Origin of the sequence: Pseudomonas sp. MF5691, from assembly GCF_016405645.1 — a bacterium.
GTDB lineage: Bacteria > Pseudomonadota > Gammaproteobacteria > Pseudomonadales > Pseudomonadaceae > Aquipseudomonas > Aquipseudomonas shahriarae.
In genome coordinates, this window is the sequence record NZ_JAEKDC010000004.1 from 173,015 (window position 1) to 286,791 (window position 113,777).

Below are 113,777 nucleotides of genomic sequence, written 5' to 3' on the forward strand. Positions count from 1 at the left end.
GTTGGGGTCGACGCCTTCGACGCCCAGGGTCACGATCTCTTTTTTCAGCTTGACCTTGGTGCGGTAGAACGGCTGCTCGTCGCAGTACGACTCTTTGTGGTCGATGTCGACCATGCGCGGGTCGTTCTTCAGCCAGGTCATCAGGCCATCAATGCCTTCGCGGCTCCCGGAAACGGTGCCGTTGATGCCTTCTTCGGCGATCAGCAAGGTGCCCTTGATGCCGTTGTCGACCATGGCTTGCAGCAGCGGCTCGCGCAGGGCGACGTAATCTTCGAGGGTGACGAACTTATACAGTGCCGCCACGACGATGGGTTGTGTCATGGGTGTTCTCTCCAGGTGGCTACCCTCGCAAAGGGTGAACCGGATGCAAAAAAAACGCGCCGACTGAGCGGCGCGTTGCGGATTCTATCAGGGATAAACCCTGAACTGTAGGAGCGAGCTTGCTCGCGAAAAACCTGAGAACGCCGCGTGCTTTCAGAATGCGCGCGTCATCGTTAACGATCTTCGCGAGCGCGCTCGCGCCTACAGAGGCTGACCGTGACCGATCAATGTCCGCCAGCGCAGGTCGGCGAGGCCGGGGCTGCGTCGATTTTCGCCCATTCTTCAGGCGTGTAGGTATGCAGTGCCAGCGCATGGAACTCGCCCATCAGGTCGCCCAACGTGGCGTAGACCTTCTGGTGGCGCTTGACGCGGTTGAGTCCGTCGAACTGCTGGCTGACCAGCACGGCCTTGAAGTGCGTCTGCAATCCACGGCTGTGCATATGGCTTTCGTCCAGCACACTCACGTGTTCCGGGCTCAGGGCGGCAAGTGCCGTCTCGATGCGCTGTTGCATGGTCATTCCTGGCTCCACTTACTTCTTGGCAGGCGCGGCGGCTTTTTTCGCCGGAGCCAATTCGTTGGTCATGTCTTCCAACAGCTTGTTCACGACCGGTACCGCGCTTTCCAGTTTGGCCTGGGTCAGTTGGGCCGATTGCTGGGTCAGTTGCGGCATTTTCTCCAGGACTTTCTTACCCAGTGGCGATTTGTAGAAGGCAACCAGGTCCTTGAGTTCTGACTCACTGAAGTTGCTGGTGTACAGCTTGACCATGTCCGGCTTGAGCTTGTTCCAGCCAATGGCCTGGTCCAGGGCGGCGTTGGCCTTGGCCTGGTAGGTGTCCAGAACGGTTTGCTTGGCGGCAGGCGCCTTGGTCTGCTCGAAACGCTGGGCAAACATTTGCTGCACTTGCATGTACACCGGGGTGCCGAGCTTGTCTGCGTGAGCCAGGGTCAGGAAGGCTTCGGCACTGGCGTTGTGGCTGGCGGTATCGGCAAGAACCTGGCCGCTGGCACATACCAGGGCAACCGCGGTACAGATGGCACGAAGACGAGTCATCGAGTTTCCTTTCTAGCTGGCGAGGTAAGACCCCAAGGGCGACCATTCTGCGCCTAAAAAACGCCGGTACTCAACCCCACGCCTTGTAGGGCCTGGTTTTGCGGGGGATTGCCCGATGAAATGGCTTTTATGGAACCCAAGCGTGCCTCCAGGGCCTAAACTGCGCAAACCGACTACAAGGAGAGTCACCGCGATGAGCCGTATCGAAACCGACAGCCTGGGCGAAGTACAAGTCCCGGATGACGCTTACTGGGGCGCACAGACCCAGCGTTCACTGGTCAATTTCGCCATCGGCGAGCAACGCATGCCACTGGCCGTCCTGCACGCCCTGGCGCTGATCAAGAAGGCCGCGGCGCGGGTCAACGATCGCAATGGCGACCTGCCCGCCGACATCGCCCGCCTGATCGAACAGGCCGCTGACGAAGTGCTCGATGGCAAGCACGATGACCAGTTCCCGCTGGTGGTCTGGCAGACCGGCAGTGGCACCCAGAGCAACATGAACGCCAATGAGGTGATCGCCGGCCGCGCCAATGAGCTGTCGGGCAAGCCCCGTGGCGGCAAGAGCCCGGTGCACCCCAACGATCACGTCAACCGTTCCCAGAGTTCCAACGACTGCTTCCCCACTGCCATGAGCATTGCCACCGTACAAGCGGTGCATGAGCAGTTGCTGCCGGCGCTGCGTGAGCTGTCCGGTGGGCTGGCCGAGTTGTCGGCGCGCCATATGAAGCTGGTCAAGACCGGCCGCACCCACATGATGGACGCCACGCCCATCACCTTTGGCCAGGAAGTCTCGGCGTTTATCGCGCAACTCGATTATGCCGAGCGCGCCATTCGCAGTGCCCTGCCCGCCGTCTACGAACTGGCACAAGGCGGCACGGCGGTCGGCACCGGCCTGAACTCGCCCCATGGCTTTGGCGAGGCCATTGCCGCAGAAATCGCCGCGTTGTCCGGGCTGCCGTTTGTCACCGCACCCAACAAGTTCGCCGCGCTGTCGGGCCATGAGCCGCTGACGACTTTGTCCGGCGCCTTGAAAACCCTGGCCGTGGCCTTGATGAAAATCGCCAACGACCTGCGCCTGCTAGGCTCGGGCCCGCGCGCCGGGCTGGCTGAAGTGCGCCTGCCGGCCAATGAGCCGGGCAGTTCGATCATGCCCGGCAAGGTCAACCCGACCCAGTGCGAAGCGCTGTCGATGCTGGCCTGCCAGGTGCTGGGCAATGACGTGACCATCGGCATTGCCGCAAGCCAGGGGCATTTGCAGTTGAACGTGTACAAGCCGGTGATTATCCACAACCTGCTGGAGTCGATCCGCTTGCTCGCCGACGGCTGCCGCAACTTCCAGGAACATTGCATCGCCGGCCTTGAGCCCGACGCCGAGCAAATGGCCGAGCACCTGGAGCGCGGGCTGATGCTGGTGACGGCGCTGAACCCGCATATCGGCTATGACAAGTCGGCAGAGATTGCCAAGAAAGCCTATGCCCAAGGGCTGACCCTGCGCGAAGCTGCGCTGGAATTGGGCTACCTCACCGATGCCGAATTCGACCAGTGGGTACGCCCGGAAAACATGCTCGAAGCCGGGCACTGATCCCCTCTCCTACAGAGGTTGTATCAACCTTGCACGCCGGGACTTGAGCCCGGCGATCAAGGACGGGGCCAACGCCACCGATGCCGATCCCAGCACCACCAGCACCGCGCCACCGTAGCCCAGGCCATTGATCTGCTCGGCGTGCACATAGTCGGGCCATAGCCATGCCGCAATCGCCACCGCCACGAACGTCACCAACGGCGTGATCGCCAGGGTCGCGCTGACCCGCGAAGCCTCCCAGTGGGCCAAGGCCTCGGCAAAGGCGCCGTAGGCAATCAGGGTATTGAAACAGCACGCCAGCAGCAGCCAGCCTTGCAACGGGCTCAGTTGCAGCGCCTCCATGGGATGCACCCAGGGCAGCAGCAGCAATGCGCAGCTCAGGTAGATCACCATCATGACCTGCAGGGAATTCCACACCGTCAACAATTGCTTCTGGCCCAGGGCGTAGAACACCCAGATGGTGGTTGCCAGCAGAATCGTCAGCACCCCGGCGGTGTAGGTGCCCAGGGACGTCAACAGCTCTGCCAGGCGCTGGTTGAAGAACAGCGCAAAACCGATGATCAATACCAGCAGACCTACGCCCTGCCCCAGGCTGAAACGCTCCTTGAACAGGAACACGCTGGCAATCATCAGGAAGATCGGCCCCATCTGCACCACCAGTTGCGCGGTGCCGGGGCTCAACATCTTCAGCCCGACCAGATAGAGCACGTAGTTGCCCACCAGTCCGCATACCGCCATCGCCACCAGCCAGCCACCGCGCTTGCCCAGGACTTTGGGGCTGGGCAGACGCTTGACGGCGGCCAGGTAAATGAACAGGCAAGTGCCGGACACCATCAGGCGAAACCAGGTCACGGTGATCGGGTCCATCACCTGCAGGACCTGCTTGAGCTTGATCGGCAAAATGCCCCAGAGCAGCGCGGTCAGCAGGGTCAGGGATAAACCGTAGACCCAGCGGCCGGAAGATATGTGCATGAGTGCCCCAAGAGCCAGAGGTAGAGGAACCTGCATTCTAGGGGGATGTGGGTAGACCTTGGCGAAGTTTTTTATCAGACACACCACAAATCAACGGTGGGCTTGCTCGCGAATGCGGTGTGTCAGTCGATATATCCATCACTGACCCACCGCATTCGCGGGCAAGCCCGCTCCCACAGTTGATCTTCGGTGTTTTATAGATCAGCGCACAGCTTCGAACAGCCCGGTCGCCCCCATCCCACCACCGACGCACATGGTGACGATGCCGTAGCGCAAATCACGCCGCTGCAGTTCACGCACCAGATGCCCCACCTGTCGCGAGCCGGTCATGCCGAACGGATGGCCAATGGAGATCGAACCACCGTTGACGTTGTACCTGGCATTGTCGATTTCCAGGCGATTACGCGCATACAGGCACTGCGAAGCAAACGCCTCGTTGAGTTCCCACAAGTCAATGTCCGCCACCTGCAGGCCACGGGCCTTGAGCAATTTGGGCACCGAGAACACCGGGCCGATGCCCATCTCGTCCGGCTCGCAACCGGCAACGGTAAACCCGCGGAAAAACGCCATGGGCTTGAGCCCCAGTTCCAGGGCTTTTTCCAGGCTCATCACCAGGGTCATCGATGCGCCGTCGGACAGTTGCGAAGAGTTGCCTGCCGTCACCGAGCCATCCTCGGCAAACACCGGCTTGAGCCCGCTGAGGCTGGCCAGGGTGGTGTCTGGGCGGTTGCAATCGTCGCGATCGACCACGCCATCAAGAATCTGTACCTCGCCGGTGTTTTTATCCTCGACCTTGTACTTGACCGCCATGGCTACGATTTCATCATCGAACAGCCCGTCAGCCTGGGCCTGGGCGGTGCGCTGCTGGCTTTGCAGGGCGTACAGGTCCTGCTCCTCGCGGCTGACGTTATAGCGCCGGGCGACAATTTCGGCGGTCTGGCCCATGGGGAAATAGATGCCCGGCACCTGCTCCTTGAGCAAGGGGTTGATCAGGTTGTCGGTATTCACGCTTTTCATGGTCAGGCTGATGGATTCGACGCCACCGGCAACAATGATGTCGCTGCAACCCGAGGCAATCTGGTTCGCCGCGATGGCAATCGCCTGCAGCCCCGAAGAACAGAAACGGTTGAGGGTCATGCCCGCGGTGCCAGTGCCAAGGCGCGACAGCACTGCCACGTTGCGGCCGATGTTGTAGCCCTGGGCTCCTTCGTTGGAACCGGCGCCGACGATGCAATCCTCGACACTGGCCGGGTCGATGCCGTTGCGGGTGAGCAAGGCGTTGACGCAATGCGCGGCCATGTCATCGGGGCGGGTCTGGTTGAACTTGCCGCGAAAGGACTTGGCCAGGCCGGTTCGCACGCTGTCGACGATCACTACTTCACGCATGGGCTACCTCAATCTTGTCGTTGTTGGGAGACAGATCGAGGATAGATCCAGCGCCAGGCGATCGCGACGATCATTCACCTGGCGTATGCAAAAGCATGGCGCTAACCCTGTAGGAGCCAAGCTCGCGCCTACTTATGCTTCTTCTTTTTGTCGTGTTTATCGGACTTGGCGAACGCCTCTTCCAGCGCCAGGTTGATGGTGCGCAATACCTTGACCCGCGCCCAGCGCTTGTCGTTGGCCTCCACCAGGGTCCAGGGGGCGATCTCGGTGCTGGTACGGTCCACCATGTCGCCCACCGCTGCCCGGTAGGCATCCCACTTGTCGCGGTTGCGCCAATCGTCTTCGGTGATTTTGAAGCGCTTGAAGGGGATTTCTTCGCGCGCCTGGAAGCGCTCCAGTTGGGTGTCCTTGTCAATGGCCAGCCAGAACTTGACCACGATCACCCCGGCGTCGCGCAGTTGCTCCTCGAAATCGTTGATCTCGGCGTAGGCGCGCATCCAGTCCGCAGTGCTGCAAAAGCCTTCGATCCGCTCCACCAGCACGCGGCCATACCAGGAGCGGTCAAACACGGTGAACATGCCCCGCGCCGGGATCTGCCGCCAAAAACGCCACAGGTACGGCTGGGCCCGTTCGTCTTCGGTGGGCGCGGCAATCGGTACGATGCGGTATTGGCGCGGGTCCAGCGCCGCCGCCACCCGGCGGATCGCCCCGCCCTTGCCCGCCGCGTCGTTACCTTCGAAAACCGTGACCAGCGCGTGCTTGCGCATGCGTTTGTCGCGCATCAGGCCCGAAAGCCGCGCCTGTTCGGTAATCAGTTGTTCCTCGTAGTCGTCCTTCTCCAGGCGCTGGGTCATGTCCAGGCTGTCGAGCAGGTTCATCTGGTCCACGGATGATGGCAATGGCGCCGGCTGGATACCGCTGGCCTTGGTTTTGGGCACCTTCAGGGCATTTTGCAAGCTTTCCAGCAGGATCTTGCCCACTGTCAGCCCACGGTAATTGGCGTCGACGCCTTCGATCACATGCCAGGGCGCGTAGTCCCGGCTGGTGCGGCGCAGCACGCGCTCACCAAAATGCACAAACTTGTCGTAGGTCTCGGACTGCTGCCAGTCCAGCGGGCTGATGCGCCAGCTGTGCAGCGGATCGTCCTGCAAGGCCTTGAGCCGTGCCTTCATTTGCTTCTTGGACAAATGGAACCAGAACTTGAAGATCAGCGCCCCTTCATCGCAGAGCATCTGCTCCAGGCGTTCGGCCCCAGCGATGGCCTGGTCCAGCCGCGCATCCTTGATCTGGCCATGGACCCGCGCCTGCAACATCTGGCTGTACCAGTTGCCGAAGAACACCCCCATGCGCCCCTTGCCCGGCAATTGCCGCCAATAGCGCCAGGCCGGCGGGCGCGCCAGTTCTTCGTCAGTCTGCTGGTCGAAGGTGCGCACTTCGATCAGGCGCGGGTCCATCCATTCGTTGAGCAGCTTGACCGTCTCGCCCTTGCCGGCGCCTTCGACGCCATTGATCAGGACGATTACCGGGAAGCGTCCCTGCTGGTGCAACTCGAACTGCGCCTCCAGCAAGGCTTCACGCAATGCCGGAACTTGCGCGTCGTAAGTGTCTTTATCGACGGCGTGACCAATTTCTGCGGATTCGAACATGGGCGACTCCCTTCCAAGATGGATCAAGACTAGCGGATTGGGCTGCAAGGCGGGCAAGCAATTCCATAGGGCTTGCCGTGGATCAATCCGCAACCCTGGCGGCTAGTCTTCCGGCAGATGGCAGATGTTCAGGTCCTGATACTTCATCATCTGCTGGGTCAGGCGTTCCATCACCTCGTTGATCGCCTGCCTGCGCGGCGCGCGCAGGCCTTCCATTTGCGCCAGGTATTCGCCATCGGTGAGGTTCTGACTGTTCTCGAAAAGCGCCTGCTGCTGCCCATCAAATGGCTCGGTCGCACGCCTGAACGTCTCGGGAAACTGCTGCTTGAGATGGGCCTTCCAGAACGACAGTTGGGCAATAAACCGCAAAAACACCGGCGACAGTTCGGCGATCAGGACTTGCTCATGCGCACGCTCCAGGTTCTCGCTGGTCAAGTCAGCCAATGACCCGAAGCGCATGTGCTTGGGTTGCCCCGGCAACTGCAGGATCTTCGCCAAGCCGACCCGATACGCCAGGCTCACCTCCAGCGGGTCTTCGCTGGCATGTTCGGTGGCGTAAGTCGCCGCGATCTTTTCCAGTTCACTGAGGCGAAACAGGCCGCGCCCCAGGCTCAGCAGCACCCCAGAGTTGCCTTGCCCACGGCTGGCCTGGCGCGTGGCGTTCGCCACGGCCTTGAGCACTTCGACCTGGCTGAAAATCTCTGTCGCGCCATCGACACAGTTCGCCGGATGGGCCACCAGTTGGAACACCCGCTCGCGCAACTCGACGCTGTCATGGGTCGCCTGCAAGACCTCCCAGACTCGCCGGGTCATGTCCTCGCGCACGTAACGGCTGTCGGCGGCGCCAGAGAGCTGCGCCAACAATGCCATCAGCGGCATCGATTCCGGGTCATCGCGCAGGTTGGCCCAAATCGCCCGCTTGCTGGAGTCGGCCGCCGCCACCTCGTCTGGCAGCCAGGTGCGCCTGGCCTTCAGCTCAGTGAATCGTGACGAATCGTCCTCCACATAGCCCATACCGATTCCCACTGCATCGCGGTAACTGATCAGGGCGCTCATCGTCGTCGAGGACAAGGGGTTGCCCCCCAGATTGATCGCCTGGCTGAACCTGCGTGTGGAGGTGAACAACCAGTCGGGCAACACCGTGATCCAGTTACTGCGCAGGTCGACCTGTTCCAGATGGGCCAGACGTGCGATCCCGCTGGGCAGGTCCACCAGCTTGGCATCCTCCAGTAACAGGGTCTGCAAGTCGCGCATGTTGCTTACGTCCAGATGCGACTCGATGGGGTTGTGGCTCAAATCCAACAGACACAACGTGCTCATGTCGGCCAGCTTGCGCCGGGTGTACTCAGTCAGCGCCAACTGATTATGGGGCAACGCCAGGCTGTTGAGTTCGGGCATGCGCGACAGGTACTCGGGCAGGCGCGTCAGGCGGTTGCGGTCCAGGTTCAGGCGCCGCACGCCCTTGAAGCACTTCAGAAAATAAGCCACGTCATCGCCCAGGCGCATGTTTTTCAGGGACAGTTGCCGCACATGGTCGAAGCGGATCTCGGGGGGCAGGTTCGGCAATGCCCCCACGCGCATGCCATCCAGTGTCAGCCCCGGCACGGGCACTTGGTGATCATCGAGCACAAAGCTCTGGCGGCGCCAACAGGCTTCGATCCGCTCGGCCACTTGCTGGCGGCTGTGACGAATATCAGCCATGCCCGGCTGCGCCGCCAGGTCGCCGAGGTTGTTCTTCCAGTGCTTGAGGATCGAGCGCAGAAGCGTCAGGTCAACCTGCAGGCGCGCGACGGCCTTGGCTTGGGCCAGGGCGTCGGTCCCCAGGCTTTGCAATAACTCGGCTGCCTGGACATCACTGAACAAGGGATAAATTTTCTGTACCTTGCCCACCAGTGGCCGCGGGCTGGCCGGTGAGTCAGACATGCGACAGGGAACCTCCAGCGCCAGGGGCTCGCTCGCCTGATCGGTGAAAGCTTCGCCCGCCACCACACGTTCGCTCTGCGCCCGGGCAGCCAGGCGGCGGCGCAGCCTCCAAGCGTTTTCGCCAGGATGCAACGGCAACTCCAGGGCGCTGCGCTGGGCAGCCGAGAGCGTTTGCAGGATTGCCTCGAACAACCCATCGGAACCGGCCTGGGCCGCCCCCATGCTCACCCCGTGGGCATCGAATGGCGTGAATCCCGCGCCCGAGCTGACCAGCACCCGACGCACGCTCGCGCCCTCCCTCGCCCCCAGGGCCAACAACGGCCCGGCGGGTGAACCCTGGCGCAACTCCACTTGCAGTGTGCTGTCCCAGCCGTCGAGGTGCGGCAGCATGCGTACCGCCACGCACTGGGTGTCCAGACCGGCCAACTCCGGCTGGTCGAAACCGGCCAGGGCACGGTCCAGGCGCTGTGCCTCCAGGCTCACGCGCACCGACTCTGCCAGGGCCATGGGCACCCGCTGGTTGTCCCGCAGGGCTTGAAGCTCCACGGAGGACGCCTGAGCCATCAACTCGCGCATCACGCGGGTGGGCAATGGCGGGTAGGCCTCGCGCAACGGCGCGCCGCCCTCGGGCACCGGCCCGTCGTAGGCCTGGTACAGCTGCTCAAACAACGGTTTGCGATCAGCCTTGAGGTGCGCGAGCAATTGACGCGCCAATGCCGCGTGCTCGTCATTGGCGGGCACCCCTTCGCCCAACAGACCGGCCTTGCGTGGCGCATCCAGGCCAGACAGCAACACATCAAACACCTGCCCCTGCGCCACGGCCTGCTCGCAGAGGCTCAAGCGCCCGGCGGCATCAAACGGGCCAGCGGCGGGATAACGCGCCGTAACGCTACCCTGGGCATCCAGCACCTCGAAATAATGGCCCTCGGGCCAGCCCGGCAGCAGCGGCAACGCGTGCATCTGGGTGGTCGCACTTGGCCCATTGAGGTAAGCGCCACGCTCCAATAGCCAGACCAGGTCGCGAATCGACTGCTCCAGCCTGAAGCGCTCGTACAGATCACGAAAGCGTGCCGGAAAAGGCAAGCACTCCTGCGCCAGGTGATACCCCCAGCGGTGGGGCTTGTCCATGATGTCCTTGACCAGCCGCAGCTTGCGCGATTCCAGCGCAGGGTGGCGACTGCTCGGCTCCAGGCGGGAAAACAGATAGTCCTGGTCTTCCCACTCCTCGGGGTCCTCGAACGAAAAACGCCAGGCCCCCTCGCCGTTGTGCACCATCGGCGGCCGATAGGCCGCCTGCCGCGTACGGTGGCTGGCCCGCCACACACCCTGCTGCGGCTCGTAGGTCACCTGATGCAGGTTGTCGCCGACTTTGACGTATGAGCGAGCGCCCACCTTGTACACGCCCTGGGCGTCGGCAGGCACATCGTCGATCAGGTGTTGATCGTGGGAATATTGCCCGATGTCAGGGTGCCACAGCCGTGGCTGTCCATCCGTCGAACGCACCGCCTCCAGCGACTTGAAGTAACCGGCATAGCTTTGCCGGGTGCGCTTGAGTACGTTGCCCACGACCTTGGTCCCCGCAGCGAACAACACCATTGAGGTAATGTCCTGCGCCACGGCTACCAACTGCTTGAGCGCCTCCTCCTTGTCGCCACGGCGCCAATCCTCAATGCCCTCATACACCTCACCGAGCATCTGCCCCACCGCCACGCTCGTCATCAACAGGCCCAATGCCGGGACCACAAAGCCGGCGAGATTGAGCAGCGTCAGCCCCGCGTCCAGGTAGTCCAGCAGACGCTGTTTGCGCACCTGCTCATCCACATCCGCCACCGGGACCGCCAGGGTCCGGGCGTCAATCTGCAATTTGCCCGCATAGGTGGCGAAAAAGTGCTGCGCCAGGCTGGTGGTGATGGGCTTGGCCTCCAACACGCCCAGGGTACGGTGCTGGTCAAAGCGACGGAAAAAGTCGACCCGGTCTATTTCCCCCAGGTACCCCGTGAAAAAGGTGCGGTAGGTGCTGACTTCCAGCTTCAGATCCAGATAAAGCTTGAAGTCGTTGAGCGATGGGTACTCAAAAAAAGGTCGCCCCGGCTCATTGGGCATGTACACCACACAGGGCTCCTGCGGGTAATCGGCAATCGGCCGGCCAGAAAACACCAGCACACTCCACAGGCAGCAATCCAGCGCATTCAAGCCCTGCCAGATGACCTGGCGCCCTTGGAACATCAGGCCCCTGGCCTGCACGGGGTCCATCTTGCGATCCAGCAGGGTGCATAACAGGCCATAGGTAGCGGCGGTGATATCGCCGCGCATGCAGGCAATGTGCGCGTCGATTTTCAGATCCAGGGTTTTCATCCAACCGATATCGAGCGCCACCCCATTGAAATAGGCGTCATCGCCGGGTTCGCCAACGTCGAGGTTGAACACGTCACTGATGTGCTGCTGATACAGGCTGCCGACATCAAGATCCCGGCAGCCCTTGGCAAATGCCTGCACGGAGATGGGGATCATCCCACCCAGGCCTGAACCCGATTGCAGCCGCGACGGCGGCGCAAAATGCGCCTCTTGCGCTTCCGCCTCGGTAAAGTTCTGCAGGGCCATGTGCAACAGGGTCTGCTGCTCCAGCTTGACACTGCGGACATATTCCAGCGGCAGCACGTCTTTCTGGTATTCGTAGAAAGCCCGCACGAACAGGTCCTTGTGCGGCTCGACCGTGGCCTGCCATTGCCTCTGGCAGTAGGCCTTCAACTGCGCACTGCAAAACTCATCCAGTGAGCGCAATGGGCGCAAGCGTCCTGCGACGGCGGCCCTGGCCTCGTCAAGCTGCGCGGCCTCCCGTTCCAGCGCCTCCAGCACCCCTTTTGGGGCGTTCAACATCCAGCCCGGCAGGCGCTTTTGCAGGACCTCGGCCTTGGACAGGTCGCGGGTGATTTCCAGCAACGCCGCTTGTAGCTGGCGCTGCGTCAATTGAGTACATGTCTTGGTCAAATCATCCTGGTCCGGCATGCGCAATTTCCTTTATTGCCCGTTAATCAGCCATTCACCATAACCCGACGCAAGCCTTTGAATTTACGCAGATAGTTGATCGTTAGCGGGTGCTTTACAGAGGTTTTTTGCGTGCAACCATCAGCGGGCTACCACCACAGGCCGGCACGGATCGGCCGGCGCTCCCGCGATCGGCTAGAATGGCCGCCTTGTCTTTGCCGAGTTGCCCATGAACCCCGTATCGCCAAATGCCCAGCTTGACTGGGACGACCAGGGACGCCCGCGCTCGCGGGTCTTCGACGACGTGTACTTCTCCGACCAGTCGGGCCTGGACGAAACCCGTTATGTGTTCCTTGAACAGAACCACCTGCAGCAGCGCTTTGCCGCGCTGCCCGAGGGTGGGCGGCTGGTGATCGGCGAGACCGGCTTTGGTACCGGGTTGAATTTCCTGTGCGCCTGGCAGCTGTTTGACCAGCACGCAGTGCCCGGCGCCCGCCTGCATTTTGTCAGTGTCGAAAAGTACCCCCTGAGCCGTGCCGACCTGCAACGTGCCCTGGCCCTGTGGCCGGTACTCAAGCCGTGGGCCGACCAACTGCTGGCGCAATACGTGGCCATTCACCAGGGCTTCCAGCGCCTGGTGCTGGACGCAGGACGCGTGACCCTGACGCTGTTGATTGGCGATGCCCTGGAACAACTGCCGCAACTGGACGCGCAGGTCGATGCGTGGTTTCTCGACGGCTTTGCCCCGGCGAAAAACCCCGACATGTGGACCGCCGAACTGTTTGCCGAACTGGCCCGACTCGCGGCACCGGGCTCGACGATCAGTACCTTCACCAGCACCGGCTGGGTACGGCGCCTGCTCAATGGCGCCGGGTTCAAGATGAAGCGCACGCCGGGCATCGGTCACAAGTGGGAAATCCTGCGTGGCGAATTCCTCGGCTGGCCGTCGCAAACACCCGCACCGCCAGCGATCAAGCCCTGGTTCGCCCGCCCGCCGGCGCACCGCGGTGAACGCCGGGCCCTGGTCATCGGCGGCGGCATGGCCGGTTGCACCACCGCGGCCAGCCTTGCGGCGCGCGGTTGGCAGGTCAGCCTGCTGGAGCGCCATGACGGCCTGGCGCAAGAAGCCTCAGGCAATCCTCAGGGTGTGCTGTACCTCAAGTTGTCCGCCCATGGCACCGCGCTGTCGCAGATGATTGTCAGTGGTTTTAGTCATACCCGCCGCCTGCTCCAGCATTTGCAGCGCGGGCTCGACTGGGACAATTGCGGGGTCTTGCAACTGGCCTTCAACCCCAAGGAGGCCGCACGCCAGGCGCAATTGGCAGCAGCCTTCGATCCGCAGTTGGTCCATCAACTGGATCAGCAGCAGGCGCAGGCGCAGGCCGGTATCGGCCTTGAGTCAGGCGGCTTGTTCTACCCCGAGGGCGGCTGGGTCCACCCGCCCGCATTGTGCGAATGGCAGGCGCATCAGCCGGGCATCGAGATCCTGACCCTTCATGATGCCCTGGACCTGCGCAAGGTCGATGACCAATGGCAAGCCTTTGACGGCGAGCGGTTGCTGGCCAGCGCACCGGTGGTGGTGCTGGCCGGGGCGGCCGAGGTCAAGCGCTTTGCGGCGAGTGCCCAATTGCCCCTCAAACGGATCCGCGGGCAAATCACCCGCGTGCCACAGACCGGCAGCAGTCAAAGCCTGGCCACCGTAGTTTGCGCCGAAGGCTACGTGGCCCCGCCTCGCCTGGGTGAACACACGCTGGGGGCCAGCTTCGATTTCAAGAGCGACGACTTGACTGCCACCGCCGCCGACCACGCGGGCAACCTGGCACTGCTTGCGGCCATCTCGCCCGACCTGGCCGCACGCCTGCAAGCCTCCAGCCTCGCCCCGGACACCCTGCAAGGCCGTGCCGCGCTCCGCTGTACCAGCCCGGACTACCTGCCGATTGTCGGACCGTTGGCCGACAGCCCGGCCTTCGCCGAGGCCTACGCGGCCCTGCGCAAGGATGCGCGCCAGACGCCCGACATAGCCTGCCCCTGGCTGGACGGCCTGTACGTCAACAGCGGCCATGGCTCCCGTGGGCTGATCACCGCACCGTTGAGCGCCGAGCTACTCGCCGCCTGGCTCGACAACGAGCCACTGCCCTTGCCCAGAAGCGTGGCCGAAGCCTGCCACCCGAATCGTTTTGCCCTGCGCACGTTGGTGCGCAGCAATGTGACCGGGCATTCAAGCTAACGGCAAACCGCAGCCGACCAACTCTTGGTATTTCAACGCCTCCTCGGTGAGGCGTTCCAGCTCTGCTTGTTCGGCCAGCCTCTGCTCCCTGAGTACCTCATTCATCTGGTCGCGATAGGACACGTCATCCAGGGTCAGGCCCTGGTCGAACACCGCTTGCAGACGTTGGTCGTAGGGCTCGTTCACCTGCTCGAACCCACGACTGAAGGTGCGCTTGAGATAGCCGACCCAGAATGGCAGCTCCACCAGAAACTTCTGCAGCGCCGGCGACAACTCGGCTGCCCGCAACCGAGACTCGGCAGCGCGCAACGCCTGCGGCGTGACCCCGCCCAATCGGGAAAAGCGCATGTGCCGGGGTTGGCCCGGCAAGTAAAACTGATCGACCAGCCCGGTACGGTACGCAAGGCTGACCTCCAGCGGGTCCGACAGCGGATGCTCGTTGCTATGGGCGCGGGCCATGCCCTCCAGTTGCTCAAGGCGGAACAGGCCCTTGCCCAGGCGCAACAACGATTTGGCATTCATCTGCCCGCCTTCCAACAGCCTGGTTGCTTCGTTGACCTCAACCAATACTTCCAGATTGCTGAAACTCACTGCGGCGGCGTCGTCACAATTCAACGGTGTGCCGGCACGCTCAAAAATCTCTTCGCGCAATTTCACATCGGCGGCAGCGGCATCCAGTACCCGCCATACCCGACGCGCCATATCTTCACGCACCTGCATCGAATCGGCCGTGCCCCCCAGCTCGGCCAGCAGCTTGAACAGGCCGTCGGAACCGGGTTCATCATTGAGTCCCTTCCAGGCCAGCTCCTTCTCGGCCACCCCCCTGGCCCCATCCTGCGTCAACCATAGCTCCCGGGCGCGCTGCTCGTTGAGCCGGGCGATATCGTCCTCGATAAACCCCATGCCCACCCCCACGCTGTTGCGAAAGTTGCTCAACAACAGTTGACTGCGCGAATCCAGCGGGTTGTGTCGCAAGTTAATCATCTCGGCCCTTTGCCGCGTCTGGGTGAAGAGCCAGCCGGGCAACTGGGCGATGTCATTGTCACGCAGGTCAACACTTTCCAGATTAGGAATGCGCAGCAGACCACTGGGCAAATCCTTGAGCCGGCAATTGCTCAGGACCAGATGGCGCAACTCAAACATCCGACTGACCAGCGGCGGATCGATCAACGGGTTGTCGCTGAGGTTCAAGACCCTGAGCTCGCGCATATCCGCGAGCTTGGCCCGTGTGTATTCGGTGAGTTGCAAGCGGTTGCCGTTCAAGTACAAGCGTTGCAGTTCAGGCATCTGGGACAGCGCTTCGGGCAAAAGCGTCAGCTCGTTACCGGTCAGCTCCAGCGAACGTAGACCTTTGAAGTGCTTGAGAAAGTAGGCAACGTCATCGTTGAGTCCCATGCGCTTGAGCGACAGTTGCTCGATGGCGTCAAATCGGATGCTCGCCGGCAATGTCGGCAAGGGGCCAACGGCCATACCATCGAGGCTCAGGCTGGGAACCTTTTCACCGTATGCATCGGCCAGCAGCATCGCCGATTGCCAGCAGCGCTTGATCGTCTGCGCCGATTGCAGGCGGCTCCAGCGATAGTCCGCCACGGGGTTGGGTAGTTTCTCCAGCGAAGCCGTCTCGCTGCACCACAGCTTGAGCGCACGGCGCAGGGCCTCGTACTGCTGTTCAAGCGCGCCAACCGCCTTGGCCCGGGCCAGGTGATCCGGCCCCAGCCCCTGGAGGAAGGTCGCGATGCGCGCCTCATCAAACAACGGGTAGAGCTTGCGCACCTTGCGCACCAGTTCCAGCGGATGCTTGACCTGCTCCTTCCTCATCGCCTGCACGCAGGCCACCGGTTGCTCGGGCAGCGCCGCCCGTTCAGGCCAGAGGTAACGGGAAAGCTGGCCGCGTTCATCCCGCGCCTTGAATATGACTTTATTACGCAACTGAACGTCGGCGCTGCTCCCCTCCAGTTGCAACCTTGCGCGCTGTGCGGGCGCCAGGCTCTCGAGAACGGCCTGATAGAAACCCTGTGGGCCGCCGAATGCCTTGCCCGCCACGACGCCCTGTGAGTCGAGGGTTTCAAAACCCTTGGCCGAATGAATCAACGTCCGTCTAAATACAGCGGCCTGGTTGCCCGCCTGCCCCAGCACCCGCCCCGTCGCTGACGCTTGGCGCAATTGCAGAAAAACATCTTCGGGCCAGCCCGGCAGCCCGTCGAACAACCCCAGCGCCAGGCGCCACGTTGCCTCATCCGCCAGCTCCGGCAGATGCAAGCCGAGCACGGCCTGATCTTCATACAGCGTTTCCAGGGTTTCCCGCGCCCGCTGCGCCACCAGCAGCGGGATCCGCCCGGTGCGCCGCAATGCCCAGCGTTGTTCTGTCGGGATGCCAGTCATGACCTCCCACGCCAGGCGGGTCGGTAACTGCGGGTAGTGCTGCTTGAGCAGGCCATGATCACCCAGGTCGAGCCTGTCGTAATCCTCGTACAGCTTTTCGTACACCCGCCGATGATTGGGCCTGAGGGCGGCAGCCAAACGCCGCCTCAATACCGCGGGCGCCGCCTGCGCCGAATACACCCCGCCCAGCAATTGCTGGCTCTCATCGGCGTCCAGTGCCGCCAGCGTCGTGGAGATGACCTTGCCTTCGTGCAACTGCTGTTCGGTAATGTGAATACTCAGGTCTTCATAGTCGAACGGTGCCGTGTCAGGGTAGCGCTCAAGCAATACACCCTCTTGGTCCAGCACCTCGAAAAACCTTCCCTGGGGCCAGCCTTCGACCATGGGCAGCGCCAACAACTGGGTATGCGCCGTGCTCGGGTCCGGGGATGGCTGGTGCTCCAGTTGCCAGAGCAGATCCCGGACCTTTTGATTGAGGTTGAACCGCATTGCACACTCACGAAAGCGCTCCGGCAGCGGCAGGCTTTCCAGGGCCAGTTGTTGCAGGCGGGGCGTGGTCATGTCGGTGATGCTGGCAATATCTTTCAGATGGCCGTCGGGCAGGTCTGCGAGGCTGGGGTCCAGGCGTTTGAGCAGGTACTCGGGGTCACGCCATTCGTGCAAATGCTCAAAGGTGAACTGCCAGCCGCCCTGACGATTGTGGGTCAGGAACGGGCGATACGCCGACTCGCGCAGCGGGTGCAAGGCCCGCCAGTAACCGGTGCGCTCATCAAAGGCAATGGCGTACAGCGAGCCCTCGACCTTGACATAGGACTGCCCAAGGATCTGATAGATACCCCTGGGGCTGGCCACCGTTCCTGTAATGTCCAGCGCCTGGCGATAAGGCATCGTGCGACCGCGCCACAAGCGCGAACTGCGGTCCCCTAGGGATGGTCTGAAGTAGTTGTGTATTTCTGGCTGACTTCAGCCCCTGCCGATTTTAAAAGCGGCAAATCGATCAAAAACGCTCAGATCACCCGCTTATTTCTGTGTTTTTAGCCGCCGCGAGCACCTCGCGGCAGCCATTTCCCACATTACAGGCGCACCTCTCCTGCATTCGCCAGTAAATGTCGGCGCGCCATCCACAGGTTCGACAGCGCGAACAGCGTCACCAGTTGCGCCGTGTTCTTCGCCAGACCACGGAAGCGCACCTTCACATAACCGAACTGGCGCTTGATCACCCGGAACGGATGCTCGACCTTGGCTCGTACCTGAGCCTTGGCCTTCTCAATCTTGCGCGCGGCTTTGTACAAAGCACTGCGCTTATCAAGCTTCTTGTAAGTACTACGGCGGGCGGCGATCTGCCAGATGACCTCCCGGCCTTCATGTTCAGGGCGTTTCTCGACGCCGGTGTAACCCGCGTCGGCACCGACCATGTTCTCATCGCCGTGCAGCAGCTTATCGACCTGGGTGACATCGGCCACGTTGGCCGCCGTGCCCACCACGCTGTGCACCAAGCCCGACTCATCATCGACACCGATGTGCGCCTTCATGCCGAAGTAGTACTGGTTACCCTTCTTGGTCTGATGCATTTCCGGGTCGCGCTTACCGTCCTTGTTCTTGGTCGAACTCGGCGCATTGATCAGCGTGGCATCGACGATAGTGCCTTGGCGCAGCGACAGCCCTCGGTCGCCCAGATAGCCATTGATGACAGCCAAGATGCCGGCGGCTAGTTCGTGCTTCTCCAGCAAACGACGGAAGTTGAGGATGGTGGTTTCATCGGGGATACGCTCCAAGCTCAGCCCCGCGAACTGGCGCAGGATGGTGGTCTCGTACAGCGCCTCTTCCATCGCTGGATCGCTGTAACCGAACCAGTTTTGCATCAGGTGCACGCGCAGCATCGCCATCAGCGGATAGGCCGGACGACCGCCTTCACCCTTGGGATAATGCGGCTCGATCAAGGCAATCAAACCCTTCCACGGCACCACCCGATCCATCTCGATCAGGAACAACTCTTTGCGGGTTTGTTTGCGCTTACCGGCGTACTCGGCGTCAGCGAAGGTCATCTGCTTCATGGGGAAACTCAGCGGGTGGAATCCGGGTATTTTGCCAAAATCTGGAAGTCTTCTTCAGATGGTATGGACGCCTCCCCCCGGCAGCGGGCCGACCGCCGCACTGTGCACGACAAGCGGATCTCGCGGCCCCGATATACAAGTGTCAAAGTAACGCGTGTGAACAGCAAGAACACCTCTAACAGGAGGATCCACCATGAAACAGAGTGTGATTGGTATGGACATCGCCAAGAAGGTTTTCCAACTGCATACCGTCGATCAGCGCTCCGGAAAAATCGAACGTTTCAAGCTGCGGCGTGAAGAGGTTTTGGCGTTTTTCGCCGAGCGTCAGCCCTACTTGGTAGCGATGGAGGCTTGTGGCAGTGCGCACTGGTGGGCGCGCCAGCTTCAGCAGTTGGGGCATGAGGTGCGCTTACTGGCTCCTCGCTCGGTACGCCCATTCGTACTCAGGAACAAGACCGATGCGGCTGATGCCCAAGCGATATGGACAGCAGTGCAGCAGCCCGACGCCCACCAAGTCGCAATCAAACAAGCTGATCAGCAGGCCATCCTCTCGCTGCACCGCATCCGCGCTCAACTGCTGAAATTTCGCATTATGCAAAGCAATGCATTGCGCGGCTTGTTCTATGAGTTCGGGATTGTGTTGCCGGAAGGCTACACCCCGCTGACCAAGGCGGTGCCTAACGCCTTCGTCGATGCGGAAAATCAAGTACCCCATGTGCTGTTGGAAAGTCTGCGCGAGCAGTGGGCACGGGTAATCCGGCTGGACGAAGAAATCCAAGCGATTGAACTCCGTTTGAAACACTGCATGCGTGAGCGTCTCGATTGTCAAAAAATTGCAGAAATCCCCGGAGTAGGCTTGTTGACGGCCACAGCCGCAGTTGCCTCGCTGGGCGATGCCAAAACCTTTCGCTCCGGTCGGCAGTTTGCCGCTTGGGTGGGACTGGTTCCTCGACAGACAGGCACAGGTGGTCGAGTTCGGCAACTGGGGCTGAGCAAGCGCGGTGACACCTATCTGCGAACACTGTTTATGCATGGTGCCCGCTCAATCATTGCCAGGGGGCAGAAGTCTGAGTGGGTTGAGCGCTTGCTTGCCAGGCGACCGTATAACGTGGTGGTGGCCGCAGTTGCCAATAAACTCGCGAGAACCGTTTGGGCTGTGCTGGTCAAAGGCTCCCGATATCGCGCAGAACTCTTTACGGCATGCCCTGTAGGGCATTGAAAAAGCTTATAGACAAAAGGCTTCACAAGGAGCGCACGCGGTAGATACGTGATGGCGAAATAGGTCAGACCGTGACGAGGTAAACCTGGTAGGGAATATGAGCTATGGGCACACCATCAGCTCGATTTTCAGATGAGGGCCTCGTCAGCGGATTCCATCAGGGCCAGTAAGCTTGTCGGCCTGCACAAACAGGCCGGATATAAGACTGCTCCTACCTATACGTCAGCATGACTACCCCATTGAGCTTCGGGAGGCGTCCATATAAGAGTTTCCCTAGCTTGACGGCTTCCATCCCGTCGAAGAACCGCTGCGCATTGGCCTGCGTCTGTCGCAGTCGCCCCACTACGCTGGCACCGGCGGCGAACAACGCCATGGTGGCGAGGTTTTCTGCGACATTGACCAAATGCTTCAGCGCTTCCTGACGGTCATTGTGGCGCCAGTCCTCAACCCCCTCGAACACCTCGCCCAGCAGTTGGCCGACCGCCACGCCCATCATCAACTGGCCCAACAGCGGCACCACCAGGCCGGCCACGTTCAATACGGTCAGGCCGACATCCATGTAGTCCTGCAAGCGCTGCTGGCGGGCCTCTTCGTCGACTTGCGCCTTGGGCACCGCCAGGACCTGCGCGTCCAGTTGCAACTTAGTCACATAGGCACTGAAAAAAAACGCCGACAAGTTACCGATGACCGGCAACGGTTCTACGGCGTAAAGGGTGCGGGTGCGGTCGAACCGCTGGAAAAAATCGAAGCGCTGCGCCTCGTCGAGGTAGCCGTTAAAAAAAAGGCGGTAGCTTTTCACCTGAAGCTTGAGGGTCAGGTAGAGCTTGAAATCCTCCAGCGACGCATACCGGTACCACGGCCTGACCGGCTCGTTGGGCATGTACACCAGAAACGGCCCGCTGGCAAAAGCGTCGTAGGTGTGATGGGAAAATATCAACACGCTCCAGATGCAAACCTCATTGATACTCACCCCATGCCAGGCCAATGGTTTGCCATCGAGCAACATTGATGTGACCTCGCTCGCGGGAAAATCCGCGCAGATCAGTTGCTGCAACAGCCGGTAAGTGGCCTCGTCGAGATCGCGCCTGGCGTAGGCAATGTGCAGATCAACCTGCATGTCCATGCACCGCGATTGACCAATCGCGGCGAGTGCCGGGTTGTAACCGCGCGTGGGGTCGACCGGCCCTTCTTCGGGCGCGGGCAGATTGAAGATCTCGCGAATATGCGCCTGGTAGGCGGCCCCCAGGTCCAGCTCACGGCAATACTGCACAAACTGCGCAGCGGTCAACGTCGGCGATGCCAGCCGTTTCGCGCCGACACGTACCACGGCGGCCTGCGGCAGGCCACCGGGTGCGGCACTGGCCGCCGCAAAGTTCTGCATGGCGGCCTGCAACAGGCTGTGCTTTTGCAGGTTCACGGTTTCTATCAGCAGGCCGCCCAGATCCGGGCCGACTCCATTGAGGTTGCGTGTGGGTACCTCCAGTGTGTCGTGGTGGATATCCAGGGTGTTCAGCGCCTTGGTGGCCAAAAAGGCTGTGAGTTGCTCGGCGCAAAACGTATCCAGGGGCTTGACGCGGTTGAGTAGCCGGCGCGCTCGCTGGCGGGGTGCCTCACTTTCCGCGTGGGCCTTTTCCAGGGCTTCAAGAGCGCCGGGCGTGGCCGCCTCCAACCACGTCGGCAACGTCTCGATCAGGGTCTGCGCCTTGTCCAGGTGGCCGGTGATATCCAGCAGGGCCCGCAACCGCTCCTCTGGCGCCACAACGCGGGGGGCCTGTTTTTGCTCGGGTGTTTGTGTCATCTACCACGTCCCTTATGACGTTGAACATGGCTCCACACCCTAAGCCCATCGCGCCTGAAAACCGATTCGAATAGCGGGGCGTTCAGCCCGCTGAACCGCCCACTATTTGTATGTCATTGCCTATCTATATACCGCCCTTCAACGCCAGGCCACGGCGTGCGATACCCGCTGCAAAAACAGCGCAGGCCATTTGCCTTATAACGCATTGTTCTAAAACTCCCGCAACACGGATGGGGTCAGTCTCTGGGTACCCGCCGTATTGACGGGTGCGTTTTTATCCCTCCCCAACGGAAAAACCGGTAAGGAATTTATGTGCGGATTAGCTGGAGAGTTACGTTTCGATGCCCAACCTGCCGACCTGGCAGCCATTGAGCGCATCACCCATCACTTGGCCCCTCGCGGCCCCGACGCGTGGGGTTTCCATGCCCAAGGGCCGATTGCCCTGGGCCATCGGCGCCTGAAAATCATGGACCTGTCGGATGGCTCCGCCCAACCGATGGTCGATGCCCAGTTGGGCCTGTCCCTGGCCTTCAACGGCGCGATCTATAACTTCCCCGAATTGCGCAGCGAACTTGAAGCCCTGGGTTACGCGTTTTATTCCGGTGGCGATACCGAAGTGCTGCTCAAGGGCTACCACGCCTGGGGCGAAGCACTGCTGCCCAAGCTTAACGGCATGTTCGCCTTCGCGATCTGGGAGCGCGACAGCCAGCGCCTGTTCATCGCCCGTGACCGCCTGGGCGTGAAGCCCTTGTACCTGTCGCGCACCGGCCAGCGCCTGCGTTTTGCCTCGGCGTTGCCAGCGCTGCTCAAGGGCGGCGATATCAACCCGATCCTCGACCCGGTGGCACTCAACCACTACCTGAATTTCCATGCCGTGGTGCCCGCGCCGCGCACGTTGCTCGCGGGTATCGAAAAACTGCCGCCTGCCAGCTGGATGCGTATCGATGCCAACGGCACCACCGAGCAGAAAACCTGGTGGACCCTGCCCTACGGCCCCCATGAGGATGAAAAGAACCTGACCCTGGAAGACTGGACCGACCGCGTGCTCGACAGCACCCGCGAAGCCGTGGCGATCCGTCAACGCGCCGCAGTGGATGTGGGCGTGCTGCTCTCGGGCGGGGTGGATTCGAGCATGCTCGTGGGCCTGTTGCGGGAAGTGGGCGTGCAGGACTTGTCGACCTTCTCCATTGGTTTTGAAGATGCCGGCGGCGAACGTGGTGACGAATTCCAGTATTCGGACCTGATCGCCAAACACTACGGCACCCAGCATCACCAATTGCGCATCGCCGAAAGTGAGATCATCGAGCAACTGCCGGCTGCGTTCCGCGCCATGAGCGAACCGATGGTCAGCCATGACTGCATCGCCTTCTACCTGCTGTCCCGGGAAGTGGCCAAGCATTGCAAGGTAGTGCAAAGCGGCCAGGGAGCCGATGAACTGTTTGCCGGTTACCACTGGTACCCACAGGTGGACGGGGCCAACGACCCTTACGCCGCCTATCGCGATGCGTTTTTTGATCGCAGCTACGACGATTACGCCGCCACTGTCGCGCCGCAATGGCTGACCGCCAATGACGCCGCCGGCGACTTCGTGCGCGAACATTTCGCACAGCCGGGGGCCGATGCCGCTGTGGATAAGGCCCTGCGCCTGGACAGCACGGTGATGCTGGTGGACGACCCGGTCAAGCGCGTGGACAACATGACCATGGCCTGGGGCCTGGAAGCCCGTACACCGTTCCTCGACTACCGCCTGGTGGAGTTGTCGGCCCGGGTGCCGGGTAAATTCAAGCTGCCGGACGGCGGCAAGCAAGTGCTCAAGGAAGCGGCGCGCCGGGTCATCCCCAGTGAGGTCATCGACCGCAAGAAAGGCTACTTCCCGGTGCCCGGCCTCAAGCACTTGCAGGGTGACACCCTGAACTGGGTACGTGACCTGCTGCTGGACCCAAGCCAGGATCGCGGCCTGTTCAACCCGGCGATGCTCGACCGCCTGCTCACCGATCCACAAGGCCAACTGACGCCGCTGCGCGGCTCCAAGCTGTGGCAATTGGCAGCGCTGAACCTGTGGCTCAGCGAACAAGGACTCTGATTGATGAAACCTCACGCCACGGCCTACAGCCAACGCCTGCTGCGCGGCCAGGCGCCTTCCTACGAGCGCTTGCAAGCGCGCCTGGCCGAAGACGGCAGCGAACCCAGCGCGCAACCCATCGCCGTGCATTGCGGCTGGGGCCGGTTGTTGATTGGCCATACCTTCCCTGACCCGGCGAGCCTGGCCCTGGAGTTGCTCAATGAGCAGCCGGGGGAACGGGATATCGCCCTGTATGTAGCGGCGCCCCAGCAGATCCTCGGGATCGATCCACAGCAGTTGTTCCTTGATCCGTCCGACACCCTGCGCCTGTGGTTCACCGACTACCGCCCGGCGACCCGGGTGTTTCGTGGCTTCCGCATTCGTCGGGTACAGAGCGAAGCCGACTGGCAGGCCGTCAATCGCCTGTACCAGGGCCGCGGCATGTTGCCGGTGGATGCCAACCTGTTGACCCCGCGCCATCAAGGTGGCCCGGTGTACTGGCTGGCCGAGGACGAAGACAGCGGCGCGGTGATCGGCAGCGTCATGGGCCTCAATCATCAAAAGGCCTTCCACGATCCGGAAAGCGGCAGCAGCCTCTGGTGCCTGGCCGTAGACCCGCAATGCTCGCGGCCGGGGGTCGGTGAAGTGCTGGTGCGCCATCTGATCGAGCACTTTATGAGCCGTGGCCTGAGTTACCTGGACCTGTCGGTATTGCATGACAATCGTCAGGCGAAGAGCCTCTACGCCAAGCTCGGCTTTCGTGCCCTCACCACCTTCGCGATCAAGCGCAAGAATGGCATCAACCAACCGCTGTTCCTCGGCCCGGGGCCTCAGGCGGGGTTCAATCCCTATGCGCGGATCATTGTCGAAGAAGCCCACCGACGCGGGATCGACGTGCAGGTAGATGACGCCGATGCCGGGCTGTTTACCCTCAGCCATGGCGGGCGGCGGGTGCGCTGCCGCGAGTCGTTGAGCGACCTGACCAGTGCCATCAGCATGACCCTGTGCCAGGACAAGAGCCTGACCCACAAGACCCTGAGCGCCGCTGGTTTGAAATTGCCGTCGCAGCAACTGGCCGCCAGCGCCGACGATAACCTGGAGTTCCTCGACGAACACCAGCGCATCGTGGTCAAGCCGCTGGACGGGGAACAGGGCCAGGGCGTGGCCGTGGACTTGCAGACCATCGAAGAAGTGCAAAGCGCTATCGAGGCGGCGCGCCAGTTTGACTCGCGGGTATTGCTGGAGAGCTTCCACGAAGGCCTGGACCTGCGCATCCTGGTCATTGGTTTTGAAGTGGTGGCCGCCGCCATCCGCCGCCCGGCCCAGGTGATTGGTGACGGCAAGCACAGCGTCGGTGCGTTGATCGAAGTGCAAAGCCGCCGACGCCAGGCGGCCACCGATGGCGAAAGCCGCATCCCCATGGACGACGAAACCCTGCGCACCTTGAAAGCGGCGGGTTACGACTACGACAGCATTTTGCCTTCCGGCGAAGTGCTGGCCGTGCGGCGCACCGCCAACCTGCACACCGGTGGTTGCCTGGAAGATGTCACGGCGATCCTGCACCCGACCCTGGCAGACGCTGCCGTGCGTGCCGCGCGCGCCCTCGACATTCCCATGGTGGGCCTGGACCTGATGGTGCCGGCCGCCGACCAGCCGGAATATGTATTTATCGAAGCCAATGAACGCGCCGGCTTGGCCAATCATGAACCGCAACCGACTGCGGAGAAATTCGTGGATCTGTTGTTTCCCCATAGTCAGTCCACGGCTTGAGATAGGCGTTGACTGGTCGGCCCTCATCGCGGGCAAGCCCGCACACAGTGGTACGCGATCAACTGTAGGAGCGGGCTTGCCCGCGATGAGACCAGCCCAGGCACCAATACCCTCAGCCCCCTCATCGAAACCATCGATGCCCTCAACTCATCAGGAGTTTCCATGACCCGAACCATCCCCGAACCGGATCTCAACTACCTGCAGAAAGTGCTGCTGGAAATGCTCGCCATCCCCAGCCCCACCGGCTTTACCGACACCATCGTGCGTTACGTCGCCGAGCGTCTCGAAGAACTGGGCATCCCCTTTGAAATGACCCGTCGCGGAACCATCCGCGCCACCCTCAAGGGCCAGCAAAACAGCCCGGACCGCGCGGTTTCCGCGCACCTGGACACCATCGGCGCTGCCGTGCGGGCGATCAAGGACAATGGCCGCCTGACCCTGGCCCCCGTGGGCTGCTGGTCCAGCCGCTTTGCCGAAGGCAGCCGCGTGAGCCTGTTCACCGACAATGGCGTGATCCGCGGCAGCGTCCTGCCGCTGATGGCTTCCGGGCACGCGTTCAATACCGCCGTGGATGAAATGCCGATCAGTTGGGACCATATCGAACTGCGCCTGGACGCCTACTGCACCACCCGTGCCGATTGCGACTCCCTGGGGATCAGTGTCGGCGACTTCGTGGCGTTCGACCCGCTGCCGGAGTTCACCGAAAGCGGCCATATCAGCGCCCGTCACCTGGATGACAAAGCCGGGGTCGCCGCCTTGCTGGCGGCGCTCAAGGCGATCGTCGACAGCGGTGAACCGTTGCTGATCGACTGCCACCCGCTGTTCACCATCACCGAAGAAACCGGCAGCGGCGCGGCGGCGGCATTACCCTGGGATGTCAGCGAGTTCGTCGGCATCGACATTGCACCGGTCGCCCCCGGCCAGCACTCCAGCGAGCATGCCGTGAGCGTCGCGATGCAGGATTCCGGCGGGCCCTACGACTATCATTTGTCCCGTCACCTGCTGCGCCTGGCCGCCGACCATGAATTGCCAGTACGCCGCGATCTGTTTCGCTATTACTTCAGCGATGCCCACTCGGCCGTGACGGCCGGGCACGATATCCGCACCGCGCTGCTGGCCTTTGGCTGCGATGCGACCCACGGTTACGAGCGGACCCATATCGACAGCCTGGCGGCATTGAGTCGCCTGCTTGGCGCCTACATCCTCAGCCCGCCGGTATTTGCCAGCGATGCCCAGCCCGCCCAGGGTTCCCTGGACCGCTTCAGCCATCAACTGGAGCACGAGACGCAAATGGAGAGCGACACCCGCGTGCCGTCGGTGGATAGCCTGGTCGGGCAGAAATCCTGAAGCTGGCAACAATGATCCCGGCACAGTAGGATCGCCGGGATCAACCATTTGAGGCTTGTATGCTGATTCCCCACGATGCACTTGAAGTCGACACCCTGACCCGCCTCATTGAAGACTTCGTCACCCGCGACGGCACCGATAACGGCGACGACACGCCCCTGGAAACCCGCGTACTGCGCGTACGCCAGGCGTTGACCAAGGGCCAGGCGCTGATCGTTTTCGATCCGGAGAGTGAACAGTGCCAACTGATGCTCAAGCACGACGTGCCCAAGCATCTGTTCGACTAAGGGTTGGGCACGGGCACCGGATGGGGCGCCAGCGGTGGCCCCTGCAGGTTGCGGATCTTTTCGTAGACCTCCGCCCGATGCACATTGACCCCTGCCGGCGCTTCCACGCCGAGTTTCACCTGGAAGTTGTTGACCTCCAGGATCCGCAGGGTGATGTGATCGCCGATGGAAATGATTTCGCCTACGGTGCGGCTAAGTACCAGCATGGCGTTTGTCCTTTGAAAGTTACCGGACATCGACCATGCGCCCTCCCCCATGCCCCATCAATGCCTTGCCAGCTAAACAGGCCTCCCCTACAAGCCTTGGTTAACTTTACTGACAGACAAATATAAAAAACGCCGCAAAAGAGCAAAAAACCAAACACACCGTTTACTCTGTGGCTAGGGGGCAAGCCCCCTAGCCACAACAAGCGCCTGAACCACACTTGCCCCTGCGCCCGTTAACTTTTGACCGACTGGGCCTTGGCGCGCATTTTTTCCGACATGCTGGTCATCTCGTCATACAGCAACTGCGGGTTTTTCTGCTTCAAGGCCCAGGCCATCCGCCCTTGTTCATGGGGCAGGATCATGAACTCACCGGCCGCCACGCGCTGGTAGATGTAATCGGCGATGTCCGCCGCCGTGATCGGCGAGCTTTCCAGCAGCTTGCCGACCTGGGCCTTCATCGCCGGGGTGGGGCCGCGGAACGAGTCCAGCAGGTTGGTCTGGAAGAACGACGGGCAAACCACGTGTACCCCGACTTCCTGCTGCTTGAGTTCCACCAACAGGCTTTCCGAAAGCGCCACCACACCAGCCTTGGCCACGTTGTAGTTGCTCATGGCCGGGCCTTGCATCAGCGCCGCCATCGAGGCGATGTTGATGATCCGGCCCTTGCTTTTTTCCAGCAGCGGCAGGAAGGCCTTGCAGCCCTTGACCACGCCCATCAGGTTGATTGCGATCTGCCAGTCCCAATCCTCCAGGGACAATTCACTGAAGAACCCACCGGAGGCGACCCCGGCGTTGTTGACGATCACATCGATACCGCCCAGCTTGACTTCGCAGGCCTGGGCAAAGGCAGTGAGCTGGCTGTAGTCACGCACGTCGCAGCGCTGGATAAAGCCATCGCCACCGGCCTGGCGCACCAGCGCGAGGGTTTCCTGCAAACCCGGCTCACTGACATCCGACAAGGCCAGTTGCCAACCTTCGCGGGCCCAGCGCAGAGCGATTTCGCGACCCAGGCCGGATCCGGCGCCAGTGATCATCATGCGATTTTGCATAGGAAGTAGCCTTGTGGTTCAGGGAAGAAGTACGCGCCAGTGTAGCGAAGGTTATTCACCGCCCCATGCACCATCAAGTTGCTGAATGCCGCGGGCAAACCAAGGGCCCGGTCGGATGCCAGGGCCTGGGGTTAGTTCAATCTTTTTAAACTAAGTGCGAAGCCGCACTACAATTAAAAAGGAAATAAGCCAACGGCCAAATCGCTTTAAAAAAACAGGGAATTTTCTGCAAAGTGCAGGAGTCGGATTGGTTAAGGCAGCCGTTTTAGATGTGCGGCTCTGACAATTAACAATCAGGTCTTTTCAGAAGACGAATAAGGAAAACAACCTATGAGCCTCATTCTTATCATTGTTCTGATCCTCCTGCTGGTCGGCGGCCTGCCGGTGTTCCCGCACTCGCGCAACTGGGGTTATGGGCCATCGGGTATTCTCGGCACGGTGCTGGTGGTGCTATTGATTCTGTTGTTGCTGGGCAAGATATAACGACGTTGATTGCATAACTGTAGGAGCGAGCTTGCTCGCGAAGAACTCAGCCGCACTGCGGTTATCCAGAACAAACGTGTTGCCTGGGCATTTTTCGCGAGCAAGCTCCTCCTACAAAAAAAAGATGCAAAAAAAGAGGCCTTGAAGAAGGCCTCTTTTTTATTGCCTGGCGATTAGTCCGGCTTACCGTCTACCACGCCTGCGGTGTTATCCAGCAGGCTCTTGGTAGCGGTCTGCAGGAACGACTCAAGTTTCTGCTTGAGTTGTGCCTCATCCGCCGACTCAGGGATTACCTTGCCGGTAGGGTTGGCGCCCAGTTCGTATTGCCACAGTTTCGGTGGCATCTCCTTGGGCAATACCAACACACGGTCAGCCGTGAGCAAGGCCACGGTCTGGTCGCTACCCGATGGCTTGATCACGCCAAAGCCCTTGTCGCCTTCCGGCAGGTTGAGCAGGTCACGGCCCCAGCACTGGTGACGGGTTTCGCCGCCCAGGCGGCCCATGATGGTCGGCACGATGTCGATCTGCGTACCCACGGTGTGGTCGCGCACGCCGAACTTGTCCTGCATGCCCGGGGCAATCAGCAGCAGTGGCACGTTGAAGCGGCCCAGGTCCATTTCGGTGATCTGTTGCTCGTTACCAAAACCATGGTCGCCGACGATCACAAACAGGGTGTCCTTGAAGTACGGCTCTTTGCGGGCCTTCTCGAAGAACTGGCCCAAGGCCCAGTCGGAGTAGCGCATGGCCGTCAAATGTTCGTTGAGGCGGCCACGGTCAGTCACCGGCTCGACCGGCAACGGCGTCGGCAAGGCGTACGGCGTATGGTTGGACAGGGTTTGCAGCAGTGCGTAGAACGGCTTGCCGCCCTCGCGCGCCTTCAACTCTTGCAGGCCACGGTCGAACATGTCCTGGTCGGACACGCCCCAGGTCGGATCGGAGAACACCGGGTCGACGAAGTCATTGCGGCCAATGAAGTTGGTCATGCCCTGGTTGCTGAAGAAGCCCGACTGGTTATCCCAGGCGAAGTCGCCGTTGTAGACATACACATCGTCGAAATCACGGGCACTGAGCAATTGCGGCAAGCCCGACAACTTGTGGCTGCCTTCCGGGGTCTGCATCAGGTATTCGAAGCCTGGCAGGTTCGGGAAGCACGCCATGGTGGCGAACATGCCCTGGTGGGTGTGGGTGCCGTTGGAGAAGAAACGGTCGAACAGCAGGCCTTCCTTGGTCAACTCATCGAAGTACGGCGTGATCTTGCCGTTGCTGCCCAACGCGCCCACCGAGTGACCGGCGAAGCTTTCCATCAGGATCACCACGACGTTCTTGATCGGCAGGGTCTTCTCGGCCGGTGGCGTGAAGTCACGGCGCACGGCGGCGGTGTCGGTATCCACCAGTTTTTCGTCAGGCAACACCAGCATGTCACGCACGGTCTGGGTGGCCAGCGGTTGCTCCAGGGTGGCTTTCCAGACGTTCTCGCGATGCTCGGAGAAACGCGCCTTGGCCGCACCGATCAGCGACAGCGTACCGTTGAGGCCCAGGTGGTTGGCGAAGTTGGAGTCGGTGGTGTAAACGTCACCCCAACGCAGCGGCGGGCCCTGGCGCAGGGTGCCACGCGCGGCGACCACGGCAATCAGCAAGCACACCACGAACACGGCGATGCGGCTGTACCACGGGGCAACCTGGCGGGTGCCGACGGTGCCACCGCTGAACGGGCCACGGGGCCGCGTTGCACGATCAGCGCCTTTGAAGGCGATGCTCAGGATAAACGTACCCACGGCCCAGCCCAGCAGGTAGCGCACCACCGGGAAGCCGTACCAGAGCATGCTCATCACGGTTTTCGGATCTTCCTTGACGTACTGGAAGACCAGGCCGTTGAGGCGCTGGTGGAACTCGCGGTAGAAGTCCATCTCCATCAGGCCAAGGAACAGCGCGATGCTGGAAACCACGGTCAGCCACAACCGGAAGAACCCGCGGGCGGCCATGGCGCGCACGCTGAACAGCGCCAGGATCAGCGGGATGCTCAGGTACACCACCAGGCGCAAGTCCAGGCGCAGGCCGTTGACGAACGCTTCAAGGAAGGTCGAGGCCGGGGTGTCGAGCATCATGTCGCTGTTGTAGACCAACAGCCCGAGGCGCAGCAGGGAGAGCATCACCATCATGACCAGCGCGCAAAGCAGCGTGTAGGCCAGGTGGGATTTGACGGTGGGTTGCAGCAGGCGATTAGAAGCTCGCTGCTGATTCAGGGCGTCCGGGTTTGCCATGTTGTTTGAGGACCCATTGGAAGTTTAAGTGGCGAAATAATGCAGCGGCGTCCTGCCCCGGCCATTAAAGGCAAAGGGTCCAGGGTATTACGCGGTGGGCAGATGGTGCCCGATCAACGTCGGCAACGCTATTGATTACTCATCGCGCAGGGCTCCTGGCGGCACAGAGGGACCGTGGCAGGAAAATAAAGCGGGGGAATTGTCTTGGATGAAGTGTGAAAATTTTGTGCAGCGAATATCCAGACACACAAATCTAGATGCGGGGTACAAAAATGTGGGGGTGGGTTTGCTCGCGATAGCGGCGTGTCAGCCAATTAATCGGGTAATGATGGGGCATTAGGATCTACACAAGTTGCTCTTTTGGGGGTGTGTACATATCCGTTGCTGCGGTCACGGCCACTTAGGGTTCCGCCCTGACGGCGGGTCACTTTCGAAGAGCGCGAAAGTAACCAAAGCGCTCTTGCCCCACCACTCGGCACCTCGCCTAGGCTCGGTGTGCCCGTAATCCGACATTGATTTGGGGGGCCGCCGCGATGGGCCCTCCATGGCCCAGCGCGGCTAAACCGGCGTCCTGCCGGTTTACCCCCCAAATCAATATCGGATGACGGCCAGCGTGGTTTAACGGGGCGCCTAAGATCAAAATCACAAGCAGAGCGAGGCGGCCTGACAGCCGGCCTGATCGTCGAAGCGTGCGCGTCCCCCTTGTGGGAGCGGGCTTGCTCGCGAATGCGGTGGGTCAGTGATGGATATATTGACTGATACACCGCATTCGCGAGCAAGCCCGCTCCCACAGGGGAATGCAGCTTCGCGCTCTGGCGTTGCTGTTGATCTGGCTTTTGATCTTAGGCGCCCCGTTAAACCACGATGGCCGCAGGCAGGTATTGCGCAGTGGGCACCCCGGCATGGATGCCGGGGTAGCCGCGACACGGCCATGGATGGCCGATCGCGGCGGGCCCACGGAGCAATGCCTGACTGCGGGTATGCCGAGCCTAGGCGAGGCACCGAGTGGTGGGGCAAGAGCGCTTTGGTTACTTTCGCGCTCTTCGAAAGTGACCCGCTGTAAAAGCGGAACCATTAGCCGCCGTGACCACAGCAACGGATATGTACACCGCCTCCAAGAACCATCAAAGAGTTGTGTAGATACTCACAGCTATCGCCGGCAAGGCCGCACATTACTTGCTTGTGCTCACTGAGGATCAGATCCGCACATTGCCCCGTGGTCCGGCGATGGCCCAGATAATCAGGCCCAATACCGGCAACAGCAGGATCAACAGGATCCACAACACTTTGGCGCCGGTGCTGGCGCCGCTTTTGAACACGTTGATGATCGCCCAGATATCCAAAGCCAGGATGATCAAGCCGATCAGGCTGTTAAATGTGGAACCCATGGTGTCGCTCCTAAATGAGGGCTTGCCTGCTTAGGATAGCCAGCCCTGGCGAGGGTTCCGTTTTATTTCATACGTGCAGGGCAATGCGCAGGGCTTCCAGGGACGGCTCACCCTTGATCCCGACTGCAGCACACAACTCCAGCACCCGTGGCACATCGTTGCCGTACACCAACACCGCCTGGATCTCGTCATCGAGCAACTGGCTGAAGTTCATCAGGGTGTAGCCGCCGTTTTCCGGGTTCATGGCAGCGAGTTGGATCTGGATGCGATTGAGCGCCGTGAGCGCCTCGGTCTTGGCCAATTGCTTGGGCTTGAGGTTGAACGCCACGTCGGGACCAAACGAGGCGACGATCTGGGCGAATAGGTCCTGGTAGGTATCGGCCTGGAAAAGCACCGTTTCCGGCAGGCTACCGACCACAATCCACTCACCCAGGGGGATGGGGAAGCTGTCGTCGTAGTTGATATCGGGGTTGGCCGCCAGGAACCCCTCGGCATCCGCGTAGGCTTGGGCAGCCTCGTCGGCGATCTGCGCGATCTCGGCCTCGCCCAGGCAACCGGAACTGATTTTAGTGATGAGTTCGACGAGCGCGGTGTTCATGGGCGGATCCTGTGGCGAGGCTGATTTTGAGGGCGCAAAGCCTACACCAGTTTTTGCAACTGCGCCGTCGTATCCACTGCCCCCATGGTCTGGGCCGCCACCAGCGCAGTCACGCCCTGGGCATCGGTGGCCTTCGGGTTGGCCCCGACGCTGAGGAGGTAATCGACTATCTCGGTGCGGTTGAACATCGCGGCCATCATCAGCGCCGTGCGGCCATCGGCAGATGCGCCTTCAACCGGGGCGCCACCTTCGATCAACGCCTTGACCACCGCGAGGTTGCCCTTGAACGCAGCACCGGCGATGGGCAACTGGTTTTTGTCATTGGCCATCTGCGGATCGGCCTTGAACTCCAGCAGCACCTTCACGGCATCGGCATGCCCGTGATAGGCGGACAACATCAACAAGGTATCGCCATTGTGATTGCGCAGATTGACCGGCAAGCCCTTGGCCAGCAGCGCGGCCAGCATGGCGGCATCACCCCGGCGGGCCACGTCGAAGACCTGCTCGGCAAATTCGGCGGCTTCATCTTCGGTCATTTGTTTGGCTTGATCTGACATCTGCGGCTCCCTGTGGGGTGTGGCGTAAGGCCGTCAGTTTCCCGAGCAGCGCCACGCCTGTCACCCCTTTTTTGCCGAAAGCCGCAATAGCCAGGCTCTATCACCCACCGTCAGTAGCGATATTTTCCGCCCTGAATATCCACCAGCACCTGCTCGGTCACAGGCACATAGGCATCCGTGCCTGGCAGCCAGGCATAGAGCGGATCATCACCGACCCTGGCCGGGTCGAACGCCTCTTCCTTGAGGCGCACCTTCTGGTACTTGAAGGTGCCTGTGGTTTCCATCTTGACCTTGATCCGCAGGAACAGCGGCACCGCATAGGCCGGCATCTGGCTCAGGGCGAACTGCAACAGCGCCCGCATATCCAGGGTTGCCAGGGACTCGGACGGGGTAATCGCGGCCATCCCGGCGCGGCCGTTGGTATTGGCGATTTCCACACCGTAGGCCACCGCCTCGGTGATCTGCGGGTACTGCATAAAGATGTTTTCCACCTCGGTGGTGGAAACGTTCTCGCCCTTCCAGCGATAGGTGTCGCCCAGGCGGTCGACGAACTGCGCATGGCCAAAGCCGATGCTGCGCAGCAGATCGCCGGTGTTGAAATAGCGATCGCCCTTTTCGAAGACATCGCTCAAGACCACCTTGCGGTTCTTTTCCGGGTCGGTGTAGCCATCGAACGGCGCCTTGTCGTCGATCCTGGCCAGCAGCAGGCCCTGCCCGCCCTTCTGCACTTCACGCATGAAGCCATTGCTGCCACGGATCGGTTCGCAGGTGTCATGGGCGTAGTCCACCAGCGCCCAGTGCATCAGGGAAAAGCCGATGGTGTTGTCGAAATTCAGCACGTTGGTGAAACCGATATTGCCGTCGCTGGCCGCATACAGCTCGCAGATATGCTCGACGCCAAAGCGCTCCTTGAACGGCCCCCACACCCCGGGGCGCAAGCCGTTGCCGATCATCTTCACCACGCGGTTGTCGCAGTCGCGCGGGCTTGGCGGCTGGTCGATCAGGTAGCGGCACAACTCACCGACATATCCCAGGGTGGTTGCATTGAATTTGCGCACATCGTCCCAGAACTGGCTGGCGCTGAACTTGCGGCGGATGGCAAACCCCGACGCGCCGGCAATCGCCGAACCCCAGCACACGCAAAGCCCGGTGGCGTGGTACAGCGGCAGGGTGCAATACACGACGTCCTCCGGCCCCATGTCCAGGGCGATGGTGCCGAAGCTCGCCGAGGATTTCATCCAGCGGCCATGCTTGAAGATGCCAGCCTTGGGCAAACCGGTGGTGCCGGAGGTGTAGATATAGAAGCATGGGTCGTTGAAGTAGATCTGCTGGGTGCTTGCGGGGTTATCCGGCGAGCAGTCCGCGCTGGCTGCCATCAGGTCGACATAGCCCGCGGGCACCGGCGCCGCCGGTTGTTCGGCAACGTACCAGGTGCGCTGAGGATCAATCGCCACCTGCCCGCGCACGGCGTCGTAGGCTTCGACCAGCTCCGCGCCGACCACAATCGCCACCGGGTCTACCAGGGTCAGGCTGTGAACCAGCACCGCCTGGGTTTGCGCGGTGTTGAGCATGGCGCAGATGCCGCCGACCTTGGCCACCGCCAGCACGGTCAGCAGCAGTTCGGGACGGTTTTCAATAAACAGCGCGACCACATCCCCCTTGCCAATGCCCTGGGCTTGCAGGTGATGGGCGATGCGGTTGGCATGCTGGTTGGCCTGGCGGTAACTGAGCACCTGGTCGCCGTACAGCAGCGCCGCGCCCTCGGGGTTGCGCTGGGTGGCCTGTTCGAAGGTCCAGCCCAACCCGCAGGGTTGATCGGGGTCAGTGATGTTGGCGACGCGGATACCCCGTACCAGGCGTGACAGGGCACGGACAATGGTCGGCACCTTGCGCAACATCATGCCGAGGGTAATCATCTCGCTGTTCGGATTGCTCATGTACAGAAGTCCTTTTTCTTATTATTCGTAGGGTCTGCAGGCCGTCATGGGACGTAGGACCGTTCCTGAATGCCTTACAGGAAAATACGTCAGCCATTCCTTGGCTGTACACGCAGGATTTGCAATGTTTTGTATCCCACAGCGCGGTGCCGCCCAGCACCGTTCGTCACCGGCCAATAGCGCAAAATGCAGGATGCACGATGGCCATTCATGCATATTGCACGAAACCGAAAAATTCAATTTTTTATAAGATATTGATTTGTAAGGATTTTTTATAAAAAGCAATACTGGCACAATCACTGCACCTATCACTCCATGCCGCACAACACGAGCCAATGGAGCCGATAGACATGAGCCTGATCCAAGACAAATTCGCTTCTGTATTCTCCAACTACGACGTCACCACCCAAGCGCGTCCTGACGGTGGCATCCTGCTGACCCTGCGCAACACCGAGGGCAAGCAGATCAAACGCTCGATCTCGTACCAGCAGCTGCACACTGCCGACCAACTGACGTGGGTCATCAGCGCCATCCGTCGTGACCTGGCAGAACAGGCCAGCGAGCTGCCGCAGATTTCGATGCTGCAAAGCCAGCACCGCTTTGCCCTGCCGACCTACCACTCGGCCTGAGTACCGGTTTGTTTTCCAGGGCCGTGAAGCCGTCAGGCTTCACGGCCTTTTTTTATCTGCACAAACCGCGCTTGATCGCCTCGCTCACCGCCTGGACCCGGTTGTTGACGCGCAGCTTGCAGTAGATATTGCGCAGGTGAAATTTTACCGTGGCTTGTGAGACGCAACGGATCCGACTGATTTCCCATACGGTCTTGCCCTCCGTGGCCCAATGCAATATTTCCAGTTCCTTGGCAGTCAGCGGCTTGTTCGGCAACGCCAGTTGTGCGCCATCTGCCCTGTGGTCGGAGGCCTGTTCACAGGCCTCGTTTGCCGCAGGCGCCACGGATGGGATCGACTCATCTGGGCTGCTCATGCATACCTCTCCGTCTCTTATTGAATTGCACTGCCAATATTCGGACTCCTCCTATTGACAGATAAATACACAGCGACGGGAGAGTTACATAAAGCCTGGGATTAACACATCGACCCACAGACAAATAGCTATAACTTACAAACTATAGAGCCCATTCCCACAAACTTATCCAACTTCGGAGTATTGAATAAGTTTGTGAAAAGCGAACTTGGATCAATCATCCAATCCGGGGAACGCTTGGGCGATATCACTGCCGGTTACTTGCGCCACGGCCCCGGCGGCCGTCTGGAACAGGCTGATGGCAACCACACGCGGTTCTTCCCCCAAGTCAAACCAGCGCGGTATGCCGGCCGGGATGCGCAGCAGGTCGTGTTTTTCGCAGAGTACCGTGAAGATGTAATCGCCGATGTGCAGGCCGAGCAGCCCTCGCCCGGCGGCGAACAGGCGGATTTCATCGGCATCGTGGCGATATTCATCGCGCAAACCCGCAGCAACGGCGTCCTTTTGCGGATGCTCGCGGCTCACACTCAATACCTCTACGTGCGCGTAGCCCTGGGCGGTCATCCAGCTGTCGATGGGCCCCTGGTACGCCGCCGTCACCTCGGCCGCGCTGGCACCGGCCTCGACGCGGGTGTTGGCCTGCCAGCGCTCGAAGCCCACGCCGTGCTCGGCCAGGGTCGAGGCAATGTCGTCAGCGTGGGTCAGGACCTTGTTCGGGGTGTCCGGGGTGGCAACGTGATAAACGAAGAGAATGCTCATAAAAGGGGTCCTCGGGCGGTAAGAGTCTGCAGATGATGGGCCGGGCTCACGGCCGTTCCTCGGGCAAGCGCAGCAGCATGAGCAACGCGGCGGCCAGGGCCGCGAGGCTGGCGATACTGAAGGTCAGGGTCGGCCCTAGTTGGTTCCAGCTATAACCGGAATACAAGGCGCCCAGCGCGCCGCCGGTGCCGGCCAGCGCCGCATACAGGGCCTGGCCCTGGCCTTGCTGGCGTGCACCGAAGCTGCGCTGCACAAACTGGATGGCCGCCGCATGAAAGCTGCCAAAGGTCGCGGCATGCAGCAATTGGGCAAATAGCAGCACCCACAGGAACTCGGCGAACGAACCCAGCAACAACCAGCGCAACGCCGCCAGCAGGAAACTCGCCGCCAGCACCCGGCGCACCGAGAAGCGCGTGAGAATCCGGCTCATGGCCATGAACATCAACACTTCTGCCACCACGCCCAAGGCCCACAACAAACCGATCACACCCCGGCTGTAACCGAGGCTTTCCAGGTGCAGGGTAAGAAAGGTGTAGTACGGGCCGTGGCTCATTTGCATCAAGGCCACGCAGGCATAGAACGCCAGCACACCAGGGCTGCGCAATTGTCGCAGGAAGCCGTCGCCGGCCCCGCGCTCCCCGGTGGACGTCGGCTGGGCATTGGGCACCCACCAACTGGCACCGATGATGCCGGCCATGATCAACACGATTGCCACCGGGTAGATGTCCAGGCTCAGGGCTTCAAACAGTCGCCCCAGGGCAACGACGGCGAGGATAAAACCCACCGAGCCCCAGAGGCGGACCTGGCTGTAGCGTGAGGTCTGGCCGCGTAGATGCGCCAGGGTGATGACCTCGAACTGCGGCAGCACCGCATGCCAAAAGAACGCATGCAGGGCCATCACCAGCGCCAGCCAGGCGTAGCTCTGGCTGACGAAGATCAGCGAAAAACTCAGCAACGTGCACACCGCGCCAAACCGCACGATGGCCAGGCGCCGACCGGTGTAGTCCCCCAGCCAGCCCCAGATATTGGGTGCCACGCAGCGCATCAGCATCGGGATCGCTACCAGCTCGCCAATGCGCGCGCTGGAGAACCCCAGATGATGGAAATACAGCGCCAGGAATGGCGCCGTCGCCCCCAGCAGGGCGAAATAGAACAGATAGAAGCTGGAGAGTCGCCAGTACGGGAGTGCTGTCACGGTCAGACCGTCACAGCTGGCCCAGCACCGGGGTACTTACACGCACATCGGCATTCTGCCCACGGTGGCGCAGCAGGTGGTCCATCAGCACAATGGCCATCATTGCCTCGGCAATCGGCGTGGCGCGGATGCCCACGCAAGGGTCATGGCGACCCTTGGTGATCACGTCCACCGGGTTGCCATGCATATTGATGGAACGCCCCGGCGTGGTAATGCTCGATGTCGGCTTGAGTGCCAGGTGCGCCACGATCGGCTGGCCGGAGGAGATGCCCCCAAGAATGCCGCCAGCGTTGTTGCTGACAAAGCCTTGCGGGGTCAGTTCATCGCGATGCTCGGTGCCACGCTGGGCAACGCAGGCGAAGCCGGCGCCGATTTCCACACCCTTGACCGCGTTGATGCTCATCAGCGCATGGGCCAGTTCAGCGTCCAGGCGGTCGAAGATCGGCTCGCCCAGGCCCGGCATCACCCCTTCGGCGACCACGGTGATCTTGGCGCCTACCGAATCCTGATCACGGCGCAACTGGTCCATATAGGCTTCCAGTTCCGGCACCTTGTCCGGGTCGGGGCTGAAGAAGGCGTTGTCTTGCACGCTGTCCCAGGTCTTGAACGGGATTTCGATCGGGCCCAACTGGCTCATGTAGCCACGAACCACAATGCCCTGAGTCGCCAGGTACTTCTTGGCGATGGCCCCGGCAGCTACGCGCATCGCGGTTTCCCGCGCCGAACTGCGGCCACCGCCACGGTAGTCGCGCTCGCCGTATTTGTGGTGATAGGTGTAGTCGGCGTGGGCCGGGCGGAACAGATCCTTGATCGCCGAATAGTCCTTGGACTTCTGGTCGGTGTTGCGGATCAACAGGCCGATGGCGCACCCGGTGGTGCGGCCTTCGAACACGCCGGAGAGGATTTCGACTTCGTCGGGCTCCTGGCGCTGGGTGGTGTGGCGGCTGGTGCCGGGCTTGCGGCGGTCGAGGTCGCGCTGCAGGTCGTCCAGGGACAGCTCAAGGCCGGGCGGGCAGCCGTCGACAATGGCGACCAACGCCGGACCATGGCTTTCGCCTGCGGTGGTGACAGTGAACAGCTTGCCGTAGGTATTGCCGGACATGCAGAGCGCTCCGTGAAATCAGTTGAATCAACTCAACCGTGATAACTAAGCGCGCCAGTATACGCAGGCTCACCCAGTAGTTCATCCTCGAAACCTTCCCGGTAGACGTTGGTCCAACCGGCACCTTCCTCATGATGGCGCGATGATGCTGCGAGTTTTACTGTTTACCCTCACCCTGATCTGTACCGCCGCCCACGCCGCCGCCCCTGTGGTGCTGCAACGCCCCATCAGCCTGGACACCGGCAGCGGCGAGTTGTTTGGCTCGTTGCTGCTGCCGCAATCCGCCAAGCCCGTGCCCGTGGTGCTGATCATTGCGGGCTCCGGCCCCACCGATCGCAACGGCAACAGCGCCGAAGGGGCACGCAACGACAGCCTCAAACGCCTGGCCTGGGTCCTGGCCCGCCATAACATTGCCAGCGTACGCTACGACAAGCGCGGCGTGGCCGCCAGCCTCAAGGCCACGCCCGATGAGCGCAATCTGACGCTGGATGCCTATGTGGCCGACGCAATGGCCTGGGGCAAATCCCTCAAGGCCGATCCGCGTTTCGGGCCCCTGATAGTGCTGGGCCACAGTGAAGGCGCCTTGGTCGCAGCCCTGGCCGCCCCTGAGCTCGACCCCGCCGGGGTGGTTTCCCTGTCCGGCAGTGCCCGCCCGGTGGACCAGGTGATCCGCCAGCAACTGGCCGATCACCTGCCACCGGCCCTGCTCCTGCGCAGTAACCAGATCCTCGACCGACTCAAGGCCGGCCAGGTCGATGCCGATGTGCCCGACCCACTGCAGGGTATTTTCCGCCCCAGCGTGCAGCCTTATCTGATCAGTCTGTTTCGCGCAGATCCTGCGGCGGCATTCGCTCGCCTGAACATGCCGGCCCTGATTGTCCAGGGCACCACCGACCTGCAAGTGGGGGTGGCCGATGCCGAAAAGCTCAAGCAGGCCAAACCCGACGCCGAGCTGGCGGTGATTCCCGGCATGAACCACGTCATGCGCATCGTACCCAACGATGTGAAACAACAGTTGAGCTCCTACAACAACCCACAATTGCCCCTCGCCGACGCGTTGGGCAGGCGCCTGGTGAGCTTTATCGACGGACTTCGCCCCCGATAACCCACTATTTACCCTCCAGTCCTGGAGAAAACGGCCGATAAGCACAGGGTCGACAGCAAAAAGACTGTCGACTCGCTGGGCTTGGACAGGATCGCGCCGAATGACGAACACCGAAGCAGTACCGGAATCTCCCGCCGAGAGCACCGCCGAAACCGAAGCGGCGGCTGCGGCGGCTCTGCCGTGGGCGGAGGTTGAGGCCGAACACTTCAAGATGCTGCGCCTGGCGCCCTTGGCCACTGACCGCGCGACCGGCGCCCGGCCATTGCGCTTTGTGCAGTTTGGCTACGCCGAACGCAACAACAAGGACCACAGCCTGCTGCGTATGGTCATCCAATTGCCCGCCCAACGGGTGCGGCGCGAACAGAATCACCTGGATGTGTGGGTCGACCACGCCACCCACCGCGTGCATTTTGGCCCGGGCAACAGCCTGGAAATCGAGCCGGCCAACCGTGGCCTCGGTCGATTCCTGGTGGCCCAGGGCGCCGCGTGGGCGAAGAAGAAGTGGTCGCACTATCGCGTCGACGGTGTGGACCTGGCAAACAAAGACGCGCTGAACGAAGCCACCCGCCTGCGCCGCGATCACTTTTTGCGGATCCAGGGTTTTGATGTGGCCTATGCCGATGTGCAGCACCTCAAAGGGCACGTGCAGCCGGGCAAGGTCAGCGAAGTGCTGGACAGCTGGAACACCGAGAAGGTGCAGTTCGTGGAAATCCTGGAGGCGGCGCAGATGCTGCAACAGGCCGAGCAGAACCTGGCGGAACAGGAAGTGAAACTGCGCCACGAAGAAGAAAAGGTCATCAAGTTCAAGCGCGAAGACAGCGGCTTGCGCTTCACCATCACCTGCCTGGTGGCGTTTACCGTGTTCCAGGCGGGGCTGTTGATCTGGATTGCAACGCACCGCTGACAACACGCTTTAACTGATCAAACCAAATCAAATGTGGGAGCTGGCTTGCCTGCGATGGCATCTACATAACGTTCAGACACCGAAGAACTCCCCCGTGGCGAGCGGGCTTGCCCCGCGCTGGGCTGCGAAGCAGCCCCAATAAGCCGAATGTGCCGCATCAGATACACCGTGGAGACCGGTTTTGGGGCTGCTTTGCAGCCCAGCGCGGGGCAAGCCCGCTCGCCACGGGGAGGCAACTCGTCAGTTTCTGAAGGCCATCGCAGGCAAGCCAGTTCCTACATGGTCCGGGCTAGACCCTGGCGGCAAACACCGCCTGATGCGCCCGGCACTGCTCCGCCGTGAGCATGAACACGCCATGGCCACCGTTCTGGAATTCCAGCCAGGCAAAATCCACTTCCGGGTACAGCGCTTCAACGTGCACCTGGCTGTTGCCCACCTCGACAATCAACAAGCCCTTCTCGGTCAGATGATCGGCCGCTTCGGCCAACATCCGGCGCACCAGGTTCAAGCCGTCGTCACCGCAGGCCAGGCCCAGTTCGGGTTCGTGCTGGTATTCATCGGGCATGTCGGCAAAGTCTTCGGCATCGACATACGGCGGGTTGGACACAATCAGGTCAAAGCGCTGGCCTGGCAAACCGTCGAAACCATCACCCTGCACGGTGTACACGCGCTCGTCGGCACCATGGCGCTCGATGTTCTGGTTAGCTACTTCCAGCGCTTCGAAGGACAAGTCCCCCAGCACCACCTCGGCCTCTTGGAACTCGTAGGCGCAGGCAATGCCGATGCAACCGGAGCCGGTGCACAGGTCGAGGATGCGCGCCGGCGGCTGGGCCAGCCAGGGCTCGAAGCGGTTTTCGATCAGCTCGCCAATCGGTGAGCGCGGGATCAACACGCGCTCGTCGACGATAAACGACATGCCGCAGAACCAGGCTTCTTTCAACAGGTAGGCGGTGGGCACGCGCTCGTGGATACGGCGATGCAGCAGGCGCTGTACGTGGGAAATCTCTTCTTCTTCGAGGTTGCAATCCAGGTAGCTGTCGGCAATTTCCCAAGGCAGGTGCAGTGCACCCAACACCAATTGCCGGGCTTCATCCCAGGCATTGTCGGTACCATGGCCAAAAAACAGGTCTTCCCCATGGAAACGGCTGACAGCCCAACGGATATGGTCGCGCAAGGTGCGCAGGCGGGAAGTGATCACGGGGCAAGCTCCAGGAAAAAACGACTGGCAATTCTAACAGCCTTAAGCTGTACGGACGATGTATGAAAAACCTTTGCAAAACGTCAGATCCAACCTGATTCAAGGTTTTTCTGTTACACAGCAGCCCCTCTTGACAGGGCTGTAGGCCAACAACGGCGCACCTTACGTTAGTAGCGATTCACAGAACCGCTCAGCCAGAGGACAATGTCGCAAAAGCCCCACTCACAGGAGCCCCAGAATGTCCGTACCAAAGACGATGTTTCAACTCAGCGGTCGCGGTTACGCACCGGCCAATTTGAGCCACGCGACCCTTGTGATCATCGATGCCCAGAAAGAATACTTGAGCGGCCCGCTCGCCCTGTCGGGCATGGACGCCGCAGTAGAAAACATCAAGCAACTGAGCGCTGCCGCACGCAAGGCCGGGCGGCCCATCGTGCATGTGCGTCACCTGGGCACCGTTGGTGGCCTGTTCGACCCTCAGGGCGAGCGCGGCGAGTTTATTCCCGGCCTGGAGCCACAAGACGACGAAACCATCATCGGCAAGCTGCTGCCCAGCGCTTTCCATGGCACGCTCCTGGAAAAAACCCTGCAGGAGCTCGGCTCCCTGGACTTGATCGTCTGCGGTTTCATGAGCCACTCCAGTGTCAGCACCACCGTGCGTGCGGCAAAGAACCTGGGCTTTCGCTGCACCCTGGTCGAAGACGCCTGCGCGACCCGCGACCTGCCTTACAAAGGCGGCATCCTCAGCGCCGAGCATGTACAGCAGACAGAAATGGCCATCATGGCCGACAACTTCGCCACCCTGGCCCTGACCCAAGATCTGATCTGATCTGGTCGCCCTGTCGATGAGCGGCGCGGCCACCGCAAAGGCCCCGCTCATCCGCTAAAGCCTGTCATTTACCGCAATTGCCTCCCAGCCCGGAACAAGTTGTTTAACTTCCGGTCGAAGGGCCGATACCCTGGAGGAAAGGTCGGAATGAAGATATCCGATGGTTTTGACGCTCGTCGCTTGCGCCCCAAGGGCCCGAGCAATTGGCGTCTGCGCCTGGGCGTGGCATTTGCCGCGCTGCTGGCGTTGTGTGGCTTGCTGCTTTCGTTGGCCGGTGCTGCCGGTCTGTTCGGTCATTCGCCCGCGCTGGGCGAACTCAATGCCAGCCCGGGTGGCGCGGCTGTGCTGTTGGTCAGCGGGCTGTTGATCCTGTGGCTGGGCGTCTGGCTGTGGCGCCGTTGCCGGCGCCGTATGCGCCAGCCACTGTCGCTGAACATCGCCTCGCACCTGATGAAAAAGCACGATTGAGGGAACACTGATAGCGTTTTGTCCCGCATCAACCGCCTCGATTTGGGTAAACTGCCCGCCCCGCGCGGAGGCTGACATGCAAGACGACGATTTTTCCCTATTCAAGAACGAGCTGCGCGGCGTCAAGCCGATCAAGCACGATCGCGCCGATACCGGCAAACCCAAGACCGACCGCGCGCAGATCGCCAAGCTGCGCCAGTCGGCCACGGTGCGCACGGATGCCACCACGGTGGACGGCCTATCGGACCAGTTCGTGATTGACGTCGGCCCCGAGGACGAGTTGATGTGGTCCCGCGACGGGGTCCAGGAAAGCCAGGTGCGCAAGCTCAAGGCCGGGCAGATCCCCTTCGAAGGCAGCCTCGACCTGCATGGCATGACGGTGGAAAAGGCCCGGGAAACCCTCTGGGCGTTCCTTGCCGAAGCCACCAAGTTCGAAATCCGCTGCGTACGCGTGACCCACGGCAAGGCCGTGCGCCTGGACGGCAAGCGCCCGATGATCAAGAGTCACGTCAATACCTGGCTGCGCCAACATGCCCAAGTGCTCGGGTTCACCTCCTGCCAACCGCGCCATGGTGGCGCCGGTGCGGTGTATGTGATGCTCAAGCGCACGATGCTTGAAGGGCGTGACGAGTGAATGACCTGGGAAAGGTTAATCTGTGGCGAGGGGGCTCGTCCCCCGTTGGGCTGCGAAGCAGCCCCACTCTATAAGGCCCACTGCGCTTTATCAGATACACCGAGGCGCCAGGTTTTGGCGCCGCTTCGCAGCCCACCGGGGGACGACCCCCCTCGCCACGAATGCAAACCCCGCATTCCAGGGAATTACACCTCTCGGCATACCTACGCTACTATGTGCGCCAATCACTGGCGACGCTGCACGACCGCTCGCTGGCGTACCGCTTCACATTGGTACAGGCATACACCGTACCGTTCTGAAACCCATACGGAAACAGTCCTGTGACATTGGAACAAAACTACACCGCAATCCTCGGCCAAATCGGCGAGGACGTTTCCCGCGAGGGCCTGCTCGACACGCCAAAACGTGCCGCCAAGGCCATGCAGTACCTTTGCCGCGGCTATGAGCAAACACTGGAAGAGGTCACCAACGGTGCCCTGTTCAGCTCCGACAACAGCGAAATGGTGCTGGTCAAGGACATCGAGTTGTACTCGCTGTGCGAGCACCACCTGCTGCCGTTCATCGGTAAGGCCCATGTCGCCTATATCCCCAGCGGCAAGGTCCTGGGCCTGTCGAAGGTCGCGCGGATCGTCGATATGTATGCCCGCCGCCTGCAGATCCAGGAAAACCTCAGCCGCCAGATCGCCGAAGCGGTCCAGCAGGTGACCGGTGCCCTGGGTGTTGCCGTGGTGATCGAGGCCAAGCACATGTGCATGATGATGCGCGGTGTGGAGAAGCAGAATTCTTCGATGATCACCTCGGTGATGCTGGGTGAGTTCCGCGAAAACGCGGCAACCCGCAGCGAGTTTCTCAGCCTGATCAAGTAACAGGCTGCGTAAGAAAAAACCGGCATTCATCGCCGGTTTTTTTTCGCCTGTGGAAATCAGGTAAGCTGCGGCCCCTTCTGTCATGGGCAAGAGGTTTCAGCCATGTTCGTCAAAGCACTTCGAGTGGGCCTCGGCCACGTCATCATCGCGGGCGACTTCCTTACCCGCCCACGCAAAAAACAGCGCCCTGCCGAGCAACAGGCACAGGTCAATGAAGCGGCCAAGGGCCTGACCCTGTACCAATTCCACGCCTGCCCGTTCTGCGTGAAGACCCGCCGCACCCTGCACCGCCTGAATGTACCGGTGGCGCTCAAGGACGCGAAGAACAACGAGCAGGACCGCCAGACCCTGCTTACCCAAGGCGGCAAGATCAAGGTGCCGTGCCTGCGTATCGAAGAAAACGGCCAGACCACCTGGATGTATGACTCCAAAGTGATCATCGACTACCTGGACAAGCGCTTCGCCGCGATCTGACAGAAAACGCGGTCAAAATGTGGGAGCGGGCTTGCTCGCGAAGGCGGTGTGTCAGTCAATTACTCATCAACTGACCCTCCGCCATCGCGGGCAAGCCCGCTCCTACAGTAATGCCGTGCCTATCAGTCGAGCATCGGCACGTGCCGGGGATGGCTGGCCACGCGTGCAAGCCAGGCTTGCACGGCCGGATAGGGGCTCAGGTCAAAACCACCCTCATGGGCCACATGGGTGTAGGCATACAGCGCAATATCGGCAATCGAGTATTGATCGCCCACCAGGTAGGGCGTGGCCTGCAGCTGTTTCTCCATAACCCTCAAGGCCTTGTAGCCGCCTTTATGGGTAGTCTTGTACTCCTCCAGCCGATCGTCCGGCAGCCCGAGGTAAAACTGGATAAACCGCGCCACCGCGATGTACGGCTCATGGCTGTATTGTTCGAAAAACTGCCACTGCAGCACCTGGGTGCGCAGGCGCGGTTCGGTGGGCAGGAACTCGCTGCCGTCTGCGAGGAAGTTGAGGATCGCGTTGGACTCCCACAGGCAGGTGCCGTCTTCGAGCTCCAGTACCGGGATCTTGCCGTTGGGGTTCTTCGCCAGGAACTCGGCGGTCTGGGTGTCGCCGTTCAAGATGTCGACATTGACCCACTCATACGCGATGCCAAGCAGGTTGAGCATCAACTTGACCTTGTAGCAGTTGCCCGAACGGTAATCGCCATAAACCTTGTACATGAAGCTCCCCTTATGCCGCTTGCGCGCGCTGTGCTTGACGGATCACCGCCGCGAGACGCTTGAGACCTTCGTCCAGGCGTGCCGGGTCGATGTGGCTGAAATTGAGCCGCAGGTGCCCGTGGTGCTGGTCCGGCTCGGAAAAGAACGGTTCACCGGGCATGAACGCCACGTCCTGGTCGAGCGCTGGTGCCAACAAGGTGCGGGTATCCAGGGGCTGTTTCAAGGTCAGCCAGAAGAATAATCCACCCTGGGGCACTTGCCAGTCGGCCAGTTCCTCGAAGTGGCGCGTCAATGCCGCCTGGAACCCATCACGACGCTCACGGTAAAAACTGCGCAGTTGCACCAGGTGTTGCTGGTAGCGCTCGGTGCCGATCCACTGCATGGCCTGCCATTGGCCGACGCGGTTGGTGTGCAGGTCCGCCGACTGCTTGAGCTTGAGCAGGTGGGGGAACAGGTCGGGGCTGGCGATCAGGTAGCCGACCCGCAGGCCCGGGAGCAGGGTTTTCGAGACGGTGCCGGTGTAGATCCAACTGGCCTTGCGCAAGCGGCTGACAATCGGCCGGGCGCTGCCGCCATCAAAGGTCAGCTCGCGGTACGGCTCGTCTTCGATCAGGGTCACGCCGAATTCATCGAGCAGCGCCGCCACGGCATCGCGCTTGGCTTCGCTATAGCGCACCGCCGACGGGTTCTGGAAGGTAGGGATCAGGTAGATGAACGCCGGGCGATGGCGTTCCAGATTGCTGCGCAGCGCCGTCAGGTCCGGGCCGTCGGCTTCCAGCTCCACGGTCAGGCAATCGGCGCCGAACAGTTGAAAGATCTGCAGGGCGGCCAGGTAGGTCGGGCCTTCCAGCAGGATCTGCGTACCTTGGTCGATGTACAACTTGGCCGCCAGGTCCAGGGTTTGCTGCGAGCCGCTGACCACCAGGACCTGGCTGGCCTCGCAAGCCACCCCCAGCGACCGCGCCTCGGCGGCCAGCAACTCGCGCAATTGCGGCTCGCCCTCGCTCATGCCGTATTGGCCCATGGCCGGCGGCATGCCTTGCCAATCCAGCGCAGGCAACATGGCTTCGGCGGGCAGGCCACCGGCAAATGACATCACCTGCGGACGCTGGGCCGCCGCGAGGATCTCACGGATCAAGGAGCTTTTAAGGCGCGAAACACGTTCAGAGAAAGCCATAGGGTCACCGGTAGCAAAGCCTGGGGAAAATACGTCAAACTGGTTGACCGAAATTACGACGCCCAAGGTAGATACGTCAATATGCTTGACCTTAAAAACCAGACTTCGCAGCAAGCCGCCATGGAAGCGTTCTTCTTCGGCTACCAGGCCTTTACCGCCAAGGCCGACGCAATGCTGGAGCGTCGGGGCTTGAGCCGGGTGCATCAGCGCATCGTGTTTTTTATCGCCCGCTACCCCGCCTTGAGCGTCAAGCAACTGCTGGAGCTGTTGGGGGTGAGCAAGCAGGCGCTGAACATGCCGCTGCGCCAATTGCAGGAAATGCAGCTGGTCGACAGCGTTGCCTCGGACGCTGACAAACGTAAGCGCCTGTTGCACTTGACCGAAGAAGGCCAGCGCTTCGAACAGTCCTTGCGCCGCGAACAAGTCAAGCTGCTGCAGCACGCCTTCGCCGAGGCCGGTGAAGAGGCGGTGATGGGTTGGCTGGCAGTGAACAAGGCCCTGACCCTGCCTTGAAATTGGCCTTTCATCTTTTTTGCACACATAATCGCAAACATTATTTGCTTTCTTTGTATACAAAAGCATAATTCGCTTCGTGCGAGTTCCTGACCTAATGGTCAACAAAGCCCGCTGGTACCTCAAAGCACCGCTGCCCACCCCAGTGTCCGGTGCTGGAAATAACAATAAAACTCTTGAGGAGTACTTGCTGTGGAAAGCCATAAATCCGACGCCCCGACCCTGGACCTCAGTCCGCCCCACCTTTCGACCGCAAAGCAGGGCTGGCTGGAACGCCTGTTCAAACTCAGCTTGCATGGCACCACAGTGAAGACCGAACTGATCGCCGGCCTCACGACGTTTATCACCATGGCCTACATCATCTTCGTCAACCCCAACATCATGGCCGACGCGGGCATCGACCACGGCGCCGCCTTTGTCGCGACGTGCATCGCCGCAGCCCTCGGCTGCCTGTTGATGGGCCTGTACGCCAACTGGCCTGTCGGCCTGGCGCCGGGCATGGGTTTGAATGCGTTCTTTACCTACACCGTGGTCGGCACCATGGGCTACACCTGGGAGACCGCGCTGGGTGCGGTGTTTATCTCCGGCGTGCTGTTCATGATCCTGACGCTGTCGCGCATCCGCGAATGGCTGCTCAACAGCATTCCGGTAAGCCTGCGCCACGCCATGGGCGCCGGGGTGGGTCTATTCCTGGGGGTGATCGGCCTGAAAACCGCCGGCATCATCGTGGCCAGCCCGGCCACCCTGATCAAGCTCGGCTCCCTGCATGAACCGGCACCGCTGTTGGCGGCCGTGTGCTTCCTGCTGATCGCGATCCTCAGTTACCACCGGGTATTCGGCGCAATCTTGATCAGCATCATTGCGGTCACCCTGGCCGGCTGGGGCCTGGGCCTGGTGCAGTACCAGGGCATCGTCGCCGCCCCGCCGAGCCTGGCGCCGACCTGGATGGCGATGGACGTGATGGGCGTGTTCAACGTCAGCATGATCAGTGTGGTATTCGCCTTCCTGTTTGTGCACATGTTCGACACCGCCGGCACCCTGATGGGCGTTGCCCAGCGGGCGGGCCTGGTCAATGCCGACGGCAAGATCGAGAACCTGTCGCGGGCCTTGAAAGCCGACAGTGCTTCCAGCGTGTTTGGCGCAGTGGTCGGTGTACCGCCCGTGACCAGTTATGTGGAAAGCGCCGCGGGCGTGGCGGCCGGTGGGCGCACCGGGCTTACGGCCGTGACCGTGGGCGTGCTGTTTGTAGCGGCGATGTTTTTCGCCCCACTGGCAGGCATGATTCCTGCGTATGCCACGGCCGGTGCGCTGATTTATGTGGCGATGCTGATGATGAGCGGCATGGCCCATATCGAATGGGACGACGCCACCGACAGCATTCCGGCGATTGTCACGGCAATCATGATGCCCCTGACCTTCTCGGTCGCCGACGGCATCGCGCTGGGTTTTATCACTTATGTGGCCCTCAAGGCCGGCACGGGCAAGTACAAGCAGATTTCCATCAGTCTGTGGGTGCTGTGCGCGATTTTCATCGCCAAGTTTATCTTCCTGTAACTCGGAAGCCGGCGAAAACCGCCTCACCCTTGGGTGGGGCTTTTGCATGTATGGAGGAATGTAATGAGCGTGGAAACCTGGCTGCTGTTCAGCGGCGCTGCTTTGATCGTGATCCTGATTCCGGGGCCGCTGTCGCTGCTGATGATCAGCAACAGCCTGAACTACGGCCTGCGCCGTTCGTACCCGGCGTTTCTTGGCGGGGTGTTTGCCTCGATCTGCCTGTTGAGCGCCTCGGCCCTGGGCCTGGGGGCCTTGTTGCTGGCGTCGGAGCAGTTGTTCAGCGCCTTGAAGATCGTCGGTGCGCTGTATCTGTTCTACCTCGCGTGGCAGAGCTGGCAGCAATCGCGCCTGCCCTCCCAGGGCGCCGTGGTGCCGGACGCAGCCCCCGTGCCGCGTTTTCGTGCACTGTTTGGCCGGGCTTTTGTGCTGGGCGCCAGCAACCCCAAGGACATTCTGTTTTTCGCCGCCTTCCTGCCGCAGTTTCTCAGCAGCCAGCAGCCGTTCCTGCCGCAACTGCTGATCATGATCGCCACCTGGACCGTGCTTGACCTGCTATGCAAGCTGGCCTACGGCCTGGGTGCCCACGGCGCCGCGCGCTACCTGCGCACCGGCAAGGGCCAGAGCTGGTTCAACCGCTTCAGTGCCGGGCTGTTTGGCAGCGCCGGGGCGGCATCGCTGCTCAGGGGCTAGTGGCTTCCTGACGCCGTGTAGGAGCGAGCTTGTCTCCGGGCGGCGCTCCGACGAAGAACTTGAGAGCGCCGCGTGTAGCCAGACAACACGCGTTATCGTTGACGTTTTTCGTCGGAGCGCCGCCCGGAGTCAAGCTCGCTCCTACAGAGCGGGCAAAAAAAAGCCCGCAGTGTGAGCGGGCGAAACCAACGAAGAGCATTTGGGGTGTGAAGCGAGACGACGACTCAGCTACCGCGATAAGTGGAGTAGCTGTAGGGCGAAATCAGCAGCGGCACATGGTAGTGATCCTGTTCGGCACTGATGCCAAAACGCAGCACTACCACATCGAGAAACGCCGGTTCCGGCAGTTGCACACCACGGGCGCGATAGTAATCCCCGGCACTGAACTGCAACTGGTAGACCCCACTGCGGTAGTCGTCACCTTGCAGCAGTGGTGCGTCGCAACGGCCGTCGCTGTTGGTCAGGGCGCTGGCGACCAGCTCCAGTTGGGCGCCTTCGACGCGGTACAGTTCAACCTTGATGGCGCTGCCTGGGCAGCCGTGGGCGGCGTCCAGTACGTGTGTGGTCAGTCGTCCCATGGATTGGAGCTCCCGTGTCATCGATTAATAAGAGGCCGCACCTTTGTGGGGCATTGAAAAAGCCGGCGATGGCTGATTAAGACACTTTTCAAAAAAATTGTACACAATAAATTCAACAACCCCTCTCTTCCCCAATGGGTGCTGGCTTACCGGCGATGACGGTGTATCTGCGAGCAGTGCGGTTACAGGAAGATCGTTATCGCCGGCAAGCCCGCTCCTACACTAAAGCGGTGCCGCAGGTTTTTGAGATTTAGTTGACCGGTCGGGCAAGTTTCTTGCAAGGATAGGCCGGCACGACCACTCGGAAAAAATGCAGAAATACAGGCTTACAAAGTGACCATTAAGTTGTATACAATCAACCCATCGCTGTGACGCAACGGCCGCCACACCATCGATCACGAACAAGAAGGAAGACTGCAGTGAGCGCTGACTACCCACGCGACCTGATCGGTTACGGCAGTAACCCACCGCACCCTCACTGGCCGGGCAAGGCGCGTATCGCCCTGTCGTTCGTACTCAATTACGAAGAAGGCGGTGAGCGCAATATCCTGCACGGCGACAAAGAGTCGGAAGCCTTCCTCTCGGAAATGGTCTCGGCCCAGCCGCTGCAAGGCGCGCGCAACATGAGCATGGAGTCGCTGTACGAATACGGCAGCCGTGCCGGCGTGTGGCGCATCCTCAAGCTGTTCAAGGAATTCGACATTCCGCTGACCATCTTCGCCGTGGCCATGGCCGCCCAGCGTCACCCCGATGTAATCCGTGCGATGGTCGCCGCCGGTCACGAGATTTGCAGCCACGGCTACCGCTGGATCGACTACCAGTACATGGATGAGGCCCAGGAGCGCGAGCACATGCTCGAAGCCATCCGCATCCTTACCGAGCTGACCGGCGAGCGCCCACTGGGCTGGTACACCGGGCGCACCGGCCCGAATACGCGGCGGCTGGTGATGGAAGAAGGTGGCTTCCTGTATGACTGCGACACCTACGACGACGACCTGCCCTACTGGGAACCGAACAACCCGGCCGGCAAGGCGCACCTGGTGATCCCCTACACCCTGGACACCAATGACATGCGCTTCACCCAGGTCCAGGGTTTCAACAAGGGCGACGACTTTTTCGAGTACCTCAAGGACGCGTTCGATGTGCTGTATGCCGAAGGTGCCGAGGCGCCGAAGATGCTGTCCATCGGCCTGCATTGCCGCCTGATCGGCCGCCCGGCGCGCCTGGCCGCACTCAAGCGCTTTATCGAATACGCCAAGGGCCATGACCAGGTGTGGTTCACCCGCCGCGTCGACATTGCCCGCCACTGGCATGACGTACACCCTTTCCAGGGAGCCGCCAAATGACTGCTTTCCAAACCTTGAAACCATCGGCCCTCAGCCGCGACGAATTTGTCGCAGCCTTCGCCGATATCTATGAACACTCGCCATGGGTGGCCGAAAAGGCCTTCGACCTGGGCCAGGACGCCTCGATCGATGAGATCGAAACCCTGCACCAGCGCATGAGCGATATCCTATTGAGCGCCGATCACACCAGGCAACTGGCCCTGATCAACGCTCACCCGGACCTGGCCGGCAAAGCTGCCGTCCAGGGCCAACTGACCGAAGCCAGTACCCATGAACAAGCTGGCGCCGGTATCCACCAATGCTCGAGCGACGAGTTTTCGCGCTTCACCGAGCTGAACGACGCCTACAAGGCCAAGTTCAAGTTTCCCTTCATCATGGCGGTAAAAGGCAGCAACCGGCATCAGATCCTCGCCGCGTTTGAAACGCGCATCCACAACCCGGTCGAGACCGAGTTCAAGTGCGCACTGGCAGAGATCAACAAGATCGCGTTGTTCCGTTTATTGACCCTCTAAACGACCATCCCCAGCCACTCTATCTAAGGCAGACAAGAAGAATGAAAGCTAACGCCGTACCTTTCGAGAAGTTCGTCAACCTGGCCGACGCCCGCCTGGGCACCAAGATCATCTCTGTGACTGATGACTGGTTCGCCGACGCCAACCGACTGTTCCAGCCGACCCCGGCCGTATGGAAGGAGGGCGTTTTCGATGATAACGGCAAGTGGATGGACGGCTGGGAGTCACGCCGCAAGCGCTTCGAAGGCTTCGACAGCGCGGTGATCCGCCTGGGCGTACCGGGCTCTATCAAGGGCGTGGACATCGACACTTCATTCTTCACCGGCAACTTCCCGCCATCGGCGTCCCTGGAAGGCTGCTTCCTGGCGTCGGGCGAGCCCGATGACAACACCCAGTGGGTCGAAGTGTTGTCTGCCGTAGAGTTGCAGGGCAACAGCCATCATTTCCACGAAATCAACAACGACCAGGCATTCAGCCACCTGCGCTTCAACATCTTCCCCGATGGTGGCGTAGCGCGTCTGCGGGTGTACGGCATTCCGTTCCGCGACTGGTCGGCCGTGGGCGACAACGAACAAGTGGACCTGGCCTCCTCCCTCAATGGCGGCCGCGCACTGGCCTGCTCCGACGAGCACTTCGGGCGCATGGGCAACATCCTCAACCCGGGCCGTGGCATCAACATGGGCGATGGCTGGGAAACCGCGCGTCGTCGCACACCTGGCAATGACTGGGTGATCGTCGCGCTGGGGCATGCCGGCGAGGTCGAGAAAGTGGTGGTCGACACCCTGCACTTCAAGGGCAACTACCCGGACACGTGCTCGATCCAGGCCGCGTTCGTCAAAGGCGGCACTGACAGCCAGATCGAGACCCAATCGCTGTTCTGGCGCGAACTGCTGCCGGCACAGAAACTGGAAATGCACGCCGAACACACCTTCGCCGAGCAGATCAAGGCACTGGGCCCGATCACCCACATCCGCCTCAACGTATTCCCGGATGGTGGTGTAAGCCGCCTGCGGGTTTTCGGCAAGGTTTCGAAGTAAGCGGTGATGCCATTCGCGAGCAAGCCCGCTCCCACAGGGGAATGCATTCCAAATGTGGGAGCGGGCTTGCTCGCGAAGGCGCCAGAACAAACAACACAGAATTCGGATAAGAAGACAGCCATGCGCACACTGATGATCGAACCCTTGACCAAAGAAGCCTTCGCCCCTTTCGGAGACGTTATCGAAACCGATGGCAGCGATCACTTCATGATCAACAACGGCTCGACCATGCGCTTTCATAAACTGGCGACGGTAGAAACCGCCACGCCAGAAGACCACGCCATCATCAGCATCTTCCGCGCCGATGCGCAGGACATGCCGCTGACCGTGTGCATGCTGGAAAGACACCCGCTGGGCAGCCAGGCCTTTATCCCGCTGCTCGGCAACCCCTTTCTGATCGTGGTCGCGCCGGTTGGCGATGAACCTGTATCAGGCTTGGTCCGCGCCTTCGTCACCAACGGCAGGCAGGGCATTAATTACCATCGCGGCGTCTGGCACCACCCGGTGCTGACGATCGAAAAGCGGGATGACTTCCTGGTGGTTGATCGCAGTGGCACAGGCAATAACTGCGATGAGCATTTTTTCAAAGAGGATGAGCGGTTGATCCTTGCCCCCCACCAATAAGAGAAGGTCCGAGCACCCGACAACAAGGGTGACGGGCGAGAGGTAAAGACTGTGGAAGCACATCTGTTGGAATGGCTGAACCTAAGCGTGCGCTGGGTTCATATGATCACTGGCGTGGCCTGGATCGGTGCGTCTTTCTATTTCGTATGGCTGGAAAACAACCTGAACCGCGTCAACCCCAAAAGTGGCCTGGCTGGCGATTTATGGGCGATCCACGGTGGCGGTATCTACCACCTGGAAAAATACAAACTGGCCCCACCGACCATGCCGGACAACCTGCACTGGTTCAAATGGGAAGCCTATTTCACCTGGATGTCGGGCGTCGCGCTGCTGTGCGTGGTGTTCTACCTCAACCCGACGCTGTACCTGCTCGCCCCCGGCAGCAGCCTCAGCGGTACCGAAGGCGTGTTGCTGGGCATAGGCTCACTGTTCGCCGGCTGGTTCATCTACTCCTTTCTGTGCGACTCGGCCCTGGGCAAACGCCCTGCCCTGCTCGGCTTTATCCTGTTCGTCCTGTTGATCGGCGCCGCCTACGGCTTCAGCAAGGTGTTCAGCGGGCGCGGTGCGTACCTGCATGTGGGTGCGATCATCGGCACCATCATGGTCGGCAACGTGTTCCGTATCATCATGCCGGCCCAGCGTGCGCTGGTGGCAGCGATTGCGCAAAACCGCACCCCAGACCCGGCACTGCCGGCCAAGGGCCTGCTGCGCTCGCGTCACAACAACTACTTCACCCTGCCGGTGCTGTTCATCATGATCAGCAACCACTTCCCGAGCACCTACGGCAGCCAGTACAACTGGTTGATCCTGGCCGGGATCGCGGTGGCGGCGGTATTGGTACGGCACTACTTCAACACCCGGCATGACAGCCAGAAATACGCGTGGACCCTACCGGTCGGCGCCCTGGCGATGATCTGCCTGGCCTATGTCACCGGTCCTAAACCCGTGGCGACCACACCGGACGTGGCCAAGGCGCCAGCAGCGATCGAGTACCAGCCATTGCCGGAAACCGCGTTGGGTGGCGGCCTCAAGCCAGCAGCTCCCGCCGCGCCAGCACCAGCGGCACAAGCGCCTGCGGCCCAGGCCTCGACGGATTTTGGCAAGGTGCACAGCGTGATCGAAGAGCGTTGCACCGTGTGCCATTCGGCCAAGCCCACCAGCCCGCTGTTCAGCACCGCGCCGGCCGGGGTGATGTTCGATACCCCGGCGCAGATCCAGCAGCAGGCGGCGCGCATTCAAGCGCAGGCGGTGGCCAGCCAGATCATGCCATTGGGCAACATTACCCAGATGACCCAGCAGGAGCGGGAGTTGATTGGCAGTTGGATCAATCAAGGAGCGCGCACCAATTAACTGATTAGCGCAGATCACACTGTAGGAGCTGGCAAGCCCGCTCCTACAGTTGAGAGGTGCTGTGTTTTGAAGATTGGGTTTCACCTGGCAATTGACTGCCAAACAACACAAAAATAAAAAAGATCCGAGGTGTTGCATGTCCGAGTTAGCCGAGCCGCAGATTCCTGCCGCACCCGCCATGGTGCGGCTGCCCCTTTTGCAACTGATCCTGGTAGGCCTGCAACATGTACTGCTGATGTACGGCGGCGCAGTGGCCGTGCCGCTGATCATCGGACAAGCCGCGGGCTTGAGTCGTGAAGAAATCGCCTTTTTGATCAACGCCGACCTGCTGGTGGCGGGGATCGCGACCATGGTCCAATCCTTCGGGATCGGCCCGCTGGGCATCCGTATGCCGGTGATGATGGGCGCCAGTTTCGCCGCTGTCGGCAGCATGGTCGCCATGGCGGGCATGCCGGGCATCGGCCTGCAAGGGATCTTCGGCGCAACCATCGCCGCCGGGTTCTTTGGCATGCTCATCGCGCCATTCATGTCCAAGGTGGTGCGCTTCTTCCCACCGCTGGTGACCGGCACGGTGATCACGGCCATCGGTCTTTCGTTGTTTCCAGTGGCGGTGAACTGGGCTGGCGGTGGTGCTACCGCCGTGCAATTCGGCTCGCCGATCTACCTGGCCATCGCCGGCCTGGTGCTGGCCACCATTCTGTTGATCAACCGTTTCATGCGTGGGTTCTGGGTCAATATCTCGGTACTGATCGGCATGGCCCTGGGCTACGCCTTGTGCGGACTGCTCGGCATGGTCGACCTCGGCGGCCTGGAGCAGGCGCCGTGGGTGCAAGTGGTCACGCCCTTGCACTTCGGCATGCCCACATTCGAATTGGCACCGATCCTGTCGATGTGCCTGGTGGTGGTGATTATCTTCGTCGAATCCACCGGCATGTTCCTCGCGCTGGGCAAGATCACCGGCCAGGAAGTCACCCCGAAAATGCTGCGACGCGGCCTGCTGTGCGATGCCGGCGCGTCGTTCTTTGCCGGGTTCTTCAATACCTTCACCCATTCTTCTTTCGCCCAGAACATCGGCCTGGTGCAGATGACCGGGGTGCGTTGCCGCTCGGTGACGATCATGGCCGGGGCCTTTTTGATTGTCCTCAGCCTGCTGCCCAAGGCGGCGTTTTTGGTGGCTTCGATTCCTCCTGCGGTGCTGGGCGGCGCGGCCATCGCGATGTTCGGCATGGTGGCCGCGACCGGGATCAAGATCCTCCAGGAAGCCGACATTGCCGACCGGCGCAACCAGTTGCTGGTGGCGGTCAGCATCGGCATGGGCCTGATCCCGGTGGTACGCCCGGAGTTCTTTGCCCAGTTACCGTTGTGGATGAGCCCGATTACCCATAGCGGCATTGCCATGGCCACGCTTAGCGCGTTGTCGCTGAACGTGCTGTTCAACATCCTGGGCGGCTCAGAACGCCCCGCAGTTGCCCATACGCATTGATTCCTTCGTTACGACAAAAATAACAACGAACAGGGAACATCCACATGCACACCCTAGACCTGGGGCCGGCCACACGCCGTGCCCCATTCTCGCCCCCCGCGCTCTTTTACAGCGCACTTGAGCACAGGCTCTGGAGCCAGTATTCTCCGCGCCCGCTCGAATCGACTCAAAAAAAAACAGCGAATGTAAAAGCTGACTTAAAGGCCAACTTATCCCGGCCTTATGTTGGCTGCCAAAGTGCGCAAAAGTCCTCTGTATCCGACTGCATCCCATGTAGCCGGCGGGGATTTTTTGGCTTTTCAAACACTTTGGCGCAGCTCTTGCTAAAAGCATTAAAGCTGACCGAACAGACGATTTTTGCAGCGAACCAAAAGGCGCCACACCAGAGCGCCTGCGTAGAAGAAAAACCACAAAACTTTAGCTCGGGAGCAACCGAATGAAACGTACCGTGAACAGCCTGATGTTGGCCGGATCCCTGCTGGCCGGGGGCCAGGCAATGGCGGGTGACTTGCTGCAGTGGCAGAACAACAGCCTGACTTACCTGTGGGGCAAGAACTTCAAGGTCAACCCAGAGATCCAGCAAACCGTCACCTTTGAACACGCCGATGCGTGGAAGTACGGCGACAACTTCTTCTTCCTCGATCGTATCTTTTACAACGGCAAGGAAGACGGCAACGTCGGCCCCAATACTTACTACGGCGAGTTCAGCCCACGGCTGTCATTTGGCAAGATCCTGGATAAGGACTTGTCCTTCGGCCCGATCAAAGATGTATTGCTGGCGTTCACTTACGAGTTCGGCGAAGGCGACAACGAGTCCTACCTGGTAGGCCCGGCATTCGACCTGAACATCCCCGGCTTCGACTACTTCCAGTTGAACTTCTACCAGCGCCAGACCGAAGGCAATCGCCCGGGTGATGGTGTCTGGCAGATCACGCCGGTATGGTCTTACACCATTCCCGTGGGCAACTCCGACGTGCTGATCGACGGCTTCATGGACTGGGTGGTGGATAACGACAAGAACGCCCGTGGTACTTACCACGCCAACTTGCACTTCAACCCGCAGGTCAAGTATGACCTGGGCAAAGCCATGAACTGGGGCGCCAAGCAGTTGTATGTCGGTTTTGAATACGACTACTGGAAGAACAAGTACGGGATCCAGGACAGCGGCGCGTTCGAGACCAACCAGGACACGGCCAGCCTGTTGGTCAAGTACCACTTCTAAGGCCTCCCCTGTGGGAGCTGGCTTGCCCGCGATAGCGGAGTGTCAGCCAGCCCAAGTATTGGCTGATTCACCGCCATCGCGGGCAAGCCCGCTCCCACACAAGCCCGCGCCCCGATTCAGTTCGGGGTCAGGCCCAGGAACCGCTGCAACTCCTCGCGCTTGGCCAATGCATCGCGGCGCCCCAACTCGATCAACTCGCTGCAATACCCTGCCTCGAACAACAGATAGCTGAGCACCCCTGCCCCGCTGGTCTTGGTCGCCCCTGGCCCACGCAAGAACAACCGCAATGCCGCCGGCAGTTCCTGGCGATGGCGGGCCGCTATTTCGTCGATCGGCTGGCTGGGCGCAATCACCAACACATCGACCGGTGAAAGCCCCCGCGCGGCGCTGTTGGCCGGTTGCAGATGGCTGAACTGGTTAAGACGCTCCAGCAACTCGATGTCACTCTCGAGGCTGTCAATAAAAGTACTGTTGAGCATATGCCCACCAATCTGCGCCAGGGTGGGCTGCTGGCCGGTGTAGCTGCGCTCCTGCGGCGCCGAAGGGTCAGGGGAACGCGGGTTGCCACTGACCCCCACCACCAGCACCCGGGTGGCCCCCAGGTGCAGCGCAGGACTGATGGGCGCTGATTGCCGGACGGCACCATCGCCAAAATATTCCTGGTCCAGTTTGACCGGCGCAAACAGCAATGGGATCGCCGAACTGGCCAGCAGGTGCTCCACCGTCAACTGCGTGGGCAGGCCGATGCGCCGGTGGCGCAGCCAGGCGTCGATGGTGCCGCCGCCCTGATAGAACGTCACCGCCTGGCCCGACTCATAGCCGAACGCCGTCACCGCTACGGCATGCAGGTGCTTGTGGCGGATCGCCTCATTGATACCTTCAAAATGCAGCTTGTCTTGCAGCAACTCCCGCAACGGCGAGCTGTCGAGCAGCGCCACTGGCACCGGCGAGCCCAGGCCCAGCAGGCTGCGGGAGAGGAAACGGCTGGCCTGGTGAATCACCCCCGGCCAGTCGCTGCGCAGCACCAGATGGCTGCGAAAGCCCTGCCAGAATGCGGTGAGGCGCGCGATGGCGGCAGTAAAGTCCATGGCGCCACTGGCCAGGCTCACCGCGTTGATCGCCCCGGCCGAGGTGCCGACAATCACCGGGAAGGGATTGGCGGCCCCCGGAGGCAGCAACTCGGCAATCGCCGCCAGCACCCCGACCTGATACGCCGCACGCGCCCCGCCGCCGGAAAGAATCAAGCCTGTGACCGGTTCAGTGGGGCGCATTGCATAACTCCATGGGCGAGGGACAATCCGTTTGTTCAGCGGCGCTTTTCGTACAACTTGGGCTCGCCCGGTGGCCGGCTCTTGAAGCGGCGATGGGCCCACAGGTATTGCTCGGGGCACTCGCGCACCGCAGTTTCCACCCATTGGTTGATGCGCAGGCAATCGACTTCGTCGGATTCACCGGGGAAGTCGCGCAACGGCGGATGAATCACCATGCGGTAGCCGCTGCCATCGGCCAGGCGCTGCTGGGTAAAGGGCACCACCAATGCCTTGCCCAGGCGCGCAAACTTGCTGGTAGCGGTGACAGTGGCGGCCTGGATGCCGAACAACGGCACGAAAATGCTTTGCTTGGCGCCATAGTCCTGGTCCGGCGCGTACCAGATCGCCCGGCCGGCGCGCAGCAGCTTGAGCATGCCGCGCACGTCTTCACGCTCTACCGCCAGGGAGTCGAGGTTGTGGCGCTCGCGGCCACGGCGCTGGATAAAATCGAACAACGGGTTGCCGTGCTCGCGGTACATGCCGTCGATGGTGTGCTTCTGGCCGAGCAAAGCCGCGCCGATCTCCAGGGTGGTGAAATGCAGGGCCATGAGGATCACGCCCTTGCCTTCCAGTTGTGCCTGCTTGAGGTGCTCCAGCCCTTCAACATGGGCCAGGCGCGCCAGACGCTGTTTGGACCACCACCAGCTCATGGCCATCTCGAAAAAGGCGATGCCGGTGGAGGCAAAGTTTTCCTTGAGCAAATGTTTACGCTCTTGCGCGGACATCTGCGGGAAGCACAGTTCCAGGTTTCGCGCGGCAATGCGTCGACGTTCGCCGGCCACCCGGTACATAAACGCACCCAGTACACGACCAATGCCCAGCAGCGCCCGGTATGGCAGTTGGGTAATCAGCCACAACAGGCCGAGCCCCAGCCATAGCAGCCAGAAGCGCGGGTGAAAAAATACAGCTCGAAAACGCGGGCGATCCATTACAGATTCCGGTAAAGACAGGGCCGCGCATTCTACAACGGTTCGACCCGGCTTGCGGCTAGCGGTTGTTCTCGTTATAAGTCTCGACACTTTTCGTGACAAGCCGCTTTGCCGACCATGAGCCAAACTGAATCGCTAGACCAAGATCCCGTATTCCAGCTCAAGGGCAGCATGCTCGCCATTACTGTGCTGGAACTGGCCCGTAACGACCTTGACGCCCTGGACCGCCAGCTCGCCGCCAAGGTCGCCCTGGCGCCGAATTTCTTCAACAATGCGCCGCTGGTGCTGGCCCTGGATAAATTGCCGGCCGGCCAGGGCGCGGTTGACCTGCCCGGGCTGATGCGCGTTTGCCGCCAACATGGCCTGCGCACCCTGGCCATCCGTGCCAACCGTATTGAAGACATCGCGGCGGCCATCGCTATTGAATTGCCAGTATTGCCACCGTCCGGTGCCCGCGAGCGTGTGCTCGACCCGGTAGAAGCTGAAGTGAAGAAAAAACCGGAAAAACCGGCAGAGCCGACGGTCAAGCCTACAAGGATCATCACCTCTCCCGTACGCGGTGGGCAGCAGATTTACGCCCAGGGCGGCGACCTGGTGGTGGTCGCTCCGGTCAGTCCCGGCGCGGAACTTCTCGCCGATGGCAACATCCATGTATACGGCCCAATGCGCGGTCGGGCACTGGCTGGGGTCAAGGGCGATACCAAGGCACGGATTTTCTGCCAGCAATTGAGCGCTGAGCTGGTGTCGATCGCCGGCCAGTACAAGGTTTCGGAAGATTTGCGCCGTGATCCGCTGTGGGGGGCCGGGGTACAAGTCAGCCTGTCGGGCGATGTGTTGAACATCATCCGTCTTTAACGGATACTGCCGCATTTTCCAAGCATCTCTGGACTCTGATAGCACAGCGAAACCGGCAAGACTTGTGTAGGAATAATTGAAAGCTGGCGTTTCCCTTACGGGAGGCACATCTTTTTCCTACGAAGGCTGTCCGCCTGCAGCGAGTTTCAAGAGATGTTTTTCAGGGACTGAGAGGTCCTTTTTCCTTAGGGGTGAAACACCTTGGCCAAGATTCTCGTGGTTACATCCGGCAAGGGTGGTGTGGGTAAGACCACCACCAGCGCCGCTATCGGTACCGGTCTCGCTCTGCGCGGCCACAAGACAGTCATCGTCGACTTCGACGTCGGTTTGCGTAACCTCGACCTGATCATGGGCTGCGAACGCCGCGTGGTGTATGACTTCGTCAACGTGGTCAACGGCGAAGCCAACCTGCAACAGGCCCTGATCAAGGACAAGCGCCTTGAGAACCTGTATGTACTGGCCGCCAGCCAGACCCGCGACAAAGACGCGCTGACCAAAGAAGGCGTGGAAAAAGTCCTGATGGAACTCAAGGAAACCTTTGAGTACGTGGTCTGCGACTCCCCGGCTGGTATCGAGACCGGTGCTCACCTGGCGATGTATTTCGCCGATGAAGCCATCGTCGTGACCAACCCGGAAGTGTCCTCGGTACGTGACTCGGACCGTATGCTGGGCCTGCTGGCCAGCAAATCCCGGCGCGCCGAGAAGGGCGAAGACCCGATCAAGGAACACCTGCTGCTGACCCGCTACAACCCTGACCGTGTCAGCAAGGGCGAAATGCTCGGCGTTGAAGACGTCAAGGAAATCCTGGCCGTGGCTCTGCTGGGTGTGATCCCGGAATCCCAGGCGGTGCTGAAAGCATCCAACCAGGGCGTACCGGTCATCCTCGACGACCAAAGCGACGCCGGCCAGGCGTACAGCGATGCCGTTGACCGCCTGTTGGGAAAAACCGTGGAACACCGCTTCCTCGATGTCGCGAAGAAGGGATTCTTCGAGCGCCTGTTTGGAGGCAACTAAACAATGAAATTTCTCGACTTCTTTCGCGCCAACAAAAAGCCAAGCACCGCATCGGTAGCGAAAGAGCGTCTACAGATCATCGTGGCGCACGAACGCGGCCAACGCAGCACGCCGGACTACCTGCCAGCCTTGCAGAAGGAACTGGTCGAGGTGATCCGCAAGTACGTCAATATCGGCAACGATGACGTGCATGTCGCCCTGGAAAACGACGGCAGCTGCTCGATTCTGGAACTCAATATCACCCTGCCTGATCGTTGATCGAACAGGCGGTCGCCACGGCGGCTCCGTCACCTTGATCCCCTTTGGGGAACCAGGTGGCCGAGCCGCCGTTGGCGTTTGTTACGAGGCTGTTTAATGCCGTTGTCCAATATCCATATCCTTCACCAGGATGACGCTGTCCTGGTGGTGAACAAGCCTACCCTGCTGCTGTCGGTGCCAGGTCGCGCCGACGACAACAAGGACTGCCTGATCACTCGCCTGCAGGAAAACGGTTACCCAGAGGCGCGTATCGTCCATCGCCTGGACTGGGAAACGTCGGGGATCATCCTGCTGGCCAGGGATGCCGACACCCACCGCGAACTGTCCCGCCAGTTTCACGACCGCGAAACAGAAAAGGCCTACACCGCCTTGTGCTGGGGCCAGCCGGAACTGGACAGCGGCAGCATCGACCTGCCGCTGCGCTATGACCCGCCGACCAAGCCGCGGCATGTGGTGGACCATGAGTTCGGCAAGCATGCGCTGACCTTCTGGAAAGTCCTGGAGCGTTGCGGGGATTGGTGCCGGGTCGAGCTGACGCCGATTACCGGGCGTTCGCACCAACTGCGGGTACACATGCTGTCCATCGGGCACCCGCTGCTCGGTGATGGCCTGTATGCCCATGAACAGGCCCTGGCCGCCTGGCCGCGCCTGTGCCTGCACGCGAGCATGTTGAGCTTTACCCACCCGCAAAGCGGCGAGCGCCTGCGCTTCGAGTGCCCTGCGCCTTTTTGAAGTGGTAACCCGATCCTCTGTGGGAGCTGGCGTGCCTGCTCCCACAGAGGTCTTGTGTTGCACTTAAGAAAGTAGCTTCAAGCCAAATCCTGAGCCAATACGGTAAACTCCGCGCATTGCTGTCTGGAGCTACTTATGCGCGAAGCGTTGAATCAAGGCCTGATCGACTTCCTCAAGGCCTCTCCCACTCCCTTTCATGCCACTGCGGCCCTCGCCCAGCGCCTGGAAGCTGCCGGTTTCCAGCGCCTCGACGAGCGCGAAACGTGGACCACCGAGGCCAACGGTCGCTACTACGTGACCCGCAACGACTCCTCGATCATCGCCTTCAAGATGGGCCGCCAGTCGCCCCTGCACGACGGCATCCGCCTGGTCGGCGCCCATACCGACAGCCCGTGCCTGCGGGTCAAGCCGCAACCTGAACTGCAACGCCAGGGCTTCTGGCAGTTGGGTGTGGAAGTCTATGGCGGCGCGCTGCTGGCACCGTGGTTCGACCGCGACCTTTCCCTCGCCGGCCGCGTGACGTTCCGGCGTGACGGCAAGGTCGAAAGCCAGTTGATCGACTTCAAACTGCCGATTGCCATCATCCCCAACCTGGCCATCCACCTGAACCGTGAAGCCAACCAGGGCTGGGCGATCAATGCCCAGACCGAGCTGCCGCCGATCCTCGCGCAGTTTGCCGGTGATGAGCGCGTGGACTTCCGCGCCGTGCTCACCGACCAACTGGCCCGCGAACATGGGCTGAACGCTGATGTGGTGCTCGACTACGAGTTGAGCTTCTACGACACCCAGGGCGCAGCGGTGATTGGCCTGCATGGCGACTTTATCGCCGGCGCCCGCCTGGACAACCTGCTGTCGTGCTATGCCGGCCTGCAAGCCCTGCTCACCAGCGAGACCGACGAAACCTGCGTGCTGGTGTGTACCGACCACGAAGAAGTCGGCTCCTGCTCGGCCTGCGGTGCCGACGGCCCGATGCTGGAACAGACCCTGCGTCGCCTGCTGCCTGAAGGTGATGAGTTCGTACGGGCGATTCAGAAGTCGCTGTTGGTGTCTGCCGACAATGCCCACGGCATCCACCCCAACTATGCCGACAAGCATGACGCCAACCATGGCCCGAAACTCAATGCCGGCCCGGTAATCAAGGTCAACAGCAACCAGCGCTACGCCACCAACAGCGAAACCGCCGGGTTCTTCCGCCACCTGTGCATGGCTGAAGAAGTGCCGGTGCAGAGCTTCGTGGTGCGCAGTGACATGGGCTGTGGCTCGACCATCGGCCCGATCACAGCCAGCCACCTGGGCGTGCGCACCGTGGATATCGGCTTGCCGACATTCGCCATGCACTCGATCCGCGAGTTGTGCGGCAGCCACGATTTGGCGCACCTGGTAAAGGTGCTGAGTGCGTTTTACGCAAGTCGCGACCTGCCCTGAAAGGGGCGGCGCTTGCCCTAATGCCGATCAGTTAAGCGAACGCAATACTCAAAGCAGCGAAGATCAAATGTGGGAGCGGGCTTGCTCGCGAAGACGTCCGCCCAGCAAACATTGATATTGACTGACCCACCGCTTTCGCGAGCAAGCCCGCTCCCACCGGGGATCTGCGCTTAACTGAACGGCATTAGGGCTTGCCCGCGATGGCGATTCCCAGCGCACTGCGGCGCTATCTGACACACATCAAGGCACCCCGCGCCAATCCCGCCTAGACTGACACTCATCCCTCAACGACAAGGCCGTCCCCACCATGATCCCGATGTCCGCCTTCCACGCCATGCTCATCCCCATCCTCACGGGCATGATCCTGCTGGCCGTTGGCTTCAACTTCCGCGAAAAAAACCTCGGTGTATTTGGCATGTGGATCGGCATGCTGCTGATCCTCGCCACCATCGTCTACCGGATCCTGGCGAAACTGGCCGAATAATAAATGCACTCGCATTGGGCATAGCGCCCTCGTACACTCGGGCGATCCATCGTATTCAAGGTTGACCGCCTCGTGCTTGCCCGTCTGTTTGCTCTGCCACACTGCCTGCTCCTTTGCCTGCTGATCCTGTTGCCCATCGCCCCTGCCCAGGCGGTCGGCCTGCCCGGCATGCTGGGCAGCACCACCAAAGCCCAGCCACAGGCCGACGTGCCGCTGGGGCAGTCTTTGGACGAGGTGATCAAGACCCTGGAAAACGACCAGCAGCGCACCAAGCTGCTGGCCGACCTGAAAAAGCTGCGCGAAGCCACGAAAAAAGCCCAGCCGGCTGCCGAGCAAGGGGTGCTGAGCCTGATCGGCGGCACCCTGGCCAGCCTGGAGCAACAGCTGTCCGGCGCCGACAGCCCACTCAATCGCTGGTCCGTCGAATTCGCCCAGGCCAGGACCGAGCTGGGCGCGCTGATGCTGCCCGCCAGCGAATGGCTGCCGATTATCTTTGGCTTTGCCGTGGTGCTGATGCTCTGGAGCCTGCTCGCGGCCGCGCTGATCTGGCTCAGCCATCGGGTGCGCCTGCGCTTTGGCCTCAGTGAAGAATTGCCGCAACACCCCAAGACCTGGGACATGCTGCGCTTTGCCCTGCGCAAGCTCGGCCCCTGGCTGATTGCCCTGGTGATCACCGTCTACCTCAGCTACGCCCTGCCCTCGTCCCTGGGCAAATCCCTGGCGATGGTGCTGGCGTACGCGCTGGTGGTCGGCACGTGTTTTTCAGCGATCTGCGTCATCGCCTTTTCCGTGCTCGACGGCCCGCACCGTCACCGGGCGCTGTATATCCTGCGCCACCAGGCGTTTCGCCCGCTGTGGCTGATCGGCAGCTTCGCCGCTTTCGGCGAGGCCTTGAGTGATCCGCGCCTGACCGAAGCCCTGGGTACGCACCTGGCCCACAGCGCCGCGACCGTCGCCAATGTCCTCGCGGCACTGTCCACCGGCGTGTTTATCCTGCGTTTCCGCCGGCCCATCGCCCACCTGATCCGCAACCAGCCACTGTCCCGGCGCCTGACCCGCCGCGCATTGAGCGATACGATCGAGATCGTCGGCACCTTCTGGTACCTGCCCGCGCTGCTGCTGGTGGGCATTTCGCTGTTTGCCACCTTCGTGTCCGCCGGCGATACCAGCACCGCCTTGCGCCAGTCATTGCTGTGCACGGTGTTGCTGGTGCTGTGCATGGTGATCAACGGCCTGGTGCGCCGCCACGCCCTCAAGCCCCAGCGCGGGCACAAGCGCCATGCGCTGTATTCCGAGCGCCTGAAAAGCTTTGTCTACACCCTGGCCCATCTGATGGTGTGGCTGGTGTTTATCGAACTCGGCCTGCGGGTCTGGGGCTGGTCGCTGATCCGCTTTACCGAAGGCGACGGACATGAAATCAGCGTCAAGCTGTTCGGCCTTGCCGGTACCCTGCTGTTCGCCTGGCTGATCTGGATCCTCAGCGACACCGCGATCCACCACGCCCTCACCCGCTCGCGCAAAGGCCTGGCTAATGCGCGGGCGCAGACCATGATGCCGTTGATCCGCAACGTGCTGTTCGTGACCATCTTCATCATCGCCGCCATTGTCGCCCTGGCGAACATGGGCATGAACGTCACGCCCCTGCTGGCCGGTGCCGGTGTGATCGGCCTGGCCATCGGTTTTGGTGCGCAGTCACTGGTGGCGGACTTGATCACCGGCCTGTTCATCATCATCGAAGACTCCCTGGCCATTGATGACTATGTGGATGTCGGCGGCCACCTTGGCACCGTCGAGGGCCTGACCATCCGTACCGTGCGCCTGCGCGATATCGACGGCATCGTCCACACCATCCCGTTCAGCGAGATCAAGAGCATCAAGAACTACTCGCGGGAATTCGGCTACGCGATTTTCCGCGTAGCGGTGCCAGCCAGCATGGACATCGACACCGCGATCAAGCTGATGCGCGACGTCGGCCAGAAAATGCGCGCCGACCCGCTGCAACGCCGCAATATCTGGTCGCCCCTGGAGTTCCAGGGTGTGGAAAGCTTCGAGTCCGGCAACGCCATCCTGCGTGCGCGCTTCAAGACCGCGCCGATCAAGCAGTGGGAAGTGTCGCGGGCGTTCAACCTGTCGCTCAAGCGCCACCTGGATGAGGCCGGGATGGACCTGGCGATGCCGCGCTTGAGCGTGCAAGTGGTGACGGCGGCGAGTGGGCCGCAGGAAGCTCAGGTCACATCCACCCCGACATGAATCGCATCATGGCGCCAGAACTCCAGATCGCAGTCGATCAGGCGCTGATGCTGATCGTAATTGACCCGGGCGATCCGCAGCCCGGGGCTGCCCGCCGAGACTTTCAAGGCGGCTGCCGCTTCTACCTGTAGAGAAGTCGGCACAATCTCAAAGCGCACGCGCCCGTAGTGCAGGTCGTACTTGCGGGCGTACAACTCAGTCATCGACTCGTTCAGGTCACACGCCAGGATCCCCGGAAAATACTGGGGGTTGAGGTAGTGCTCCACATACAGCACCAGCCGCCCATCAATACGCCGCCGCCGGCAGATCTGGATCACGCTGGACAGTGCCGGCAGTTGCAGCCACGCGCAGACCGCGGCCGAAGCCGGTTGCAGGCGTGCCGAGATGACTTCGGTAGAAGGCACTCGCCCCTGGGCGCTGACCATGGCGTGGAAGTGGCTGCGCTGCATCAGGTTGTAGGCCAACCGGGGCGGCGAGACAAACCAGCCACGGCGCTCCTCGCGGTAGATCTGGCCCTGGGCCTCCAGTTGCAGCAAGGCCTCGCGCACCGTAATGCGGGTGGTACTAAACAACTCACTGAGTTTGCGCTCGGCGGGCAGTTTGCTCGTCGGGCTCAACAAACCGTGGCTGATCTGCTCTTGCAGCGCCAGGCCAATGGCTGTCACCGCTTTGGTTGCCTCATCACGCATCAACGTTACCTATCTGGACTAGGCCAGCACTGTTTGGGTGCGCCAAATGCCCCTGAAATGAGCGGCGGCTGTTGCGTGCCAGCCTAGGCATCACACATGACCGACAGATGACAGCGCCTCGTGACACTGCCCCACACGCCCTGCAATACATCGGCCAAGTCCAAGAATTACGGGGGCCTGGCCTTGGTCTACGCTTACCCGGCAAGTACCTGCCCAGGCGCTTTAAAAACGACACCGACATAAAACTGTCATCCATCGCGCCTAAATTGGCTCGTGTATTGCTGACCTAGACCAAACCCACCGCGCCATCAAAAAATCGCAGCGTTGAAAACGCCCAAAGGAGCTTCGGATGAAACAGCTTTTCCTGGCATCACTGTTAGGCTCGACCATTGCCATGTGCACCGCCGCCATGGCCGCTGACACCGATTTGAAAACCCTGGAAGCTGCCGCCAAGGCAGAAGGCGCTGTGAACAGCGTCGGCATGCCCGATAACTGGGCCAACTGGAAAGGCACCTGGGAAGACCTGGCGGCCAAGTACGGCCTCAAGCACATGGACACCGATATGAGCTCGGCCCAGGAAATCGCCAAGTTCGCCGCAGAAAAAGACAATGCCAGCGCCGATATCGGCGACGTGGGCGCAGCCTTCGGACCGATTGCGGTCAAGCAGGGCGTGACCCAACCCTACAAGCCAAGCACCTGGGAACAGATCCCGGATTGGGCCAAGGACAAGGACGGCAACTGGGCCCTGGCCTACACCGGCACCATTGCGTTTATCGTCAACAAAAAGCTGTTGCACGGCTCCGAAGTGCCGACCAAGTGGTCTGACCTGAAAACCGGCAAATACAAGGTTTCGATTGGTGACGTGAGCACCGCCGCCCAGGCCGCCAACGGTGTACTGGCCGCCGCCCTGGCCACCGGTGGTGACGAGAAAAACATCCAGCCGGCGCTGCTGATGTTTGCCGAAATCGCCAAGCAGGGCCGTATCTCCCTGGCCAACCCGACCATCGCCACCATGGAAAAGGGCGAAGTGGAAGTGGGCGTGGTCTGGGACTTCAACGGCCTGAGCTACAAGGCCAAGATGGCCAACCCGGATGACTACGTGGTGCTGATCCCCTCGGATGGCTCGGTGATTTCCGGCTACACCACCATCATCAACAAATACGCCAAGCACCCCAACGCGGCCAAGCTGACCCGCGAATACATCTTCAGTGATGCCGGGCAAATCAACCTGGCCAAGGGCAATGCGCGGCCGATCCGTGCCGAACACCTGACCCTGCCACCTGAAGTGAAAGCCAAGCTGCTGCCTGACGAGCAATACAAAGGCGTGACTCCGATCAAGGACGCCGATGCCTGGGAGAAGACCTCCAAGGCGCTGCCGCAGAAGTGGCAGGAAGAAGTCATCATCAACATGCAATAAGCCCTGGGTGGGAGCTGCCTTGCCGGCGATAGCGGTACGACATTCAGCACGTGTATCGGCTGATGCACCGTTATCGCAGGCAAGCCAGCTCCCACAGTTGATCCGGTTCCAGAAGATCCACCGAATCAAGCCCAATTTGTCGCGGAGCCCCTGCCCCTATGAAGCACAACGTCATCCTTGTGGTGCTCGACGGTCTCAATTACGAGGTCGCCCGGCATGCCATGGGGCATCTCCAGGCCTACGTCGGCGCCGGGCGCGCAGCGCTGTACAAGCTGGAATGCGAATTGCCCGCCCTCTCACGCCCGCTGTACGAATGCATCCTGACCGGCGTAACGCCGATCGACAGTGGCATTGTCCACAACAACGTTTCGCGCCTGTCCAACCAGCGCAGCATTTTCCATTACGCCACCGACGCCGGCTTGACCACTGCGGCGGCGGCCTACCATTGGGTCAGCGAGCTGTATAACCGCTCGCCGTTTATCGCCGCCCGCGACCGGCATACCGACGACCCGGCGCTGGCAATCCAGCACGGGCACTTCTACTGGAGCGATCATTACCCCGACGCTCACCTGTTTGCCGATGCCGAGAGCCTGCGCCTCAAGCACGCGCCGAACTTTTTGCTGGTACACCCGATGAACATCGACGACGCCGGCCACAGGCACGGCCTCGACACCGCGCAATACCGTAACAGCGCCCGCTCGGCGGACATCATCCTCGCCGACTACCTGCAAAGCTGGCTCGACACCGGCTACCAGGTGCTGGTCACCGCCGACCACGGCATGAACAACGACCGCTCCCACAACGGCCTGCTGCCGGAAGAGCGCGAAGTGCCGCTGTTTGTGTTCGGTGATGCCTTCAGCCTCGAGCCCGAGGCCCAACCCAGGCAAACCGATATCTGCGGCACCGTCTGCGCCCTGCTTGGCGTTGCCCACGACAAACCTGTCTGCCAGGAGCTGTTGAAGTGAGTTCAGTGATCCGTGGTAAGTGGCTGGCCGCCTTGTGCCTGGTGCCTTTCGCCCTGTTTTTCATCGTGTTCCAGATCGCGCCGCTGTTCTGGGTGATGGTCAACAGCCTGCAATCGGAAGAGTTCGGCTGGGGCCTGGCCAACTTCAGCAAGATCTTCAGCTCGAAGTTCTACTTGCAGGCGATCCAGTACAGCCTGGAACTGAGTTTCTACTCCAGCGTCTTCGGCATCATCATTGCCGTGCTCGGCAGTTACTCATTGCGCAAGGTGGATTCGCCGCTGCGCAACTTCGTCACCGCCTTCGCCAACATGACCAGCAACTTCTCCGGCGTGCCCCTGGCCTTTGCCTTCATCATCCTGCTGGGGTTCAACGGCAGCATCACCATCATGCTCAAGCAGGCCGGGATCATTCAGGACTTCAACCTGTACTCCAAGACCGGCCTGATCATCCTGTACACCTATTTCCAGATCCCCCTGGGCGTGTTGCTGCTGTACCCGGCCTTCGATGCTCTGCGTGAAGACTGGCGCGAGTCCGCAGCACTCCTGGGCGCCAATGGCTGGCAGTACTGGCGGCATATCGGCCTGCCGGTGCTGACGCCGGCGCTGCTGGGCACCTTCGTGATCCTGGTGGCCAATGCCCTGGGCGCCTATGCCACGGTGTATGCGTTGACCACCGGCAACTTCAACGTGCTGCCGATCCGCATTGCGGCGATGGTTTCCGGCGATATTTCCCTGGACCCGAACATGGCCAGCGCCCTGGCCGTCATCCTGGTGGCGCTGATGACCGTGGTCACCGTGGTCCATCAACTGTTGCTCAAGAGGAGCTACCATGTCTCGCGCTGAAGCCAGCCCCGTCGCCCTCTATCATCGCGTGGTGGTGTACCTGCTGTTCGCGATCCTGGTGCTGCCGCTGATTGGCACCCTGGTGTACTCCCTTGCCAGCAGTTGGTCGGCCACCATCCTGCCCGCCGGTTTTACCTTTGAATGGTATGTACAGCTGTGGAGCGACCCGCGCTTTTTGCATGCCTTTGGCCAATCGCTGCTGGTGTGTGTCGGCGCACTGATCCTGTCGGTGGTGCTGATCCTGCCGCTGCTGTTCGTGGTGCACTACCACTTCCCCAGGCTCGACGCGCTGATGAATATCCTGATCCTGCTGCCTTTCGCGGTGCCACCGGTGGTGTCCTCGGTGGGCCTGTTACAGCTGTATGGCTCGGGGCCGCTGGCGATGGTCGGCACACCGTGGATCCTGATTGGCTGCTACTTCACCGTGGCACTGCCGTTCATGTACCGCGCGATCACCAACAACCTGCAGGCGATCAACCTGCGTGACCTGATGGACGCCGCCCAACTGCTCGGCGCCAGCACCTGGCAGGCGGCGATCCTGGTGGTGCTGCCGAACCTGCGCAAGGGCTTGATGGTGGCGTTGCTGCTGTCGTTCTCGTTCCTGTTCGGCGAGTTTGTGTTCGCCAACATCCTTGTCGGCACGCGCTACGAGACCTTGCAGGTGTACCTCAACAACATGCGTAACAGCAGCGGCCACTTCACCAGCGCCGTGGTCATCTCCTATTTCCTTTTCGTGCTGCTGCTCACCTGGGCCGCCAACTTCTTGAACAAGGACAAAAGCCAATGAGCTTCGTCAGCGTCCAGCACCTGCAAAAAAGCTACGCCGCCACCCCGGTGTTCAGTGATATCAACTGCCAGATCGCCAAGGGCGAATTCGTCACCCTGCTTGGCCCGTCCGGTTGCGGCAAATCCACGCTGCTGCGCTGCATCGCCGGGCTGACGCCGGTGGACAGTGGGCAGATCCTCCTGGACGGCCAGGATATCGTGCCGCTGAGCCCGCAGAAGCGCCATATCGGCATGGTGTTCCAGAGCTACGCGCTGTTCCCCAACATGACCGTGGAACAGAACGTCGCCTTCGGCCTGCGTATGCAGAAGGTCAACGCCGATGACAGCCACCAGCGGGTGCAGGAAGTGCTGCAACTGGTCGAGCTCAAGGACCTGGCCGGGCGCTATCCGCACCAGATGTCCGGGGGCCAGTGCCAGCGCGTCGCCCTCGCCCGCTCCCTGGTCACCCGCCCGCGCCTGCTGCTGCTCGATGAGCCGCTGTCGGCACTGGATGCGCGGATTCGCAAACACCTGCGCGAGCAGATCCGTCAGATCCAGCGCGAACTGGGGCTGACCACGATTTTTGTGACCCATGACCAGGAAGAAGCCCTGGTCATGTCCGACCGCATCTTCCTGATGAACCAGGGCAAGATCGTACAAAGCGGCGACGCTGAAACCCTGTACACCGCCCCCGTGGACGCCTTCGCCGCCGGTTTTATCGGCAACTACAACCTGCTGGACGCCGAGCAGGCCAGCAAGCTATTGCAGCGTCCGGTCAGCAGCCGTATTGCGATCCGTCCCGAGTCCATCGAACTGAACCGCAACGGTGAGCTGGACGCTCTGGTGCGCAGCCACAGCCTGCTGGGTAATGTGATTCGCTATCGCGTCGAAGCCCGGGGCGTTGAATTGGTGGTGGACGTACTCAACCGCTCGGCCCAGGATCTTCACCCAGACGGGCAACGCCTGGCACTTTCCATCGATCCCAGCGCACTGTGTGAGGTAGCCTGAGGATGCAGTGTTTATTGAGGAAGCATGACTGATGGCTTTGGTAATTTTTGATCTGGACGACACCCTGATCCACGGCGACTGCGCCACCTTGTGGAGCGAACAAATGGGCCGCCTGGGCTGGGTGGACCCCGATTCGTTCATGCGCAAGAACAACGAACTGATGGCCGCCTACAGCCGCGGCGAGCTGGCCATGGAAGAGTTCATGGACTTCAGCCTGGAACCGATGATCGGGCGCACCCCGGAAGAAGTCGCGCACCTGGTCGAGCCGTGGGTGGAAGATATTATCGAGCCGCTGATCTACAGCGACGCCACCAAGACCATCGCCCGCCACCGGCAGAACGGGGACCGGATCCTGGTGATCTCGGCCTCGGGCACGCACCTGGTCACGCCGATTGCCGCACGCATTGGCATTGATGAAGTACTGGGGATTGAACTGGACGTGGCCCACGGGGTGTACAGCGGCAAGACCGTGGGTGTACTGACGTACCGTGAAGGCAAGGTCGCCCGCTTGACGCAATGGCTGGAGCAGGAAGGTGAAAGCCTGGAGGGTGCGTATTTCTATTCGGATTCGCGCAATGACTTGCCGCTGTTGAGCAAGGTCGATTTCCCGCAGGTGGTGAACCCGGACCCGGTACTGCAGGCCCACGCCGAACAGGCCGGATGGCCGATCCACCAGTGGACCTGAAGGCCCATTTTTGGCATTGAAACCCAATCAAATATGGGAGCAAATGTGGGAGCTGGCTTGCCTGCGATAGCGGTATATCAAGTTAAGGTCTGTTACTGACACACCGCTATCGCAAGCAGCCCCGCTCCCACCCTGGGCTGCATTTCAACCCTGGACTGGCCTCAAGCCAGGCTCTCGTCGATCACCAGCACCAGCTTCCCGGAAATCTGGTTGGTCGCCAGCTCCGCAAACGCTGCTTCCGCGTCCTTGATCGGGAAGGTCTTGGCCAACTGCGGGCTCAGCCGCCCTTCGCCAAACAACGGCCACACCTGCTGGCCCAGATCGCTCAACAGATCCGCTTTGAATTGATCATCACGGCTGCGCAAGGTCGAGCCCAGCACCTGCACGCGCTTGGCCAGCACCTGCGCCAGGTCCAACTGGGCCTCGCGCCCGCCCATCAAGCCGATCAATACCCAACGCCCATCGCGGGCCAGGAGTTTGAGGTTAATGGCCGCATAGTTGCCGCCCACCGGATCGAGAATCACGTCGAACGGGCCAAAATCCCCCAGGCTCTCGATGCCGTCGGTACGTACCACACCGCCCTGGGCGCCGAGGTCTTCGCAATAGGCCAGGCGGTCCGCCGAGCCGACGCTGACCCAGCACGGGCTGCCAAAGGCCTTGCACAGCTGGATCGCCGCCGAGCCGACGCCACTGGCACCAGCGTGCAACAGCACCTTTTCCCCGGGCTTGAGCGCCGCCAGTTGGAACAGGTTGAGCCAGGCGGTGCTGTACACCTCGGGCAGCGCAGCGGCTTCGGCCAGGGACAGACCTTCCGGCACCGGCAGCACGTGGCGCGCGTCCACCACCACTTCCTGGGCCATGCCGCCGCCCGCCAGCAGCGCACAGACCCGATCCCCCACTTGCCAGGACGAGCCGGCGCCAACCTCGCTGATTACCCCGGAACACTCCAGGCCCAGCACCTCACTGGCCCCGGGCGGTGGCGGATAGAGCCCTGCACGCTGTAATAAATCCGCCCGATTCAGGCCGGCTGCCGCCACCTGAATGCGAACTTGCCCTACATCGCACGTAGGACTCGGGGTCTCAACCCACTCCACATGACCTTCAACGCCTTGCAATGCTTTCACAGTGCCTCCATAGTGAGTCTGGACTGAGCCCGTTGCTGTAGCGCCGGGCTTTTTGCATTATGCGACCGGCCCAAATGGAACCGGCGACTTCAAAGACGGCCTAATATGCGTTATCAATTGCCCCCGCGTCGAATCAGCATGAAGCATTTGTTCCCCAGTACCGCCCTCGCTCTTTTCATTGGTCTCGGCCTGTTGCCGCTGTCGACCAATACGTTCGCAGCCAACAGCTGGGACAAACTTCAGCCTGATCGCGATGAGGTGATTGCCAGCCTTAACGTCGTTGAGTTGCTCAAGCGCCACCATTACAGCAAACCGCCGTTGGACGATGCGCGCTCGGTGATTATCTATGACAGCTATCTCAAGCTGCTGGATCCCTCGCGCAGCTACTTCCTGGCCAGCGATGTGGCCGAGTTCGACAAATGGAAGACCCAGTTCGACGACTTCCTCAAGAGCGGCGACCTGCAACCTGGCTTCACCATCTATAAGCGTTACCTGGACCGTGTCAAAGCGCGTCTGGACTTCGCTCTGGGTGAGTTGAACAAAGGCGTCGACAAGCTCGACTTCACCCAGAAGGAAACCCTGCTGGTGGATCGCAAGGAGGCCCCATGGCTGACCAGCACCGCCGCCCTGGATGACCTGTGGCGCAAGCGCGTCAAAGATGAAGTCCTGCGCCTGAAGATCGCCGGCAAAGAGCCCAAGGCGATCCAGGAGCTGCTGACCAAGCGCTACAAGAATCAATTGAGCCGCCTGGACCAGACCCGCGCCGAGGATATCTTCCAGGCGTATATCAACACCTTCGCGATGTCCTACGATCCGCACACCAATTATCTGTCGCCAGATAACGCGGAAAATTTTGATATCAACATGAGTCTGTCCCTTGAAGGCATCGGGGCCGTGCTGCAGAGCGACAACGATCAGGTGAAGATCGTGCGCCTGGTGCCGGCAGGCCCTGCGGACAAGACCAAGCAGGTCGCCCCGGCCGACAAGATCATCGGCGTGGCCCAGGCTGACAAAGAGATGGTCGACGTGGTCGGCTGGCGCCTGGACGAAGTAGTTAAGCTGATCCGCGGGCCCAAGGGCAGCGTGGTGCGCCTGGAAGTGATTCCCCACACCAATGCACCGAATGACCAGACCAGCAAGATCGTGTCGATCACCCGCGAAGCGGTGAAGCTCGAAGACCAGGCCGTGCAGAAGAAAGTCCTCAACCTCAAGCAGGATGGCAAGGACTACAAGCTGGGCGTCATTGAGATCCCGGCGTTCTACCTGGACTTCAAGGCCTTCCGTGCCGGCGATCCGGACTACAAGAGCACCACCCGCGATGTGAAAAAAATCCTCACCGAGCTGACCAAAGAGAAGGTTGACGGCGTGGTCATCGACCTGCGCAACAACGGCGGCGGCTCGTTGCAGGAAGCCACCGAGCTGACCAGCCTGTTCATCGACAAGGGCCCGACCGTGTTGGTGCGCAACGCTGACGGCCGCGTGGATGTACTGGAAGACGAAAACCCGGGGGCCTTCTACAAGGGCCCGCTGGCACTGCTGGTCAACCGTCTCTCGGCCTCGGCCTCGGAGATTTTTGCCGGCGCGATGCAGGACTACCACCGCGCGCTGATCATCGGTGGCCAGACCTTCGGCAAAGGCACGGTGCAGACAATCCAGCCGCTTAACCATGGCGAACTGAAGCTGACCCTGGCCAAGTTCTACCGGGTTTCCGGCCAGAGCACCCAGCACCAGGGCGTACTGCCGGACATTGATTTCCCGTCGCTCATCGACACCAAGGAAATCGGCGAAAGCGCCCTGCCTGAAGCCATGCCGTGGGACACCATCCGCCCGGCTATCAAGCCGGCGTCCGATCCCTTCAAGCCGTACCTGGCCCAGCTCAAGGCCGAACATGACCTGCGCTCCGCCAAGGATGCCGAGTTTGTGTTTATCCGCGACAAGCTGGCCCTGGCCAAGAAGCTGATGGCCGAGAAGACCGTCAGCCTCAATGAAGTGGACCGTCGCGCGCAGCACACCGCGATCGAGAACCAGCAACTGGCCCTGGAAAACATCCGTCGCAAGGCCAAGGGTGAAGATCCGCTCAAGGAGCTGAAGAAAGAAGACGAAGACGCGCTGCCGACCGAACCTGAAAAGACCAAGCCGGAAGACGACGCCTACCTGAGTGAGACCGGGCGGATTCTGCTGGACTACCTGAAAACCAGTAAGGCAGTCGCCAAGCAGTAGATGATGGCAATTTAATGTCTCCGCTCCACTGAGCGTCATCAAACAGACATCATTCTGTCGTGAAATGAAGGACCGGGTGCCCCAGGCACCCGGTCCTTTTTTTTCGACCGAGATCATCATGACCATGACCGAACAGCTGCATGCCCTGGGCTCCATCCTGGCTCAAGGCAGTCTGCACAGTCTGTTCCAACCGATTATCAGCCTCAGCGAACGCCGTATCCTTGGCTACGAAGCCCTGAGCCGCGGCCCGTCCAACAGCCCGCTGCACTCGCCCCTTGCGTTGTTTTGCGTGGCGCGCCAGGCCGGACGCCTGAATGAACTGGAGATAGCCTGCAGGCAAAGTGCCTGCAAGCGCTTCAGCGAGCAGGCGCTGCCAGGCAAGCTGTTTCTCAACGTCTCGCCCGAGTCCCTGCTGGAAACCACCCATCAACCGGGGCGCACCCTGCAGATGCTGCGCGAGTACGGAATCGCGCCCAGCCAGATCGTGATCGAACTCACGGAGCAAGCGCCGACCGACGACTTCCAACTGCTGCAGACCGCCCTGCACCACTACCGCGACATGGGTTTTTCGATTGCCCTGGATGACTTGGGCGCCGGTTACTCCAGCCTGCGCCTGTGGTCTGAGTTACGCCCGGACTACGTGAAAATCGACCGGCACTTTATCGACGGCATTCATCAGGATGCGCTCAAGCGCGAGTTCGTCGGCTCGATCCTACAGATCGCCAAGGCCTCCCGCGCACAGGTGATTGCCGAAGGCATCGAGTTGCCGGAGGAACTGGCGGTGCTCACGGAAATGGGCGTGGACCTGATCCAGGGCTACCTGCTGTGCCGTCCCCAGGAACATCCGCCGATCGAAGCAAGGTTGATGCTGGCCAAGCCTGACAGCACCAGCGTCTCGCTCAATGAAGACGCCAGTGACCTCAGCGCCCTGCTCAACGAGCAACCGGCCGTGGCCCAGGACACCGCCACAGCAAAAGTCCTGGAAGCGTTTCGCAGCCAGGCCAATCTCAACTCCCTGGCGGTCCTGGATGGGCGCGGCCAGCCCATCGGCATCGTGCATCGGCACTCGTTGTCCGACGTCCTGCTCAAGCCATTTGCCACCGACCTGTTTGCGCGCAAGCCGATCAGCCGCCTGATGAGCGACGACTTCCTGGCCGTGGAGTTGAGCCAGTCGTTGCAACAGGTCAGCCGCCTGCTGACCAGCCGCGCGCGGCAGCGCATCGAAGAAGATTTCATCATCACCCAGAACGGCAACTACCTGGGCCTGGGACGAGTGATCGACGTGCTCAAGCTGATTACCGAACTGAAAATCCAGCAGGCGCGCTACGCCAACCCACTGACCCTGCTACCGGGCAACGTGCCGATCCAGCAGTGCCTGACGCGACTGTTGCAGCAGCAGCGCGAATCGGTGATTTGCTATGTGGATATCGACAGTTTCAAGCCGTTCAATGACATCTACGGCTATGGCCGAGGCGATGAGGTATTGCTGTGCCTGGCACAGTGCCTGAACGACCGGGTGGACCCCAGCCGCGATTTTGTCGGGCATATCGGCGGCGATGATTTTCTCCTGGTACTGGGTGCCCAGGACTGGCGCAAGCGTCTCAACCAATTGGTGGACGATTTCCAGACCCAATGCCGGCGCTTCTACCGCAGCGAGCATTTGGACGCGGGCTGTTTTATCGCCCTGAATCGCCAGGGGGTGCGCCAGGAGTTTGCCTTGCTGTCGCTGTCCATTGGCGTGGTGCACCTGCATCCGCTGAGCTGTGGATATCTGGATGCCAGCCAGTTGGCGGAACTGGCCTCGCAGGCCAAGCATCACGCCAAGAACGTGGCCGGCTACAGCATCCACGTCCTCGACAGCCGCGAACTTCTGTAAGGCCGGCCCTTACAACTGCTCCAGGCGTATCTGCGCCAGCGGATGCCCGGCCTTGGCGGCAATGGTCCACCAGCGTGCGGCTTCGGCCGGGTCTGGGGCCTTGCCCAGGCTGCCCGCCAGGCTCAACACCCCCACCTGATAAGCGGCCTTGCCATCACCGGCCTGGCCCGCCAGGCGCAGCAAGCGCACGCCCTCTTCCCGCGCGCCAAGCCCTTGGCCGCGAAAGGTCAGGATATGCCCATAGAAACTTTGGGCCTCGACATTACCCAGGTTGGCCATGCGCGCAAACTGACCCTCCAGCCAGTGCCAGCCACGGGGCTGACGCACAAACCATGACCAATGAAACAACCTGCGGGCCAACCAATAGCTGGCGTACGCTTTAAGCTTCCAGAACACTCAGGCCTCCGCTGACTCAGGATATTCGTACTCGAACACACGCACCACTTCCGAGGCATGCCACGACGCCGCAGCAACGCCATCGGACGGTCCGCAAAAGCGCCCGAGGCGCTCGACACATTCAAAAAAACCGGTGCGCGGCAAGCGGCTGGCGCCCTGGCTGATCACCAGTGAACTGCGCAGCGGTTGATCAGCCTTGGCATCCAGAGCCGCCAGGTGCTCCAGGGCGGCGGTCAGGGTTTGCATGGCTGGCGTGGGGAATTGCAGACGCTCCAGCAACGCACGGTAGGTCAAAAGATGTCGCTGGCGACGGGCCTGATCGAGTTCATTGAGCAACCCATCCCAATGTTGACGACTGATGCGCACACTCACACTTCATCCCTCCAACCCGCAATCCCCAACTCCCAGGCCAGGCTGCGACGAATCGCAGCATCCGGCTGGCGCTCACCACTTTCAATCAACCCCAGGTAGGACGGGCTGATGCCCACGGTGCGGGCCAAGGTCTCGATGGCCAGGCCTTTGGCTTCGCGCAGGCTGCGCAATTGTGCCAGGGGACGCAGGTCCTGCTCGGTAGCGACGGGAGGGGTCTGTGCGGAAGAAGTGGCGGGTTGCGGCACACCGGCGGCTTTTAGCAGCGCCTGGTACTGAGCCCATGGCAGAACCGCGTATTCGGGTTCGCCATCCCGTGAAATGATTTGTATATCCATGACTGCCCCGTAGGATCACAACACTTACGAAGTAAGTACTTTCCTTAGGAGTGTAATCCTAACAGCCCCAAAGAGCGCAGGGGGATAATCCGCGCCTTCAGTTTTTTTTCGGGTTTTCCTGCTCCAGAAGCTGCGGCGTTGCGGGCAGACGCTCCACCACCACCAGCTTCTCCGGGCGCTGGCGTTCACGCCAGGCGCGGAAGGCACTCAACTCGCCGTCCAGGCTCTTCATGACCCAGGCCAGTACCGCAATGTCATCGAGCATGCCGAACATGGGCAAGAAGTCCGGGATCGCATCAATCGGGCTGAGGAAGTACATCAGCCCCGCCACCACCGAGATCAGCGCCTTGGGGCTAATAGCCCGGTACTCGCCACGCCAGTAGGCCAGGCACAGCGCCTGAAGCAGCTTCAGGTCGTCCTTGAGCTTACCCAGGCGATTGCCCTGGCTTGAGCCTTTGGCAGCCACAGCGAACAACAGGGTGGGCAGGCGCCCACGCCCGATCAGGCGGGCGGCCAACGGTAGGAAGCGGGTGAAATTCCAGGGTGCTTTCATCGTCACTCCAGTTCCAGGCAAGAGAAAAGGTTATCCACACAACTTGTGGATAACCTTGTGAACAGAGCCCATTTTCGCGGCTGAAAGCCACGTAATACAAGGCCCTGAGTCAGATCGGGCGTTTTTTGCGCACATAAAAAAAACCCAAGAATTCATTGACTTGAAGCGCGCCTGCGGCTAGCCGTGCCGAGGTATTGCATCAGACTGCTCTAAGTCGCAGGTGTTCGTTTTGATTTGCCCCACGGTCAACTGTGGGAGCTATCGAGCCCCAGCGAGGCTGCGATGGCGGCGGCATGGCCAACAGGAGTGTTGCCTGCACCGCTATCGCAGCCTCGCCAGCGCTCGACAGCTTCCATACGGATTGGATCAAGCCCCACACCAGAAACAACAACGCCCCGTAAAACGGGGCGTTGGGTGTTTTGCAGCGGCTTACTTGGCAGCCGGTGCCTCAGGCGCATCGGCCTTGGCCGGGTCCTTGATTGCCAGCAGCTCCAGGTCGAAGACCAGTACGGAGTTGGCTGGAATTGCCGGGCTCGGGCTCTGGGCGCCATAGGCCAGGTCGGACGGGATGTACAACTCGACCTTCTCACCCACGTGCATCAGTTGCAGGCCTTCGACCCAACCCGGGATCACGCCGCTGACCGGCAGGTCAATCGGGCTACCGCGATCCACGGAGCTGTCAAAGGTGGTGCCGTTGGTCAGCTTGCCGGTGTAGTGAACAGTCACTACGTCGGTTGGCTTGGGCTGGGCGCCTTCGGCTTTCTTCACGATCTTGTACTGCAGACCGGAAGCGGTGGTGACTACACCGTCTTTCTTGGCATTTTCTTCGAGGTATTTCTTGCCGGCAGCTGCCGACTCTTCACTCATCTTGGTCATGCGTTCTTCAGCACGCTTCTGCAGTGCGGAAAACGCTTCCACCAGTTCTTCGTCTTTCAGCTTCTGTTCTTTCTTGCCGACGGCATCTTCGATGCCTTGGGCCACGGCCTTGGAGTCCAGGTCGTCCATACCTTCCTGAGCCAGGCTTTTGCCCATGTTCAGGCCGATACCGTAGGAAGCTTTCTGCGCCGGGGTTTTCAGCTCTACGCTGGTTTGCGAATCACAACCCGCAAGTACCAGGCTAACCAGGGCCACCGCCGCCGCCAACCGATGCTGTTTCATGCTATTTCCTTGTTCATGCGCCAAAAGGGCATTCGAATAAAGTCGCGAGCTTATCAGGCGGCCACGACCAATGGCTACCGGCATGTGAGCAGGAAACTTCTGATAAGTTCACGTGTTTAAAAGCATTTTCATCTGCCCCAAAGCCCGGCGAAGGACAGCAGGCAAGCCGAAAACCGCCGCAACAGACCGATCATGGCTACTTGCCGCCTGCTACGCTCGGTGGCATAAGGACGCAACAACTCGACAAGGATAGTTATCTTGCGCATTTTTTCCCGTGTTTTACTCCTGATCCTGTCATTTATGGGACTGGCCCTGGCCGTGGTCCTCTATTACGTGGTCAACCCCAAGCTGCCGGATTACGTGCCGGTGCAGCAGGTGCACTACCAGGACCAATGGACCGCCACCGACCGCCAGGTCTACTACTTCACGCCCCAGGGCACCCAGGTCAAGGGCCTGCGCTATAACTGGTTCACCGCGCTGGAGCTGCCGTTTTCCCAGCAGCGTTTTGCCGAACCGGCCAACCTGGCGCGTTTCGGTTTCCTCGTGGACCCGCGACAACAGGCCACAGCCCAGAACCCTGGCAACCTGCCCGTCGGCTTCGCCCGGCACAAGAATGCCGGCAGCGACGACGAGTTTCTCGATATCACTTGTGCCGCCTGCCACACCGGCGAATTGCACTTCAATGGCCAGGCCCTGCGCATCGACGGCGGCGCTGCACAGCATGTGCTGCCCTCCAGCGTGCCGACCCTGCGCGGTGGCAGCTTCGGCCAGGCGTTGGTGGCCAGTCTCGCCTCCACCTATTACAACCCGCTGAAGTTCAGGCGCTTCGCCCACAGCGTGCTGGGGGATCAATACGACGCCCAGTACGATCAGTTGCGCCAGGACTTCAAAAAGTCCCTGGACAACTTCCTCAAGGTGGCCTGGAACGATACCCACCGTGGTCTCTACCCCACCGAAGAAGGCCCGGGGCGCACCGATGCGTTCGGCCGCATCGCCAACGCGAGCTTTGGTGATGCGATTTCGCCGGACAACTACCGCATCGCCAACGCGCCGGTGGACTACCCGCAACTGTGGGACATGTGGACCTTCGACTGGGTGCAATGGAACGGCTCGGCCCAGCAACCCATGGCGCGCAATATCGGCGAAGCCTTGGGCGTAGGCGCGACCCTGGCGTTCTTCGACAACGCCGGCCAGCCGCTCAAGGGCGATGCACGCTACCCTTCCAGCGTACGCGTGCGTGACCTGAACCGCATCGAAGAAACCCTGCAACGGCTCAAGCCGCCGACCTGGCCTGAAGCGCTGTTCGGCACCATCGACAAACCCCTGGCCGCCCGTGGCCGCGCGCTGTTCGCAGAGAACTGCGCAGCTTGCCATGTGCCCAGCGTGAGCGAAGTCAACGGGCGCCCGGTGCAGCAGTTGAAGATGCTGCCAGTGGACTACATCGGCACCGACCCAGGCACCGCCAGCAACATTGCCGACCAGCGCTACGACCTCAGCGCCCTGCAATGGGACCCGGCCGAACTGGCGCAGTTGAATGTGGAGTTGCACCCGACGCCGACCGAACCGCTGGACTTGCGCAGCCTGTCCGTGGCCAAGGGCCTGGCCTATGTCACGGCGTTTGTCGAAGAGCACGCCTACCGCGCCGCCGGCATCACCCCGGCCGAACGCCCGCGCCTGGACGGCTACGGCCTGCCTATCGGCGTGCGCGAACTGCGCGCCTACAAGGCCCGCCCCCTGGCTGGCGTGTGGGCCACGCCGCCGTTCCTGCACAATGGTTCGGTGCCGACGATCTACCAGTTGCTTTCGCCCCAGTACGAGCGCAGCCGCACCTTCTATAAAGGCACCTTCGATTACAACCCGCGTCACCTGGGTTATCGCACCGAAGCCTTTAAAAATGCGTTCCTGTTCGATACCCGCATCACCGGCAACCACAACAGCGGCCACGAATTCCGCGCCGGCAAGCGTGGCAATGGGGTAATTGGCCGGGGCCTGGAGCCTGAGGAGCGCTGGGCGCTGCTGGAATACCTCAAAGTACTGGGCGGCCCCCTGGAGCAACAACTGCCATGACTTCCCCATTTCGATACAAGGACCGTTCCATGCTCGCTCGACTGTGGCTGCGCCTCGGCGCGTTTCTCGGCAAGACACTGTTATGGCTGGTGGGCCTGGGCTTGCTCGGCTGGTTGCTGGCGACCCTGTGGTTTGCCTGGCACCACCGCGGCCCGGTGTCGGCCGATGAACAGATTCCACCCGGCGAAGCCGCCATGACCCAAGGCATCATTCAGACGGCCGTGCGTATCGTCGACCAGCACCGCGAAGGCACCCGCTACCTGCGTGATGCCCATGCCAAGGCCCATGGCTGCGTGAAGGCCGAAGTCAGTGTGCTGCCTGGTCTCGACCCGGCGCTGCGCCAGGGCGTGTTCGCCGAGCCGGGCAAGACCTGGCAGGCGATGATGCGCCTGTCCAACGGCAACGCTTATCCACAGTTCGACAGCATCCGCGACGCCCGCGGCATGGCGATCAAACTGCTGGACGTGCCGGGCAAGCAACTGCTGGCCGATCAGCAGGCGCGCACCGAGCAGGACTTTGTGATGTTCAGCCACCCCAACTTCTTTGTCAGCGACGTGGCGGAATACGCGCAGAACGTCGGGGCCCAGGCCGATGGCAAGAAGGCCATGGCGTTTTTCCCCAGCCTCGACCCGCGCAGTTGGCAGGTGCGCCATCTGTTCATCGCCCTGGCGACGTTGGCGCCAGCGCCCGCCAGCCCGACCGAGGCGACATACTTTTCGGTATCGCCCTACAAATTTGGCACGGCCAACGCCAAGTTCCGCGTCGCCCCGGACCCGCAAAGCTGCCCGGAATACAACCTGCCCAAGCAGAACCAGGACTTGCCGAACTTCTTGCGCAGCGCCTTGAGCCAGCAGTTGTCCACCGACCGGGTCGACGCGTGTTTTGTGTTGCAGATCCAGCGCCAGAACCCACAGAAATACATGCCCATCGAAGACACCAGCATCGAATGGAAAGAAAGCGACGCGCCCTACGAGAGCGTGGCAAAAATCCGCATTCCGGCGCAGGACTTTGATACCCCAGCCTTGAACCTGGCCTGCGACAACCAGTCGTTCAACCCCTGGTTTGGTGTGGAAGAGCACCGGCCGATTGGGGGGATCAATCGGCTGCGCAAGGCGGTGTATGAAGCGGTGAGTGATTATCGGCATAGCCGCAACGCCCCGTGAACAACGCCGGCGCTGACGTCAGCAAGAACGCCTCACCGCGTCATCGTTAACGATCATCGCGGGCAAGCCCGCTCCCACAGAAAAGCCCCTGCGGCGTTGTATCGGACGCCGTCAGCAACCATTGCTGAAAACTACGCGCTGCCGAAGGCGGGTTGCGATGCTGTGGTTGCATCAGTTGCAGGCGGCCACGGCTGTGCATGTGGTGCGCCAAGGCCAGTTGCAGGCGACCGGCAGCCAGCTCGCCTTCGAGCAAGCGCTTCCAGCCCAGGGCCACGCCATGCCCCATCACCGCCGACTGCATCAGCAACTGATAGCTGTTGGTGCGCAAAGCGTGCCGGGGCGTGTGGTATTGCGCGCCGATATCGGCGAACCAGTCGGTCCAGGTCAACCAATCGTGATAGTGGTCCTCGACGATCAACAAGGTGTGGCTGTGCAACAGGTGTTGGGCGTCGCGTATCGCGCCATGACGCTCAATGTAGGCCGGGCTGCACACGGCGATGACCTGCTCGCTGGCAAACACCGGGGTCAGTTCCAGGCCAAGGGGCGCCGGCAGTTCGTCGAGGTGATAGAACAGGCCCAGGTCATATTCGCTGACATCCAGGTGGCTCGGGCTTTCACTGCACAGAATGCGGATATCCAGGTCCGGGTGCGCATGCTGGAACGCCGGCAGCAGCGCGGCGAGCCAGATCGAGCTGATGGTCGGCGTGCTGGCCAGGGTCAGTTGGCGATCGGCACCACGTCGGCGCAGCTCCGCCGACTCACGGTCGAGCTCGCGCAGCAGGCGCTGGATGGTGCGAAAGTAACGCACCCCGGCCGGGGTCAGGCTCAGCCCCAACGCCAACCGATAAAACAGCGGCCGTGCCAGGTCCTCTTCGAGGCGCTTGATCTGCCGGCTCACCGCGCTTTGGGTCAGGTTCAGTTCGTGGGCCGCCTGGGTAAAGCTCAGATGACGGGCGGCCGCTTCAAACGTCTGCAAACAATTGAGCGGTGGAAGGTCGACATTTCGGCGCGACATGCAGGGATCCGTGGCTGATCAGATGAGCAGGCATCCTGCCATTTGCCCGCTCACAACGCGACCCGCGCGACCCGTTTGCTCCAGGTGCGGTGATGCACCTGCACCCCGTTTTCCAGGGCCTGCTGCTGCGCCTCAATGTAGAACCACTGGGCGTCGGCGCGCACCTGCAGGCGGCTGTCGATCTCCACCGACCACGGCGCTCGCTCGACGCGGTACTGCCAGTGGATATCGGCCTGGGTCGACAGCGGGTCCCAGGGCAAGGTGCGATATTGCTCGGTACAGCGCTGGTCCACCGCCAGGCCATGCTCGGTGAAACGCACGGCGCCCAGGTCGTCCTCGATGGTGACGCAGACTTCGCCACTGCCCACATCCTCGCTCAAGGTGCGTTTAGGCGCTGCCGCCCGCAGCACCTCCAGCGCAACCGGGCTAGCCGCTTGCGGGGCCTCGAACGGGCACGGCACGGCCGCGCCGCTGAAGATCGGCAATTGCACACGCTGCACGGCGGGCAGCACAGTCAGGGTGGTCAACTCGCGACTGGGCCACAGCAACGGGAAGCTCGCGGTACTCAGGGCCAGACGCAGGCGGTGGCCGGCCGGCACGCGCACGCCGACGTGATCCAGGTTCAATTGCACGTCCATGGGCTCGCCCGGCACAGGCGGCGTCAGACGGGAGAAATCTTCACGTAGGGCAAGGTTAAGCACGCCGTAGGTGATCTGCGTGACTTGGCCGTCGGGCGCCACCGCATTCAGGCGTGCCACCAGTTGCCCGCAGGGGGTATCGCTGGCCAAGCGCAGGTGCAAGCGCACATCCCCCAGCAGCGCCAGGGGTTCAGCCAACGGCGGCGAGTCGAAACACAGCGACTGCGCATCGTCGCGACGCTGATCGGTGGGGCCATCGGGGCCGAACCAGATGGCGCAGTACTCGCCCTGGTGCAGACCGGTGGTCAGTGGCGAACAGATACTGCGCGGGCCGCCCAGTGCCTGCTGGCCGGGGCTGAGGCCATGGTCGTTGAGGCTGTAGTCGGTCCATTGCACCTGGGGATCGGGCCAGCCCGAGGTCTGCACCCAGATCCCTGGGCGCTCGGCATAACTGCCCTTGGGTGCCAGCACATCCTGTAGGTAAAAGGTGCAGGCAGCGTCGTCCATCACCCGATTGTCGATACCTTTAAGCCAGTGGTCCCACCAGCGCTTGGCCTCCTGCAGGAAGCCAATGGCCGGGTTGGGCACGGCGAAGTGCGGGTACTTGTGAATCCACGGGCCGATCATGGCTTTCTTCGGTCCCGGCAGATGTTGCATCAGGCGCGGCACCGCATTCTTGTAGGCATCGCCCCAACCGCCCACGGCATACACCGCCGCCTTGATCGCCGAGTAGTCCTCGCAGACCGAACCGTGACGCCAATAGGCATCGCGGGTCTGGTGCTGCAGCCAGGTCTCGGCCAGCAGCGGCATGGCGTCGAGGCGTTGTTGCCACAGGCTTTTCCAGGCATCGCCGACCAGCAGCGGGTCGGGCGCCGCCGCGCTGAAGTTGAGCATGGTCGCGGCCCAGCCGAAGTTCTCCAGCAGCAGGTTGCCGCCCTTGTAATGGATGTCATCGGCATAGCGGTCATCGGTGGAGCACAGGGTGATGATCGCCTTCAATGCTTCGGGCTGGCGCGCGGCGACTTGCAGGCTGTTGAAGCCGCCCCAGGAGATGCCCATCATTCCCAGGTTGCCGTCGCACCAGGGCTGCTGGCACAGCCAGTCGATCACTTCGAGGGCGTCATCCTGCTCCTGCAACAGGTACTCATCGGCCATCAGGCCCTGGGATTCGCCATTACCGCGCATATCGACCCGCACGCAGACATAGCCCTGCCCCGCCATCCACGGATGGGTCAGCGCATCGCGTAGCGCCGTACCATCACGCTTGCGATAGGGCAGGTATTCGAGGATCGCCGGGAAGGCCTGCACACTGGCGGTGTCAGGCAGCCAGATACGCGCTGCCAGTTGCGTGCCGTCGCTCAGGGGGATCAGGCAGTGCTCGATTTCAAGGACCTTATAGGCAAATTCGGTGACGATTTCCATCGGTAACTCCAGCAACAAAGAGGCAAGTCAGCGGGCAAAATCCGCCACGGGGCTGGCACCACGCAGGCCAGGTTCGACGTGGACCGCAGGGGCCTTTACGTCCAGCAGCGCGGGGTTCTTCAACCAGTAGAGCAACGACGTGCTGGCCAGCAGCACCAGGATCATTCCCGGCAGGCCGCCGAGGTTGGAGAGCATCTTCACCCCGTCGATGCCGACAAAGGCCACCATGACCCACGACACCGTGCCGATGATCACGCCCCAGACAATCTTCAGCAGCGGGTTGCCGTCCAGGTCCGAATCGGCGGTGACGCCTTTGCTGCACAGGTTGGCGATCACGTCGGTGCTGGAGTCGGCGGCGGTGACAAAGGAGATAAAGGCAACAAACAACAAAAACGCGATCATCAGGCCGCTGGCCGGCAACTGCTGGAACATCTGGTACAGCACATGCTCCACGCCTTGCTCGTTGAGCACGCGGTTCAAACTGCCATCGCCGAGGGCATCGAAGTACAGGCTGCTACCGGAGAAAATGCAGATCCACAGCGCGGTAAACAGCGCCGGGTACAACATATTGATCTGGATAAATTCGCGCACCCTGTAGCCCCGGCCGATCTTGCCGAGGAACAGCGCACTGACCGGGGCCCAGGCGAACCACACCGACCAGTAGAACACCGTCCAGCTCTGCGGCCAGCTGTCGCCACTGGCGGCACCGGTGGACAGGCTGCGGCTGAAGAAGGTGTCGAGGTACACCCCCAGGGACTCGACGCCCAGGCTGAAGATGTACAGGGTTGGCCCACACACCAACACGAACGCGCCCAGGGCCAGCATGATCCAGGTGTTGAACGACGACAGCATGACGATGCCGCGCTGCAGGCCGCTGGCGGCCGAGGCGACAAAGGTGAACACGATCACCGCGATGATCAGGCCCAGGCGCAACGGCGTGGTCTCACCGCCGATGTACTGGCTCAGGCCACCGGACAGGGTCAGCGCCCCGGTGCCCAGGGACGACGCCATGCCTGCGACCAGGGCGAACATCGCCAGGGTGTCGATCAACCCGGCATAGCGTTTGACCCGCTCGGCGCCGAGCAAGGGTTGCAACATGGCGCCAATCGAGAAGTGGCTGCGCAGGTTGTAGAACACCAGGGCAAACACCAGGGAGGGCACCAGGTAAATCGCGTAGGGCGTGAGGGTCCAGTGCAGGAACATTGTCGACAAGGCAAAGCTCTTGGCCGCCGCGCTGCCCGCCTCGATCGGCAGGCTGGAGGGTGGCGAGTACAGATGGTAGAGCGGTTCGGCCGTGGTCCAGAACAGCACGCCCACCGCCAGGGTGGTGCACAGCGCGACCATGAACCAGCGCCATTTGCTCAACAGCGGCGTGGCGCCCTCCCCGCCGATACGCACCTGGCCCAGGGGCGAAAAATACACAATGGCCGTGAGCACCAGCATGGCGAAAGAACCGGCACTGAATAGCCAGGAAAAGTTTTGCAGGATCACCGTATTGAGCTGTTTGCTCACGGCGAGGAATGCGGTGAGGTCAACGTAGCTGGCGATCACCGCCGCCAGCAAGATCAGAAAGGTTGGCCAGAAGACCAAAGGACGCAATGGGTATTTCATCTCGTGCGCTTCCCCAGACAGACTATTTTTATTGCCTTTGCAGGCCATTGTTAGAAGCGGGCACTGTGCCGCCTTGAAGTCTTCGCGTGGCTATAGATAAGCGTGGGTGCCGGCCGCGGTGCAATCGACCAATGGGTATGGGGGTATTCCGTCAGGTCATGGCTGAGCAAGAGCAAAACCGCGATTGCTGTGGCGAGCGGGCTTGCCCGCGTTGGGCTGCGTAGCAGCCCCAAAACCATCCCACCGGGTCTATCTGGAACACTCGGTGGCGGCCCTACTGGGGCCGCTGCGCGACCCAACGCGGGCAAGCCCGCTCGCCACAATAAGCCCGCTCGCCACAATTGATTCTCAGGTTTTAGGGTTTTTATCCGCCCCCCCCTGTAAAGAGTTCATATAGTTTGCCTGTTCGCCATAACGTTTACGTCGCCGCTATTGAGTAACTAAGTCCAAACCCTCTACCGTTACCTCCTACCCCAACACCCGTAGGAAGTTATCGTGGAAAGTTCAACTTTAGGCATGGTCGTCCTGTCGATGATTGCGCTCTTCGGCACTGCCGCGTTTTGCTTCGAACACCTCGCCACCCGCAGCGAGAAGAAAAAGAAAACCAAATAAGCGGGTCGTCAACCTCAGCAGCACCCCAGCGTTTAAATGACGGGGCTCGCCGTACTGATGGGCAAATGGCTGACCCGGGGCTTCACCGGAACCCACCATGCCTTGCCGGAACGTTATACCTATCGCCTGCTGGGCATCGACCCACAGGAAACAATGGGCTGGGCCCGCTTCGGTTCGGCGCTGTTGTTATCGAACGCGGCGTGCTGGAACTGGCCCAGCGCGATCGCCTGAACGACCCACAGGAACACCGCCTGGTGGAAGCCTGCATGAGCCAACTGGCGATTGCCCTGGAGCGTGTGCATTTCGTCGAAGTGGCGCAAAGCAACCTGGTGCAGATGGAAGGCGAAAAAATGCGCAACACCCTGCTCGGTGTCGCCGGGACCGCCTTGCGCCTGAACCGCCAATGGCACTCGCTGGAAGAAATCGTCGGCAGCGCGCCGGCCAATCTGTCATATTGCGCATCTACGGCAAAAGCTGGAGGTGGATCCGGCGCCGCCGCAGTACTTTATTACCGAATTGCAGGTGGGCTACCGGCTGGTGGGGTTGTAGGACAGCAAATCCCAGGCACAAAAAAGCCCGCTCAATGAGCGGGCTTTGCGTGGTGACCTGGCGTTCAGCGTTCCAGGTAACCGAATATGGCGCAGCGGACGGGACTCGAACCCGCGACCCCCGGCGTGACAGGCCGGTATTCTAACCGACTGAACTACCGCTGCGCGTAGCGTTGGACGTAATGGTGGGTGATGACGGGATCGAACCGCCGACCCTCTGCTTGTAAGGCAGATGCTCTCCCAGCTGAGCTAATCACCCTTTACGTTCGGTGCGGGGCGCATCATATACGAAAAATCCGCAATGTGTTGATTTAAATGCAATTTATTTAAAATATCTTTTCGCCGGCAGCCTACGCCCCGGAAAACCGGCGCGTGGAGCGGGTAAACGCGAGCCTATTGGTTACCCCGCCCCAGCCCCACAAAAGGACGACGCGGCGCTCTCAGGTGCTTCGCGAGCAAGCCCGTCCCCACAGAAAGGCAAACCCCAGACAGCAAAAAGCCCGCTCGATGAGCGGGCTTTCAGTGGTGACCTGGCGTTCAGTGTTCCAGGTTACCGAATATGGCGCAGCGGACGGGACTCGAACCCGCGACCCCCGGCGTGACAGGCCGGTATTCTAACCGACTGAACTACCGCTGCGCGTAACACATGAAGCGAATGGTGGGTGATGACGGGATCGAACCGCCGACCCTCTGCTTGTAAGGCAGATGCTCTCCCAGCTGAGCTAATCACCCTTCGTTTCGGTGTGGCGCGCATTCTACGGAGCGTCCCCTGGTCTGGCAAGCACTTTCTTAAATCTTTTTTTTCAGCCCTTCCAATGGCTTAGGCAGGGTTGGCCTCAGGCCTTATCAAGAGAATAATGCCCCACTTTGTATAAAGGAGAGACTCACCCCATGTGGTTCAAGAACCTGCTTATCTATCGCCTGACCCAAGATCTGCCTGTTGATGCCGAGGCGTTGGAAACTGCAATGGCCACCAAACTGGCGCGCCCTTGTGCAAGCCAGGAGTTGACCACTTACGGTTTCGTCGCGCCTTTTGGCAAAGGCGAAGACGCGCCCCTGGTGCACGTCAGCGGTGACTTCATGCTGATCGCTGCGCGCAAGGAAGAACGTATCCTGCCGGGTAGCGTGGTGCGTGATGCGGTGAAGGAAAAGGTCGAAGAGATCGAAGCCGAGCAAATGCGCAAGGTCTACAAAAAGGAGCGCGACCAGATCAAGGATGAAATCATCCAGGCCTTCCTGCCTCGTGCGTTTATCCGTCGCTCGTCGACCTTCGCTGCCATCGCGCCGAAACAGGGCCTGATCCTGGTGAACTCGGCCAGCCCCAAGCGCGCCGAAGACCTGCTGTCGACCCTGCGTGAAGTGATCGGCACCCTGCCGGTACGCCCACTGACCGTGAAAACCGCGCCGACTGCGGTGATGACCGACTGGGTCACCACCCAGAAGCCAGCCGATGACTTCTTCGTGCTCGACGAATGCGAACTGCGCGACACCCACGAAGACGGCGGCATCGTGCGCTGCAAGCGCCAGGACCTGACCGGCGAAGAAATCCAGCTGCACCTGACCACCGGCAAAGTCGTGACCCAACTGTCCCTGGCCTGGCAGGACAAGCTGTCGTTCATGCTCGACGACAAAATGACCGTCAAACGCCTGAAGTTTGAAGACCTGCTGCAAGACCAGGCCGAACAGGACGGCGGCGACGAAGCCCTGGGCCAACTGGATGCCAGCTTTACCCTGATGATGCTGACCTTCGGCGACTTCCTGCCGGCGCTGGTGGAAGCATTGGGTGGTGAAGAGACCCCGCAAGGCATCTAAACGCGCACGTTCAATGTAGGAGCTTGGCCTGCGATGGCGGCGTATCAGTTACAGAGTCACTGACTGACACACCGCTATCGCAGGCAAGCCAGCTCCCGCAATTGATGGGGTTACCACTCCCAGTACTCTAATAATAAGGACATCGCCATGCGCGCACTCGCCGCCTTGAGCCGTTTCGCCGGCACTACCTTCGCCTACTGGGTGCTGATTTTTGCTGTGCTCGCCTTCCTTCAGCCCCACTGGTTTATCGACCTGAAAAGCGCCATCGTGCCGCTGCTGGGCCTGGTGATGTTCGGCATGGGCCTGACCCTCAAACTGGAAGATTTCGCCGAAGTCGCGCGCCATCCGTGGCGCGTGGCCCTGGGCGTGATCGCGCAATTTGTGATCATGCCCAGCGTGGCCTGGCTGCTGTGCCAGACCTTCAACCTGCCAGCGGAAATCGCCGTTGGCGTGATTCTGGTCGGTTGCTGCCCTAGTGGCACCTCTTCCAACGTCATGACGTGGCTGGGCCGTGGCGACCTGGCGCTGTCAGTGGCCATCTCTTCCATCACCACCCTCCTCGCCCCGCTGCTGACGCCGGCCTTGATCTGGCTGCTGGCCTCGGCCTGGTTGCCGGTGTCGTTCATGGACCTGCTCTGGTCGATCCTGCAAATGGTGTTGCTGCCTATCGTGCTGGGTGTCCTGGCGCAGCGTCTGCTGGGTGAGCGCGTGCGTCATGCCGTCGAAGTGCTGCCGCTGGTCTCAGTGGTCAGCATCGTGACCATCGTCGCTGCCGTGGTGGCTGCAAGCCAGGCGAAGATTGCCGAGTCGGGCCTGCTGATCATGGCGGTGGTGATGCTGCACAACAGCTTTGGCTACCTGCTGGGTTACCTCACCGCCCGCGTATTCGGGCTGCCACTGGCCCAACGCAAGTCATTGGCGCTGGAAGTCGGCATGCAGAACTCCGGGCTGGGCGCCGCATTGGCCAGTGCGCACTTCTCGCCACTGGCGGCGGTGCCCAGCGCGTTGTTCAGTGTCTGGCACAATATTTCCGGGGCGTTGTTGTCGACGTATTTCCGCCGGATGAGCGAGAAGGAAGATCGCAAGGCCCTCGCCGAAACTTGATCGGCTGCGGGCTTTTCGGCACTCTACGAACCTTCGCGGGGACGACCCCGCGACTCGTTTGAGCACTTACCAGGGGACGACCCCACTTCTAAAAGGAAGGTCTTTATGTCCTGGGTCATTCTGTTTTTCGCCGGGTTGTTTGAAGTTGGCTGGGCCGTCGGCCTGAAATACACCGACGGTTTCAGCAAGCCAATGCCCACCGCCCTGACGATTGCCGCCATGGCCGTCAGCCTCGGCCTGCTGGGGCTGGCCATGAAGGAGCTGCCGCTGGGTACCGCCTATGCCATCTGGACCGGCGTCGGTGCAGTGGGCACGGTGATTGCCGGGATTATCCTGTTTGGGGAGTCCATGGCGCTGTTCCGACTGGCCAGTGTGGCGTTGATCATTGCCGGGTTGATCGGGCTCAAGATTAGCGCGTAAGCCACTAACGCTATCGCAGGCAAGTCGAATCGTCGACTTGCCTGCGATGAGGCCCTTAAATCCGAAAACCTACCTGACACTCCCCCGCAACGCCCCAACCTGTTCCTGCAAGGCCTGTGGCGTCGCCTGCTCCACCGCCAACGGCGGCCCCGCCACCAACGTCACCCGCGACCAGATCCGGTGAAAGATCCCCTTGTTCGGGTCACGGCTGAAAAAGCTCCCCCACAACCCCTGCAACGCCATGGGAATCACGGGTACCGGGGTTTCCTCGAGAATCCGTGTCACGCCACTCTTGAACTCGTTCATCTCACCGTCGGCAGTCAACTTGCCTTCGGGGAAGATGCACACCAACTCGCCATCCTTCAGGTACTGGCTGATGCGCTGGAAGGCCTTTTCGTAGATCTGCAGGTCTTCATGGCGTCCGGCAATCGGAATGGTGCCAGCGGTGCGGAAGATAAAGTTGAGCACCGGTAAGCGGTAGATCTTGTAATACATCACAAAGCGAATCGGCCGACGCACCGCGCCGCCAATCAGCAATGCATCGACAAACGACACATGGTTGCACACCAGCAGCGCCGCACCTTCGTCCGGTATATGTTGCAGGTCGCGATGCTGCACGCGGTACATGGAGTGGCCGAGCAGCCAGATCATGAAGCGCATGGTGAACTCGGGAACAATCCTGAAGATGTAGGTGTTGACCGCGATATTAAGCAGCGACACCACCAGGAACAGCTCGGGGATCGACAGCTTGGCCACACTCAACAGCACGATGGTGACAATCGCCGAGACCACCATGAACAGCGCATTGAGAATATTGTTGGCGGCAATCACCCGCGCCCGCTCGTTTTCAGCGGTACGCGACTGGATCAAGGCATACAGCGGCACGATATAGAACCCGCCAAACACCCCCAGGCCGAGGATGTCAGCCAGCACCCACCAGGCCTGGCCGTACCCCAACACCGCCAGCCAGTCGTTGGCCTGGACGTTTTGCGGGAAGCCGCCGGAATGCCACCAGAGCAACAGGCCAAACACCGTCAGGCCGAATGAACCAAAGGGCACCAGACCGATTTCCACCTTACGCCCGGAGAGTTTTTCGCAGAGCATCGAGCCCAACGCGATACCGACCGAGAACACCGTGAGAATCAGGGTCACCACGGTCTCATCGCCATACAGCCACTCTTTGGCGTAGGCCGGGATTTGCGTGAGGTAGATCGCCCCGACAAACCAGAACCACGAGTTGCCGACAATCGAGCGCGACACGGCGGGCGTCTGCCCCAGGCCCAGGCGCAAGGTGGCCCAGGACTGGCTGAAGATGTTCCAGTCCAGGCGCATCTGGGGGCTGGACGCCGCGGCGCGCGGGATACCCCGGCTGGCCAGGTAACCCAGCACGGCAATCGCGACAATCGCAGTCGACACCACCGGCGCGTACTGCGCAGAGGACATCATGACCCCGGCCCCGATGGTCCCGGCGAGGATCGCCAGGAATGTGCCCATTTCCACCAGGCCATTGCCGCCCACCAACTCCTCTTCGCGCAAGGCTTGCGGCATGATCGAGTACTTCACCGGGCCAAACAGCGCCGAGTGGGTGCCCATGGCAAACAGCGCCAGCAGCATCAGTTCCAGGTGGTTGGTCATAAAGCCGACGGCCCCCACGGCCATGATCACGATCTCGCCGAGCTTGATTGCGCGGATCAACGCATCCTTGTTGAATTTCTCGCCAAACTGCCCGGCCAGGGCCGAGAACAGGAAGAACGGCAGGATAAACAGCAAGGCGCACAGGTTGACCCAGATCGAGCGGTCACCTTCGATGTTCAGCTTGTAGAGAATGGCGAGGATCAATGACTGCTTGAAAATATTGTCGTTGAACGCCCCCAGGGACTGGGTAATGAAGAACGGCAGAAAACGCCGTTTGCGCAGCAAAGTAAATTGCGAGGGGTGACTCATCGTCAGTGTTCCTGCGTGGCCTGAAGGCTTTATTGATTTTTCAGGCCACGACTTTACCTAATCCTGCTTACTTATTCCCCAATCCTGCAATGCACGGTGAAACAAACAGCTCACCTTTATAGGCACCCTGCACCGTGCGCTTGCTGACCACCAGCCACATCAGGGCCAGCGCGGCGACCAGCACGCTGCCGGTCACGCTGAAAAATGCCAGGTGCAAAGTACTGCCCAGTTTCAACGTGGTCAGGGCATACACCCCCAGCGGGAAGGTAAACCCCCACCAGCCCAGGTTGAATGGAATCCCGGCTCGCAGGTAACGCAGGGTGATCAGCACCGCGATCAACATCCACCACAGGCCCAGGCCCCACAGGGTGATGCCGGCAACCAGCCCCAGGCCGGCGGCAATCTCGCCGATGCCGGCAAAGCCATTGGCGGCGAAGATCGCCGGCGCGTCCTGGCCCAGCAGCAACATACCCAGGGCGCCGGTGCCGATCGGGCCCAGGGCCAGCCAGCTCGACGCGGCCATGTTGGCGTGGGGCAGTTTATGCAGGGCCATGCGCAGCATCAGGATCGTCAGAATGCTGAACGCAACCGGCAAAGAAAACGCCCAGAGCACGTAGCTGGTCACCAGCATCACCAGTTGCGAATGGGCGTCGACCAGATGCGGCGCCAACAGGCCACCACTGGCGGCGGCGACTTCGGCAGCCACCACCGGCAACAGCCAGACCGCTGTCATCTGGTCGATGCTGTGTTCCTGGCGGGTAAACATCATGAACGGGATCAACACCCCACACGCCAGGGCCATGGCGACGTCCAGCCACCACAGGGCCTCGGCCAGTTGCACCACGCCCTCGCCCCAGCGCGGCAGGCCAAACAGCAACAGGCCATTGATAATGGTCGCCAGGCCCATGGGGATGGTGCCGAAGAACATCGAGACCGTGGAGTGTCCGAAGATTCGCCGCGCCTCGTGAAAAAACATCACCCAGCGCGCCGCGTATAAACCGCTGAACAACACAAACAAAACGATCGTCAGCAGCCACAGCCCTTCGGCGATGGCATAGACACCCGGCAATTGCACCGGCAATTGCGCCAGGGCCAACGCCAGCACGCCGGTGCCCATGGTGGCGGCGAACCAGTTGGGGGTGAACTGGCGAATCACTTCCCTGGGGGCGGCCAAATGGCTGAAAGGTTTGTAACTGGGGGTGATGCTATTGGGGCAGGTCATGGCTCAATCCTCTTCCTCGTATGAGGTTGAGCCCATGATAGAAGCTTAAGGAATATCTATATAACGGGTAATATCTCTAACTGTTATCTGTTTTACCTATATGCAGACTTGGCCGGCGCTTGCCTCATCAAGCCAATCAAGGCGCCGAGGGCCAATACGATCAACACCCCGCCGTAGCCATAAGTGGTAGCGATCAGGCCAAAACTGCGGGTCAGGTTGCCCGCCAACAGGGTCGGCAGGCAGAACGCCAGGTAACTGAGGACGTAGAACGCCGACATCAACCCGGCCCGCTCATGGGGCAAGGCCAGGGGGACTATGCTGCGCAACGCGCCGAGAAAACCTGCGCCAAATCCGCTGCCAGCCACCAGCGTGGCGAAGAAAAACAAGCTCAGGTTGGCGCTGTGAACCGCACCGAGGATCAGTGCGACGCCCACGGCCAACAGGCCGGCTCCCAGGCGCAGCACCTTGTCCGCCGGGCGATTGCGCAGGCTGAAAATCATCACCGCACCGCTCAAGGTCAACACCGCAACCAGGCCGCCACCGATCAGGTTGGAGGTGGATCCGGTCGCCGCCCTTACCAGCGACGGCGCCAGCGACAAGTAGAAACCGCTCATGGCCCACACCGCGATATCCACCGGCAGCGACAGCCACAAGGCCCGGCGCGCCTGGGCCGGCACATGCAGGGTCGGCCATAGCGAGGCGAGCGCGCCAGGGATGGAGCTGACGCTTTCCGGCAAGCGCCAGACATACAGGCTCTGCAACAGCATCAGCGCGAACAAGGCCAAATAGATCAACTGGGTCGGCAGCGGCGCGAACTCCACCAGCACACTGCTGCCCATGGCGCCACAGGCCATGCCCAGCAATGGCGCGACACTGTTGACCAGCGGGCCCTGCCGACGGTCGGTGTCGAGCAACGCAGCGCCGAGCACGGCGGTGGCCATGCCTGTGGCAAACCCCTGCAAGGTGCGGGCGGCAATCAGCCAGGCGACACTGTCGGCGTAGATAAACAGCAGCATCGCCAGCATATTCAGCACCAGCGCGGCGAAGATCACTGGCTTGCGCCCCAGGTAATCCGACAGCGAACCGACGGTCAACAACGCAGCCAGCAGGCTCAAGGCGTAGACGCCGAAGATCAGCGTCAAGGTGCCAGCAGAAAAGTGCAGGCCCTCCTGGTAAAGGTGATACAACGGCGTCGGCGCGCTGGAGGCGGCGAGAAACGTCAGCATGGTGCTCGCTAGAAACACCAGGCTGGAACGATGAGAAGTGACGCTGGACATGGGCACGCTCCGCTAAAGCTAATATTTTGCTTTTGTGCAGTGTGCTACTGGGTCGCGCTTAAAGCAAATTCTTTGTGTTAAGGTTTTGGCATGGCGATAAAAGAAGGCCTCCGCCCGGGGGGCCGTAGTGCCCGGGTACAAGAATCGGTTCATTCGGCGGTGCGCCAGCTACTGCAAGAGCAAGAGCGCGCCAGCGTGACAGTACCGCAAATTGCCACACGGGCCGGGGTCACGCCGTCGACCATCTACCGGCGCTGGGGCGACCTCGCAGCCCTGCTCGCCGACGTCGCCCTGGCCCGCATGCGCCCCGACAGCGAGCCCGCCAACACCGGCAGCCTGCGCGGCGACCTGCAAGCCTGGGCAGAGCAGTACCTGGACGAGATGAGTTCGGAACCGGGGCGCACGATGATGCGCGATGTGCAGTGCAGCCAGACGCCGGGGTACTGCGTGACGATTCTGGGTGGGCAACTGCAGGTGATCCTGGACCGTTACCAAGGCAGCGGCCAGGCATTGCCCAGCGTGGATCGACTGATCAATCTGCTGGCGGCGCCAACGGTGTTTCGGATTCTGTTTGACGCGGCGCCGATGCAGGTTGAGGAGTTGCATGAGCTGATTGAGATTGCCCTGCACACCTGACCCAACTGTGTGTATGCGGGCTTATGTGGGAGCGGGCTTGCCCGCGATTGCAAGGTGTCAGTCAATACCTCTTTAACTGACCCGCCGCTATCGCGGGCAAGCCCGCTCCCACACAGGCCCGTACATCTTTAGACCTGGCTTAGGTACGCATCCCACGCCCGCTCACCAGCAGCCGTGCGCAGCCCAGATACAACACCACCGTCGCCACGATCATAAAGGTGATCGCCACGCTGATCTTGATATCCGACACGCCCAGGATCCCGTAGCGGAAGGCATTGACCATATGCAGCACCGGGTTGGCCAGCGACACGGTCTGCCAGAACGGCGGCAGCAGGGTAATCGAGTAGAACACGCCGCCCAGGTAGGTCAGCGGGGTCAGCACAAAGGTCGGGATGATCGAGATGTCATCGAAGTTGCGCGCAAACACGGCGTTGATAAAGCCCAGCAGCGAGAAGATTGTCGCCGTGAGCACCACCACCAGGATGGTCACCCCCAGGTGATGCACCTGCAGGTCGGTGAAGAACATCGACAGCACCGTCACAATCGCCCCGACCATCAAGCCACGCAGCACGCCGCCCAGGGTGTAGCCGATCAGGATGGTGTGTGGCGACACCGGCGAAACCATCAATTCCTCAATGGAACGCTGGAACTTGCTGCCAAAGAAACTCGACACCACGTTGCCGTAGGAGTTGGTGATCACCGACATCATGATCAGCCCAGGCACGATGTATTCCATATAGGTGAAGCCACCCATATCGCCAATCTGCCGGCCGATCAGGTTCCCGAAGATCACGAAGTACAGAACCATGGTGATCGCTGGCGGCAGCAGGGTCTGCGGCCAGATGCGCATAAAGCGCTTCACTTCGCGGTAGACGATGGTGTTGAGCGCTACCAGATTGGGTTGGAACTCGGAATTCATACCGCCACCTTCGCCAGATTCTTCTCCACCAGGGACACGAACAACTCCTCCAGGCGATTGGTTTTGTTGCGCAGGCTCTGCACTTCAATGTTCTGCAAGGCCAGTTGGCTGAACAGCGCGGTGATGCCCACGGTTTTATCGACCTGCACTTCCAGGGTATGGCTGTCCACCAGGCGGTTGGGGTAGCCGATCAACGCAGGGGGCGCGGACAGGTTGTTTTTCAGGTCAAGCAGGAACGTCTCCACATGCAACTGGCCCAGCAAGTTACGCATGCTGGTGTTCTCGACAATGGTGCCGTGGTCGATGATGCCAATGTTGCGGCACAGCTGTTCAGCCTCTTCCAGGTAATGGGTGGTGAGGATGATGGTGATGCCTTTCTGGTTCAGCTCGGTGAGGAAGGTCCACATTGAGCGGCGCAATTCGATGTCCACGCCGGCCGTCGGTTCGTCGAGGATCAGCAGGCGCGGCTCATGCACCAGGGCGCGGGCGATCATCAGGCGCCGCTTCATGCCGCCGGACAAGGAACGTGATGGCACGTCGCGCTTGTCCCACAACCCCAGCTGGGTCAGGTACTGCTCGGCGCGCTCCTTGGCGATTTTCGGCGGGATGCCGTAGTAACCGGCCTGGGTCACGACGATATCGAAGGTCTTTTCAAACTGGTTGAAATTGAACTCCTGGGGCACCACACCAATGCAGCGCTTGAGCGCGGCCGGGGATTTATCCAGGTCATGGCCAAAGATATTCACCGTGCCACTGGTCTTGTTGACCAGGGTCGACAGAATACCGATGGTGGTGGATTTGCCGGCACCGTTGGGGCCGAGCAATGCGAAGAAATCACCTTCGGCGACATCCAGATCAATACCACTCAGGGCCTGGAAACCGTTGCCGTAGGTTTTGGTTAGCTGCCGGATGGACAGAGCGGAACTCATATCGGATTACGCACCAAGGAAGGGAATAGAAGAAATAGATAAGGGCGCGCCACACCTAATACAACCGCAGCGCACGGCAAGCATGGTGCTTGCCTGCGCCGCACAAGTACAGTCACCTGTATTAATAGTCAGTATTAAGTCAACGCGGTCATTACCGCTTTTTGATAGGCCGGACGTTGCTGCAAACGCCGGTACCACGCCTCTAGATTGGGCATCGCCGGGCGTTCGATCGGCATCTCGAACCAGGCATAAATAAAGCTGCCCAGGGGAATATCACCCATGCCGATCTCGTTGCCGGACAGGTAGGGCTGCTCAGCCAGGGCCTGGTCCACGGTTTTCAACACCTCGATACAGGCATTGCGCCCGGCATGGATGCTGTCCCAGTCCTGCCGCTCGGCCGGCGTGCGCAAAATGCCCCAGAACACCGTCTTGAACGGTTCGGCAAAGGTCGAGGTGGTCCAGTCCATCCACTTCTCGGCATTGGCCCGCGCCTGCAGATCGGCGGGGTACCAGCTCGAAGCCTGTTTGGCGCAGAGGTAACGCACGATGGTGTTGGATTCCCACAACACAAACTCGCCGTCCTCGATCATCGGCACCCGGCCATTGGGATTCAATGCCCGGTACTGCGGTGTATCGACCACACCAAAGGCCCCGCCCGCATCAATTGCCTCATAGTCCAGGCCGAGTTCCTCGGCGCACCACAGTGCTTTCCTGACGTTTGACGAATTTTTACGACCCCAGATCTTCAGCATGACCGCCTCCCAGTGGATGAATGCCGGAGCAGCATACGCCGGTTCAGCCGCGACTCAAATCGCTCTGCATATCACCTAACAATTGCGGCGAATGCTCGCCAAACAGGTGCGGGTAACACTTTTCCAGGTGGGCAAAGAAGAATTCCTCGGGCACCTCGGCAAATTGCCCATGGTCCACCACATACTCCATGGAGCGCTGGCCCTGGCGGTTGAACGGGTGGAAAACGCTGTCGTTGATTCCGTCGAAATCCAAGGGCGGCACATCGAACAATTCGCACAATTGCTGGTTGAACGCCGGGGTCGCCTTGACCCAGCGCCCATCCAGATACAACTCCGTGTAGCCATGCATGGCGAACACATCACTCTTGAGCAACTCGATCAGGCGCGGGGTCGACAGATGGTTGCGCACATCGGCCAGGCCAATGCGCGACGCTATGCCGCAATGCCGGGCGCACGCCGCCAGCAGGGTGGCCTTGGGCACGCAATAGCTCTGCCCGGCAGCCAGGGCGTAGCTACCACGCAGGGTTTGCGGATCGCGGCTGAAGGTGTAAGGGTTGTAGCGTACCGCTTCGCGCACGGCGTAATACAGACTGACTGCCTGGTCACGGGGATCACGGCTCGAACCGCGATGTTTTTCGGCGAACTCCACCACCGTGGGGTGGTCACTATCGATGAAGCGGCTGGGACTCAAGTACGCATTCATGGGGATTTTCTCCGAGGCGAGCCTGGAGTCTAACCACAGGCCCGACCGAAGGTTAACGACGATTCGGCCAAATGTCGGCGCCTGCTGCCTGTGACTGTCGAGCACTTCCCGCCACACCACGTAACACCCTCAGGCACCGCTTTTCCGGATGCCGGCTAAGCTCTGAGGGTGCTTCTGCCCCTGGTTTCACGGAGGATTGAATATGCTGTTGTTGTGGATACTGGTTCTGGTGCTCGGCATTGCCTACCTGGCACACCGTCGTACCGCGCCCCTGCCCGCCCTGGGCGTGGTCGCCGTCTACCTGTTGGCGATGGGCGCCTTCAGCTATGCACCGGGCTGGTTGCTGCTGGTGTTCTGGGTGCTGCTCGCGATAGTCGCCGCCCCCCTGCTGCTGCCCGACCTGCGTCGCCAGTATTTCACCGCACCGCTGTTCAACTGGTTCCAGAAAGTATTGCCGCCGATGTCCGAGACCGAGCGCGATGCCATCGACGCCGGGACCGTGTGGTGGGACGGCGAACTGTTCAGCGGCCGTCCCGACTGGGACAAGCTGCTGGCCTACCCCAAGGTGCAGTTGACCGAAGAGGAACAGGCTTTTATCGACGGCCCCACCGAGGAGCTGTGCGCGATGGTCACCGATTGGGAAATCGGCCAGGCCATGGACCTGCCGGCAGCGGCCTGGGACCATATCAAGCAACACGGTTTCTTCGCCCTGATCATCCCCAAGGAGTTCGGTGGCAAGGGCTTTTCCGCCTACGCCCACTCCCAGGTGGCAATGAAACTGGCGACCCGCAGCGGCGACCTCGCCTCCACCGTCATGGTCCCCAACTCCCTGGGCCCGGCCGAGCTGCTGTTGCACTACGGTACCGACGAGCAACGCAACCACTACCTGCCGCGCCTGGCCCGTGGCGATGACATCCCGTGCTTTGCCCTGACCGGCCCGCTGGCCGGCTCCGATGCCGGCGCGATGCCCGACACCGGGGTGATCTGCAAGGGCGAATGGCAAGGCAAGGAAACCCTTGGCCTGCGCCTGAACTGGGAAAAACGCTATATCACCCTGGGCCCGGTCGCGACCCTGCTGGGCCTGGCCTTCAAGGCCTATGACCCGGACCATCTGCTGGGCGAGGAAGAAGACCTGGGCATCAGCCTGGCGCTGATCCCCACCGACACCCCCGGCGTGGAAATCGGGCGCCGTCATCTGCCCCTCGGCGCGGCATTCATGAACGGCCCCAACTCCGGCAAGGATGTGTTCATTCCCCTGGACTTCCTGATCGGTGGCCAGGAAATGCTCGGCAAGGGCTGGATGATGCTGATGAACTGCCTGTCGGTCGGCCGTTCGATCTCCCTGCCGGCGGTGGGCACCGGTGCAGCCAAGTTCACCAGCCTGGTGACCGGCCAGTACGCCCAGGTGCGCGAGCAGTTCAACGTACCGCTGTCCGCCTTCGAGGGCATCCAGGAAGCCCTGGCCCGTATCGGCGGGAATGCCTGGTTGATGGACAGTGCGCGGATGCTCACCGCCAATGCGGTCGACCTGGGGGAAAAACCTTCGGTGCTCTCGGCGATCCTCAAGTACCACCTGACCGAGCGCGGCCGCGAGTGCATCAGCCACGCCATGGACGTGCACGGCGGCAAGGGCATCATCATGGGCCCCAACAACTACCTGGGCCGCAGCTGGCAGGGGGCGCCGATCTTCATCACCGTGGAAGGGGCGAATATCCTTTCGCGCAACCTGATGATCTTCGGCCAGGGGGCGATTCGCTGCCATCCATTCGTCCTCAAGGAAATGGCCCTCGCCGGTCGTGAAGATCGCGACCAGGCACTCAAGGAGTTCGATGGGCTGTTGCTGCAACATATCGGTTTTGCGGTGAGCAACGCCGCCAGCACCCTGGTGTTGAACCTGGGCCTGGGCCACTTCGAAAAAGCCCCGGGCAACCGCTTGAGCCAGGGTTACTTCCGCGCCCTCAACCGCCAGGCCGCCGCGTTCGCCCTGCTGGCAGACCTGAGCATGATGCTGCTGGGTGGTGAGCTGAAGCGTCGTGAACGCCTGTCGGCACGGCTGGGGGATGTACTCAGCCATATGTACCTGGCCTCGGCGGCGCTCAAGCGCTACCACGACCTCGACTCCCCGGATCATCTGGAACCGCTGTTTGCCTGGGCCATGGAAGAAAGCCTTGGCCAATCGGAACGCGCGCTGGATGAGTTACTTAGCAACTTCCCCAACAAAGTGCTGGGCTGCCTGATGCGGGTCATCGTGTTCCCATTCGGGCGTCGCCATAAAGGCCCGTCCGATGCACTGGACGCTGAAGTCGCCGCAGTGATTGGCCGAGCCAAGGGCGACCCGACCCTGGAAGAACTGCTGGCTGGCTGCTATCGCCCGCAATCGGCGGAAGATCCGGTCGGCGCGTTGCAACACGCCTATGACCTACTGGGTGCCAGCCACCCGCTGCAAAAGAAACTCCACAGCGCCCTCAAAAGTGGCCAGGTCAAGCCGCGCGCCGGGGAACACGCCATCGACGCCGCACTGGAAGCAGGCGTGCTGCAACCGGCTGAAGCGCAAACCCTGCGCGACGCGGAAGTGGCGCGGCGCAAGGTGATCGACGTGGATGACTTCAGCAAAGAGGAGCTGGCCCAGGCGCCCGGCAGAGTCCGCTGAGACCAACCGTCATATAAAAACGGGCGCGAGAGCTATATACTCTCGCGCCCGTTTTTGCTTTTGAGGACTTACTCTCGTGTCCAACGTCGTTGCCGATCATCTCGTCTTGCTCGACCACCTGCGCAGCATCCTGGTTGCCGTCGGCGAAGCCGAACAGGTTCCCGAGGAAAGTCACGCGCTGTTCCTGGAACGCTTTGATGAACTGCGGGCCCTGCTGCCCATCGACCCGATCGAAAGCCAATACCTGGGCCAGGACATGATGAGCCAGGTCATCCTGCGCTACCCGCAGATTGCCCATCTGGTACCGCGCGACCTGTTGTGGTTCTTCGGCGGTGACTGCCTGCACTTCATGCCCGACGATGAACTGGACCTGTACCAGGCCCTGGAAGAACGTCGTTTCGAAGCCGAACAGAACGACGAACCGTTCGACTGGAACCAGGAAAAGCAATTGCTGGCCATGTCCAACGACCAGCCCAAGCACTGATCTCAAAAGCACCAAAGATCCAAATGTGGGAGCGGGCTTGTGTGGGAGCGGGCTTGCCCGCGATAGCGGTGTATCAGTCAACCAATGTATCGACTGACACTCAGCCATCGCGGGCAAGCCCGCTCCCACACTAACCTGCTCCACATTCTCGATCGCGCGCCTACCGCCGACGCAATGTAGGCTCCTTAGCCATGCACTCCACCAGATAATCAATAAACACCCGCAATTTCGGCGGCAGGTAGCGTGTGGGCGAATGCAGCAACCAGGCATCCCCATGGTACGAGGCAATGAAATCCCATTGCGCCAGGACCTGCACCAACCGCCCCTCCTCCAAGGCATGCCGCGCGGTGAAGTACGGCAAGCTGCCAATCCCTACATCCTGCAACACCGCATCCAGCCGCACCCCCGTGTGATTGGCCGCATACCGCCCGCGTACCCCTACCGTCACTGTCTTACCCGCCTGGCGGAATTTCCAGCGCGCATCCCCCGGCGTTTCGCCCAGGTAGATGCAACTGTGCCCCAGCAAATCATGGGGATGCAGCGGCGTACCGTGGGCGGCCAGATACTGCGGCGTGGCACACAATAAATGTTCAATCGGTAATAACTGGCGCCCTACCAACCCCGGTGGCGGGCTGTCGGTGATGCGGATGCTCAGGTCGACATTGTCATCAATCAAATCCACCTGCCGATCTTCGAGGATCAACTGCACATCGACCTTGGGATAACGCCGCAAGAACTCCGGCATATGCGGATGCACCACAAACCGCCCGACCGCCTTGGGCACACTGACCCGCACCAGCCCTTCGGCTTCGTGGGTGTACTGGCCGCTGATTTCCATCACCGAGCGCGCCGCGCTGACCATTTCCTGGCAGCGCTTGAAGACCTCTTCGCCACCTTCGCTCAAGCGCAATTTGCGTGTGGTGCGCTGCAGCAGCCGCGTGGCCAGGGCCTGTTCCAGGCGCGAGATGCTGCGACTCACCGCCGATGGCGACGCCCCCAGTTGGCGCGCCGCCTCGGAGAAGCTGCCGGTTTCCACCACCTTGACGAAAATCGCCATTTCGCCCAGCAGCGGCAAAGGAAGATTGATGCTCATGACGCACAAGTCCATTGAGATTTCAGCGGATTATCACCCATTGGCGCACTACTTATACTGCTGTTTAGAACCCTGATGCGGATGTAGACGATGACCCAGCGCCTGTTTTTTACCCATGACCACCTGGTTGCCGATGTTGATGTGCTGGAGTGCACGCCGTTTGAGCAGCAGTTTGCGGTGGTGCTGCACTCCACCATTTTCCACCCCCAGGGTGGCGGCCAGCCTTTTGATACGGGGTGGCTGGGAGACAGCAACGTGTTGAGAGTGGTGCAGGAAGCCGAGCGCATCGTGCACTACGTGGACCAGCCCGTCGCACTCGGGATCCAGCAAGCGCGGGTCGACGGCGAGCGCCGCGCCCTGCATACACGCCTGCATTCGGCAGGGCATCTGATTGGCAACGCCGGTGAGACCCTGGGCTGGATGCCGATCAAGGCCCACCACTGGCCAGGCGAAGGCAAGATCAGTTTTATCCGTGGGGAATTCGCCCAGAACATGGAGGCCGATGCCCTGCAACAACAGGTCAACCAATGGATCGCCGCAGATTTACCGCGCCAAATGACGCTGCAAAGCGGCTCCCGGGAAGTAGGTTTTGGTGATCTGCCGCCCTACGCCTGCGGCGGCACTCACGTACAGGCCCTCGCCCAAGTCGGCCAGGTCACGATCCTCGGCCTGTCGGAGAAGAAGGGCACGTTGTCGGTGCGCTACAGCCTCGACTGACAGATTGATGGCAGGCGGCGTTTTATTATTGAGATAGGACATCACCGCGCAAGGGGCTCCCCTGGAGCTTGTGGGTGATGCTAGTGTGTGAAAATGTTTCCGACATAAAAATCGGAAACCTCCTACTCACCACCTGCAAAGGAATGCCCCCAGCAATGGACTTCTCCCTCAAGCACCTGGCCGCCGCCACCCTGATGGTCGCCAGCCTGTCCGCCGTTACCGCACCAGCGTTCGCCAATATCACCCCGCAACAGAGCGCGACCATCCTCAAGACGTTCAATGACGCCTCGATCAAGGACTTCCGCACCTTCCTCGGCAGCCTGGCCAAAAGTGAACTGGGCAAAACCGCCGACTTGGGCCCGGCAATCAGTGCTTTTCTCGATAACAAACGCCTGTCCGCCGAACAGCAAAACGAAATTCATCGCCTGCTGGGCCTCTACGCCCGGGTGAAATACGGCGCGGCGGCTACCGAGACCCTGCGCGAGCTGGTGGCCATACCGACCTTCCAGGTAGAAGGCGTAGCCCAGCACGACAACCCTGAATTCATCAAGATCGCCGACAAGATCAAGAGCCTGGCCCAGGCGTTCAACCTGAAGTTCCGCAATATCGACAACCGCGTCTACGAAATTTCCCTGGAAGGTGCCGGCGACGAAGTTGTGGGCATCCACGCCCACGCCGACGTGGTGCCGGTGACCCCGGAAAACTGGGTACTGGCCGATGGCACCCGCCTCGACCCGTTCAAGGTCACGCTGATTGGCGACCGCATGTACGGCCGCGGCACCGAGGATGACAAGAACGGCATCGTGGTGACGCTGTATGCGATGAAAGTGATCAAGGAAGAAAACCTGCCCCTGGCACGCAACTTCAAGCTGCTGGTGGACACCACCGAAGAAACCACCGGCGACGCCATTCCCTACTACTTCGAACACAACCCGACGCCCAACTACAACCTCGCGCTGGACGGCGGCTACCCGGTCGTCATCGCCGAAAAGGGTTATGGCACGGTCATGGCCACCTTTGCCAAGCGCAAAGCCGACGGCAAAGGCGCCGAAATCATTGCCATGACCGGCGGCCTGGCGACCAACCAGATTCCTTCGGCCTCGGTGGCCACGTTGCGTAGCGACAGCCCCGCCGAACTGGCTGCCAGCCTGCAACAGGCCGGGAGTGCATTCGCCAAGGCCAATGGTGGCGATTTCACTGTAGATGCCAAGGTCGTCGACAAAGACGTCAAGCTGACCGTCACCGGGGTATCGGCGCACTCTTCCGAACCCGAATCGGGCATCAACCCGGTGGCGCGGATGCTGGTCTTTATCAACAGCCTGGACGGCAAGGTTGCGTTCAAACACAACGAGATTACTGACGCTGCCCGCTATGCCGCCGATAACTGGGGCCTGGATTACCTGGGCGGCAAATTGGGCGTGGGCTTTGCCGATACGTTCATGGGGCCACTGACCACCTCGCCGACCTTTGTCGGCATGGACGAAAAAGCCTTCAAGCTGGCGGTCAACCTGCGGGTGCCAAAAGGTAAATCCCCAGAAACGCTCAAGAAAGAGATCGCTGACAAGCTGAGCGCCTGGAGCCAAAAGACCCATATTGCGCCAGCCTTCGATTACTCGGTCGCCGCGCCGATGTACCGTAACCCCGAGGGTGAATGGGTCAAGGCGCTGCTGGCCGTGGCCACGGAAAACCTGGGCATGAAGCCTGAGTACGGGACTTCGGCTGGCGCAACCTCGGTGCATGACCTGCCCAATGGCGTGCAATTCGGCCTGGCCCGCCCCGAGGTCAAATACACCGGGCACACCGACAACGAGTTCAAGACCACCGAGCAGTTCCTGCTGGACCTGCAGATCGTGACGGAAATGATGGGCCGTATCGGGCAGTTGCCGAAACTCTGACCCAGCACCTGGACCCGCTTGTGCGGCGGGTCCATTTGCGCAGGCTTGAATTGCAGACAAACAAAAACGCCGCTCATCACTGAGCGGCGTTTTTGTTGAATATGGAGCGGGAAACGAGACTCGAACTCGCGACCCCGACCTTGGCAAGGTCGTGCTCTACCAACTGAGCTATTCCCGCAAATGGCGTCCCCTAGGGGACTCGAACCCCTGTTACCGCCGTGAAAGGGCGGTGTCCTAGGCCACTAGACGAAGGGGACACGCTAACTGAAACACATGGTGTGCATTCCAGTGCCCAGAGGCCTTGTCCGAAGACTTGGTCCTGGTTTCACTCAGTGCCGCCCGAAAGCCACACTGTTTAAAAATGGAGCGGGAAACGAGACTCGAACTCGCGACCCCGACCTTGGCAAGGTCGTGCTCTACCAACTGAGCTATTCCCGCAATGGCGTCCCCTAGGGGACTCGAACCCCTGTTACCGCCGTGAAAGGGCGGTGTCCTAGGCCACTAGACGAAGGGGACACACGTACAACATTCACTCCCTACCGCGTTTCGCTGTGTGCTTTACGCTGTAAGTGGCGCGCATTCTATGGATGGATTGAAAGGTCGTCAACCCCCAAGGATAAATTTATTTAAATCAATGACTTCGCCCCGCTTTACCGCCACTGTCGGAGTTTCTCGCCGTCCAGGCTTTGGCGCCTATATTCTGGCGCCCGACAAGACGTTATAGTCCTGACCCGCGAATGGTGGCAATGTGCATCTATTCAGAGTTACTACATATACAGATGAAAGCACTGACTCATCTCGTCGAAGAGTCCTATCCGCCGCAAGCGCCAATCACTACACTTCAACGCACATCCTACAAAGAGGTCACACCGGTGACACCACTCATGATCACCCTGCTGGTAATAGCCGGGATCGTAATACTGATCGCCATTGGCTACATGAACCACGTGGTGGAAAACAACAAACTGGAAAAAGCCCGGGCCCAGATTGAGCTCAATGATCGGCTGCGCCGCTGTGGCGAGATCACCGAGACGTTCCCCGGCCAACTGATGACGCCGCAGCTCAAGCTGCTGCTGACCCGCCTGGAACTGAACGTCAACCAACGCATGCTCAACCTCAACAAATCCAGCAGCACCATCAAGGCCCGTATTGCCGAGTTGGAAGCACTGGTAGGCCAGGGCGAGTCGATCCCGGTGAACAACCCTCCAGGGCCGATCCAGACCGAAGCCAAGGCCAAGGATGTACGCTTCCTGCTCGAAGCCCTGCATGGCCAGGTCACCCGCGCCGCCCAGGACGGCTTTTTGCCCACCAACGAGGCCAAGCACTGGATCCGCGAAATCCGTCACCTGCTGGTGCTGCTGCACATCGAGTTCTTCAACAATCTTGGCCAACACGCGCTGCAACAGGCGCAGCCCGGCCAGGCGCGCCTGGCATTCGAGCGCGGCGTGCAATACCTGCGCAAGCAGCCTGAACCGGCCACCTACAGCCAGCACCTGCAACTGCTGGAAAAACAATTGGCGCGTGCCAACTCCATGGTGCTGACCAACAGCCAGCAAACCGCCGAAGAGACCAATGAGCTGACCGCAGGCTTGAAAGCCGATGACGCTGATGCCGAGTGGAAAAAGAAAGTCATCTACGACTGATCCCCTCCTGCCTTGATTCGCCGGGTGCATGCTTTGCACCCGGAGCCATCATCCTGCCTCTACCCCTCGCTGCAATAACTCGCGTACAAAAGTGCACTTCATTCCGTAAACGAAAGAGGCCTTCATGCCAAGTGTCATCATTGATGGTCAGCCCCTGCACTACGTGGACCAGGGCGCGGGCCCTGCTGTCCTGCTCGGCCAGAGCTACCTGTGGGACCAGCACATGTGGGCACCGCAGATCGCCGCCCTGTCGCAACAGTACCGAGTGATCGTGCCAGAGCTGTGGGGTCACGGTGAGTCTGGCCCGCTACCGGCACAGACCCGCACCCTGGACGACCTGGCACGCCAGGCCCTGGCCTTGCTGGACCATCTGGAGATTGCCCAGGTCAACCTGGTGGGTTTGTCCGTCGGCGGCATGTGGGCTGCGCCGCTGGCGTTGCTGGCGCCCGAGCGGGTCAACAGCCTGGTATTGATGGATACGTATCTGGGCGCAGAGCCTGAGGCCACCCGCGAACAGTATTTCGCACTGCTCGGCGCAATCGAGGCCGCGGGTGCTATTCCAGATGCCCTGCTGGATATCATCGTGCCGATCTTCTTCCGCCCCGGCATCGACCACGACTCTGCGCTGTATCAGGACTTCCGCCAGTCCCTGCGCGACTTCCCCAAGGATCGCCTGCTGCAAAGCATCGTGCCCCTGGGTCGCCTGATTTTCGGTCGTGGGGATGCGCTGGAAGGCTTATCCCGCCTGAATGCTGATACGACTCTGGTGATGTGTGGCAACGAGGACCAGCCGCGCCCACCCGCAGAAGCGCAGGAAATGGCCGATCTGATCGGCTGCGATCTGGTATTGATCCCGGACGCAGGGCATATCTCCAGCCGGGAAAATCCTGATTTCGTCAATGAGGCACTGCTGACCTTTTTGGCCAATCACGCCTGATCACACCTTGAGTATCTCCAATGTAGATGAGATGCCGAGGCGCGCAGCTACACTCCCCCTGTGGGAGCGGGCTCGCCCGCGATGGCGCCCGTGAGTACACCTCAGGGTGTCAGCTCCCCCAGGGAACTCGTTCCGGCCCTGAATATGATCACAGCCGGAAATGCCCCACCATCCCCTTGAGTTCCGCCCCCAGTTGCGCCAACTCGATACTCGATGCCGCATTACCCTGCATGCTCAGCGCCGATTGATCGGCGCTGGCGCGGATACTGGTGACGCTGCGGTTGATTTCTTCGGCCACCGAGCTCTGCTGCTCGGCCGCGGCCGCGATCTGCTGGTTCATCTGCTGGATCAGCGACACCGCCGCGGCAATGCTGCCCAACGCACTTTCGGTTTCCAGGGCATCGCTGACAGCCAGCTTCACCAACTCGCCGCTGTGCTGGATATCCCGCACTGAAGACTGCGCCGCGCTGCGCAAGGTGCTGACCAGACGTTCGATTTCCTCCGTCGATTGCTGGGTGCGCCTGGCCAGGGCGCGCACCTCATCGGCGACCACCGCAAAGCCGCGCCCTTGCTCCCCAGCGCGTGCCGCCTCGATGGCGGCGTTGAGCGCCAGCAGGTTGGTCTGCTCGGCAACACTTTTGATCACCTCCAACACGCTACCGATATTCTGGATTTCGGCGCTCAGGCTTTCGATGCTGGTGCTGGCAGAGGTCGCCGAACTGGCCAGCAGCTCGATGCGCTGCAGGCTCTGGCGTACCACCTGCTGGCCAGTGTCGACCTTGTCGTCGGCGGTCTGCGCCGCTTGTGCGGCCTGCTCGGCATTGCGTGCCACATCGTGCACCGTGGCGGCCATCTGGTTCATGGCGGTGGCGACTTGCTCGGTTTCTTCTTTCTGGCTACTGACTTCGAGATTGGTCTGCTCGGCCCCCCTGGACAATGACTGGGCCGAGCTGGCCAATTGTTCAATCCCCGCCTGCAGCCCGCTGACCATATTGCTCAGGCCCCCGCCCATCTGCTGCATCGCCTGCATCAACTGGCCCATCTCGTCCTGTCGGCTCACCTCCATGCGCCCGCTGAGATC

The 113,777-nt window shown here is 61.1% G+C and carries 101 protein-coding genes, 8 tRNA genes and 3 pseudogenes (2 of these 112 running past the window's edge); 56 read left to right on the plus strand and 56 right to left on the minus strand.

Features of this window, described 5'->3' with window-relative positions; all coding sequences use genetic code 11:
- The 4 genes and pseudogenes from JFT44_RS08290 to JFT44_RS08300 all read right to left on the minus strand — a co-directional run.
- Positions 1 to 321, minus strand: the beginning of a protein-coding gene (locus tag JFT44_RS08290) for a rhodanese-related sulfurtransferase (RefSeq protein WP_029298728.1). The gene continues 621 nt to the left of window position 1, outside the view; the window shows 321 of its 942 coding nt (coding positions 1-321); the start codon lies at positions 319 to 321; the stop codon falls past the left edge of the window.
- A 103-nt stretch (positions 322 to 424) separates the two neighbouring features.
- Positions 425 to 550: pseudogene (locus tag JFT44_RS28965) on the minus strand (outer membrane lipoprotein carrier protein LolA); the annotation flags it as partial.
- Positions 546 to 839 carry a BolA family transcriptional regulator gene (locus JFT44_RS08295; protein WP_029298730.1) on the minus strand — a complete coding sequence of 98 codons (294 nt, stop codon included), beginning with the start codon at positions 837 to 839 and terminating at the stop codon, positions 546 to 548. The pseudogene JFT44_RS28965 and the gene JFT44_RS08295, both read right to left, overlap by 5 nt.
- A 12-nt stretch (positions 840 to 851) precedes the next feature.
- The gene (locus tag JFT44_RS08300) at positions 852 to 1,373 is read right to left on the minus strand and encodes a DUF2059 domain-containing protein (RefSeq protein WP_029298732.1); all 522 of its coding nucleotides are present in this window, start codon (positions 1,371 to 1,373) and stop codon (positions 852 to 854) included.
- A gap of 193 nt (positions 1,374 to 1,566) precedes the next feature.
- Here JFT44_RS08300 and JFT44_RS08305 point away from each other — a divergent pair, with 193 nt between their 5' ends.
- Entirely contained in the window at positions 1,567 to 2,955 is a 1,389-nt protein-coding gene (locus JFT44_RS08305; RefSeq protein ID WP_029298734.1) for a class II fumarate hydratase, read from the plus strand.
- 9 nt (positions 2,956 to 2,964) lie between these two features.
- Here the strand turns inward: JFT44_RS08305 and JFT44_RS08310 are convergent, their stop codons facing one another.
- The 4 genes from JFT44_RS08310 to JFT44_RS08325 all read right to left on the minus strand — a co-directional run bounded on the left by JFT44_RS08310 (position 2,965) and on the right by JFT44_RS08325 (position 11,888).
- On the minus strand, positions 2,965 to 3,927 hold the full coding sequence (locus JFT44_RS08310; RefSeq protein ID WP_198830540.1) for a DMT family transporter: 963 nt from the start codon (positions 3,925 to 3,927) through the stop codon (positions 2,965 to 2,967).
- A 201-nt stretch (positions 3,928 to 4,128) separates the two neighbouring features.
- A complete protein-coding gene (locus JFT44_RS08315; protein ID WP_198830541.1) occupies positions 4,129 to 5,313 on the minus strand; it encodes a thiolase family protein in 1,185 nt (394 codons plus the stop codon).
- A 128-nt stretch (positions 5,314 to 5,441) separates the two neighbouring features.
- On the minus strand, positions 5,442 to 6,959 hold the full coding sequence (gene pap / locus JFT44_RS08320; RefSeq protein ID WP_029298740.1) for a polyphosphate:AMP phosphotransferase: 1,518 nt from the start codon (positions 6,957 to 6,959) through the stop codon (positions 5,442 to 5,444).
- A 102-nt stretch (positions 6,960 to 7,061) separates the two neighbouring features.
- On the minus strand, positions 7,062 to 11,888 hold the full coding sequence (locus JFT44_RS08325) for an NEL-type E3 ubiquitin ligase domain-containing protein (RefSeq protein ID WP_198830542.1): 4,827 nt from the start codon (positions 11,886 to 11,888) through the stop codon (positions 7,062 to 7,064).
- 208 nt (positions 11,889 to 12,096) lie between these two features.
- On the opposite strand from JFT44_RS08325, the gene mnmC reads away from it, so the two are divergent.
- Entirely contained in the window at positions 12,097 to 14,094 is a 1,998-nt protein-coding gene (gene mnmC / locus JFT44_RS08330; RefSeq protein ID WP_198830543.1) for a bifunctional tRNA (5-methylaminomethyl-2-thiouridine)(34)-methyltransferase MnmD/FAD-dependent 5-carboxymethylaminomethyl-2-thiouridine(34) oxidoreductase MnmC, read from the plus strand.
- Here the strand turns inward: mnmC and JFT44_RS08335 are convergent.
- Together JFT44_RS08335 and JFT44_RS08340 are read right to left on the minus strand one after the other, a co-directional pair.
- Positions 14,086 to 17,364 carry an NEL-type E3 ubiquitin ligase domain-containing protein gene (locus tag JFT44_RS08335; RefSeq protein ID WP_198830544.1) on the minus strand — a complete coding sequence of 1,093 codons (3,279 nt, stop codon included), beginning with the start codon at positions 17,362 to 17,364 and terminating at the stop codon, positions 14,086 to 14,088. The two genes, mnmC and JFT44_RS08335, sit on opposite strands and share 9 nt — an antisense overlap.
- A gap of 185 nt (positions 17,365 to 17,549) precedes the next feature.
- A complete protein-coding gene (locus JFT44_RS08340) occupies positions 17,550 to 18,530 on the minus strand; it encodes an IS5-like element ISPre1 family transposase (protein WP_011077862.1) in 981 nt (326 codons plus the stop codon).
- 193 nt (positions 18,531 to 18,723) lie between these two features.
- Between JFT44_RS08340 and JFT44_RS08345 the strand changes: the two genes are divergently transcribed.
- Positions 18,724 to 19,749 (plus strand): IS110 family transposase, encoded by a 1,026-nt coding sequence (locus tag JFT44_RS08345; protein ID WP_141123344.1) that lies wholly within the window; start codon positions 18,724 to 18,726, stop codon positions 19,747 to 19,749.
- 211 nt (positions 19,750 to 19,960) lie between these two features.
- Here JFT44_RS08345 and JFT44_RS08350 read toward each other — a convergent pair whose 3' ends face one another.
- On the minus strand, positions 19,961 to 21,547 hold the full coding sequence (locus tag JFT44_RS08350; protein WP_198830545.1) for a dermonecrotic toxin domain-containing protein: 1,587 nt from the start codon (positions 21,545 to 21,547) through the stop codon (positions 19,961 to 19,963).
- 310 nt (positions 21,548 to 21,857) lie between these two features.
- Here JFT44_RS08350 and JFT44_RS08355 point away from each other — a divergent pair, with 310 nt between their 5' ends.
- The 4 genes from JFT44_RS08355 (at position 21,858) to JFT44_RS08370 (ending at position 27,013) form a co-directional block, all read left to right on the plus strand.
- A complete protein-coding gene (locus JFT44_RS08355) occupies positions 21,858 to 23,630 on the plus strand; it encodes an N-acetylglutaminylglutamine amidotransferase (protein WP_169876848.1) in 1,773 nt (590 codons plus the stop codon).
- Positions 23,631 to 23,633: 3 nt separating this feature from the next.
- A complete protein-coding gene (gene ngg / locus JFT44_RS08360) occupies positions 23,634 to 25,379 on the plus strand; it encodes an N-acetylglutaminylglutamine synthetase (protein WP_092235081.1) in 1,746 nt (581 codons plus the stop codon).
- A 162-nt stretch (positions 25,380 to 25,541) separates the two neighbouring features.
- On the plus strand, positions 25,542 to 26,726 hold the full coding sequence (locus JFT44_RS08365) for an osmoprotectant NAGGN system M42 family peptidase (RefSeq protein WP_029298753.1): 1,185 nt from the start codon (positions 25,542 to 25,544) through the stop codon (positions 26,724 to 26,726).
- A 59-nt stretch (positions 26,727 to 26,785) separates the two neighbouring features.
- Entirely contained in the window at positions 26,786 to 27,013 is a 228-nt protein-coding gene (locus JFT44_RS08370) for a YheU family protein (protein ID WP_003172962.1), read from the plus strand.
- Here the strand turns inward: JFT44_RS08370 and csrA are convergent.
- Positions 27,010 to 27,219 carry a carbon storage regulator CsrA gene (csrA, locus tag JFT44_RS08375; RefSeq protein ID WP_198830546.1) on the minus strand — a complete coding sequence of 70 codons (210 nt, stop codon included), beginning with the start codon at positions 27,217 to 27,219 and terminating at the stop codon, positions 27,010 to 27,012. The two genes, JFT44_RS08370 and csrA, sit on opposite strands and share 4 nt — an antisense overlap.
- Positions 27,220 to 27,452: 233 nt before the next feature.
- Positions 27,453 to 28,268 (minus strand): SDR family oxidoreductase, encoded by an 816-nt coding sequence (locus tag JFT44_RS08380; RefSeq protein WP_029298758.1) that lies wholly within the window; start codon positions 28,266 to 28,268, stop codon positions 27,453 to 27,455.
- Positions 28,269 to 28,598: 330 nt separating this feature from the next.
- Here JFT44_RS08380 and JFT44_RS08385 point away from each other — a divergent pair, with 330 nt between their 5' ends.
- A complete protein-coding gene (locus tag JFT44_RS08385) occupies positions 28,599 to 28,751 on the plus strand; it encodes a DUF3309 family protein (RefSeq protein ID WP_032863216.1) in 153 nt (50 codons plus the stop codon).
- 173 nt (positions 28,752 to 28,924) lie between these two features.
- On the opposite strand, the gene JFT44_RS08390 is transcribed toward JFT44_RS08385, so the two are convergent.
- The 5 genes from JFT44_RS08390 to JFT44_RS08410 form a co-directional block, all read right to left on the minus strand.
- The gene (locus JFT44_RS08390; RefSeq protein ID WP_029298760.1) at positions 28,925 to 31,012 is read right to left on the minus strand and encodes an LTA synthase family protein; all 2,088 of its coding nucleotides are present in this window, start codon (positions 31,010 to 31,012) and stop codon (positions 28,925 to 28,927) included.
- A 1,196-nt stretch (positions 31,013 to 32,208) separates the two neighbouring features.
- Entirely contained in the window at positions 32,209 to 32,400 is a 192-nt protein-coding gene (locus tag JFT44_RS08395; RefSeq protein WP_003192770.1) for a PLDc N-terminal domain-containing protein, read from the minus strand.
- Between the two features lie 67 nt (positions 32,401 to 32,467).
- Entirely contained in the window at positions 32,468 to 32,998 is a 531-nt protein-coding gene (locus JFT44_RS08400) for a hypothetical protein (protein WP_198830547.1), read from the minus strand.
- 41 nt (positions 32,999 to 33,039) lie between these two features.
- Positions 33,040 to 33,555, minus strand: coding sequence for an ankyrin repeat domain-containing protein (locus JFT44_RS08405; protein WP_029300341.1), 516 nt, complete (start codon positions 33,553 to 33,555; stop codon positions 33,040 to 33,042).
- A gap of 110 nt (positions 33,556 to 33,665) precedes the next feature.
- Positions 33,666 to 35,492 carry a long-chain-acyl-CoA synthetase gene (locus tag JFT44_RS08410; RefSeq protein ID WP_198830548.1) on the minus strand — a complete coding sequence of 609 codons (1,827 nt, stop codon included), beginning with the start codon at positions 35,490 to 35,492 and terminating at the stop codon, positions 33,666 to 33,668.
- A 350-nt stretch (positions 35,493 to 35,842) separates the two neighbouring features.
- On the opposite strand from JFT44_RS08410, the gene JFT44_RS08415 reads away from it, so the two are divergent.
- A complete protein-coding gene (locus tag JFT44_RS08415; protein WP_029300345.1) occupies positions 35,843 to 36,121 on the plus strand; it encodes a DUF3509 domain-containing protein in 279 nt (92 codons plus the stop codon).
- Positions 36,122 to 36,173: 52 nt separating this feature from the next.
- On the opposite strand, the gene JFT44_RS08420 is transcribed toward JFT44_RS08415, so the two are convergent.
- The 4 genes from JFT44_RS08420 to aroC all read right to left on the minus strand — a co-directional run bounded on the left by JFT44_RS08420 (position 36,174) and on the right by aroC (position 39,532).
- A complete protein-coding gene (locus JFT44_RS08420) occupies positions 36,174 to 36,476 on the minus strand; it encodes a response regulator transcription factor (RefSeq protein ID WP_032867617.1) in 303 nt (100 codons plus the stop codon).
- 213 nt (positions 36,477 to 36,689) lie between these two features.
- Entirely contained in the window at positions 36,690 to 37,235 is a 546-nt protein-coding gene (locus JFT44_RS08425; protein WP_029300349.1) for an acireductone dioxygenase, read from the minus strand.
- A 46-nt stretch (positions 37,236 to 37,281) separates the two neighbouring features.
- Complete coding sequence (locus tag JFT44_RS08430; protein WP_070995349.1) at positions 37,282 to 38,430, minus strand: MFS transporter; 1,149 nt, start codon at positions 38,428 to 38,430, stop codon at positions 37,282 to 37,284.
- 10 nt (positions 38,431 to 38,440) lie between these two features.
- Positions 38,441 to 39,532 (minus strand): chorismate synthase, encoded by a 1,092-nt coding sequence (gene aroC, locus JFT44_RS08435; RefSeq protein WP_169871882.1) that lies wholly within the window; start codon positions 39,530 to 39,532, stop codon positions 38,441 to 38,443.
- A 142-nt stretch (positions 39,533 to 39,674) separates the two neighbouring features.
- Here aroC and JFT44_RS08440 point away from each other — a divergent pair, with 142 nt between their 5' ends.
- Positions 39,675 to 40,637, plus strand: a complete 963-nt coding sequence (locus tag JFT44_RS08440; protein ID WP_198830549.1) for an alpha/beta hydrolase — start codon at positions 39,675 to 39,677, stop codon at positions 40,635 to 40,637.
- 100 nt (positions 40,638 to 40,737) lie between these two features.
- The gene (locus JFT44_RS08445) at positions 40,738 to 41,541 is read left to right on the plus strand and encodes a hypothetical protein (protein WP_029300357.1); all 804 of its coding nucleotides are present in this window, start codon (positions 40,738 to 40,740) and stop codon (positions 41,539 to 41,541) included.
- 289 nt (positions 41,542 to 41,830) lie between these two features.
- Here JFT44_RS08445 and prmB read toward each other — a convergent pair whose 3' ends face one another.
- Positions 41,831 to 42,739: a 50S ribosomal protein L3 N(5)-glutamine methyltransferase gene (gene prmB, locus JFT44_RS08450; RefSeq protein WP_029300359.1), complete on the minus strand. Its 909-nt coding sequence runs from the start codon at positions 42,737 to 42,739 to the stop codon at positions 41,831 to 41,833.
- A gap of 238 nt (positions 42,740 to 42,977) precedes the next feature.
- On the opposite strand from prmB, the gene JFT44_RS08455 reads away from it, so the two are divergent.
- From JFT44_RS08455 to JFT44_RS08475, 5 genes are all read left to right on the plus strand, one after another.
- On the plus strand, positions 42,978 to 43,568 hold the full coding sequence (locus JFT44_RS08455) for a cysteine hydrolase family protein (RefSeq protein ID WP_029300361.1): 591 nt from the start codon (positions 42,978 to 42,980) through the stop codon (positions 43,566 to 43,568).
- Between the two features lie 147 nt (positions 43,569 to 43,715).
- A complete protein-coding gene (locus JFT44_RS08460; protein ID WP_029300363.1) occupies positions 43,716 to 44,036 on the plus strand; it encodes a hypothetical protein in 321 nt (106 codons plus the stop codon).
- A gap of 76 nt (positions 44,037 to 44,112) precedes the next feature.
- Positions 44,113 to 44,670: a Smr/MutS family protein gene (locus tag JFT44_RS08465; RefSeq protein WP_029300365.1), complete on the plus strand. Its 558-nt coding sequence runs from the start codon at positions 44,113 to 44,115 to the stop codon at positions 44,668 to 44,670.
- 320 nt (positions 44,671 to 44,990) lie between these two features.
- Positions 44,991 to 45,536, plus strand: a complete 546-nt coding sequence (folE, locus tag JFT44_RS08470) for a GTP cyclohydrolase I FolE (RefSeq protein WP_029300367.1) — start codon at positions 44,991 to 44,993, stop codon at positions 45,534 to 45,536.
- A gap of 102 nt (positions 45,537 to 45,638) precedes the next feature.
- The gene (locus tag JFT44_RS08475) at positions 45,639 to 46,010 is read left to right on the plus strand and encodes a glutathione S-transferase N-terminal domain-containing protein (RefSeq protein ID WP_029300369.1); all 372 of its coding nucleotides are present in this window, start codon (positions 45,639 to 45,641) and stop codon (positions 46,008 to 46,010) included.
- A 122-nt stretch (positions 46,011 to 46,132) separates the two neighbouring features.
- Here the strand turns inward: JFT44_RS08475 and JFT44_RS08480 are convergent, their stop codons facing one another.
- Both JFT44_RS08480 and JFT44_RS08485 read right to left on the minus strand, forming a co-directional pair.
- A complete protein-coding gene (locus tag JFT44_RS08480) occupies positions 46,133 to 46,735 on the minus strand; it encodes a glutathione S-transferase family protein (RefSeq protein ID WP_070995352.1) in 603 nt (200 codons plus the stop codon).
- Between the two features lie 10 nt (positions 46,736 to 46,745).
- Complete coding sequence (locus JFT44_RS08485; protein WP_198830550.1) at positions 46,746 to 47,912, minus strand: PLP-dependent aminotransferase family protein; 1,167 nt, start codon at positions 47,910 to 47,912, stop codon at positions 46,746 to 46,748.
- An 81-nt stretch (positions 47,913 to 47,993) separates the two neighbouring features.
- On the opposite strand from JFT44_RS08485, the gene JFT44_RS08490 reads away from it, so the two are divergent.
- The 3 genes from JFT44_RS08490 to JFT44_RS08500 all read left to right on the plus strand — a co-directional run bounded on the left by JFT44_RS08490 (position 47,994) and on the right by JFT44_RS08500 (position 50,669).
- A complete protein-coding gene (locus tag JFT44_RS08490; RefSeq protein WP_029300375.1) occupies positions 47,994 to 48,425 on the plus strand; it encodes a MarR family winged helix-turn-helix transcriptional regulator in 432 nt (143 codons plus the stop codon).
- A 222-nt stretch (positions 48,426 to 48,647) separates the two neighbouring features.
- On the plus strand, positions 48,648 to 49,979 hold the full coding sequence (locus JFT44_RS08495) for an NCS2 family permease (protein WP_186350907.1): 1,332 nt from the start codon (positions 48,648 to 48,650) through the stop codon (positions 49,977 to 49,979).
- A 63-nt stretch (positions 49,980 to 50,042) separates the two neighbouring features.
- Entirely contained in the window at positions 50,043 to 50,669 is a 627-nt protein-coding gene (locus JFT44_RS08500) for a LysE family translocator (protein WP_032863245.1), read from the plus strand.
- 224 nt (positions 50,670 to 50,893) lie between these two features.
- Here the strand turns inward: JFT44_RS08500 and uraH are convergent, their stop codons facing one another.
- Complete coding sequence (gene uraH / locus JFT44_RS08505; protein WP_092235056.1) at positions 50,894 to 51,247, minus strand: hydroxyisourate hydrolase; 354 nt, start codon at positions 51,245 to 51,247, stop codon at positions 50,894 to 50,896.
- Positions 51,248 to 51,666: 419 nt separating this feature from the next.
- On the opposite strand from uraH, the gene puuE reads away from it, so the two are divergent.
- From puuE to JFT44_RS08545, 8 genes are all read left to right on the plus strand, one after another.
- Positions 51,667 to 52,593, plus strand: coding sequence for an allantoinase PuuE (gene puuE / locus JFT44_RS08510; RefSeq protein WP_133714270.1), 927 nt, complete (start codon positions 51,667 to 51,669; stop codon positions 52,591 to 52,593).
- A complete protein-coding gene (gene uraD, locus JFT44_RS08515; protein ID WP_029300384.1) occupies positions 52,590 to 53,105 on the plus strand; it encodes a 2-oxo-4-hydroxy-4-carboxy-5-ureidoimidazoline decarboxylase in 516 nt (171 codons plus the stop codon). Before puuE ends, uraD begins: the two co-directional genes overlap by 4 nt.
- 41 nt (positions 53,106 to 53,146) lie before the next feature.
- Positions 53,147 to 54,142 (plus strand): allantoicase, encoded by a 996-nt coding sequence (gene alc, locus JFT44_RS08520; RefSeq protein ID WP_198830551.1) that lies wholly within the window; start codon positions 53,147 to 53,149, stop codon positions 54,140 to 54,142.
- A gap of 120 nt (positions 54,143 to 54,262) precedes the next feature.
- A complete protein-coding gene (locus JFT44_RS08525) occupies positions 54,263 to 54,766 on the plus strand; it encodes an ureidoglycolate lyase (protein WP_029300388.1) in 504 nt (167 codons plus the stop codon).
- 51 nt (positions 54,767 to 54,817) lie between these two features.
- A complete protein-coding gene (locus JFT44_RS08530; protein ID WP_169890355.1) occupies positions 54,818 to 56,116 on the plus strand; it encodes a urate hydroxylase PuuD in 1,299 nt (432 codons plus the stop codon).
- 136 nt (positions 56,117 to 56,252) lie between these two features.
- Positions 56,253 to 57,599 carry a nucleobase:cation symporter-2 family protein gene (locus tag JFT44_RS08535; protein WP_057440700.1) on the plus strand — a complete coding sequence of 449 codons (1,347 nt, stop codon included), beginning with the start codon at positions 56,253 to 56,255 and terminating at the stop codon, positions 57,597 to 57,599.
- 44 nt (positions 57,600 to 57,643) lie between these two features.
- On the plus strand, positions 57,644 to 58,039 hold the full coding sequence (locus tag JFT44_RS08540) for a hypothetical protein (protein WP_147283328.1): 396 nt from the start codon (positions 57,644 to 57,646) through the stop codon (positions 58,037 to 58,039).
- The gene (locus tag JFT44_RS08545) at positions 58,036 to 58,821 is read left to right on the plus strand and encodes an outer membrane protein OmpK (protein ID WP_057440698.1); all 786 of its coding nucleotides are present in this window, start codon (positions 58,036 to 58,038) and stop codon (positions 58,819 to 58,821) included. Before JFT44_RS08540 ends, JFT44_RS08545 begins: the two co-directional genes overlap by 4 nt.
- Positions 58,822 to 58,937: 116 nt before the next feature.
- On the opposite strand, the gene JFT44_RS08550 is transcribed toward JFT44_RS08545, so the two are convergent.
- Positions 58,938 to 60,092 (minus strand): patatin-like phospholipase family protein, encoded by a 1,155-nt coding sequence (locus JFT44_RS08550; protein ID WP_057959034.1) that lies wholly within the window; start codon positions 60,090 to 60,092, stop codon positions 58,938 to 58,940.
- 35 nt (positions 60,093 to 60,127) lie between these two features.
- Positions 60,128 to 61,060 carry a lipid A biosynthesis lauroyl acyltransferase gene (locus JFT44_RS08555; RefSeq protein ID WP_057440694.1) on the minus strand — a complete coding sequence of 311 codons (933 nt, stop codon included), beginning with the start codon at positions 61,058 to 61,060 and terminating at the stop codon, positions 60,128 to 60,130.
- A gap of 117 nt (positions 61,061 to 61,177) precedes the next feature.
- Between JFT44_RS08555 and minC the strand changes: the two genes are divergently transcribed.
- The 7 genes from minC to JFT44_RS08590 all read left to right on the plus strand — a co-directional run bounded on the left by minC (position 61,178) and on the right by JFT44_RS08590 (position 68,078).
- Entirely contained in the window at positions 61,178 to 61,915 is a 738-nt protein-coding gene (gene minC, locus JFT44_RS08560) for a septum site-determining protein MinC (RefSeq protein ID WP_115127724.1), read from the plus strand.
- Positions 61,916 to 62,116: 201 nt separating this feature from the next.
- Complete coding sequence (gene minD, locus JFT44_RS08565) at positions 62,117 to 62,929, plus strand: septum site-determining protein MinD (protein WP_057440689.1); 813 nt, start codon at positions 62,117 to 62,119, stop codon at positions 62,927 to 62,929.
- A gap of 3 nt (positions 62,930 to 62,932) precedes the next feature.
- Complete coding sequence (gene minE, locus JFT44_RS08570) at positions 62,933 to 63,187, plus strand: cell division topological specificity factor MinE (RefSeq protein WP_003175252.1); 255 nt, start codon at positions 62,933 to 62,935, stop codon at positions 63,185 to 63,187.
- A 96-nt stretch (positions 63,188 to 63,283) separates the two neighbouring features.
- Entirely contained in the window at positions 63,284 to 63,919 is a 636-nt protein-coding gene (locus tag JFT44_RS08575; RefSeq protein ID WP_057440687.1) for an RluA family pseudouridine synthase, read from the plus strand.
- Between the two features lie 135 nt (positions 63,920 to 64,054).
- Complete coding sequence (locus JFT44_RS08580; RefSeq protein ID WP_029300406.1) at positions 64,055 to 65,344, plus strand: M18 family aminopeptidase; 1,290 nt, start codon at positions 64,055 to 64,057, stop codon at positions 65,342 to 65,344.
- Between the two features lie 307 nt (positions 65,345 to 65,651).
- Entirely contained in the window at positions 65,652 to 65,828 is a 177-nt protein-coding gene (locus JFT44_RS08585) for a hypothetical protein (protein ID WP_198830552.1), read from the plus strand.
- A 72-nt stretch (positions 65,829 to 65,900) separates the two neighbouring features.
- On the plus strand, positions 65,901 to 68,078 hold the full coding sequence (locus JFT44_RS08590; RefSeq protein WP_057959033.1) for a mechanosensitive ion channel family protein: 2,178 nt from the start codon (positions 65,901 to 65,903) through the stop codon (positions 68,076 to 68,078).
- Here JFT44_RS08590 and JFT44_RS08595 read toward each other — a convergent pair.
- Positions 68,054 to 68,767: a UTRA domain-containing protein gene (locus tag JFT44_RS08595; RefSeq protein WP_057959032.1), complete on the minus strand. Its 714-nt coding sequence runs from the start codon at positions 68,765 to 68,767 to the stop codon at positions 68,054 to 68,056. The genes JFT44_RS08590 and JFT44_RS08595 overlap by 25 nt on opposite strands.
- A gap of 349 nt (positions 68,768 to 69,116) precedes the next feature.
- On the opposite strand from JFT44_RS08595, the gene JFT44_RS08600 reads away from it, so the two are divergent.
- The 6 genes from JFT44_RS08600 to JFT44_RS08625 all read left to right on the plus strand — a co-directional run bounded on the left by JFT44_RS08600 (position 69,117) and on the right by JFT44_RS08625 (position 74,449).
- Positions 69,117 to 70,184, plus strand: a complete 1,068-nt coding sequence (locus JFT44_RS08600) for an ABC transporter substrate-binding protein (RefSeq protein WP_057440683.1) — start codon at positions 69,117 to 69,119, stop codon at positions 70,182 to 70,184.
- A gap of 158 nt (positions 70,185 to 70,342) precedes the next feature.
- Entirely contained in the window at positions 70,343 to 71,149 is an 807-nt protein-coding gene (locus tag JFT44_RS08605; protein ID WP_198830553.1) for an alkaline phosphatase family protein, read from the plus strand.
- Positions 71,146 to 71,991 (plus strand): ABC transporter permease subunit, encoded by an 846-nt coding sequence (locus JFT44_RS08610; RefSeq protein WP_057959030.1) that lies wholly within the window; start codon positions 71,146 to 71,148, stop codon positions 71,989 to 71,991. Before JFT44_RS08605 ends, JFT44_RS08610 begins: the two co-directional genes overlap by 4 nt.
- Entirely contained in the window at positions 71,978 to 72,778 is an 801-nt protein-coding gene (locus JFT44_RS08615) for an ABC transporter permease (RefSeq protein WP_057440678.1), read from the plus strand. The genes JFT44_RS08610 and JFT44_RS08615 overlap by 14 nt, the downstream gene beginning before the upstream one ends.
- The gene (locus JFT44_RS08620) at positions 72,775 to 73,764 is read left to right on the plus strand and encodes an ABC transporter ATP-binding protein (RefSeq protein WP_057445233.1); all 990 of its coding nucleotides are present in this window, start codon (positions 72,775 to 72,777) and stop codon (positions 73,762 to 73,764) included. The genes JFT44_RS08615 and JFT44_RS08620 overlap by 4 nt, the downstream gene beginning before the upstream one ends.
- 31 nt (positions 73,765 to 73,795) lie before the next feature.
- Positions 73,796 to 74,449, plus strand: a complete 654-nt coding sequence (locus JFT44_RS08625; protein ID WP_057440676.1) for an HAD family phosphatase — start codon at positions 73,796 to 73,798, stop codon at positions 74,447 to 74,449.
- A 161-nt stretch (positions 74,450 to 74,610) separates the two neighbouring features.
- On the opposite strand, the gene JFT44_RS08630 is transcribed toward JFT44_RS08625, so the two are convergent.
- On the minus strand, positions 74,611 to 75,573 hold the full coding sequence (locus JFT44_RS08630; RefSeq protein ID WP_057959029.1) for a zinc-binding dehydrogenase: 963 nt from the start codon (positions 75,571 to 75,573) through the stop codon (positions 74,611 to 74,613).
- Between the two features lie 138 nt (positions 75,574 to 75,711).
- Here JFT44_RS08630 and JFT44_RS08635 point away from each other — a divergent pair, with 138 nt between their 5' ends.
- Positions 75,712 to 77,793, plus strand: coding sequence for a carboxy terminal-processing peptidase (locus JFT44_RS08635; protein ID WP_169960918.1), 2,082 nt, complete (start codon positions 75,712 to 75,714; stop codon positions 77,791 to 77,793).
- Between the two features lie 118 nt (positions 77,794 to 77,911).
- On the plus strand, positions 77,912 to 79,669 hold the full coding sequence (locus JFT44_RS08640) for a bifunctional diguanylate cyclase/phosphodiesterase (RefSeq protein ID WP_057440674.1): 1,758 nt from the start codon (positions 77,912 to 77,914) through the stop codon (positions 79,667 to 79,669).
- Positions 79,670 to 79,678: 9 nt separating this feature from the next.
- On the opposite strand, the gene JFT44_RS08645 is transcribed toward JFT44_RS08640, so the two are convergent.
- The 5 genes from JFT44_RS08645 to JFT44_RS08665 form a co-directional block, all read right to left on the minus strand.
- Entirely contained in the window at positions 79,679 to 80,065 is a 387-nt protein-coding gene (locus tag JFT44_RS08645) for a tetratricopeptide repeat protein (RefSeq protein ID WP_057440672.1), read from the minus strand.
- Entirely contained in the window at positions 80,066 to 80,437 is a 372-nt protein-coding gene (locus JFT44_RS08650; protein WP_057440671.1) for a hypothetical protein, read from the minus strand.
- Positions 80,434 to 80,772 (minus strand): helix-turn-helix transcriptional regulator, encoded by a 339-nt coding sequence (locus tag JFT44_RS08655; RefSeq protein ID WP_115127719.1) that lies wholly within the window; start codon positions 80,770 to 80,772, stop codon positions 80,434 to 80,436. Before JFT44_RS08655 ends, JFT44_RS08650 begins: the two co-directional genes overlap by 4 nt.
- 97 nt (positions 80,773 to 80,869) lie before the next feature.
- Entirely contained in the window at positions 80,870 to 81,325 is a 456-nt protein-coding gene (locus JFT44_RS08660; protein WP_032863275.1) for a YkvA family protein, read from the minus strand.
- A gap of 429 nt (positions 81,326 to 81,754) precedes the next feature.
- Positions 81,755 to 82,483 carry an FKBP-type peptidyl-prolyl cis-trans isomerase gene (locus JFT44_RS08665; RefSeq protein ID WP_057959025.1) on the minus strand — a complete coding sequence of 243 codons (729 nt, stop codon included), beginning with the start codon at positions 82,481 to 82,483 and terminating at the stop codon, positions 81,755 to 81,757.
- A gap of 258 nt (positions 82,484 to 82,741) precedes the next feature.
- On the opposite strand from JFT44_RS08665, the gene JFT44_RS08670 reads away from it, so the two are divergent.
- Both JFT44_RS08670 and JFT44_RS08675 read left to right on the plus strand, forming a co-directional pair.
- A complete protein-coding gene (locus JFT44_RS08670; protein WP_120732306.1) occupies positions 82,742 to 84,550 on the plus strand; it encodes a di-heme-cytochrome C peroxidase in 1,809 nt (602 codons plus the stop codon).
- A gap of 29 nt (positions 84,551 to 84,579) precedes the next feature.
- Positions 84,580 to 85,713, plus strand: a complete 1,134-nt coding sequence (locus JFT44_RS08675) for a catalase family protein (protein ID WP_198830554.1) — start codon at positions 84,580 to 84,582, stop codon at positions 85,711 to 85,713.
- Between the two features lie 46 nt (positions 85,714 to 85,759).
- On the opposite strand, the gene JFT44_RS08680 is transcribed toward JFT44_RS08675, so the two are convergent.
- From JFT44_RS08680 to JFT44_RS08690, 3 genes are read right to left on the minus strand one after another with little or no spacing between them, the layout of a single operon-like run.
- Positions 85,760 to 86,728 carry a LysR substrate-binding domain-containing protein gene (locus tag JFT44_RS08680; RefSeq protein ID WP_057959022.1) on the minus strand — a complete coding sequence of 323 codons (969 nt, stop codon included), beginning with the start codon at positions 86,726 to 86,728 and terminating at the stop codon, positions 85,760 to 85,762.
- Positions 86,729 to 86,778: 50 nt separating this feature from the next.
- A complete protein-coding gene (locus JFT44_RS08685; protein WP_198830555.1) occupies positions 86,779 to 88,788 on the minus strand; it encodes a CocE/NonD family hydrolase in 2,010 nt (669 codons plus the stop codon).
- 27 nt (positions 88,789 to 88,815) lie between these two features.
- On the minus strand, positions 88,816 to 90,399 hold the full coding sequence (locus JFT44_RS08690) for a BCCT family transporter (protein ID WP_057959020.1): 1,584 nt from the start codon (positions 90,397 to 90,399) through the stop codon (positions 88,816 to 88,818).
- Between the two features lie 648 nt (positions 90,400 to 91,047).
- Between JFT44_RS08690 and JFT44_RS08695 the strand changes: the two genes are divergently transcribed.
- Positions 91,048 to 91,242 (plus strand): hypothetical protein, encoded by a 195-nt coding sequence (locus JFT44_RS08695; protein WP_198800033.1) that lies wholly within the window; start codon positions 91,048 to 91,050, stop codon positions 91,240 to 91,242.
- A gap of 219 nt (positions 91,243 to 91,461) precedes the next feature.
- Positions 91,462 to 91,560, plus strand: a pseudogene (locus tag JFT44_RS28975) (DNA-binding response regulator); the annotation flags it as partial.
- A gap of 87 nt (positions 91,561 to 91,647) precedes the next feature.
- On the opposite strand, the gene JFT44_RS08705 reads toward JFT44_RS28975, so the two are convergent.
- From JFT44_RS08705 to JFT44_RS08720, 4 genes are all read right to left on the minus strand, one after another.
- Positions 91,648 to 91,724, minus strand: a tRNA-Asp gene (locus JFT44_RS08705).
- A gap of 18 nt (positions 91,725 to 91,742) precedes the next feature.
- A tRNA-Val gene (locus JFT44_RS08710) sits at positions 91,743 to 91,818 on the minus strand.
- A gap of 301 nt (positions 91,819 to 92,119) precedes the next feature.
- Positions 92,120 to 92,196: transfer RNA gene (locus tag JFT44_RS08715), tRNA-Asp, on the minus strand.
- 19 nt (positions 92,197 to 92,215) lie between these two features.
- Positions 92,216 to 92,291: transfer RNA gene (locus JFT44_RS08720), tRNA-Val, on the minus strand.
- Between the two features lie 159 nt (positions 92,292 to 92,450).
- Between JFT44_RS08720 and rdgC the strand changes: the two genes are divergently transcribed.
- The 3 genes from rdgC (at position 92,451) to sugE (ending at position 94,895) form a co-directional block, all read left to right on the plus strand.
- The gene (rdgC, locus tag JFT44_RS08725) at positions 92,451 to 93,371 is read left to right on the plus strand and encodes a recombination-associated protein RdgC (protein WP_057438902.1); all 921 of its coding nucleotides are present in this window, start codon (positions 92,451 to 92,453) and stop codon (positions 93,369 to 93,371) included.
- Between the two features lie 147 nt (positions 93,372 to 93,518).
- Positions 93,519 to 94,475, plus strand: coding sequence for a bile acid:sodium symporter family protein (locus JFT44_RS08730; RefSeq protein ID WP_057438901.1), 957 nt, complete (start codon positions 93,519 to 93,521; stop codon positions 94,473 to 94,475).
- 105 nt (positions 94,476 to 94,580) lie between these two features.
- Positions 94,581 to 94,895: a quaternary ammonium compound efflux SMR transporter SugE gene (gene sugE, locus JFT44_RS08735; protein ID WP_057438900.1), complete on the plus strand. Its 315-nt coding sequence runs from the start codon at positions 94,581 to 94,583 to the stop codon at positions 94,893 to 94,895.
- Positions 94,896 to 94,964: 69 nt separating this feature from the next.
- Here the strand turns inward: sugE and JFT44_RS08740 are convergent, their stop codons facing one another.
- From JFT44_RS08740 to JFT44_RS08750, 3 genes are all read right to left on the minus strand, one after another.
- Positions 94,965 to 96,839, minus strand: a complete 1,875-nt coding sequence (locus JFT44_RS08740; protein WP_198830556.1) for an MFS transporter — start codon at positions 96,837 to 96,839, stop codon at positions 94,965 to 94,967.
- Between the two features lie 67 nt (positions 96,840 to 96,906).
- On the minus strand, positions 96,907 to 98,061 hold the full coding sequence (locus JFT44_RS08745; protein ID WP_057438898.1) for a TDT family transporter: 1,155 nt from the start codon (positions 98,059 to 98,061) through the stop codon (positions 96,907 to 96,909).
- 92 nt (positions 98,062 to 98,153) lie between these two features.
- Positions 98,154 to 99,338, minus strand: a complete 1,185-nt coding sequence (locus JFT44_RS08750) for an MFS transporter (protein WP_198830557.1) — start codon at positions 99,336 to 99,338, stop codon at positions 98,154 to 98,156.
- Between the two features lie 90 nt (positions 99,339 to 99,428).
- On the opposite strand from JFT44_RS08750, the gene JFT44_RS08755 reads away from it, so the two are divergent.
- Positions 99,429 to 99,974: a TetR/AcrR family transcriptional regulator gene (locus tag JFT44_RS08755; RefSeq protein WP_057959012.1), complete on the plus strand. Its 546-nt coding sequence runs from the start codon at positions 99,429 to 99,431 to the stop codon at positions 99,972 to 99,974.
- 139 nt (positions 99,975 to 100,113) lie between these two features.
- Here JFT44_RS08755 and JFT44_RS08760 read toward each other — a convergent pair whose 3' ends face one another.
- From JFT44_RS08760 to JFT44_RS08775, 4 genes are all read right to left on the minus strand, one after another.
- On the minus strand, positions 100,114 to 100,893 hold the full coding sequence (locus tag JFT44_RS08760; RefSeq protein ID WP_057438896.1) for an ABC transporter permease: 780 nt from the start codon (positions 100,891 to 100,893) through the stop codon (positions 100,114 to 100,116).
- Positions 100,890 to 101,822 (minus strand): ABC transporter ATP-binding protein, encoded by a 933-nt coding sequence (locus JFT44_RS08765; protein ID WP_057438895.1) that lies wholly within the window; start codon positions 101,820 to 101,822, stop codon positions 100,890 to 100,892. Before JFT44_RS08765 ends, JFT44_RS08760 begins: the two co-directional genes overlap by 4 nt.
- A gap of 134 nt (positions 101,823 to 101,956) precedes the next feature.
- Positions 101,957 to 102,574 (minus strand): glutathione S-transferase family protein, encoded by a 618-nt coding sequence (locus JFT44_RS08770; protein ID WP_115127706.1) that lies wholly within the window; start codon positions 102,572 to 102,574, stop codon positions 101,957 to 101,959.
- Between the two features lie 43 nt (positions 102,575 to 102,617).
- Entirely contained in the window at positions 102,618 to 103,277 is a 660-nt protein-coding gene (locus tag JFT44_RS08775; RefSeq protein WP_057438894.1) for a transglutaminase family protein, read from the minus strand.
- Positions 103,278 to 103,479: 202 nt separating this feature from the next.
- Between JFT44_RS08775 and JFT44_RS08780 the strand changes: the two genes are divergently transcribed.
- The gene (locus tag JFT44_RS08780; protein WP_198830558.1) at positions 103,480 to 105,927 is read left to right on the plus strand and encodes an acyl-CoA dehydrogenase; all 2,448 of its coding nucleotides are present in this window, start codon (positions 103,480 to 103,482) and stop codon (positions 105,925 to 105,927) included.
- A gap of 76 nt (positions 105,928 to 106,003) precedes the next feature.
- Complete coding sequence (locus tag JFT44_RS08785) at positions 106,004 to 106,411, plus strand: PA2817 family protein (protein ID WP_057438892.1); 408 nt, start codon at positions 106,004 to 106,006, stop codon at positions 106,409 to 106,411.
- 160 nt (positions 106,412 to 106,571) lie between these two features.
- Here JFT44_RS08785 and JFT44_RS08790 read toward each other — a convergent pair whose 3' ends face one another.
- Positions 106,572 to 107,504, minus strand: coding sequence for a LysR family transcriptional regulator (locus JFT44_RS08790; protein WP_170059808.1), 933 nt, complete (start codon positions 107,502 to 107,504; stop codon positions 106,572 to 106,574).
- 90 nt (positions 107,505 to 107,594) lie between these two features.
- On the opposite strand from JFT44_RS08790, the gene JFT44_RS08795 reads away from it, so the two are divergent.
- Together JFT44_RS08795 and JFT44_RS08800 are read left to right on the plus strand one after the other, a co-directional pair.
- The gene (locus tag JFT44_RS08795) at positions 107,595 to 108,221 is read left to right on the plus strand and encodes a hypothetical protein (protein WP_057959008.1); all 627 of its coding nucleotides are present in this window, start codon (positions 107,595 to 107,597) and stop codon (positions 108,219 to 108,221) included.
- A 155-nt stretch (positions 108,222 to 108,376) separates the two neighbouring features.
- Positions 108,377 to 110,116, plus strand: coding sequence for a dipeptidase (locus JFT44_RS08800; RefSeq protein ID WP_057959007.1), 1,740 nt, complete (start codon positions 108,377 to 108,379; stop codon positions 110,114 to 110,116).
- A 102-nt stretch (positions 110,117 to 110,218) separates the two neighbouring features.
- On the opposite strand, the gene JFT44_RS08805 is transcribed toward JFT44_RS08800, so the two are convergent.
- From JFT44_RS08805 to JFT44_RS08820, 4 genes are all read right to left on the minus strand, one after another.
- Positions 110,219 to 110,294: transfer RNA gene (locus JFT44_RS08805), tRNA-Gly, on the minus strand.
- Between the two features lie 3 nt (positions 110,295 to 110,297).
- Positions 110,298 to 110,373 (minus strand) — tRNA-Glu (locus JFT44_RS08810).
- A gap of 105 nt (positions 110,374 to 110,478) precedes the next feature.
- Positions 110,479 to 110,554: transfer RNA gene (locus JFT44_RS08815), tRNA-Gly, on the minus strand.
- Between the two features lie 2 nt (positions 110,555 to 110,556).
- A tRNA-Glu gene (locus JFT44_RS08820) sits at positions 110,557 to 110,632 on the minus strand.
- 356 nt (positions 110,633 to 110,988) lie between these two features.
- Here JFT44_RS08820 and JFT44_RS08825 point away from each other — a divergent pair.
- Together JFT44_RS08825 and JFT44_RS08830 are read left to right on the plus strand one after the other, a co-directional pair.
- On the plus strand, positions 110,989 to 111,759 hold the full coding sequence (locus tag JFT44_RS08825) for a hypothetical protein (RefSeq protein WP_198830559.1): 771 nt from the start codon (positions 110,989 to 110,991) through the stop codon (positions 111,757 to 111,759).
- Positions 111,760 to 111,883: 124 nt separating this feature from the next.
- A complete protein-coding gene (locus JFT44_RS08830; protein WP_057959005.1) occupies positions 111,884 to 112,696 on the plus strand; it encodes an alpha/beta fold hydrolase in 813 nt (270 codons plus the stop codon).
- A 148-nt stretch (positions 112,697 to 112,844) separates the two neighbouring features.
- Here the strand turns inward: JFT44_RS08830 and JFT44_RS29060 are convergent, their stop codons facing one another.
- Both JFT44_RS29060 and JFT44_RS29065 read right to left on the minus strand, forming a co-directional pair.
- Entirely contained in the window at positions 112,845 to 113,558 is a 714-nt protein-coding gene (locus JFT44_RS29060; RefSeq protein WP_374067569.1) for a methyl-accepting chemotaxis protein, read from the minus strand.
- Positions 113,544 to 113,777, minus strand: a pseudogene (locus tag JFT44_RS29065) (HAMP domain-containing protein); its annotated part runs 1,008 nt beyond the window's last position; the annotation flags it as partial. The pseudogene JFT44_RS29065 and the gene JFT44_RS29060, both read right to left, overlap by 15 nt.

What these genes read in the sequence shown, in the direction of transcription:
- minE (WP_003175252.1), top strand. Translation starts at nt 62,933, where the DNA reads ATGAAATTTCTCGACTTCTTTCGCGCCAACAAAAAGCCAAGCACCGCA.
- JFT44_RS08525 (WP_029300388.1), top strand. Translation starts at nt 54,263, where the DNA reads ATGCGCACACTGATGATCGAACCCTTGACCAAAGAAGCCTTCGCCCCT.
- JFT44_RS08605 (WP_198830553.1), top strand. Translation starts at nt 70,343, where the DNA reads ATGAAGCACAACGTCATCCTTGTGGTGCTCGACGGTCTCAATTACGAG.
- JFT44_RS08660 (WP_032863275.1), bottom strand. Translation starts at nt 81,325, where the DNA reads ATGAAAGCACCCTGGAATTTCACCCGCTTCCTACCGTTGGCCGCCCGC.
- uraD (WP_029300384.1), top strand. Translation starts at nt 52,590, where the DNA reads ATGACTGCTTTCCAAACCTTGAAACCATCGGCCCTCAGCCGCGACGAA.
- JFT44_RS08380 (WP_029298758.1), bottom strand. Translation starts at nt 28,268, where the DNA reads ATGCAAAATCGCATGATGATCACTGGCGCCGGATCCGGCCTGGGTCGC.
- JFT44_RS08780 (WP_198830558.1), top strand. Translation starts at nt 103,480, where the DNA reads ATGCTGTTGTTGTGGATACTGGTTCTGGTGCTCGGCATTGCCTACCTG.
- JFT44_RS29060 (WP_374067569.1), bottom strand. Translation starts at nt 113,558, where the DNA reads ATGAACCAGATGGCCGCCACGGTGCACGATGTGGCACGCAATGCCGAG.
- JFT44_RS08350 (WP_198830545.1), bottom strand. Translation starts at nt 21,547, where the DNA reads ATGACACAAACACCCGAGCAAAAACAGGCCCCCCGCGTTGTGGCGCCA.
- JFT44_RS08635 (WP_169960918.1), top strand. Translation starts at nt 75,712, where the DNA reads ATGAAGCATTTGTTCCCCAGTACCGCCCTCGCTCTTTTCATTGGTCTC.
- JFT44_RS08555 (WP_057440694.1), bottom strand. Translation starts at nt 61,060, where the DNA reads ATGGATCGCCCGCGTTTTCGAGCTGTATTTTTTCACCCGCGCTTCTGG.
- JFT44_RS08585 (WP_198830552.1), top strand. Translation starts at nt 65,652, where the DNA reads ATGATCCCGATGTCCGCCTTCCACGCCATGCTCATCCCCATCCTCACG.
- JFT44_RS08420 (WP_032867617.1), bottom strand. Translation starts at nt 36,476, where the DNA reads ATGAGCAGCCCAGATGAGTCGATCCCATCCGTGGCGCCTGCGGCAAAC.
- JFT44_RS08295 (WP_029298730.1), bottom strand. Translation starts at nt 839, where the DNA reads ATGACCATGCAACAGCGCATCGAGACGGCACTTGCCGCCCTGAGCCCG.
- JFT44_RS08325 (WP_198830542.1), bottom strand. Translation starts at nt 11,888, where the DNA reads ATGCCGGACCAGGATGATTTGACCAAGACATGTACTCAATTGACGCAG.
- JFT44_RS08385 (WP_032863216.1), top strand. Translation starts at nt 28,599, where the DNA reads ATGAGCCTCATTCTTATCATTGTTCTGATCCTCCTGCTGGTCGGCGGC.
- JFT44_RS08595 (WP_057959032.1), bottom strand. Translation starts at nt 68,767, where the DNA reads ATGCGTGATGAGGCAACCAAAGCGGTGACAGCCATTGGCCTGGCGCTG.
- JFT44_RS08340 (WP_011077862.1), bottom strand. Translation starts at nt 18,530, where the DNA reads ATGAAGCAGATGACCTTCGCTGACGCCGAGTACGCCGGTAAGCGCAAA.
- rdgC (WP_057438902.1), top strand. Translation starts at nt 92,451, where the DNA reads ATGTGGTTCAAGAACCTGCTTATCTATCGCCTGACCCAAGATCTGCCT.
- JFT44_RS08535 (WP_057440700.1), top strand. Translation starts at nt 56,253, where the DNA reads ATGTCCGAGTTAGCCGAGCCGCAGATTCCTGCCGCACCCGCCATGGTG.
- JFT44_RS08790 (WP_170059808.1), bottom strand. Translation starts at nt 107,504, where the DNA reads ATGAGCATCAATCTTCCTTTGCCGCTGCTGGGCGAAATGGCGATTTTC.
- JFT44_RS08465 (WP_029300365.1), top strand. Translation starts at nt 44,113, where the DNA reads ATGCAAGACGACGATTTTTCCCTATTCAAGAACGAGCTGCGCGGCGTC.
- JFT44_RS08355 (WP_169876848.1), top strand. Translation starts at nt 21,858, where the DNA reads ATGTGCGGATTAGCTGGAGAGTTACGTTTCGATGCCCAACCTGCCGAC.
- JFT44_RS08665 (WP_057959025.1), bottom strand. Translation starts at nt 82,483, where the DNA reads ATGAAACAGCATCGGTTGGCGGCGGCGGTGGCCCTGGTTAGCCTGGTA.
- JFT44_RS08655 (WP_115127719.1), bottom strand. Translation starts at nt 80,772, where the DNA reads ATGGATATACAAATCATTTCACGGGATGGCGAACCCGAATACGCGGTT.
- JFT44_RS08760 (WP_057438896.1), bottom strand. Translation starts at nt 100,893, where the DNA reads ATGAATTCCGAGTTCCAACCCAATCTGGTAGCGCTCAACACCATCGTC.
- JFT44_RS08695 (WP_198800033.1), top strand. Translation starts at nt 91,048, where the DNA reads ATGACGGGGCTCGCCGTACTGATGGGCAAATGGCTGACCCGGGGCTTC.
- JFT44_RS08460 (WP_029300363.1), top strand. Translation starts at nt 43,716, where the DNA reads ATGAAGATATCCGATGGTTTTGACGCTCGTCGCTTGCGCCCCAAGGGC.
- JFT44_RS08730 (WP_057438901.1), top strand. Translation starts at nt 93,519, where the DNA reads ATGCGCGCACTCGCCGCCTTGAGCCGTTTCGCCGGCACTACCTTCGCC.
- JFT44_RS08765 (WP_057438895.1), bottom strand. Translation starts at nt 101,822, where the DNA reads ATGAGTTCCGCTCTGTCCATCCGGCAGCTAACCAAAACCTACGGCAAC.
- JFT44_RS08625 (WP_057440676.1), top strand. Translation starts at nt 73,796, where the DNA reads ATGGCTTTGGTAATTTTTGATCTGGACGACACCCTGATCCACGGCGAC.
- JFT44_RS08755 (WP_057959012.1), top strand. Translation starts at nt 99,429, where the DNA reads ATGGCGATAAAAGAAGGCCTCCGCCCGGGGGGCCGTAGTGCCCGGGTA.
- JFT44_RS08475 (WP_029300369.1), top strand. Translation starts at nt 45,639, where the DNA reads ATGTTCGTCAAAGCACTTCGAGTGGGCCTCGGCCACGTCATCATCGCG.
- JFT44_RS08315 (WP_198830541.1), bottom strand. Translation starts at nt 5,313, where the DNA reads ATGCGTGAAGTAGTGATCGTCGACAGCGTGCGAACCGGCCTGGCCAAG.
- JFT44_RS08370 (WP_003172962.1), top strand. Translation starts at nt 26,786, where the DNA reads ATGCTGATTCCCCACGATGCACTTGAAGTCGACACCCTGACCCGCCTC.
- uraH (WP_092235056.1), bottom strand. Translation starts at nt 51,247, where the DNA reads ATGGGACGACTGACCACACACGTACTGGACGCCGCCCACGGCTGCCCA.
- sugE (WP_057438900.1), top strand. Translation starts at nt 94,581, where the DNA reads ATGTCCTGGGTCATTCTGTTTTTCGCCGGGTTGTTTGAAGTTGGCTGG.
- JFT44_RS08500 (WP_032863245.1), top strand. Translation starts at nt 50,043, where the DNA reads ATGAGCGTGGAAACCTGGCTGCTGTTCAGCGGCGCTGCTTTGATCGTG.
- JFT44_RS08400 (WP_198830547.1), bottom strand. Translation starts at nt 32,998, where the DNA reads ATGAACACCGCGCTCGTCGAACTCATCACTAAAATCAGTTCCGGTTGC.
- ngg (WP_092235081.1), top strand. Translation starts at nt 23,634, where the DNA reads ATGAAACCTCACGCCACGGCCTACAGCCAACGCCTGCTGCGCGGCCAG.
- csrA (WP_198830546.1), bottom strand. Translation starts at nt 27,219, where the DNA reads ATGCTGGTACTTAGCCGCACCGTAGGCGAAATCATTTCCATCGGCGAT.
- JFT44_RS08580 (WP_029300406.1), top strand. Translation starts at nt 64,055, where the DNA reads ATGCGCGAAGCGTTGAATCAAGGCCTGATCGACTTCCTCAAGGCCTCT.
- JFT44_RS08680 (WP_057959022.1), bottom strand. Translation starts at nt 86,728, where the DNA reads ATGTCGCGCCGAAATGTCGACCTTCCACCGCTCAATTGTTTGCAGACG.
- JFT44_RS08575 (WP_057440687.1), top strand. Translation starts at nt 63,284, where the DNA reads ATGCCGTTGTCCAATATCCATATCCTTCACCAGGATGACGCTGTCCTG.
- JFT44_RS08415 (WP_029300345.1), top strand. Translation starts at nt 35,843, where the DNA reads ATGAGCCTGATCCAAGACAAATTCGCTTCTGTATTCTCCAACTACGAC.
- JFT44_RS08545 (WP_057440698.1), top strand. Translation starts at nt 58,036, where the DNA reads ATGAAACGTACCGTGAACAGCCTGATGTTGGCCGGATCCCTGCTGGCC.
- JFT44_RS08740 (WP_198830556.1), bottom strand. Translation starts at nt 96,839, where the DNA reads ATGAGTCACCCCTCGCAATTTACTTTGCTGCGCAAACGGCGTTTTCTG.
- JFT44_RS08480 (WP_070995352.1), bottom strand. Translation starts at nt 46,735, where the DNA reads ATGTACAAGGTTTATGGCGATTACCGTTCGGGCAACTGCTACAAGGTC.
- JFT44_RS08550 (WP_057959034.1), bottom strand. Translation starts at nt 60,092, where the DNA reads ATGCGCCCCACTGAACCGGTCACAGGCTTGATTCTTTCCGGCGGCGGG.
- JFT44_RS08300 (WP_029298732.1), bottom strand. Translation starts at nt 1,373, where the DNA reads ATGACTCGTCTTCGTGCCATCTGTACCGCGGTTGCCCTGGTATGTGCC.
- minC (WP_115127724.1), top strand. Translation starts at nt 61,178, where the DNA reads ATGAGCCAAACTGAATCGCTAGACCAAGATCCCGTATTCCAGCTCAAG.
- JFT44_RS08615 (WP_057440678.1), top strand. Translation starts at nt 71,978, where the DNA reads ATGTCTCGCGCTGAAGCCAGCCCCGTCGCCCTCTATCATCGCGTGGTG.
- JFT44_RS08675 (WP_198830554.1), top strand. Translation starts at nt 84,580, where the DNA reads ATGCTCGCTCGACTGTGGCTGCGCCTCGGCGCGTTTCTCGGCAAGACA.
- JFT44_RS08775 (WP_057438894.1), bottom strand. Translation starts at nt 103,277, where the DNA reads ATGAATGCGTACTTGAGTCCCAGCCGCTTCATCGATAGTGACCACCCC.
- JFT44_RS08770 (WP_115127706.1), bottom strand. Translation starts at nt 102,574, where the DNA reads ATGCTGAAGATCTGGGGTCGTAAAAATTCGTCAAACGTCAGGAAAGCA.
- JFT44_RS08365 (WP_029298753.1), top strand. Translation starts at nt 25,542, where the DNA reads ATGACCCGAACCATCCCCGAACCGGATCTCAACTACCTGCAGAAAGTG.
- JFT44_RS08690 (WP_057959020.1), bottom strand. Translation starts at nt 90,399, where the DNA reads ATGAAATACCCATTGCGTCCTTTGGTCTTCTGGCCAACCTTTCTGATC.
- JFT44_RS08640 (WP_057440674.1), top strand. Translation starts at nt 77,912, where the DNA reads ATGACCATGACCGAACAGCTGCATGCCCTGGGCTCCATCCTGGCTCAA.
- JFT44_RS08490 (WP_029300375.1), top strand. Translation starts at nt 47,994, where the DNA reads ATGCTTGACCTTAAAAACCAGACTTCGCAGCAAGCCGCCATGGAAGCG.
- JFT44_RS08335 (WP_198830544.1), bottom strand. Translation starts at nt 17,364, where the DNA reads ATGCCTTATCGCCAGGCGCTGGACATTACAGGAACGGTGGCCAGCCCC.
- JFT44_RS08405 (WP_029300341.1), bottom strand. Translation starts at nt 33,555, where the DNA reads ATGTCAGATCAAGCCAAACAAATGACCGAAGATGAAGCCGCCGAATTT.
- JFT44_RS08310 (WP_198830540.1), bottom strand. Translation starts at nt 3,927, where the DNA reads ATGCACATATCTTCCGGCCGCTGGGTCTACGGTTTATCCCTGACCCTG.
- mnmC (WP_198830543.1), top strand. Translation starts at nt 12,097, where the DNA reads ATGAACCCCGTATCGCCAAATGCCCAGCTTGACTGGGACGACCAGGGA.
- JFT44_RS08830 (WP_057959005.1), top strand. Translation starts at nt 111,884, where the DNA reads ATGCCAAGTGTCATCATTGATGGTCAGCCCCTGCACTACGTGGACCAG.
- JFT44_RS08425 (WP_029300349.1), bottom strand. Translation starts at nt 37,235, where the DNA reads ATGAGCATTCTCTTCGTTTATCACGTTGCCACCCCGGACACCCCGAAC.
- JFT44_RS08305 (WP_029298734.1), top strand. Translation starts at nt 1,567, where the DNA reads ATGAGCCGTATCGAAACCGACAGCCTGGGCGAAGTACAAGTCCCGGAT.
- aroC (WP_169871882.1), bottom strand. Translation starts at nt 39,532, where the DNA reads ATGTCCGGCAATACCTACGGCAAGCTGTTCACTGTCACCACCGCAGGC.
- pap (WP_029298740.1), bottom strand. Translation starts at nt 6,959, where the DNA reads ATGTTCGAATCCGCAGAAATTGGTCACGCCGTCGATAAAGACACTTAC.
- JFT44_RS08620 (WP_057445233.1), top strand. Translation starts at nt 72,775, where the DNA reads ATGAGCTTCGTCAGCGTCCAGCACCTGCAAAAAAGCTACGCCGCCACC.
- JFT44_RS08410 (WP_198830548.1), bottom strand. Translation starts at nt 35,492, where the DNA reads ATGAGCAATCCGAACAGCGAGATGATTACCCTCGGCATGATGTTGCGC.
- JFT44_RS08445 (WP_029300357.1), top strand. Translation starts at nt 40,738, where the DNA reads ATGACGAACACCGAAGCAGTACCGGAATCTCCCGCCGAGAGCACCGCC.
- JFT44_RS08600 (WP_057440683.1), top strand. Translation starts at nt 69,117, where the DNA reads ATGAAACAGCTTTTCCTGGCATCACTGTTAGGCTCGACCATTGCCATG.
- JFT44_RS08685 (WP_198830555.1), bottom strand. Translation starts at nt 88,788, where the DNA reads ATGGAAATCGTCACCGAATTTGCCTATAAGGTCCTTGAAATCGAGCAC.
- JFT44_RS08440 (WP_198830549.1), top strand. Translation starts at nt 39,675, where the DNA reads ATGATGCTGCGAGTTTTACTGTTTACCCTCACCCTGATCTGTACCGCC.
- JFT44_RS08455 (WP_029300361.1), top strand. Translation starts at nt 42,978, where the DNA reads ATGTCCGTACCAAAGACGATGTTTCAACTCAGCGGTCGCGGTTACGCA.
- JFT44_RS08745 (WP_057438898.1), bottom strand. Translation starts at nt 98,061, where the DNA reads ATGACCTGCCCCAATAGCATCACCCCCAGTTACAAACCTTTCAGCCAT.
- JFT44_RS08795 (WP_057959008.1), top strand. Translation starts at nt 107,595, where the DNA reads ATGACCCAGCGCCTGTTTTTTACCCATGACCACCTGGTTGCCGATGTT.
- JFT44_RS08540 (WP_147283328.1), top strand. Translation starts at nt 57,644, where the DNA reads ATGCACACCCTAGACCTGGGGCCGGCCACACGCCGTGCCCCATTCTCG.
- JFT44_RS08395 (WP_003192770.1), bottom strand. Translation starts at nt 32,400, where the DNA reads ATGGGTTCCACATTTAACAGCCTGATCGGCTTGATCATCCTGGCTTTG.
- alc (WP_198830551.1), top strand. Translation starts at nt 53,147, where the DNA reads ATGAAAGCTAACGCCGTACCTTTCGAGAAGTTCGTCAACCTGGCCGAC.
- JFT44_RS08345 (WP_141123344.1), top strand. Translation starts at nt 18,724, where the DNA reads ATGAAACAGAGTGTGATTGGTATGGACATCGCCAAGAAGGTTTTCCAA.
- JFT44_RS08750 (WP_198830557.1), bottom strand. Translation starts at nt 99,338, where the DNA reads ATGTCCAGCGTCACTTCTCATCGTTCCAGCCTGGTGTTTCTAGCGAGC.
- JFT44_RS08390 (WP_029298760.1), bottom strand. Translation starts at nt 31,012, where the DNA reads ATGGCAAACCCGGACGCCCTGAATCAGCAGCGAGCTTCTAATCGCCTG.
- JFT44_RS08800 (WP_057959007.1), top strand. Translation starts at nt 108,377, where the DNA reads ATGGACTTCTCCCTCAAGCACCTGGCCGCCGCCACCCTGATGGTCGCC.
- JFT44_RS08485 (WP_198830550.1), bottom strand. Translation starts at nt 47,912, where the DNA reads ATGGCTTTCTCTGAACGTGTTTCGCGCCTTAAAAGCTCCTTGATCCGT.